We start from the raw sequence: 115,343 nt of genomic DNA, 5'->3' as shown, positions 1-115,343 counted from the left end.
GTTCACACGCTGAAAAAAAGCGGCAAAATCGTTGTTGATACCATTGAAGGAGCGCTTCATGAAACTGGAGATTTTCTAGTTCCAATGAAAGAGGGATCTTGGAGCCCTCAATCTATTTACGGTGAAATTGGGGAAATCATTTGTGGAGAAAAAGAAGCTCGAATGAACGATGACGAGATTACATTTTATAAGTCCGTTGGGATTGGCTATCTAGATACGATGGTTGCTGTTCAAGTTTTTAAAAAAGCGATTGAAGCTAGTGTGGGTGAAAGCTTTTCCCTTTAATAATAAGCAGAAACAGGAGCTCCAGTTTGATAACTGGAGCTTTTCCTGCGGTTTGTAAAAAGAAAAGTGAAGAAATCTATATAATCTATGACAAAAAATGTCGTGATTATTAATTATACTTAAAGTATTACCTAAAAGGAGGTTCAACAGATGAAACCTTTAAAAGACAAAGTAGCACTGGTTGCGGGCGGAACAAGGGGAGCGGGACGAGGAATTGCAATGGAACTTGGAGCTGCCGGAGCGACTGTCTATATTACCGGCCGCACTACCCGGAACCAAATTTCTGAATATGGACGTCCGGAAACAATCGAAGAGACGGCTGAATTAGTAACTGACTTAGGCGGGATAGGTATTCCGGTTCAAGTTGACCATCTTGTTCATGAACAAGTGGAGTCATTGTTAAAAAGGATAGAGATGGAACAGGGAAGATTGGACATATTGGTCAATGATATATGGGGAGGAGAGTATTTAACGGAATGGAACAGTCCAGTATGGCAGCAGTCTTTGGATAAAGGATTTAGACTGCTTCGACTTGCTGTTGATACTCATATCATCACAAGTCACTATGCGCTTCCTTTACTGATTAAAAACAAAGGAGGATTAGTGGTAGAAATGACGGACGGAACAGAAGAATACAACAACAGCCATTATAGATTATCGCTCTTTTATGATTTAGCCAAAAGTTCAATCATTCGTATTGCTAAATCCCTGTCACATGAGCTCGCACCATATGAATGTACAGCCGTATCTGTAACACCTGGCTGGATGCGTTCAGAAATCATGCTTGAAGAGTTTGGAGTGAAGGAAGAAAATTGGCGTGATGCATTAGAAAAAGAACCTCATTTTGTCATTTCTGAAACTCCGCGTTTTACTGGAAGGGCAATCGCAGCAATTGCTAATGACCCTGACAAAATCAACATGAGCGGTCAATCTTTCTCAAGCGGACAGCTTGCAAAAAAATACAAATTTAAAGACATTGACGGTTCCCAGCCGGACTGCTGGAGGTATATTCCTGAGGTTCAAGAGGCGGGTAAACCTGCAAACGCAGAAGGTTATAGGTAGGTTAATACTCGAAATGAAAAGTACTACTAAAGGAACGCTTGAGATTGAATCAAAGCGTTCTTTTTTAAATTATCAATAAATTTTAACTGAAAAACAATAAAACATATCCTAAAGTAAAAAGATTGGAATGAGGTGCTTTAAGAGGCCTGGTCTGACGGAGAAGGTAGTTAAAGGAAAGAAGCCTGCTTTTTACGAATTTCAAACAGTTCGAAAATATAAAAAACAGGTAATAACCGTTGCACGGTCAGATTTTCTCGAAAGTATAAAAAAAGCACAAATAATAGTTTAAAATGATGGAAGACTAATTGCATTTAAGAGTTAGGCATGAATATGTTGTTTAATGGTAAAAAGAGATTATTTTTGTAAAAGTCAATAAATACATGATAGACTTCTTATGAAGAAACTAGGATTTTATGCAGCTAATCATCCTAACACTACTTGCAATTATTGAAATTAATGAAAGGATTTAATAAGACTAAAAAAATAAAGGAGATAGTACAAATATGAGTGAAACAATAAATTTACATAGCGACGCGAGAGACATGTTAATGGCAACAAGCCGGACATTCTTTATTCCTATAAGTCTTCTATCGCCAGGATTAAGAGAAACGGTTACATCCGCCTACTTATGCATGAGAGCCATTGACGAGATTGAAGATCATCCTGAACTCCATGCTGAAACCAAAAGCAATCTATTGCGTTCAATCAGCCAACTCTTGCAAAAACCTTTTAATAACAACGAGTTAATGGATATTTTTCTTCCATACAACTCCCTTCTTCCGGATGTTACCTTACGTCTTGGTGATTGGATCAAGCTTTGTCCACCGACAATTGTAGAGGATGTTTTGAATGCAACATCCACTATGGCGAAAGGGATGGCTGACTGGGTTTTAAAAGAGTGGCGGATTAAGAGTGAAGAAGATTTGAATCAATACACTTTCTACGTGGCTGGTTTGGTTGGAGTCATGCTCTCAGATATTTGGAAGTGGTATGATGCTACTGAAACAGATGAGACTCTCGCCATAGCCTTTGGCCGCGGCTTACAGTCCGTTAATATTCTTCGTAACCGCGCTGAGGATTTAGAGAGAGGTGTAGATTTCTTTCCCGATGGGTGGGAGTTAGAAGATATGTTTATGTACGCACGACGTAATCTAGCTCTTGCTGACGTTTACTTGGAGAATATTAAACCTGGTCCTATCCTTAATTTTTGTAAAATCCCGATAGCTCTCGCACATGGTACGCTTGATGCCTTGATGGAGGGAAAGGAAAAAATGAGCAGAACTGCTGTAACTGAAATAGTTAGTAAAGTAGTAAGCAAACAGTAATCCGAAAAAGCTAGGAAAGCACTTTCTCTTTAGATAACTAGGATAGGTTATCATTTGAAGAAATAGCATTGCTGAATAATCTATTTTTCCTTGATCGAAATAGATTCTCTAAATACTGCCGTGGTGCGTACAACAATAATAAAGAGTTGGCGTTGTCGTTTATTAAAGGGGGTTTTTCTGGAATATCCATGCGGCGTGGATGTTCCAGAACGATCTTCAATTAATTGGGCGTTTCCGCAGGAAGCGTCTTTTTTACTTTGCTTATATATGAAGATGGACTACTATTATTAGAAATAATGAGAGCCTTATTTTAAGGAGGAAAACATGAATTTAGAGCATGAGTTTTACCTTATTATTTATAACAACCAATGTAAAAGATTTTTGGATGTATAGAGAAAAAAACAATAGTGTAATTGACTCTGTTGTAATACATGATGATATCATTCAATACATTTATGTCTCGTTAGAATGAATTCCCAGTAAAAATCCAGCATTGCTAGGAACTCCAAATGGTCTATTCCCCACTCAATATCAATAGGATTTTTAGTTTGCCAATTAATACGCTTCTGAAAGGGATCTGGGAATTCATTGTTTCTATGTGCTGAACAAGGTTGAGGAGGGGTTTACTGAGATTGCTGATCATTCTGGCTGAACCAACTCCTTCATATCGCTAAGTAACGGTTGGTTCAAGCACAGTCAATATTGTATCAGTCGAATTGAGATTAACATTAGCACCTATTGGAATAGCAGCTTTATAAAACCCATGCCCTGAAGCAAGATTGATGATCAGTGGTTTTCCTATAGGGACTAACAATAAATTAATTAAATCTTCATAAGTTGTATCATAAGATACAAGGCAATTCGTACATTCTCCCATGATAATGCCAAGACAATCTTGAAATTTACCTGACATCATTAATTGAGTCAGATACCGAAAAATCATTGTAGTAGGTGCATGTGTGTCTTCTAAAAAAAAGATTTTACCTTGTGTATCTATTTCATATGGAGTACCAAGGGTATTGACTAAAGAAGTTATATTTCCACCCACTATTGGACCCGTTACATTTCCCGGCACTAAACTCTTCAGGAGAATATCTGGCGGGTTTTGAATAATTCTGGGAGAATTCAATGTAGAAGTTGCTTCAAAGAATTGATTGAAATTATAAACGGGTGTCTCTATTCTAAAATCAATCAGCATTAGACTATGGAACGTTATTAAATTACTAGATAGATACAAACTATTTAGTAATACGGTTATGTCACTATAGCCAGATATAATTTTAGGATTCTCTCTTATGACATCAAAATCCAGGTAAGGAAGGATGGTCTGAACCCCAGTTCCTCCTCTTGTTGATAGAATCATATTGACACTTGGATCTTTAAACATATTCATGACATCTTCGGCTCTTTGCTCAGCTGGTGCAGCTGTGATGCCCTCATAAGAATAAACGTGCTTCCCAAAAACGACATTATAGCCCAAATCTTTCAAATATTGGACTCTGTCATTTATAATTTTTGTATCAAGAGGGCTGCCAGGCGTCACCAAACCAATCGTATCACCTCTTTGCAGCAACGGAGGTCTTATTGCCATATTTTCCTCTCCCTGTATTCGCTTCAATTATTATTTACGATAATAAAAGGTATTAGAAGGTGATCTGATATATGTCATATTAATGAAAACTACTGATTAAGCACTTCCGCTTTAAATGCACAGTACGACTATACTCACGTTAAATTTCAGTATGTTGCGCCATTAAATGTCCAGATTGTTGAGGAGAGCTGGAAGAATTAGAATACTAAGGAAGAATGTTTGTGAAGGATTACACTTAAACTCGCGAAGCTGGTTAGTTCAAGTAAGAAAGAGACCGAAAAGTTCCAAGAAAGACCCTCCTATTAAATATTAAGCCGTTCTCTTTAGTGTTTTAACACATGAAAAATTGAATGAACAAAATAACATTCAGATAATTACCCATTTTTATACTTTTTGTATGCTAACGGTGTCATGTTTATAGACTTCCGGAACTTATCAATAAAATAGCTTGTACTATTAAATCCTACTTGATAGGCAACATCTGTGACATTTGAATCTGGTTGCAGTAGTAAGACTAAGCTTTTTTGAATTCGAAAATCTGTTACGTAATTCAAAGGTGTTTTCTTTAACATTCGCTTGAAATATCGACAGCATTCCGATCGGCTCAATTGTCCGGCTTTTGCAATATCATCTAACATGATTTTCTCAGCATAATGTAGATGTATCCAATTTAACATTTGCTTCATTCGATGATTCTTTAACATTTCTGTCTGTTCGTACTCTAATTTGAAGCCATTAACGATTAAGTTTTGCCAAATGAACGTTAGCTGTACGGTGATGTCAATTTCGTAGTATGGTGGCTTTTGTTGAATCAATTGATTGATTTTTATAATGGCATCTAAAATGTTTTTCTCCCAAAGTTCCTTTGTATTTAAGTGTAAGTAAGATAAATTAGTCGCTTGAATATAGGGATTTACATAAGTAGTATAGAGTTCTTGTGATAAAACAAAATGCGGAGAAACGTTTAAACAAATATAAACACACCCGGAAAGATTTTTTTCTTCCGCCATGTGCAGACAGCCACTATTTATAAATATCCCCTCACCTTCACGAACCTCTGCTTTTTCTTCATTTATTTGAAATATGGCTTCTCCTTTTATAATTAGAACAAATTGAATTTCATCATGCCAATGAAGTGGTATAAATCCATTAATATTTTGGTTAATCGTTGTTTCGTAACATGCAATCGGTAACACAACGGTACGATGTTCTGTTAATTCTTTTAAACTTTGGTCAATCTTAAAATCTTTTATTTGCATATTACCGCCTCAATATATTTATATTTTCACATTCAATTTAGGTATTATTTAACTGATTTTTCACTTATTATGACAATATTATAACACTATTTTTGTATTTAAAGGTGGAGAGCTAAATATGAATAGAAGAAAAGGATTATTTCTCGTTATTACGGGTGCGATTTTTTGGGGTATTGGGGGCACCGTTGCACAAAAGCTTTTTCATCAATACGCAATCAATGTAAATTGGCTTGTAACTATACGATTACTTATAGCAGGCCCTTTACTCTTGACCATTCAATTTTTTGGCAAAGACCCTTCTCAGATACTTGGTGTATGGAAAAGTAAAAGGACTGCTGTTCCGCTGATTATCTTTGGATTATTGGGTATGCTTGCCGTTCAATACACGTATATGGCATCCATTAAACACGGGAATGCTGCTGTCGCAACGCTATTGCAATACTTAGCGCCTGTCATGATTATTATTTATTTAATTTTACGCAAACAATCCGTTCTAACAAGAAAGGATTTAATAACAGTTTCGCTTGCTTTGGCTGGATGCTTTTTCTTATTAACCAACGGCTCAATCTCTCAATTATCTGTGTCGGCACTTGCAATAGTTTGGGGTATTTTATCTGGAATAGCGTTAGCCTTTTATACGTTATATGCTGTTCCTTTACTGAAGCAATACGATTCCCTTGTTATTGTTGGCTGGGCTATGATTATTGGCGGTTTTGCCATGAGTTTGATTCACTCACCTTGGCAATTGGACTATAAAAGCTTAACATTAGAGGCTTATTTATACTTAATTTTCGTTATCGTATTTGGTACTATGATTGCTTTTTGGTTTTATATCGAAAGTTTACAAAGTCTGTCGCCAAAAGAATCGAGCTTTTTAGGTAGCATAGAACCACTGGCGGCTGTTCTAACAACAGTCTTTTGGCTAAGAGAATCCTTTGGAAATTTCCAATGGTTTGGTACTGCTTGTATCATTGGAATGATTGTTTTATTGGCTTTGAATAAAGATTCTTCTTCAAAATCTACCCAGCAGTCAAAAATTAAAAAGTCCCTTAAGGTAAGCTAATTTCGCTCTAATCAAAATAAAAGAAATGTGAATAAAGGATAAATAATGGACTTAAAAGAAAAGATGAGATTGGGTGTAGTATACTGTGATTTTGAACCTGAATTGGTAAAGATCGAATTGATGAGTGGGTGCTCCCTGCAAAGAAATTAAAAATATCTAGAATTGTAAGGCTGCTTATCAATGTTTAGACCAACTATACCGAAAAATTTTAAAAGGACATTTTAAGAAAAGGGACTTCCACATAAATAAACGGTAGAGCATTAAAATTCAATGCTCTTTTTATTTTGGTCAGATTTTGTTGTCATAACAGCTTCAAAAAAATTCATTTCTTCTTATTGAATGAAAAGGTGCTTTGCTAACAAGCACCGCAGTAACTAATTGTAAAATAATGAAGACAATCGGGGAATGTTTGATGGCTTGGATATTTTTTTCTCTGCGATACACGTAATAATGTGAAAAAATCTTTGAGATAAACCCAAAGATCCATACTATAAAAACTAATGTTAATCTTGTTGATGAACAACAGGAGAATTCGCACTTTTATATTTTGACTTATTCGATGAAAGATAAACGCCTGCAAAAATAATTAGCAGTCCGACAATTATATTTGGAGTAATCGTTTCTTCCAGCAGGAAATAACCCCAGATTATAGCCGAACCAGGAATCATGTAAGTGACAGTTGCTGCTAACTCAGGACTGCCGTTTTTATTGATATAGAAATAGATCAGTTGTCCTAGCCCTGAACCGAAACAGCCAAGACCGATTACCGCAAAAAACGGAAGAGGATCAAGGAGCAAATCAAGTTTGAACGGCTCAGTAAGCAGCATCCCGATTAAACCGACAAGAGCACCAGTAAGTAAGGTGGAAGTTGTTATAACCAGCACCCCTATCTCCGACAAAAAACGCTTTGTTAACTGGCCGGCAAGTCCGTAGCAGATGGCGGCAGCAAGCATTGTCCCAATTCCAATAAAATTCTTTCCGAAAAGCTGGCCGAATTGGAAATCCATCAGCATAAGTATTCCGAAGAAACCAATTAATATGCCAATCCACTGACGGCTGGTAAGTCGATAAGAAAAAAGAATAAATCCAATAAGACCTGTCCAAATCGGCGTAGTCGCGTTCAGAATCGAAGCGGTCGTACTGTCTATCACAGTTTCGCTTAAAGGTATCAAGCCCCATGCCAAACCACAGTTAAATATACCAACAACAATTAGTGCTTTCCAAGGCAGCCTCCCTTTGATTTCTCTGCGTCTCCACACTAAAACCGGCAGCAGGATGATTGCACCTGCTATACAGCGGAGAAACACAATTCCCCATACACCAGCTGGCGGAAGCAGCCATTTCATAAAAACAAACGATAAACCCCAAATTAAACTAAGCCCGATTAGGGCTCCATACAGTCGAAGCATGAATTGCCTCCTTTCTTCATTCTTATTATGACAAATTTTGATGAAAAATTCATTTTGAAATCTTGCTCTCTTATTTTTACGGATGTGACAACGTGAAGGAACCTGATGAGCTTGTTTTGATTAATCTTTTTCAAAATAAGCTTTTTTCTTTTTGCTCTTGTATAAAGAATTAGATCGTTAATTTAATCAAACTTTATTCAAAGGTGCAGTAAGGGAATGAAAGTTATTGCTCGAGGAACGGCCATAATATGTTTTGGATAGGCTTTTATAACGGCCCCATAAAGAGGAAGTGAATATCCCGGAAATACCTACAATGTTTCTAAGCAACAATTTCATTTTTTTGTAAAAAATATAGCTTGAACACCATTGACCAGAGAGGTCAACGGGATTACAATGGTGTTGACCGGTATGGTCAACAACCTCGCATTAGCTAATGTAGAAAGAGGGCTGCCAAGATGTTTTCGAAATTTTTGAATCTGGATAAGGAAAAACAGGACCGCATCATAAATTCGGCAATGAAGGAATTTGCCCAGAACGGTTATGATAAGGCATCGACAAATGAAATCGTCAAGGAAGCGGGAATATCAAAGGGTTTGTTATTCCACTATTTCCAAAATAAAAAGCAATTATATTTATTCTTGTATGATCATATGGTCGATATTCTAATGGAAAAAATTATGGAAAAAATAAATTGGGATGAAAAAGACATTTTTGCCCGCTATCGGCAAATCGCATTGCTGAAAATTGAGATATATCAAATTTACCCGGAAATGTTGAGTTTCGCCAAGTCAATTTATAAAGACTCCTCTCCTGCAGTGAAAATTGATATAAACCGCAGGGGGAAAGAGTTGTTCGAAAGTTCCTTCAATAAATTATTTTCCGATATTGATCTTTCCAAATTTAAAAAAGGGATTGAGATCAAAAAAGCGATTAACATTATAAATTGGACATTGGAAGGGTTCGCCTATCAATATCAAGAAAAAGCATTGGCCCTATCTCTGGAGCAACTCGATATCGAAGAGACAATGGCAGAAATGGAAGAGTACCTGAAAATATTAAGAAATTCTTTATACGAATAAGGGGGTGATCAATCCTATTACAAAATTGGCCATTCCGCATAACTGATTGAGGAGAGAAAAGGGAGGTAAGATAAATGAACGTTATAGAAATAAAGAATCTAACCAAAACTTACGGCAAGGCAAGAGGGATATCCGATATTAGTTTTAATGTTGAACAGGGTGAGATTTTCGGGTTTATTGGGCCAAATGGCGCTGGGAAGTCGACAACGATCCGAACGCTGTTATCTCTCATCTATCCCACAAGCGGCAGTGCAACTATTTTTGGAAAGGATTGTATTCAATCAGGTCCTGAAATTAAAAAGGAAATAGGCTATTTACCGTCAGAAGTTTTTTATTATGACAATATGAAAGTAAAGGATTTATTAAAATATTCGGCCAGCTTCTATAAAAAAAATTGCAGTAAAAGAATAAAAGAGTTGGCTGAAATCATGGATTTGGATCTCAATAAAAAAATAGATGACCTCTCTTTAGGAAACAAAAAGAAGGTCGGTATTGTTCAGGGGCTGCTTCATGAGCCTAAGCTGATCATTCTCGATGAACCTACGAGTGGACTTGATCCTCTGATGCAGCAAAATTTCTTTGAATTGCTTGAGGAAGAGAATAAAAAAGGTGCCACAATACTTTTTTCATCTCACATTTTAAATGAGGTACAGCGTTTATGTAATCGTGTTGCCATTATTAAAGAGGGAAAAATCGTTACAGTTGAAAAAATTAGTACATTACAAGAAAACACCTATAAAAAATTCAAAATTGAAGCAAAGTTAAAGCTTGAACCAACTTATTTTAATTTAACGGGTGTCAACAGTTTAGAGGTGAAAAATAATGTTGCCAGCTTTATATTTAAGGGAAATATCAATACGGTCATGAAAAAAATAGCCGACATTGAAATCACGAACCTCTGGATAGAAGAGCCGGACCTTGAGGAGATTTTTATGCACTACTATGAAAAGGAGGTCTAGGACGCTATGAATATATTTTTTCATGAATTGAAGGCGTATCGGAAGTCTACGATCATATGGTCGCTATCGTTAATTGTGATCATCGTTATTTTTATGTCGATGTATTCTTCCTTTAAAGAGGATGCAGAAGATTTTATGAAAATTTTGGAAAGTTATCCGGAGGCGATAAGAAATGCACTTGGGTTTAATCAAGGGAATTTCTTTACTATTCTAGGCTTCTATAGCTTCCCATTATCGTTTATTACTCTTTGCGCAGCAATCCAGGCAATGAATCTCGGTACTTCCATTGTCAGCAAAGAAGTCCGTGAAAAAACCGCAGACTTTTTGCTCACGAAGCCAGTTACCCGGACTGAAATTTTGACAGCCAAGTTATTGGCAGCATCGGTTTCGATTGTCATAACGAATATCGTTTATTTCGCTGCAGCGAGCTTTGTGGCATTACAAGTCAAGACCGATGATTTTAGCTTGAAAACTTTCTTTTTACTTTCCCTTACGATTTTTTTCATTCAACTGATTTTCCTGGCTATAGGAATTATCATTTCCGTTATGGTCCATAAGATCAAATCCGTGCTGCCCGTCTCGCTTGCTACCGTCTTTGCTTTCTATTTTCTGGGAGTGTTCAGTGATACGAAAGACGATGAAGTGAAACGTTATTTTTCACCATTTAAATATTTTGACACCGCCTATATCATTAAACATTCCGGCTATGAAGCATCATTTTTGATTGTAGGTGCAGTGATTATTATTCTTGCCATTGCAGCTAGTTATGTCGTCTATACCAAGAAGGATATCCATGCTGTATAAGAATTTTGGCTATGCATATGGAGAGCTATACGGAGGGGTGGGGTCATGAATATATATTTAAAAGAATTGAAGTCTCATCGAAAAGCGCTTATCTTTTGGAGCATCGGTGTCTTTCTTGTGGTGGCATCTGGAATGGCTAAGTATTCTGCCTATTCATCTTCTGGCCAATCGATAAATGATCTGATGGGTGATATCCCAAAATCACTGAGGGCTGTATTGGGTTTCAGTACTTTGGATTTATCGAAGGCCAGCGGCTACTATGGTATGCTCTTTCTCTATTTGTTATTAATGGCAACTATCCATGCGGCGATGCTTGGAGCAACGATTATTGCCAAAGAAGAGCGGGACAAAACGTCAGAGTTTTTATTCGTAAAGCCAGTCTCAAGAAGTACCATTATTACCGCAAAATTATTGGCAGCATTCACCAATGTCGTGATCTTTAATCTCGCAACATTCGCTTCGTCCGTTATTCTTATAGGGAAATACAGAGGGGATGAGGCGGTTAATGGTGAAATTGCCATCTTAATGGCGGCGATGTTCATTTTGCAGGTCTTGTTTATGGTAATAGGCAGCTCGCTTGCTGCTGTCAAAAAGAATCCAAAATCGGCTGCATCAGCAGCTGCTGGAATCCTATTACTTGCTTATATGTTATCAATCGTTATTGATTTGAATGAGAACATTGAAGGCTTAATATACTTTACACCATTCAAATATTTTGAAGCGAAAAATGTCATGTATGGCGGCGGTTTCGAAGCAAGCTTTATCATGTTGTCTATAGGGCTAATTGCGGCCCTTTCGATTATTACCTATGTTTTTTATAACAAAAGAGATCTGAATATATAGCACAAAGAGACCGAGATTTTCGGTCTTTTTTTTAATGTTTTTAAACCGTTGGGCCACATAGGCTCAGATTTATGATTTATTTAATAAAAATAATTTCTAAAAACTAAATACAAAGGAAAAAATGTTTATTCCTTTGTTCAATAAATAAGGAGGAGTAAAATTGGGATTTTCGTTTATGCCAGGTTATGGCTATTCGTAAATTTGCATAATAAATGTTAACAGGAAAGATCAGACTGAAGATCTTGAGTAGAAGCAATAAAAATAACAATGTAAAATAGAGGATACTCATCAAAAAAAAGCCTTTGCTCAACGGGAGCAAAGGCTCATTAGCATGTTAGGGGTGTATGTCTTTCTTAACTCAATCTAATGATGTTAAAGTTTTAATTACTTGTTGGAGAGCTTCTTCTTCATCCCGTCCGGAAGCTTCTAATTTTATTTCTGCCTTGTTTTGTATTCCAAGTGATAAAACACCCAATATGGACTTCAAATTAACCTTGCGTCCATTATAAGTTAGAAAAATATCAGAACTATAACGAGAGGCGGTCTGAATCAATTCTGTAACAGAACGTCCATATAACCCCCCTATACTGTTCAGTTCAACTGTTTGTTGAATCATATAAAGACCTCCTTAACTCATATTTTTTAGGAAGGAAAAGAAAAACTCCCTCTGTCTTATGTATGAATCTTTTTTCTGAATCATGTTAATTTTTTTTGTGTAGCAGCCTATTTCATTTCATCATCTATTTTTCAATGCAGTGCAGTGCTTTGAGAAAAACGGCAATATATTAACATAGCAAAAATCCCAGCTTTTGATTAAAAAGCAGGGATTTTTGCATCTTATTAGACTTAGGGAAATGGATAAGAATTGGTGATTATTCAAGAAAAGCACCCGTGCTTAAGATAGCTTGATGTTATCATAATTGAAAATTCGCTTTTGTGTTTCCATTGTTTCCTTACCCATAATCAGAAACCCTGTTATATAGAATTTCTAGGGCTGCATCAAATGAATTTCCTATGCCCTGATCGTTGAAAGAATAAATAGTGTTTCATTTAGTAGGATTTGTTGTAATGTTCCACATTTATGACGACATTTCCCTTCTTGTGTCCTTTCTCGACATATCTATGAGCTTCTACTATCTCTTCAAACGCATAGTATCTGTCAATGACTACTTTTAACTTCCCCATCTCAACAAGTTCTTTAAGGAAGTTTAGTGCTTCGGAAGTTTCAGGTAAATTTTGACCCAATATTAGTTTCTTGCTGCTTGTCAATTTAGTCCATAGCATTCGAACACCTGGTAATGGTTCAGTGACATTTAAATAGGTACCGTCCTTCTTTAACGATTTCATACAAGCTGAAAACGAACTCTTGTTTACTGCTTCAAAGATCACATCATAAGGCTCACCCTTATTAGAAAAATCTTCTGCAGTATAATCAATTACCTGATCGGCTCCCAGAGATTTTACCAATTCTAAATTCGAGGTACTGCATACCCCTGTAACGTTTGCTCCGAAATACTTGGCAATCTGTACTGCATAACTTCCTACACTTCCTGAAGCACCATAGACAAGGACCTTTTGACCGCTTTGAATGTTAGCTTTTCTAAGATAATACAATGCTGTGCGTGCCCCAATTGGAATAGCAGCGGCTTCCTCATAAGTTATATTGGAGGGTTTAAGAGTTACTGGTCCATCTTCAGGCAGACACCTATATTCGGCATAAGCACCAAAACCCACTAGGGAAGCAGCAAAAACCTGGTCACCTTCCTTAAACCTTTTGACATCTTTCCCTACTGACTCAACTTCTCCAGCTAACTCCATACCCAATATCTCTTTTTTGGGTTGTCTGAAACCAAGTGTAATTCGGGCAGGGAGCCAAAAAGCGGGAGGAACTGTAAAACTCCGTGACCGAATATCTGCTACTGTTACGGTTGTTGCTTTTACTTTTACCAGTATTTCATTTTCCTTCGGAATAGGTTTTTTTACATCTTTCAATTGAAGAACGTCGGGTGGACCGTAGTTTGTATACACAATTGCTTTCATTTATTTTCCTCCAATTTGTTCTATTCATTCATATCTGCAAACACGAATAAAAAGAACGATATTTTCACTCTTCAATAACTGTTTTTAATCTATCCTGCGACGTTAGTCCAATACGTAATTTCCTGTTTTTCATAAGAGATATCAAACTCATCCCAGTTAATACCACAAGCAGGTTAATTGAAGAAGGAGATAACTATTTTATCTAGAACAAGTAAGGATCAAAGAGATTTTCAAGAAATGTTCTGGGTTCTTTGTTCGACTAAAGTAAGATTATATTCAATCATGAAAAGAAATCACTCGAATGGAGGAATATCATGCAAACCATGTTCCGTTACAATTGGTTGGTCAGGGAAGAATGGTACCGCTGGTGTGAGGACGTATCAGTGGAGGAACTGCAGCGTACCCGAACAGGTGGAGTCGGGGGGATTTTACATACCCTCTTTCACATTATCGATGTGGAGTGGAGCTGGATTCAGGAACTGCAGGGAAAATCAGGTTTTCAAGAAAGTTTTGAAAGTTACAATGGTTTGGAGAAGGTCCGCAAACTGGATGCGGCGTTCCGACCGGAAGTGGAAGAGTTTGTACAGTCCTGGGAGTTGAGTATGGAAACTCGCCCATTTTTCGACCCCCGACCCAACGGGACAATGGATGTCGATGCGTGGGGTGAAGTCATGCGCCACGTAATCGCACATCAAATCCACCATGTTGGGCAGTTATCGGTCTGGGCTAGAGAAATCGGCAAAAAGCCTGTGTCAGCAAATCTTATAGGCAAAGGTCTGATTAACCCACAATTGTTAAGCTAACGGATATAATAGATAGTTCAATTAACCGCCTAATCAGGAAGGCGGTTTACTTTTGGTCTAAAATCAGCATGAATATACGAACAAAGTCAAAAAAAGCTTTCCGTTATTTCTTAAATCAGCTAACGGGTGCTTCACATTATAAGGTTAACCGGAAAAATCTGAATAACCCTATAAAAATGCTAATTACTTAAGCTTTTTTTCCATACTGCAGCTAATAAACTCACACCTTTCTGAATTTCGTCCAGGGATGGTGCACCATATCCCAGCATAACTTGATGACTTGGTTTGTGAAGTTGATACATTGTGGAGACAGCATCGATTTCAACTCCTTTTGACTTCGCTAGCTCTATTGCAATAGATTCATTTAATCTATCTGGTAATTGAACAATGATATGTAAGCCTGCTGCATCTCCCATGATTTCAAATTCTTCTCCTAATTGGTTAGTTATGCTTTCAATTAAACAGCTTCTTTTTGCTCGATATAAAGTTCTCATTTTTGCTATATGTCCCGTATAATGTCCTTCTGCCATTAATTTTGCGACGACTTGCTGATCGATTCTTGAAACGGTAGATTTTTGATAAGTATTGAACTGTTCAAAGTCCGATTGAAGAGATGCTGGCATAATAAGATAACTCATACGAAGCGATGGTAATAATGTTTTTGAAAATGTACCAAAGTAAAGGACCCGTTCAGATGAATCTAAATGGGATAATGTTGCAATGGGTGCCCCTTTGTAACGAAATTCAGAATCATAGTCATCCTCTATAATGTAAGCGTCCTGTTTAAGTGCCCATTGTAATAACTGTATCCTCCTGGCTGCGGACATAATTGCACCGGTTGGATATTGATGAGCTGGTGTTGTGTATAATAGTTTAATTGTCTCATTAGGCACACAACAGCCTTCCTCATCCACAGAAATCGGATGATATTGCAGCTGTAATTGCTCAAAAACAGATTTTGCCCGAATAAATCCTGGTTCTTCTGTTCCGATAGCTCCCCGATTAAAAAACAGACATACATTCATTAACTGTTGCTGAAATCCACTAAAAATATACACTTGCTCCGGCTGACTAGCTAACCCTCTAGCTTGTTGTAAATACCGTGCAATTTGCAAGCGCAACGCATATTCTCCTTGCCACGGTGCATTGTATCCGTTGAATTCATTAAGCTCCTTTCGATAAAGCCTGTTCCATAGTTTGAAAGGGAAGACAGCTGCATCAACCTGGCCATTTTTAAAATTAATAAAATGCTCAGGCTGCTCCGGTTTCTTCAGAGAAGTCTGAGCATTTTCAGCATAGTGCCATTCATCTTCAATTTCCGAAACAAAATATCCTTGCCGTTCAACAAAATAACTGTAGCCTTCACTCTGCAGTTGTTCGTAAGCCATTTGTACAGTCATGATACTTATGTTTAATTGTTCAGCCAATCGTCGTTTAGCAGGAAGCTTAGAATGAGCTAATAGTGTTTTTTCCAAAATCGCTTGTCGAATTTGTTCATAAATTTGCATATATTTTGTTTTATCATCCGTTAGCAGAATTTGAAGTTCCATTTCATCATCCCTTGGTATTATAGTAAAATTCATTTTTGGTTATTTTTATCATATCAGAAAAAGGGTTTAATAGATCCAAGGAGTGATGAAAATGAAAAAATTAGAAAATAATGTTGTGCAGTTAATCCCAATGGAACTTGAACATGTCGAAAGAATTTATGAAGCAGCGCAAGATAAACGTATTTGGGAGCATATGTCGGTTGATTTAACAGAGAAAAACTGCGTACTTCAATATGTTCAAGATGCCTTGCAAAAACGTGAGCATGGTACTGATATTGCGTTTGTAATTGTAAATAAAAATACAGAGAAAATAATTGGTGCTACTTGGTTTCTAGATATTTCAAAACAACACAAATGCCTTGAAATTGGTTCAACTTGGATTAACCCTAATTTTTGGCGAACAAATATCAATACGAATTGTAAATATTTATTATTGAAATATTGTTTTGAAGAACTGCACCTTAACCGTGTACAAATAAAAACAGGACATGAAAACTTCCGTTCGCAAAAAGCGATAGAGCGGATTGGAGCGGTAAAAGAAGGCATTCTTCGAAATCATATGATTCGAAAAGAAGGGATCATCCGTCATACTGTCCTGTATAGTGTCATTAAGGAAGACTGGGCAAAGGTGAAAAAGCATTTCGAAGGACATTTACTAAATTAAGGGACACAGTTAATTAAGAATTATAAGTGTCTTATTTAATAATTGGGAGCTATTATGCAATCCAGGACACAGCTGCTGCAAAACGATCTTCCTCAATCGGGAGCTTTACACGTATAGATGACAGTGTTTACTGCTGATGGCAGTGTTGTAAATGGAAATACTGACATTCATAGTAAAGGTGATTATACAAATGAGGCCTGTTACACCTCATTATTTCAAACGATATTATCCTGGGGTGTTTTTGTCGATGTACTAAATAAAGGCTATGAGGAGAACAGTTTGCAGCTGTGGTTCAATAGATCAGTAAAGCTTTCCTTCATTATTTTCTGATGATCTCACCCGGAAAATTCATTCTATTCTTACCGCTATATAGCATGCATACCTACAGCATAGAAAATCATTCGTTACAATTAACCTAGTTTACATTTAAAAGGATATATGAAGCTTTTTTTCCTTCATAATTGATTAATTTAGTTTGTGTTTGAACCGTTCTAAATACAGAGATAACTTACATGAATCATTTGAAACATCTAAGAGGGCGAAATGGTATAATTATCAATAAAAGGATGAGGTTGTGCTGGAAAGAATTACTCTATATATCCCACATGACTTATCTATCTAAGAGAGAAAATAAACACAGATGGAAAACAGTGTAGAAGCTCTCATTCTATTAGTTTTAATCGAATTTCCTTTTTGTTTAAGTGTTATAGGTTTTTTTCATATTAAGAGAATATAAGAAGAGAAAAAAAAGATTGAGGCTGCATGAAAAATTGTAAAAAAGGAGCAGGAATCATGTCTACAGCAGTCATTTTTGATATGGATGGCACACTTTTTCAAACCAACAGGATTCTTGAATTGTCACTCGAAGAAACATTTGAGTTATTAAGGGGAAAAAATCTGTGGGATAAAGAAACACCGATAGACAAATATAGGAGGATAATGGGTGTTCCGCTGCCTGCAGTGTGGAAAACGCTCCTCCCCAATCACTCTATAGATACAAGAAATCTGGCCAATGATTTTTTTCAAAAGCAATTAATAAGTTATATTCATTCGGGCAGGGGAGAATTATACCCGAATGTGGCTGAAATATTTCGAAAACTAAAAAACAATCATTTTCCTATTTTTATTGCCAGTAATGGGCAGACAGAATATTTGGATGCAATTGTTCATTATTATAGTCTTCAAGAATTGATTACAGAAATGTTCAGTATTCAGCAAATAGCATCACAAAACAAATCGGAGTTAGTCGGCAAAATCGTTAAAAAATATAAACTGAAAAAAGGTTTTGTGGTGGGGGACAGGCTTTCAGATATTTTGGCCGCCAAAGATAATAATCTAATTTCAATTGGCTGCAGATTCGACTTTGCACAGGAAGAAGAACTTTCTCAAGCTGATTATATAATTGATGATTTGCTGAAAGTTGAGGAAATTATCAGCAGCTATCATTCAGATACGCTATCAATTTGAGTCTCTGGATGTCATCTTTGAATGGAGCTATTGATTTATATAAGATATCTTTAAAAGGAAGTATTCAAAATGGTTAATTTAATAAACAATAACGATCAACTTAATTTAAATTCAGACTGTGAAAACTGCTTCGGGTTGTGCTGTACGGCTTTACCTTTTGCACAATCTGCTGATTTTGCACTCAATAAAGATGGCGGAGATCCTTGTCCGAACCTGCAAGCAGATTTCAGGTGCGGAATTCATCGGAATCTTAGACAAAAAGGATTTAGGGGATGTGCTGTTTATGAATGTTTTGGCGCTGGACAGCACGTATCTCAAGTAACTTATGAAGGGAATGATTGGCGGGATCATCCAGCAGCTGCAAAAGAAATGTTCGAAGTATTTCCTATTATGCAGCAGCTTCATGAAATGCTTTACTTCTTAAATGAAGCCCTTAGTTTAGAAGAGGCTAAATCTATACATAAAGATTTGCAGGCTGCGCTTGATGAGACGAAATCACTGACTTATTTAAGCCCTAAGTCTATCCTTGATCTAAATATTCAATCACATAGAATGGCCGTTAACGAGTTACTTTTGCGTACAAGTGAATATGTAAGGGCAAAAGCTGGCCAAAAGAAAAAAAAGAATCAAAAAAATAAAAACCATAAAATAGGAAGGGGCAGTGACCTTATCGGTGCAAATTTAAGAGGTGAAAATCTTAGAGGAGCTAATTTAAGAGGAGCTCTGCTTATTGCCGCGGATCTCAGAGACTCTGACATGAGATTGACTGATCTAATTGGTGCAGATTTTAGAGACGCTGATATAAGAGGTGCAGATCTTACAGAAAGTATTTTTCTCACCCAGCCACAAATGAACTCGGCAAAAGGCGATAGGAACACTAAATTACCAGGAACTTTAAGGGTTCCAGATCATTGGTTTGAAAATGGAAGGTAATTTAATTTCATGAATGATGACGGCTTAAACCTGATCTGATTAACGAGTGTAATTATGGGAGCACTCTTATCTAACTACTTTTAATATTGAAATGAGCCATAAGGCTCTTTTTTTAGAATGGTTATATTTTCAGCTGTTTATTTACAGCTTTATTTGTAATGCTTTATTTTATATGACCAGTTAACATAAGTGTCATTCAACAATCGCACCTTTCTTAATTAATGTCATGATTTTTTCAATCTATCCGTATCTTTTTACTAAGGAAAATCGTTTGTAAATTGAAAGGTTTTTTCAGACTATTTAATTGAATGGGGGAAAATCATGAAAGTCCTTATATTGGGCGGTACACGTTTTTTAGGAAAAGCTTTAACAGAAGAAGGATTATCAAGAGGGCACGAAATTACCTTATTTAATCGCGGCACAAACATTGAGGCTTTTCCTGGAGTGGAGCAGCTGGTCGGAAATAGAGACAGTGATGTATCACAACTGAAAAACCGGAAATGGGACGTTGTAATGGATACATGCGGATTTGCTCCTAATCAAATTAAAAAAATAGCAGCCGTACTCGGGGATAACATAGAGCATTACACATATATCTCAAGTATTTCTGTATATAAAGATTGGATTCCCAACAATATTAAGGAACACTATCATTTACAATCCTTGCCGGCGGATAAATTGAAAGCCGTTGAGGAGGGAACAATTTCTCCTTACGAGTATTACGGGGCGTTGAAAGTACTATGTGAAGCAGAAGCAGAAAACCATTGGCCAGGGCGTGTTTTGCATATAAGAGCAGGACTGCTTGTTGGCCCGTTTGACTATACAGATAGGCTTCCGTACTGGGTTAAGCGTGTAGCCAAAGGTGGAGAAGTACTGGTGCCTGGTCGGAAAGATCGACCAGTTCAGTTGATTGACGTAAAAGATATAGCAGTGTGGGTGTTCAATTTGGCGGAAAAAAGAAAGGCAGGGACGTTCAATGTAACAGGCCCGGAAAATGAATTGAGTATAGAAGAGCTATTAAACACCTGTAAGGCTGTTACAAACAGTGATGCGGAATTCATTTGGGCAGATGAACAATTTGTATTGGAGCATAAAGTACAGCCATGGACGGAAATGCCCTTGTGGATTCCGGAACACTACCCGATAGAGGGTGAAACAGAACCATGGAAAGGCACTTTTTCCATAAGTATAGAAAAAGCTGTTAACTCTGGCCTTTCCTTCCGGCCTCTTGCTGATACTATTAATAATATATATCGATGGGAGAAAGAAAGAGAGGTTAAAGAACTCAAAGCGGGGATCTCTCAAGAAAGAGAGCAGGAGCTTCTGGAGTCTTGGTTTCAAAAAGTGAAAAAGAAGACAGTGTGATGGGAATCACATGCCTGCTTGCTTTTTTTTGTCCTCAGCAACAAGAATAGATCCAAAAGTAAAAATTTTAATAAAGAATTTAAATAGGCCTGACAGCTGCAGTTGAATCAATCAAACAATTCTAGGACCCCAAGCGGGTTCTTTTTTATTTACTAAGGAGAAATCACCTTATTATCATTCATAAATTTAAGTGGAATAATAAATAATTTCATACATTTATATATAAGTAGACTTAAAAAATAAGAGGTGATCATCCTGGCTTTATTTAATGAAAAGGCTGCCTTTGAACATGGATTTTGGCTTAGGATCATGGCGGATCATTCAACATTTATATTAGAAGCATTGGCTGAGAAGGAGAAAGGTGAGATCGCAGCTGCGAAACGTTTTGTTGAAAGCTTTAAAGAACTCAGAGATAGAGCAAATAGCAGCAGCGAGTATAAGACATTAACACTCGAGGCGGAAAAACTCACTGAGGAGTTAAGGAAATTTAAGCTGGATATTCTAAAAAAACAATTGACAAGCCAATTTGTTATTCATTTAACTCCAACTTTTCTAAACCATATGGTAAATGAATTAGAGGAATATCTATTAATCATTCAATACTTAAAAAAAGGAGAAATACCGCCTGTTTTTCACGAGCTTCATCACCATTTATTATGGACAGTGGATGCAGCAGGCCACGCCGGAGCCATATCTGATTCCCTGGATGCCGTTGAAAAGAAATTAAAAAATAAGAGTGATGAGTTTACGAAGCATTTTGAACAATTTTACCTGAAGGCAGTAGAATTAACAGGTTATTTAAGGACTAACCTCAATTCCTTTCCCGCATTGTCCAGAATGAACAAGGACGTGAAGCTTGAGATCGAGTTGTTTCAATTATTCCTGAGCGAAATTGAAGAATTAGAAATTTCAAATCAGATGCTGAGCTCATTCTCGGCACTTATGGCAGACCATATGATGAGAGAAGAGTGCTATTACCTGATAAAACTGGCAGAATCATCTAATACTGAGGTGCCAAACTGCAGTCCTATTCACTCAGATTTTCATTGAATGAAGATTTTCTGGCTTTTTCGAACAGGAAAAACAAGAAAAAGAGGCTTTAATTTAGCCCATTTAATCCTCTCTTATCTTTTTTTAATGTAAAAGAGACAAGCCTAGCTCCACAATAACAGCAGCATTATGAGCAGCTCGATTAGAGATTTCAATAATCTATCAGGAATTATAAAAAAATCTTATCGAGCATCCAAGCAGAAAAAGGATATGTTATCTTTTCCTGATTTATAAGCAGCGTTTCTCCATAAAGGAAGAAGCACTTTTTTTACATAACGATAAGCAGGGATAAAGAAAAGAAAAAGAAGGGATTGATTGGCCATAAGTGGAAAAATACTATAAATAAAGTTATACGGGGAGTCGATTCACATCAAAAGAATTTTAGCGATAAGTGATATACACGGATGTTACGATGAATTCCTAAAATTACTGGAATTGATAAAATACAATCCTGCAAACGACCAATTAATTTTGCTTGGTGATTACATAGATAGGGGACCAAGGAGCAAGGAAACCCTATCCGAGGTCATGAGCCTGGTTGACGAAGGAGCAATTGCTCTCAGGGGAAATCACGATCAAATGTTTTATGATTGGATTCAAATAGATAATGAACGAAATGATCTTCATTTTTTTAGAAACGGCGGTTATGCAACGATTACAAGTTATGTCGGCAGCGGGTGGTTTAAAGAAATTGGCTATGATAATGATTTAGTAAAAAAAGCAAAGCGGCTCATTCAAGATCACGATCAAGCTCATTTGGAATTTATCGAAAAACTTCCTTATTTTTATGAAAACGAAGATTATATCTTTGTCCATGCTGGAATTAATCCTAAGCTGAAAAATTGGAAACTGACGGATGAACAAGATTTTATGTGGATAAGAGATCAATTTTTATTTAATGATCATACACATAAGCATACAATTGTACATGGACATACACCTAATACCCTTATACATAAAAGCAATGATATTTATATTGGCAATAATAAAATAGGAATTGATGGCTCATGTGCATATGGAGGTCAGCTTAATTGCCTGGAAATAACAAAGGACTCCATAAAAAAGCATCATGTTATGAGCAAGAATAAAATATAGTTTTCTATTAAAGCAGTTTTGACAGCTGGAACGGGAACTCAGGAAATAAGGAACGTTCACGTTCCTTATTTTCTGAGTATTTTTGTCCGGACTGCATTTATTACTAATAAGAGTATCGGAAGAACAAGTCCGTAAGTTGAAGCATATAATGGCCAAATTTCCGTATCAAATGTGGCTCTTTGGATTACATCGGGATGGACGATTAATGAAAGGGATACGGCAATCATTCCAAATGGAAGCGTAAGGGGCCTGTAATCTTTCATATTCAATGTTTTTGCAAGTCCTACCACAGATGCGTAAAAATAAATCGTTATCTTAAAATAGATCGTTATCATCCACATAATCGCCAAAATGGCTTCTATCCGCTGCAGAAAATTCCCTATGTTTATTTTTTTGGCTAATACATAACTTGAATACATATGTCTTGCGCTATTTTCAGGGCCTAAAACTAAAATAGCTAAAAGGATAATGATGATTAAACAGAGTCCTCCTATGAGAATGCCGCTTAATAGAGTTTTTTCAGCTTCCTTTGGCCGATTCACTGAAACTGGGAAAATCATTAATACGACAACCAAAGGTAATGAAAAAATACTTAGAAATAGAAAAACTGCTCTGATCATGGGTTTAATCCCAGTTTCAAGTACGGGCTGCACGTTCTGAAAATCAATCTGGGGAGAAATAGAAGCTGCTAAAATAATGAAAAGAAAAATGAAAAATGGAAATAAAATTTCTGCAGCACGGGCCAATGTTTCAAGACCGAGTCGGATTCCCATAATTAAGATGCATGCAAAAAGAATATGTATTGCTTCAATTGGTGTATCAGGCATGATATGTGTCGTTAAGAAATTGCCTACTATGACTAATAAAGAAGTAGTGGAATAAAGTGAAAAAATAACAAATGAGAGAGAGACTGCTTTTCCTAACCATTTACCAAGAAGTTTTTCATTGATTTCAACAAATGTCATATTGGGGAACATCCTGCCAACTGCTATGAATACTGCCACCAGTATTAAACTTAAACCTGTACCGATCACAGCTGCCAGCCATGCATCTTGTTCCACCTCTTGAGCAAGACTTCCAGGAATCACCAAGATGGTAGTGCCAATAGTAAATAATATAACTAGTATTGCAACTTGCCTTGCACTAATTTTATGATTTTTCTCCATAGTCCAACTTCCTATCGATGGTTATAACGCCTATTCTTGACCTTGTTTTGTTAGATTAAACTCCGTGCAGTATTTAAAGCGTTGAGTATTTCAGATCCTTATTATCCAATCATTATATTTTCTTTACATAAAATTCCCGTTTCTCAAGAACCTATATATGTTTAAATCATAATAAATTGGTAAAAAATGATCATTAAATAGAGCAGAGCTATATCGAAGAGTAAGATCCTGTTATTATTTCAAATGAAAGATGTTTAAGGATCGATTCGATTCCCCAAAAATCAGGCAAACCACTTGAAACATAATGAGAGGGGATTATATGTGTGAGTTTTTTTAAGAAAAAAACAAAAAAAAGTATAAACCAATCTTCATTAGAACATACAGACGAACGTAATGCGATAAACGAAGACATGTTAAGAACAAACCTGAATGAAAACATTCAGCATGTGAAGCAACTGCTTGGGAACAGCAGCGACCTCGTGATTCGCGAAATACAAATTGGCAAAGGGAGACTTATTAAAGCTTGTCTTTTCTATACAGATGGATTGGTGGATACTAATTCCATTCAGAATTTTATCATGAAATCGCTCATGCTAGATGATCAGGATCTATTGCTTTCAACAGAACAGAATATTGTACAAGTATTGAAAGATAGAATCCTGACCGTTGGAGATATACAAGATGTAACTGAATACAGCTCTTTAATGAATTCCCTGTTATCAGGGGATGTTATCCTCTTAGTGGATGGTTATTCACAAGGTTTCGAAATCTGTATGCGTGGCGGGAAGGACCGCGGTGTAATGGAATCCACTACAGAAACCGTTGTTCGCGGACCGAAAGAGGGATTTACGGAGAACTTGCGCACTAATACGGCTTTAATACGCCGGAAAATAAAAACCCCTCATCTTTGGCTGGAATCAAAAAAAATCGGCAGAGAGACAGTCACAGATGTAGCAATTATGTATATCGATGGAATTGCGAATGATAAGGTTGTTAAAGAAGTTCATAGGCGTTTGGATCGAATCGAAATCGATGGAATCCTGGAAAGCGGCTATATTGAGGAATTGATTCAGGATGAAGCATTAAGTCCTTTTCCGACTGTCTATTATTCGGAACGGCCTGATAAGATTGCTGCCGAGCTTTTGGAAGGAAAAGTTGCTATTTTAGTGGATGGAACGCCAATTGTTCTGGTTGTTCCTGCTCTTTTTGTATCCTTTATACAGGCCGCCGAAGACTATTATCAGCGTGCAGATATCAGCACCCTGATTCGTTTGCTTCGTTTTTTTAGTCTTTTTATTGCTTTACTGGGCCCCTCTCTATATATCGCCATTACCACCTTTCATCAGGAAATGCTGCCAACGGGTCTTCTAATAAATTTAGCAGCCCAGCGTGAAGGGGTTCCTTTTCCTGCGTTCATTGAAGCACTTATGATGGAGACCGCATTTGAAATTTTGCGTGAAGCCAGTTTACGGATGCCTAAGGCTATAGCACAAGCAATTTCTATTGTAGGAACACTTGTGATTGGTACAGCTGCAGTACAGGCTGGAATCGTTTCGGCTGCCATGGTAATCGTTGTCGCCATCACGGCAATTTCAAGTTTTGTCCTTCCTTCATTTGCCATGTCCATGTCAATTAGAATGCTCAGGTTCCCGATGATGGCTCTTGCCGCTTCGTTTGGCTTATTCGGGATACTCATCGGGTTTATTGCCCTAATTCTTCATTTGTGCAGTTTGCGGTCCTTTGGGGTTCCATATATGAGTCCATTTGGGCCATTTATTAAGGAAGACATTCACGATACAATTATTCGTGTTCCCAGAGGACGGATGTTTTTTCGCCCTCGTTTAATCAGTCAGAAAAACATTAGACGTGAACAAACTTTGAAACAGAATCGGCAGAGGAACGATGATTAATTGTTAAGTTTTTAAATCGGCATATTAAAAAACACTATCGCACCGTACCATCCTTAAATATAGCAAATGAAGAAAGGAGCAACGAAAGTGGTGGCTGTTGCAGGAATCCTTGTCATAGTCGGTGTGATCATCGCGATCGATGTTCCTTCTCTGTTAAGAAAAAAAGAAAAGAAGGAGCTATTGGTATTTTTCATCCTTCTGCTAATCGGAACATCATTAAGCATAGCTCAAGCTTTACATATCAAGATTCCCAATCCAGTAGATTGGATTACAGTTATTTATCAGCCGCTTTCCGATTTGATTGAAACTTTATTAAAGTGATGAGAGTATGCAAAAGGAATTTAAAGACATTGAAGAGGAGATAAGAAAAAATGTAAGGGTTTAAATTTTAAGTAAGAATAAATGGCGGTTACCCTTTAGGCACACTTATGATGAAGAAGTTCGATAGGAGATTAATCTATGAAATGGAGTTTTAAAATACTTATCATACTGATAATCGTTCTTTTATTCACAACAGGCTGCTGGAACCGCCGTGAGATAAACGAACTTGCCATTACTCTGGCCATTGGATTAGATACGACTATGGATGGTCAATATCTTGTAACCGCTCAAGTAGTTAACCCAGGAGAAGTAGCCGCAATGGGAACTGGCGGGAGTTCATCAGTAGTCATCTATCAGGCGACAGGTGAAACCGTATTTGAGGCTTTCCGAAAAATGACAAGGGAAGCACCAAGAAAAATATATCCTTCACACCTTCGAATTCTAGTGATTGGAGAGTCATTGGCAAAAGAAGGAATTGGTAAGCCGTTAGATCTGCTTTTCAGGGACTGGGAACTGCGTTCAGATTTTTATATTGCCGTAGCAAAGGGAATGAATGCAGAAGATATCTTAAAGGTGCCAACTACTTTAGAAAAGATACCTGCCAATAATTTGTTTGATACTCTTAAAGTATCAGAAAAGGCATGGTCAGCGACAAGTTCTGTAACATTAGACGACCTGATTGCGGATTTAGTAAGCGACGGGAAACAACCTGTGTTAACTGGAATAGAGGCATTTATAAAAGGAAATGAAGAGGTTGCTTTAAGCAAAAGGAATGAAGAGATGATCGATTTCCCGGCACGATTGCTTTTTGACGGTTTAGCGGTATTTGATAAGGATAAATTAATAGGCTGGCTTAATGAGAAACAGGGCAGAACTTATAATGCCGTTACAAATAAAGTCAAAAGCACAGTTATTAATATATCATGTCCTAAAGAGGGGACAGCCGTTTTACAGCTCCTTAAGTCAAAAGCGAAAGTAAAAGGCAAAGTAAAGAATGGCAAACCTGAAATAAATATTGAATTTCACAGAGAATATAACGTCGGGGAAGTAGAGTGTAATATTGATCTAACGAAACCGGAAACTATTGACAAATTAGAGAAGATAGAGGAACAAAGAGCCAAAAATATGTTCGAACAGTCCATCAAACAAGTTCAGGAAGAGTTTGAAGTAGATATTTTTGGTTTTGGTGAAGCCGTTCATCGAGCAGATCCGAAAGCTTGGAAAAAACTAAAAAAAAATTGGGATAAGGAATTTGAAGAATTACCCGTGTATATCAAGGTTGACGCGAAAATACGGCGTATAGGCACGGTCGGCAATTCATTTCTGGAAGAAATAAAATAATGGGGATTTATAAAAAGAATGAGGGGATGCGTTCATTCTAAGAATGAAAACCAATGAACAAAGGGATGGTCCTTCTAATGGAGAAAGTGAAAATAAATCCTTTTCAAATGTTTTCCCTTATCATTTTATTTGAACTTGGCAGTGCAGTTGTAGTAGGGGTGGGGGTCAATGCTAAACAAGATGCATGGATTGCCATCCTCATTGGGATGCTAGGCGGCATGGTTCTTTTTTGTATCTACCACTACCTATTTCGTCAATACCCTGATCTTCCTTTGACTGGTTATATCCCTAAGGTTTTCGGGAAAATAATTGGATATCCCCTGGCCGTCATATATATTCTTTATTTTATTTATATCGCTTCAAGAGTATTGCGGGATTTAGGCAGTCTTTTAGTCATTTCTACATTGACCCAAACACCTTATTTGGTGATAAATTTATTGGTGATATTTATTATCGCATATGCAAATTATCTGGGGATAGAACCATTTGCTAGAGCAGGAGAGATTTTCTTTTTCTTTTTTATTTTCTTTCTACTATCGAGTAATATTTTCATTTTCGCATCAGGTTTGGTAAAGCCAGAAAATCTATTGCCTATACTGGAAGATGGATGGAAGCCTGTTTTGAAAACGGCTTTTCCGTTGACGTTTACTTTTCCGTTCGGAGAGGTGATCGTGTTTACCATGTTGATGCCATATTTAAATCGGCCAGATTCAAATTTAAAGACCGGTCTGTTTTCAATACTGGTATGCGGATTCATTCTTAGTTATATATCTGCTATTGATATTGCGGTTCTTGGAACGAAAATGGTACAAACATCCATTTTCCCTCTGCTTGAAACTGTCAGCAAGGTAACCATTGGTGATTTTCTTCAGCGATTAGATGCACTCGTCATTTCGATATTAGTTATTGGCTGTTTCGTTAAAATCTCCATTTTTACTTATGCGGCGGTTATTGGAACAGCTAATTTGATCAAAAAGCGAAAGCATCCCGCCATTGTTTCTGTTATATGTCTATTAACTCTGGCAGCCTCTCATTTTAATGCTGAAAACATCCAGGAACACCTCTATATCGGACTAAAAATAGTTCCTGTTTATCTGCATCTTCCATTACAAACAGGAATTCCATTGCTGTTGTTCATTGTTGTTTTGTTTAGGAAAAAGCGTAAAAATTAATACTCAACTAATTTTTTATATCCCTTCATTTGTTCCAATGGATGAGAGAAAATAAAAGTATTAGTACAGTTTTTGATGGAAAAGCGGGCTTTGAAACAGCAAAAAAATTACGGGAAAATGTGCTTTCTGTCCGATGTGAAGTAAGGAAACCTGATAAGTCAATATTGCCATTCGGAAAATACATTTGATTTCATAAATCTAGATTTATCTGATCAGAAACCTCTGAGCATGCATTACATCAGATTGATAAAATCTTTTTATGTATCCCCCTGGTAATCAGATTAAGATTGAAGGTTTGCTTCAAGCAGCAAAAACAAAAAAAGAAGAAAATTGGCTTTAACTTGCTGATTTAATCTGTTTTTACTTTTAATCTGCAAGTTCTAAATCATTTATTTGACTTTAATAAGAAACTCCATTATATTAGTTGATAGGTCAATGATTGACCCGTCAATAAATTAATTAAAGGAGGAGGATGCATTTGTCCAACTCGTGCAATCTGGATGAAAAAATAGTCTATCGATTATATGAGATAAATAAGCTTACAATGCCTAAATTTGAGCGGTGCACAGGAATCAGCCAGTCAAGGCTGGAGCTTTTGCATGAGCTTTATGAAGCAGATGAAATCAGCCAGACTGCCCTGCAAAAGAAAGTGAACATTGATAATGCGGCAGTAACAAGACATTTAAAGCAGCTCGAGGAAAAAGGAATGGTAACGCGGCGGAAAAATCCTGCTGATAACCGGGTCACTTTTGTGAAGCTGACAGAAGAAGGCAGGATGAAAATTGTTGCTTATAAAGAAGAAAAGCAGCGATTCATTTCAAATGTTTTAAAGGACTTTTCAGAAGAGGAACGTTCTTCTTTGTTAAATATGCTTAGCCGCATTCAAGGAAATGTTGAGAAGATCCAGTAGCAGAAAACGAACACAGCATGACAAGACATAAAAGGAGAATGAACTATGAATAAAACATTAGTAAACGATTTTAAGGAAATTGTAACTGGACGCCGTTCCATTCGCAACTATGATCCAAGTGTAAAAATCAGCAAAGAGGAAATGACTGAAATTTTAACTGAAGCTGCACTTGCTCCATCATCTGTTAACTTGCAGCCATGGCGTTTTGTTGTGATTGACTCGAAAGAAGGAAAAGAAACTCTTGCTCCTCTTGCCAGATTCAATCAAAGACAAGTAGAGACTTCTTCAGCTGTAATCGCCGTGTTTGCAGATATGCAAAGTGATTTATACCTTGATGAAATTTATAATAAAGCAGTGGAAGAAGGGCACATGCCTGCTGAAGTAAGAGATCAGCAAGTGCCTGCGATAAAAGGGTTCTTTGAAGCGATGACATTTGAACAAACGAAAGAAATGAATCTGATTGATGCAGGTCTAGTATCAATGCAGCTGATGCTGGTCGCTCGTGCACACGGCTATGACACGAACCCGATCGGCGGTTTTGAAAAAGATCAAATTGCGGAAGCCTTTGACTTGGACAAGAACCGTTATTATCCTGTTATGCTGCTGTCAATCGGGAAAGCTGCTGATGAAGGGTACAAATCTGTGCGTCTGCCGATTGGTGCTATTGCAGAGTGGAAGTAAGTTTAAAAATTATTTATTGAAATGGGGAAATAGAATGATTATTATTCATGCTGGATTTAAGGTAAATGCCGAAAAGGAAAATGATTTTTTAAACGAAACTCGCTCTTTAGTTGCAGCTTCAAGAGCTGAAAGCGGCAATATCTCATATGATTTAATGAAAGATACAGAACAGGATGGCGCGTATACAATGGTGGAGGTTTGGGAAAGTGCTGAAGCAGTTGCAGCACACAACTCAAGTGAACACTTCACTTCTTTTGTTGGCAAAGCTCCGCAATTTATGGCAGCTCCGCTTCAAGTGAAAATGTTTAATGGTAAACCGCTGGAAAAATAGAAACAAGCCGGAAAACTAAACGAAAAGGAAACCATTTTGGAAATTCACTCCAAAATGGTTTTTTTATTTCATCATTATGATTCAAGGTGCAAAAAGTGAATATATGCTGACGTCCCCAGTAACAAAAAAAGTCGATTTGGAAACGTACACGAATGAATTAATCGGAATGATTTTACAAGTTGTAAAAAAGTAATGCATTTTTCCAATGATACTGGAATGAACTGCTTCGGCGGTTCATTCTTTTTTTTGAAAAGGGTTGTAAAACGCTTTCATACAGATTATAATTCAAATAAACCGATTTACTAAACCGGTTTATTAAAAGGAAGGAGCATTTCTTTGAATCATGTAATCATTCCGCTTAACGCATTTGATAGAAAAGAAGTTTTAGAGAATGGGCAGCTTTCATTTATTAGCATCATTCAAGCATCAGGAGCTTACGGCGTTGAGATCAGAAGGGAATTATTTTCTGAGCAAGATTTACCTTTGAAGCAGCTGAGGGAAAAGATTGCAGGTTCTTTATTTACCGTCTATTCCGCCCCTGTTGAACTATGGAAAATGGATGGATCTCTTAATGATGAGAAGATTCAGATAATCAAAGAGGAGGCCATATTGCTTGGTGCGAGATGGGTAAAAGTATCACTCGGCCATTACATAAAAGGCGTATCTGACTTAGAAAAACTGAATCAATTATTAGATCATTTTGATTCGCTGGAACTGCTGATTGAAAATGATCAGACACTGCATGGGGGGAATGTGGAAACCTTGAGGACTTTTTTTGAAAGCGCTTCTATTTCAGGCGTTCCAGTTAAGATGACATTCGATACAGGAAACTGGCTTTTTACGAATGAACACCAAATTAAAGCATTCGAAATGCTGAAAGATTATATATCCTATTTGCATTTAAAGGAAGTGGTTCAAACCGGCAGGGGATTAGTTACGACTGAACTGTCAAAGAGTGAAACTGCTGATTGGCGCAAAGTGGCAGAACAGCTGCCGGGAGGTCTTCCTAGAGCACTGGAATTTCCGATTCATCCTGTCGGCCGTCTGAAAGAGTTTATAGAAATGGTCAATACCAATATATCAAAAAAGAAAGGTGAGGCTGTATGCAAAAGTTAGATGTAGTCACGTTTGGTGAAGCGATGGCACTGTTTATGGCAGAAAATCCAGGACCGTTAGATGAGGTCCGGCACTTTACAAGGGAGCTCGCTGGCGCTGAAACCAATGTTGCGATTGGGCTCGCAAGACTCGGTCTGAAATCAGGATGGGCAAGCAAGGTTGGAGCTGATGCCTTTGGAACTTTTATTATGAAAAGGCTTGCAGAAGAGAATGTGAATGTTGATCATGTTTTCAAAGATGACCGCTATCCAACTGGATTTCAGCTCAAAGAAAAAGCATTGAAGGGAGATCCTGCGGTTCAGTATTTCCGCAAAGGCTCAGCTGCAAGCTTTATGAGTGCTGATGATTTTCAGAAGGACTATTTTAGCAGCGCCAGGCATCTTCATATGACTGGAATTCCTCTCGCTATTTCAAAACATACACGCTCGTTAGCCCAAAAAGCTTTAACTCATATGAAAGAAGCGGGGCGCACTGTCAGTTTTGATCCTAACCTGAGACCGACACTATGGGCCTCGCAGCAGGAAATGATTGAAGTAGTGAACGAGTTTGCTTTTAAAGCTGACTATGTTCTTCCAGGCATTTCAGAAGGTGAACTGCTTACAGGATACAGCAGCCCCCGTGACATAGCATCCTTTTATTTAGAAAAAGGAGTCAGTCTTGTTGTGATCAAGCTTGGTGAACAAGGTGCATTTTATAAAAATCATTCAGAAGAAGCCGAAGTGAAGCCATTTGAAGTTGAAAAAGTGGTTGATACAGTAGGAGCGGGAGATGGATTTGCGGTCGGCCTGATAAGCGGTCTGATTGAGAAGCTGACGCTCAAGGAAGCTGTGCTCAGGGGTAATGCCATTGGTTCTTTGGCTGTTCAATCCCCAGGAGACAATGACGGATACCCTGATCGTCAGACATTAATCGATTATATGAATTTACCTATTTAAGGAGGGCTTACGATGAAGCAAACATTGGCAAAACAAAGATGGATCCGGTTAATACCAGTTGTTTTTATCACATACAGCCTTGCCTACTTAGACCGCGCGAACTATGCGTTCGGCGCAGCAGGCGGAATGGCGCAGGATCTCCAGATTACTCCTGCCATCTCTTCATTACTTGGCTCTCTTTTCTTTTTAGGCTATTTCTTTTTCCAAGTTCCCGGTGCTCATTATGCCGAAAAGAAAAGTGCCAAAGTCCTGATTTTCTGGTCGTTAATTGCTTGGGGTGCACTTGCAACCTTAACAGGAATGGTTTCAAATGTTAATTTCTTATTTATCATCAGATTTATGCTTGGCGTTGTAGAAAGTGCTGTAATGCCGGCTATGCTTGTCTTTTTAAGTCACTGGTTCACTAAAGCAGAGCGTTCACGAGCCAATACATTCCTTATCCTTGGAAATCCGGTAACTGTTTTATGGATGTCGATCGTTTCAGGTTATTTATTAGAAGCATATGGCTGGAGATGGATGTTTATTATTGAGGGACTTCCAGCGGTTATTTGGGCCTTTTTATGGTGGAAGCTTGTGTTTGATCATCCTAAAGATGCAAAATGGCTGAGCGCTAAAGAAAAAGCCGACCTTCAGGCTGCCCTAGAAAAAGAACAGGAAGGAATCAAACCCGTTAAAAACTACCGGGAAGCGTTCAAATCGAAAGTTGTTATTTTACTTGCTGCTCAATACGCTCTATGGAGTGTTGGACTTTACGGATTCGTCATGTGGCTTCCTTCTATTATTAAAGCAGCCCCGAATATGAGCATTGTTCAAACGGGCTGGTTATCAGCAGTTCCTTATGTACTGGCCGTCATCCTTATGCTTACAGCTTCGCATTTTTCAGATAAGCTGCAAAAGCGGAAAGAATTTGTCTGGCCGTTCCTGTTTATCGGTGCAATTGCTTTTTATGCATCATACTTGATTGGACCGGATCACTTCTGGATCAGCTTCGTCTTGCTAATTATAGCTGGAGGTGCAATGTACGCTCCATATGGACCGTTTTTCGCGATTATTCCAGAGATTCTTCCTCGAAATGTGGCTGGCGGTGCAATGGCCTTAATCAATTCAATGGGTGCTCTTGGATCATTTGTCGGATCTTATGTCGTTGGGTATTTGAACGGTTCTACCGGCGGTTTCTCGGCTTCATACATCTTTATGGCCGGGTCCCTGCTGCTGTCCGCCATTTTAACCATTGTTGCGACGAAACAGGCTAAGGAAAAGCATTTAAAACAGCCGAACCTTAATACCAATATTTCATAATAGAATGAGGAGTGGAGAAAATGGGAGTAACTGAAATTAGAAACCGCGGGGTTGTAGCAGTCATAAGAGGAGCAACACCTGAATCCATTATTTCGATTGGCAATGCTTTAAAAGACGGCGGTGTCACTGCCCTTGAAATTACAATGGAAACGCCAAGAGCAGCGTCTGTTATTGAGGCAGCAGCGGCATATTTTGGAGCCGAAGTGCTTGTTGGAGCTGGGACCGTCCTTGATCCGGAAACTGCACGGGTGGCCATCCTATCAGGGGCAAAATTCATTTTTTCGCCAACTGTGCGAAAAGAAACAATTACTATGGCTAAACGCTATGGCGTCATTAGTGTACCTGGTGCTTTTACACCGACGGAAATTCTTACTGCCTATGAATATGGTGCAGATTTGATTAAAGTTTTCCCTGCTGATGCTTTTGGACCTTCCTATTTAAAAAACATTGCCGGCCCGCTGCCGCATATCCCGCTGATGCCGACAGGCGGAGTTGATCTTCATAACACAGCTGATTATATGAAAGCAGGCGCTGTTGCGGTTGGAGTAGGTAGCACCCTTGTGAACACGAAAAAACCATTAACGGAAGAAGCCCTTTTTAATATGAAAGAAAAAGCAGCTGATTTTATCAATGAAGTAAAGAAGGCAAGAGAAGAAATCCAAATGACTGCCCGATTTTGAGCGGATGCATTTTTAGTAAATGAAGAGGAGAGTGGATTAATGTCTGTTTATCCGATAAAATGATTGGTACGAACAGATTGGAAAGAGTTGATAAGATGGCAAGAGTGACGATGGCTGATGTAGCCAAAGAAGCAGGAGTTTCTAAAAGCACGGTCTCTCAATTTATAAATAAACGCTATGAATATATGGGTGAAGAAACCAAGAAAAAAATTGATGAAGCGATAAAATTCCTTGGTTATCAGCCCAACTACCTGGCAAGAAGCTTAAAGCAGAAACGAACATCAATGATCGGCATTATCGTCGGAAACATTATGCACAGGCTCTCAACAGAGGTCAGCCGTTCGATTGAGGACTATTGTCATAAGCATGATATTCACGCCATCCTATGCAATGCCGATGACAACCCTGAAAAAGAGCGAAAATATATTGAAGTTCTTCATGCGAAGCAAGTAGATGGACTGATTATTTTTCCGACAGGACAAAACATGGACCTGTATCAGAAACTGATAGATGAAGAATATCCTGTCGTTTTTATGGACCGTAAAATTGAAGGATTAAAAGCCAATTATGTCGTGGCAGCAAACCGTGATGCAACAGAAAAATCCATTAGACATTTCCTTTCCCGCGGCCATACTAAAATAGCAATCGCTACGCAGCCGCTGATAATCAGTCCAAGGATTGACAGGCTTAAGGGTTACAAGCAGGCGCTGAGTGAAGAAGGTATTCCGCTCATCAATGAGTATATGATACATGCTGATCGGGAGCAGATGAAACATGAATTGGAAAAGCTCTTTGCATTAAAAGATCCGCCAACCGCCCTTTTTGCCGGAAACGATTTAGTTTTTATTGAGATTCTGGAATTTTTTAAAGATAAACAGATGAAAATCGGGAAAGATGCAGCGTTAATAGTGTTTGACAATATCCCGCTTGCTCATTTAGCTGAAACACAAGTGACAACAATTGCCCAGCCAGGCTATGAAATGGGACAAAAAGCAGCTGAAATCCTGCTGAAGCAAATTAACAAAGAATGGAACGGGCTTCACGAGCATGTTTTCCCTTGTGAACTCATAATTAGAGAATCTTCGTAAGCGATTCTCTTTTTTTAAACCATTACTAAACCGGTTTAGGAGGAGATGGAATGAAAATTCAACTGGCATTGGACCGTTTATCGATTGAAGAAGCCATTAAGATAGCCGGTCAGGCTGAAAAATTTATAGACATCTTTGAAGTAGGAACTTCACTAATTAAGGAATACGGAATAGTCAGTATCTCCAGATTGAAAGAAGCCTTTCCGGATAAACTTATATTGGCAGATATGAAAACCATGGATAATGCTATATATGAATTCCAGTTATGCTTTGAAGCTGGTGCTGACATGGCGACTGTCATGGGAGTAAGCCCACTTCAGACAATTGAAACATGCCTCGAAGCAGCTGCAGAGCATCAGAAAAAAACAATGATTGATTTATTAAACACATCGGAAGAACAAAGAACAGCTCTTTTTCCTTATACAGAGGCTATTTTTTGTGATCATGTCAGTAAAGATGTACAGGAAAAGTCAGGACTTCATAACACAGCTTCAGCCACTTTTGATCCTTCTTTGCAGTGGGCTATTGCAGGAGGCATAACAGGAGAATCTATTCAAAATATGGCAGGACCGCTTCCTGATATCGTCGTTATTGGATCAGCAATCACAAAAGCCCCGCAGCCTGAAAAAGCAGCTGAAGCATTACGTGAAATAATTGAGAGAAAGAAGGCGGAATCACATGGATCAGCTTGAAACCATTCTATCTGAAATAGAAACAGTCATAAAAAGAAGCAGCTCACAGCAAATTGAACCGATTGTCAGCGAGCTTTTAAAAGATCAGCGTATTTTCGTCATCGGTGAAGGCCGTTCAGGACTGATGGCCAAATCCTTCGCAATGCGTCTGATGCATTTGGGAGCAGAAGTCTATGTTGTAGGCGAAACAATCACACCGAGTATATCTGAGAATGATATTTTAGTAGCTGTATCAGGGTCCGGCACAACAAAAAATGTGGTCTGGACGGCGGAAAAAGCAAAATCAATCGGCTGTATGATTGTTGCTGTAACTGCTGATAAAGAAGCGCAGCTAGCAGTACTTGCCAACTATATTCTTCATGTACCGGCAGCAACAAAATATCGAAAAGAAGGCGAACAGCCGACGATTCAGCCATTAGGGTCCTTATTCGATCAATGTGTTCATATTCTTTTTGACAGCATCTGCCTGCAATATGCAGAAATGAAAAAAATCAGCAATGAACAGGCGTTTCAGAAACATAGCAATATGGAGTAGGAAGCTAAAATTAAGAGCTTGGGTCCACACTGACCCAAGCTCTTTTCTCATTATAAACTAAGCATGGCACCACTCTCATCAAAGGTCGAATCAGGATTCCATTCAATCCCATAAATTATTTTCAGGATCGGAGAAAGCTGTTCTTCCTCCCCAAAAGGCGTCGCTTGGCACTCTTGATATTTTTCCGCAGCTGCTTCTGACTTGTTCAATTGCCGTGTCAATTTGTTCCGGCTGATCAACATTGATGGCAAGGGGGTCTATGAGTATCCAAGCCTGGGATTTAGTAGAATTTTGGGAAGCATAGGGGCTCTTTGAGTATCCAAGTCAGGGGTTTAGAAGAATTTGGGGAAGCATAGGGGGTCTATGAGTATCGAAGTCAGGGGCTCAGTAGAATTTGGGGAAGCATAGAGGGTCTTTGAGTATCGAAGTTTGGGATTTAGAAGAATTTGGGGAAGCATAGGGGGCTATGAGTATCCAAGTCAGGGGCTCAGTAGAATTTGGGGAAGCATAGGGGGTCTTTGAGTATCGAAGTTTGGGATTTAGAAGAATTTTGGGAAGCATAGGGCTCTTTGAGTATCAAAGTCAGGGGCTCAGTAGAATTTGGGGAAGCATAGGGGGTCTATGAGTATCGAAGTCAGAGGTTTAGTAGAATTTGGGGAAGCATAGGGGGGCTATGAGTATCGAAGTCAGAGGTTTAGTAGAATTTGGGGAAGCATAGGGGGGCTATGAGTATCCAAGTTTAGGGTTTAGGTTGATTTGAGGAATCAAACAGTCTAAATGAGTGCCCAAGTCAAATAATTAGCCTGTTTCTGGGTAAAGAACGCGCCAGAAACATGGAGAGAGCAACTTAAAATTGAATTTTTAAGATTTGCCGTTATTCTTAATACACTTTATCATTAAGAAAAGATGAAAGGAGAAATATTCTTTGATCATGAAACCTCGCTGTGAATCATTAGAATTAAGAATCTTGAGGTATTTAAATGCCCGCATAGATTTGCCTGCAAAGGATAAAAATCATTATGCCAATCTCAAAAAAGGATATGAAGGGGAGCAGAAGTTTGACGAATGGATGAAGGAATTTGCAGGTGAGGGATTAATTTTAAATGATTTATTATTTGAAACGAACCATTCCTTATTCCAAATAGATTCTTTATATGTTTCATCAAACATAATTTATCTTTTTGAAGTTAAAAATTATGAGGGTGATTTTTTCATCGAAGAGGATAAATGGTATTCATCATCAAAATTAGAAATTAAAAATCCCATGCATCAATTAAAAAGAAATGAATCCTTATTACGGCGATTACTCCAGGAGCTTAAATTTACATTTCAGGTTGAAGCTTATCTTATTTTTATCAACCCCGAATTTCAACTCTATCAAACACCTCTAAATCTTCCAATCATATTACCTGCACAGCTAAACCGTTTTTCTGAAAAAATAAAGATAACATCGAACAAACTAAAAGGAGTTCATACTGCCTTAGGTCAGAAATTGTTATCTCTTCATCTAACTGAGTCTCCATACTCCCGCCTACCTAACTATTGCTACGATCAACTTGAAAAAGGAATTCTCTGCCCGGTGTGCTATACATTCTATAGGTCCTTAAACAAAATGGCACTAATATGCGATAGATGCAAGGGGATAGAGAGGCACCAAAGCGCTGTCTTACGGAGCGCGGAAGAATTTAGAATGCTTTTTCCAAAATGCAAAATTACTACAAACCAAATACATGATTGGTGCAGCATCATAAAAAATAAAAAATTCATTTGGAAAATTCTTTCTAAGAACTTTAAAAAAGAAGGGCATGGGAAATCTGCTAATTATATTGATATTCTTTGAATACCTTACTTTTGGATAATCTTTTTTAAGATTCGCAGGGTTCTATGATTTTTTATTTAGAATTGAGGAAGAAAAAGGAAATAATATGTACTCAATAAGTACTCAAATTCAGAAATGAGCTTATAAAAGGGGAATCATACGCACTCAATGCGTACCCAAATTCAACGTTTAGCCAGAAAAGAGGAATCATACGCAAGCAATGAGTACCCAAATCCAGGGTTGAGCCAAAAAAAGAGGAATCATACGCAAGCAATGAGTACCCAAATTCGGGATTAAGCCAGAAAAGAGGAATCATACACGCCCAATGAGTACCCAAATTCGGGATTAAGCCAGAAAAGAGGAATCATACGCACGAAATGAGTACACAGATTCGGGGTTAAGCCAGAAAAGAGGAATCATACACAAGCAATGAGTACTCAAATTCGGGATTAAGCCAGAAAAGAGGAATCATACACAAGCAATGAGTACACAAATTCGGGATTAAGCCAGAAAAGAGGAATCATACACACCCAATGAGTACCCAAATTCGGGATTAAGCCAGAAAAGAGGAATCATACACACCCAATGAGTACCCAAATCCAGGGATTGAGCCAGAAAAGAGGAATCATACACACCCAATGAGTACCCAAATCCAGTGTTGAGCTAGAAAAGGGGAATCAAACGCACTCAATGAGTACCCAAATCCAGGGTTGAGCCAAAAAAGAGGAATCAAACGCACTCAATGAGTACCCAAATCCAGGGATTAAGCCAGAAAAGAGGAATCATACACACCCAATGAGTACTCAAATTCATAGTTAAGCCAGAAAAGAGGGATCATACACAAGCAATGAGTACCCAAATCCAGTGGAGAGCCAGAAAAGAGGAATCATACACAAGCAATGAGTACTCAAATCCAGTGTGTGAGCTAGAAAAGAGGAATCATACACACCCAATGAGTACCCAAATTCGGGATTGAGCCAGAAAAGAGGAATCATACACACCCAATGAGTACCCAAATCCAGGATTGAGCCAAAAAAGAGGAATCATAAGCACCATAAATTTAATCTGCTTCGCGGCTTCAAGTGCCACCCTATGTAATTTATGAACTCTACAATCATCAATAAAATGCTCTCTCTTTTAGGATTAAATCCAACTTTAGGAGTCAAAAAAAACTGACTCAACCCGAGTCAGTTTTCCCTTATTTGCTGTCATCTTTTTCATCTTCCCGGTCAAACCAAAGCAGTTCCTGATCTTCTTCGTCGCCGTTGTAGTTGATGAGAATTTCTTCTCCAGCTTTTATGTCTTTGTATGCGCTGAAGATAAATGTATGGTTTTCGAAGCTGATTTCATAAGTGGCATTTGGTGTATAGGAATGGTTGAACAGCATGCCGTAGCCTAATAGGATGGCTGTGTGGTTCTGGCCATATTCAAATGCGTAATCAGCAAGTGTTGTTTTTTCGATATGCTCATGCTCGGCGTTTGGATAAGGAATGACCGGAGCCTCGTGGATAATTTCTCCTTTTGCGATGTCGCGTGTAGCGAACACGCCTCTATTAAATTCCCCGTCGCTGAGGGAAGATGTTTTGATTTCAATCATTTCGTCACCTGTATGATCTTTCCTGTTAAGTTTTTTTACCTATCTAAGCTTGACAGTTCAGTGGGAGAAAAGCAACTGTTTTCACGGATTGTTCTCATTTTTTTGGAAATCCTTTAATTGAAAATATTTAAAGTTCAGCTGAATAGCAGATGAATGGTACATTAAATGATCTTTTCTGAAATGGCTTGACTGGCGGGCCGGATTAGTAATCAACATTATTTTCTTTATAAAAAACGCAGAAAAAAATCGGACACATAACATGTCCGATTTTTTTAGTGATCCTGCCATGAGGGAGTATCCAATCTAGTGTATTGATTTCTAGCTCCTCGGTCAGAACAAGGCTCTTGTGATTTTTCTTAAATCAGCCTGTATTCCGGAGTCCTGCAGCGATTCCGTTTATTGTCAGAAGCACTTCGCTTAACAGCTCTTCATGAGGGCGATCATCTCCTGCTTCACGCAATTTCGAAATCACTTCAACCTGGAAAAAGCTTAATGGGTCTACATAAGGATTTCGGAGTCTTACAGATTCCTGGATGTTTGGAATGTGATCCATTAACTCTGACTGCTCTGTAATCTGGAGCAGGATTTCTTTAGTTCGGTTGTATTCTGCTTTGATATCGTTAAAGATCCGTTCAGCTGCCTGCTGATTGTCGACCATGCCGAGATATTCTTTTGCTGCCATCAAATCGGCTTTTAATAAAGCCATTTGCAGATTGTCGATCGTTGAACGGAAGAACGGCCAGCTTTTGTACATTTGCTGAAGGCGGTCAAGGTTTGCTGCATCCTTTATCCCTCCATGTAATCCAGTTCCGGCTGCATACCAAGCAGGGAGGAGCTGACGGCTCTGTGTCCATGCGAACACCCACGGAATTGCCCGCAAATCTTCAAACCGCTCACTTCCTTTACGGCTCATCGGGCGGGAACCGATATTGAGCGCCCCGAGTTCAGGCAGCGGAGTCGCTTGTTTAAAATAAGTTAAGAAGTCTGGATCTTTAAATACAAGCTCCTGATATTTACTCAGAGACACAGAAGAGATTTGATCCATGGCTTCTTCCCAGTCGTTTGTGCGGATATCTGACTGTTCCGCTTCGCTTGAAACGTGTGCTGCAGCTGTAAGGAGTGTTGAAGCTGCCTGCTCAAGGCTGCGGTAAGCTATGTCATATAAACCATAGCGGGAGGAGAGAACCTCGCCCTGCTCGGTAATTTTGACTCCGTCACCAAGGGTCTCAGCCGGCTGAGAAAGAAGACTGCGGTTAAGAGGACCGCCGCCGCGTCCAAGCGAACCGCCGCGTCCATGGAAAAACTTCAGACGAATGCTGTACTGCTTTGCCATATCATGAATTTCCTGCTGAGCTTTGTAGAGCTTCCAGTTGGCTGTAAGCGTCCCGCCATCCTTACTTCCATCCGAGTAGCCAAGCATGATTTCCTGCAGGTTGTTTTGCTCGTGCAGATGCTTGCGGTAAAAATCCAATTGGAAAAGCTTCTCCATAATTTTAGGACCTGCAATCAAATCATCAATTGTCTCAAGCAGGGGAGCAACATTCAGCTTGCTTTCAATCCGTCCATCAGGGTGAAGACGATAAAGGCCTGCTTCCTTGGCAAGAACCAGCACTTCAAGCAAATCACTCGCTGATTGCGTCATGCTCACTAAGTACACTTCAATTGATCTCTCGCCAAATTCCTTATGTGCGCTGCGGATCATTTGGAAAACTTCCAAAACATCCTGAGTTTCTTTTGAGTAATCCTCTTTAAAGGAAACAAGAGGTCTTGGATCCTGAAGAACATCTCCGAGAAGCTTCATTTTTTCTTCCTCTGACAGGCTCGAATAATCCTCAGCAAGCTTTACGGAATGGAAAATTTCTTTAATTGCAGCCTCATGCTCGCCGCTGTGATTGCGGATATCAAGGGTTGCAAGATGAAAGCCAAACAGTTCGACCTGACGGATCAGCTTCTGCAGACTTTTCAGGTCATACCCTTTAGGATGATGAAGCTTGACACTTTTCTGAATCAGCTTCAGATCATCCAAAAATTGATTAGAAGTTCTATAGCCGTAATCACTCTGCGGATCTAATTTTTTTAACATAATCGTTAATTTGCAGCGATACACTTCATGCTCAACTTGCCATCTTTCTTTTTTGCTTAACAGTGAAACTTCAGTGTGCACTGAAGTAAGCAGCTCATCACTGACAGTCACACGTTTTGTCGATTGGCTAAGTCGCTTTCTCAATTGCTTCAGCGATTCTTTGTATTTCCGGACAGCAAGGGTTCTGTGTTTATTCAGCGTTTTCCATGTGATATCCGCCGTTACATTTGGATTTCCGTCTCGGTCTCCGCCAATCCACGATCCGAAGCGGAGAAAGTTAGGTACCTGCCACTCACTATCCTGATAGTGAGTCTTCAGACAATCCTCCAATTCCTGATGAATTTGAGGCAGCACTTCAAATAATGTTTCATCAAAATAATAAAGCCCATTTGCGACTTCATCCATTACTGTAGGCTTACGGTCTCGCAGTTCATCCGTCTGCCACAAAATCACGACCTCATTAAATAGTCGATCCTCAAGCTCTGCACGTTCACGCTTTGTATGAATCGGCTGATCCAGACTATTAAGCAGCACGGCTATCCGTTTATGAATTTCTAGGACACTTCGTCTTGTCGCCTCTGTTGGATGCGCTGTGATAATCAGCTCCAGCGAAAGGGTCTTGAGCAGATTCTGAATAACGTCAGCAGCAATACCATTTTCTTTTAAAGAAGCAACGGCATTTTCCAATGAACCTGGCTGTTTCACAGACTCTTCCTGAAATTGATAATCGCGTTTTCGTCTGATTCGGTGGTTCTGTTCTGCGATATTGACTAAATGAAAGTAGACTGCAAAGGCTCTGATAACCTGCTTTCTAAGCGGAGGTTCAAGCGTTCTTATTTCCCTTTTTAAATCGGAATATATAGAATCATCCGCATGGCTGCGAAGCGATTTTGTCATCTCCCGGATTTTTTCGACCTTATCTAACAGCGGCTGTCCGCCCTGGTGAACGAGTACATCACCCAGCATGTTACCAAGGAACTTTACATCACGGCGCAGTGCCGCGTTATGATCACGATCTTGTATGATTTCTGTTTTTACCGTCATTCTATGCACCTCTTTTTACTGGAATGGATTCCATCTTTTTAACATTTGTTTTTTGAAAATTAAAATAATGATAAGTTTACCATGAATCGTATAAAAATGCATAGTATTCGCTTTTAAATTGTTCTGAACATTAGAATTCCTATGTTAAAATATTGTAATACTTACTATATTTGTTTTATGAAATAAACTAGTTTAAAGGGGGAGACATCAAATGAAAAGAGTAGATGTAGCTTATGTATTTTTATACGATGATAAAAATAACAAGATATTAATGGTGAAAAATAAAGGAAAACGTCCTTCCTCCTACTATACATTACCTGGTGGCGCAGTTGAGAATGGTGAAACCCTTGAGCAAGCTGCAATTCGAGAAGTTAAAGAAGAAACGGGGTTAGAAGTTTCCGTTAATGGCATCATTAGTGTAAGCGAAGCATTTTTTGAAGAAAGAGGGCATCATGTCATTTTCTTTACTTTTATTGGCCGAATAATCGGTGGAAAACAAGAAATCTTATTGCCGGCAGAAATTGAAGAAATCACATGGATGGATGCTGAGATGGCCGCACAATATCTTCATCTTTCAGGTGGACAGCTGGAATTGAGCAATGTAATTCCTTATATACTCAAAAGAAAATGATTATTGCTGAACTATTAGAGAGGTCTCATTATACTCAGGTGTCTTCTGCGATTATTACTTTTATTAAATTTAGAAATATTGGACTAAGATTATGATCATTCACTATTTAAAGAAGTAACCGACACTCTGCTCCTGTTCAACAGTAGTATGCTATTATATATATAGTTTACATATAAATACATGGTACTTATTCGAAAAGGAGAAAATAATGAACTCTTCTATTAATATAGGCGGTCTTGATTTTAAATGGGACTTGGAAAAAGGTCAATTTTTATTTGAGGAACAAGATGCCGTTCTTTTCTGGATTTCAAGTGCAATGAAAACGTTCTTTGATACTATTGAAGAAATTTCTGGTGAGGAAGCATCTAATTTAGTTTTTGAGACTACAGGATTCAGACAGGGGCTAGTGGTTGGAGAGTACTTTGCGAAATTGAAAAATGTCAGTATTATAGAAGCGACAGAGTTAATTACAAATACATATGCTTCAGCTGGCTGGGGCCGCGCTGAAATAAATCATATTCATTTAGACTTAAAAAAACTGACAGTTGAGCTGAAAGACAGCTGGGAACATAAGATTAATATAGCGCAAAGAAAGACCAAGGGAGGCAATTTTCTTCCTGCACATTATGCAGGGATTTTTACTGGACTTTTTGGTGTAAATATATGGTACAAAGTCGTTCAGCATCAACTCGAAGGACACACACAAAGTGTGATTGAATACTTTCCATCAGACATTACTATAACAAATAACATTCACCAATTAGCCAGAAAAAAGGAAACCGAACAAATTATACAGTTAGAAGCTTTAGTTGAAGATAAAACAAGAGAATTGAAAGCACTTGTTAAACAACTTTCTTCTCCAATCATTCCCGTACTTGAAGGAATTGTGGTTGTTCCTTTAATTGGAAAATATGATGAGGAAAGATCTGAAGAACTTTGTGAAAAAACGTTATCGAATCTTCCATCACATCAAGCAATTTACCTTGTCCTTGATTTGACAGGTTTAGATAACGATCTTAGCGAGCAGACAACAAGTTTTATTTCAAGAATTGGATCGGCAGCAAATCTTACAGGCACGAAAACAGTTCTTGTGGGAATTTCTCCTGAACTAAGTATGCAAATCACTCAATCGGAAATTGATTTCTCTAAATTTGATTGTTTTCAAACTCTGCAGCACGGAATTCTGTATGCTTTAGGGCAAATAGGACGTCAGATCTTTTAATAAAAAAATGCGATCCTTCAAAAGAAGAAGAGTCGCATTTTTTTAGTATAATTAGTAATGGGAGAAGTCTAAAATCTAAATATAGATATTATTGATTAAATTTGCAGGTTTTATTTAGCTGATTAATATTATATATCCTATTGTCGAGCCAATGGTATATATCCAACCGATTCCTTCTCCATTAAAAGTAACGTTTATATATAGTTTCATTTTTTAATATATTCAGTTAAGATTCATTTCAATTTTTCTCATGTTATATTCCGGAAGTAACTGTTATTAAGTGTGAAAATATGCTATAAATTTCTAGTAACCGTTTTTATTTTTGACAGGAGGACTACCATGCACCAAGTTCGTATACTCGAAGGCTTACTAGATCCAATTACACATTTTGAAAAGCTTCATCAATCAGAAAAAGTGAAGGGTCTCTGGTTAAGAATTGCTGCACTCATTGGATTAAGTCTGCTCCTTGCTGCAGGCAGCGCTTATTTAGGCATACATACGGAAGAAATTATGAAATTGATGGATACGATTGAAAAGGAGAAGCTGGAATTCGCTAAGCTTCTATTTGGGATTGGCGGACTTTTATCGGGATTACTTTCTCCTATATTCACTCTTCTATTCTTTACATTAGTATATAGAGTGTTTTTTTATGAAATAGGGTGGGTCAGGCTTTTTACAATCGGATTGTTTCCGGCATTTCTGTTATTCATAGAAAAAGTGCTGAACTTCCCGCTCTTCTATTATTTAGGAATTAATTCGGAATCCTCTCCATTCGGTTTAGGCGTCCTTATCCAGTTAATTTCAAACCAGCCATTTCTTGTGAATGCACTAAGTCATGTCACAATCTTTCTGGTATGGAGTGCCTGGATCCAAATGATAGCTTTGCAGAAGATGTCGGATAAAACCATGAAATCAATCATAAGCATCGTGCTATTTGCTTATTTCATTTTTATTTTGGTTACTGCTTCATTCGTTTTATTAACACAAAACCTGGGGATTTCGCTGTAGGGGGATATATGAAAAAGCAAACGTTGATCGGGATTATCATCACTATCAGTCTAGCATTCATCATAATAAATATAAGCATCATTCTGAGCACAGATCACATAGAGAGGTCTAAAGCATTAAACTCGTATTCCAATATTGAAAATGGGGACTTAAAGAAACTGCTTTCTACTAAAGGAGTCGTGATTCCTTCTTCGAATTATTCCATTAAATATGATAAATCGTTAGGAACGATTAATGAAGTAAAGGTGTCTGAGGGAGATGTGATTTTGGCAGGGGACATTCTCATTGAATATCAAACTGGACATATAGATGCTGAAATTGAGGGACTGGAACAGCAGTTCAGCAGATTGAATGCCAGGATGAGTTCAGCTGAATCTGATTTGTCTTCTCTAGAGCAGCAGCTGAGTGAGGCACAGGCTGACTCCTCACCTGATCTCTTTGATACTGAAAATAATAGTATTGATAGTAATAATAGTAATAATAGTGATAATAGAGATAATGAAAACAGTGAAGAAGTGATAAGCAATCAAATTGGCGACAAACAGGATCAAATTGAAGATCTCAATTTGCAGGTGGACGGGGTGAATCAGAAAATCACCCAGTTGCATGGGGAGAAAGCGAAATATACGATTACCAGCAAAATGGATGGAACAGTTACTGAAATCAATCCATATCCACAAAGTGAGAATGAAGCCGTAGTCTCAATTAATTCAAATCAGCCTTTTCTCATTGAAGGAAAGCTTTCAGAAAAACAAGCGGCCAAAGTGAAAGAGGGACAAAAAGTAATCGCATCCGCAAACGTTTTGCCTGATCAGAAAAAAGAGGGTACGGTAAAAGAATTGAAAATGGATCCAATCGGAGTGCCATCCGTCGAAGAAAAAGAAAGCTTTTATCCATTTCGGGCTGAAATGATCGAAGCTGATGAAACCTGGCATCACGGCTATCACATCAGTCTTGATATCGTTCTTGATGAGCGAAATGGAGTTGTTGTCATACCTGATTCCGTTATTCAAAAAAAGGCAGGAAAAACCTATGTTTACGTTGTTAAAAATGGAAGACTGGAAAAAAGAGAAATAAATCTTGGGCTAGAGGTAAATAACCGCACTGAGGTGCTGCAAGGATTAGCAAAAGGTGAAAGAATCGTCAGTCATCCATCGAAAGATATAAAAGATAAGATGGAGATTTTCATGCCGATAAATCATCGTTATGTTGAGAAGAAAACACTAAAAACATTCTCGAGTGAACAGAGGGTTCGTTTGATTTTAAGAGGATTTGTTCATTAACAAAAAAGGTTTGATCAATGTATCGGCGGAGTAACTAGGTATCTATAACTATGTCATTCTTCTTATTTTTCTTTATATTTTCTTATTATTTGTATGCACTAGAATTAACAAAATCACTTTATACTTTATTCGGATAATACTTTTAAGAGTATAAAGGAGATGTCAGATGAAAAGAAAAAAGTTTTTAAATGCAGCAATTGCAGCACTGATAGTGAGTACTATGGTTTCAACTGGAGATGGACAGACCGTTTCAGCGGCTGAGAGGACAGGCTATGGATCAACTGAATTTGATCTCCAGGCACACCGCGGCGGAATAGGGCTGACAGTTGAATCTACTATTGCATCATTCTCTAAAGCTCTTGAACTCGGAGTAAATACCCTTGAGCTAGATGTGCAGATCACTGAGGATCATCAAGCTGTTGTGACACATGACCGCAAGATTTCAGGAGGAAACTGTCAGGATACAGCTCCGGCATTTTCAGGTGATCCCGAGTACCCGTATGTTGGAAAATACATAAAAAATCTAACGCTTGAGCAAATCCGCACTCTTGACTGCGGTTCAAAAACAAAGCCGCAGTATCCAGGACAGGAGACTAGTCCAGGAGCTAAGATGCCGCTGCTGACTGAAGTTTTCGATCTGGTCAAACGCTACAACGCAAAAAAGGTCCGAATGAATATCGAAACAAAGGTAGAAGCGGGTGCTCCTCATGAAACCGCCCCGCGTGAAGAATTTGTTCAAATTGTTGCCCGAGAAGTCCGTGAGGCAGGAATGCTTGACAGAGTCTCCATTCAAAGCTTTGACTGGGGGTCACTTATGCGAATGCGTGAAGTTGAGCCAAGTCTCCCTATCATAGCGCTGACAAACGGTCCGCAATTTTTGCAGCCAGGCCAGCCGGGAGCATCTCCATGGCTGGGTGGAATCGATATCGACACTTTTGACGGAGACTTAGTTGCAGCAGCCAAATCATTTGGAGCAGATGCAATCTCGCCAGTACACGGATTTCCACAGAACGGCAAAATCACCGATGAAAACTACGAACCATACGTAACAAAACAAATGGTGGCAGATGCTCACGAAGCCGGAATAAAAGTGATTCCATGGACAGTAAATGATTCTCCAACAATGCACAAACTAGTAGAGGATGGAGCGGACGGCATCATAACTGATTATCCAGACCGTCTCCGTGAAGTCATGTCTCAGCATGGTTTTAAGATGCCTAAAAGATATAAAGGGCCAAATAGTAATTACCTGCCTATAAATAACTAATCGGACTCTGTTCATGAATATAAAAATGCAATCCAGGGACAGGGATTGCATTTTTTATTTGGATTTAGAAAAATAACAGATATTACCCATTTTTCTTGAGTTATATGATATGGTTTAGGAGGAAATAAAAGGATTTTCTTGTATATAAAATGTCAAAAAACGAATGTGAGGAGAATTCGTATGAACGCAATTAAGAAGATTTTACGTTACATAAAAGGCTCCGGAAGAGGGCGATAGGGCTTTCTTAAAGAGAAAGCCCTGGAGTGAAAATGATAATTTCTCTAATGCTTTTTGGATCCTTTATTGAAAGCAGGATAACAGTTGGAACATATCTAATTGGGGGATAAAATAGCAAGAGCAGATCTTTAGTGATTTTGCTCTTTATTTGCTGTTTCAGCGTAGATACTGGATAAAAATAAGCATACCCATCTAATGTGGATATGCTGCAGAACTCTGACTTATTCAGTATGTTATCTTAAACCGTATGCCTTAATGACTTCCTGAGAAATTTTATTGCCTTGATCATCCCAAGCTGCTGCTCTTAAGGAAACATATTTACCAGATTTTGGATTGTTGATTTTGGCTGTCCACTGAGCATTTGCTTTCTGTTCAAGTTTTACTGATTTCCATGACTTTCCTTCATTAAACGAAACTTCTAAAGCGGCACCTGCAATGTTGCCATAGCCTTCTGCACCTTCCAGTTTAGACACTGATAAATCAAGCGTGGTGGAGGGAGCAGCCAATGCGTTCCCATTCATATCTGTCTCTACGTTATAATCAAGAGAATAAAACGGGAGGCTGTTGCGCATTTCATCCTGTTCTTGTGACCAGAACGTCCATTCTGTATGTGTGCTCACGGACGTGGACCAGCGCTCGGCATCACGAACAGCATCACTCACCAGACGGTATTGTTTACGATCTTCAGAAACTCCGCTGAAAATATTTAGAGCTTGCCCTTTACCTTCTTTTACAAGCGCATCTCCTTGAAATAGCTTGAGAGTTTGATTTTTAACGGAAACATCATAAGTGGCTCCGCCAGTATGTCCTTTTCCTGAGTCCGCCCAAGCCGGAATATTAAATTGGAAAGAGTTCCCTTGTCGGAACGGAGTCCAATATCCTTCACCCAACCGCGGACGTGATACTGGTGAGAACCAGTTTTCCTGAAGCCTTTGACCCTTTTTATAAGTAACCGCAGGCTGACGAATTTCCCAGGGACTGTCGATGACATTTGCCTGGTGATACCATCTTGTATCTTCCGTTGCTGATACCCATTCAGCTCGAACAGAAGGCAACGCTAATTTGTATAAAAATCCTACCGCTCCTCTTGTATGCGGGCGCAGGTCATAGCGGAACTCTCCGCCAGGAGCTTCACGGTCTGATTTATAACGAGTATCAATTTTGACTAGCTCATTGTTTGAAGGGGCATACGTTAAATCTTTAGGAATGCTGCCCTCATGTACATCCATTAAATCATAAACGTAAGGTGTATTTACTTCACCTTCTACTTGAAGTTTAAGATTACCTGAGCGAGAAGCAGTAATGAGCTTGTCACCTTCTCTTTTACTTATTGAGGCAACAGCCAGAGGCAAGTCCGTATAATCTGAATTTCCTGCATACTCACTAAATTCCTTATTTTCATAGTTTGCGATAATAAGAAGCTTAGCACCTGCTGCATTTGCTGCGATGGCTTGTTCAGATGTTGAAACCTCACTGCTGCGATCCACGAGAACCGCTTTTCCTTTTGCTTTCAAGCGCTCATAATCAGAAGAACTTCCTTTTCCTGCATAGACCGCTGATAAGTTATATTTTCCATCAAGAGGCGTACTCCCCGCAAGCGGAATATCATCCAGTACTTTTCCTTTAAAATTAATTTCAAGAACTGGTTTCGTTAATCGCCATCTAGTCAAATATTCAAACTCTCCGGTCGCTACTTCTTTTGTTGGAACAGCGTACATTTTATCAATCCAAACAGGCATTAAATAGATATGATTGATAGATTTGTCCTCAATTGATCGGTAATACTCCATACGCTGGTAGCTTGGTTCTGTTTTCTTCGGCACTTCGGTTGTTATTTCTTTCGCTTTTCGCGCATCGAGTTCTACCGTTTTAGGACCGTCTAAGTTGATTTCAGGAGTACCCACCAAAGCTATGCCATGCTGGTCTGTATCAGTATCCACTTCCATCATGGACATAGCAGAATATGTTCCAGGGCGTAAACGTAATTCTGTTGTTCCGTTAACAGCAACGAATTCGACATCCATATCTTTGTTGACTAGACCGACATACGTAAGGGCAGGGGCACCTTTACGGTCAGTGGCTTTAAATGTAAGAGAGTATTTTTCCTCTTCTTTCACCATGCCCATTGCTGTATGTGCAATTTGTTTGCCTGAATGATCTTTTGCAGTTAGATGCCCTTGATAGCGAGAGCCTAATTCACCTAGATCAGCATTCAAGGTTACAGTTACTTCTTTCTTACTGTTTGCGGGAACAGTGATTTGGCTCTCAGATACACTTAACATTCCAGCGGGTGCATCTTGACCAGTTGTATTTTTAAAATCAGCTTGGAGATGTAATGTCACAGCTTGATCGCCATCGTTTGTATAGGTGACTGTTTTTTGAACAGGCTCTACTTGATCATGAGGCCATTTGAAAAATCCGAACGACAGTGAACCTGTTGCACTTACTTCGCTTAATGCTGCTGGTACATCCAGTCGGCCGGTTCCAGCATGAAAAGCAGAGTAATTTAGTTTCTTGGAGGTGCTCATTAATGTTTCTTTTAGTTGAGAACCGTTCCAGTCAGGATTCTTCTGTAAAAGGATTGCAGCTGCACCAGCCACATGTGGAGTTGCCATAGAAGTACCATCCTTACTCGAATAAAAACCGCTTCCCGGTGCAAAATTGGAACGTGCTGCGATAATACCGACACCTGGTGCAGACAAGTCAGGTTTTAGACCCATATCTCCAAATCGAGGTCCTTTTGAAGAAAAATAAGCAAGATTGTCTGTTTTATCAACCGCTCCGATTGTCAGCGCGGAATCAGCTGCACCAGGTGAACCGATACTGCCTTCTGCTCCGCTATTACCTGCAGCAATAACAAATAGTGTGCCATTTTCCTTGCTGAGTCTGTTTACTGCTTGAGACATTGGATCCGTTCCATCAGAAGGCTCTGAGGTTCCTAGACTCATATTCACTACTTTTGCACGTTCAGAAGCCCATTCCATCCCGTCAATAATCCAAGAATCTAAGCCGCTTCCTTGATCACTTAACACTTTACCTACAACTAGACGGGCTTCAGGCGCAACTCCTTTGTTTTTTCCATCTGAAGCTGCTCCGGTTCCTAATACAGTCGAAGCGACATGTGTCCCGTGACCATTCCCATCATCTACGGTTTCTCCGGGTACAAAACTTACTGCCTCGTCTAACTGTCCTGCAACGTCAGGGTGATTCCGGTCGATGCCTGAATCAAGTACCGCCACCTTAATCCCTTTACCTGTAAAACCTGATTCCCATGCGGTCGGTGCACCTATCTGGGGAACACTATTTTCTAACGTTGCTTCTACACGGCCATCGAGCCAAATCTTTTCGATTCCATGCTCAAATTGTAAAGAATCTGTTTTTGCTTTTTGTACTGTTGCATTTTGGGGGATAATCTCATCCCAAAACGTATCCGCTTCTTTTTTAGAAGTCGAAAGAGCAGCACCATTGATGCTTTCTAATACTCGTTCGATTTGAGTTCCTTTAAGGGCTGGTTTCTTTTGGTGAATAGATCTGGATTTTGAGTCTGCATATTCTACGATAATCGGTAATGAAGCAAGCTTCTTGTCATCATATCCATTTTTAATCAACTTAGTAACATTAAACAAATCCTTGTCTAATTTGTCAGCCGCAAGATATGGCATGGCTGAACTCGGGATTACATAGGTGTCTTCACCTATATTCAGAACTTGTGCGCCAGCTCCATTGCGATCAGCAGGTTCTACATTGATGACACTCTTGCCGCCTTCGATCGTCCGTATTTCAACGACATCCCCAGTGATTAAGGTAATGGTTTGTACATCATGACCGCTTTTACTGTTTACAATCACAGAACTCTCCAATGACTTTTCAAGATTCGTTTTATCAGATGCTTTTACATCATAAAGGGGTGAAGCAAGTAAAACTGTGGAAAGAGAGGCAGCTAAAAACGTTTTCATATTCATTTTTTTCAAAATACTTCCTCCTAATAGCTAAAATCGGATAATTAGAATGTGTCATGTCTCTGGAGCAGGGAATTAATTTCTAGATCGTTCATAAAAAAAGGAAATTTAGTACCAGCTAATAGAGCAGAAACACCTCCTAGGCCAATTAATCAGCAATTCTGAATGGAAGTAAGTAATTCTGGCTGAAGATCAGATGGTTTTTAAGAGGCACTTAATTTAATAGAATTTTATAGTGAGATGAAATGAATAACAATTGGGGTAATTTTAGAGGGTTTTAGACCTATACTTTTCTATCAAAATCTTATCTATATTAAAAAAAGTGTGGAAAAAGTGTAAATAGATCTATTGATATTCCGATTATTGTAAATTGAATTGGGGTTTAAATTGCGATATTGTTTATTTGAAAATTCTATGAAAGCGTAGGTATATTTCATAAAAAAGAAAACTAATGCTTAACTGAGTCCAATAAGAAGTATATTCTTATAAGGATTTTTTTAAATTTTCATTGTATTAAAATATTTATTATTACATTTACTGTTTTGTAAATAATGGATTTTGATTATTAATAGTAAAGTGTTTACCTGAAAAAAACATTTGTATTTTTTAAGTAAATTTATTATTATAAAATAAATAAATGGCGATTAAAAACCGTTATTAAGATAATGAATCTTTCAAACTATAAGGAATGGAGATTAAAGGGAAGTAAAGAATGAATTTTGAGGTAATCTTCCTAAAATAGATTGAAAAAAAGAAAGCCCTGCTTCTTCATTTCGGTCCCGAATAGTGAGAGATTGATCGTATCTTGCTTAAGTTTTGCGTTATTAATAGTGTTAGGGGAGGAAATGGAATGGCAAACAAAGAACTGAAGAGAGGCTTGGAATCTCGTCACATTCAGATGATTGCTCTTGGCGGTACTATTGGTGTTGGTTTATTTATGGGGTCAGCTAGCACTATCCAATGGACGGGTCCGTCAGTCCTGCTTGCTTATGCAATCTGCGGAATATTTATATTTTTTATTATGCGTGCAATGGGAGAAATGCTGTATTTAGAGCCAAGTACAGGTTCCTTTGCGACTTTCGGCCATAAGTACATACATCCATTAGCAGGTTATATGACTGCTTGGAGTAACTGGTTCCAGTGGGTTGTCGTAGGAATATCAGAAATTATAGCGGTTGGGGCATACATGAAGTACTGGTTCCCGGATCTGCCTGCTTGGATACCAGGTATCATCGCTATGGTCATTCTTGGTGCAGCCAACTTAATTTCCGTAAAGTCATTCGGTGAATTTGAATTTTGGTTTGCGATGATTAAAATCGTTACAATAATCTTGATGATTATTGCAGGGATTGGTCTTATTTTCTTCGGATTTGGCAACGGAGGAGACGCAATCGGTTTATCTAACCTTTGGGCACATGGCGGTTTCTTTACAGGCGGCTGGTCAGGATTTTTCTTTGCATTATCACTGGTTATTGCAGCTTATCAAGGGGTCGAACTCATCGGGATTACAGCTGGAGAAGCGAAAAATCCGCAAAAAACGATCACAAACGCGATTCAAAGTATTATTTGGCGTATTTTAATCTTCTATATTGGTGCTATTTTTGTTATTGTCACTGTTTTTCCTTGGGATCAGCTTGATACTCTTGGAAGCCCGTTTGTCTCAACTTTTGCGAAAATTGGGATTACAGCAGCAGCTGGTATTATTAACTTTGTTGTAATTACAGCAGCAATGTCTGGCTGTAATAGTGGTATATTCAGTGCCGGGCGCATGCTCTATACATTGGGAGTGAATGGTCAAGCGCCAAAATTATTTACGAAAATCTCACGTAATGGTGTGCCATTATATGGAACGATTGCAGTACTTATCGGTTTAGCCATTGGTGTTGTTTTAAACTATATTGCTCCGCCAAAGATATTTGTGTACGTATACAGTGCAAGTGTGCTGCCGGGTATGATTCCATGGTTTGTCATACTTATTAGTCAAATTCGATTCAGAAGAGAAAAAGGGGCTGAAATGGCCAAACATCCATTTAAAATGCCTTTTGCTCCTGTTACAAACTATTTGACAATTGCCTTCTTGATGATGGTATTAATCGGTATGTGGTTTAATGATGAAACGCGTATATCGCTTATAGTAGGGATTGTTTTCCTTGGCATCGTGATAATTAGTTATTACGCTTTGGGAATAAGCAAGCGTGTCCCAGCAGATACTCAGGAGAGATGATTTGAGTAACTAAACGATCATTCGCTTTGTTTAAAGTTGATTTTTGGTCCAAGGCGTGCGATGCTGCACTTTCAGTTTCGCACGCTTTTTCATTCAGCAAAGAAAAATGGATGATTTAGGGGTAAATGCCTGCTATTGAAATGTTATTTTCTTTTTGTTTTTAAACAAAAACCTTCGTTCTGTAAGTGAACGGAGGTTTTTCATGTTTGTGGTAAATAAGCTTTATTTACCTAATACCAAATTGTTACTGCTTTTTTATAGGCATCACTATTAGGAATGGCGTGAATTCCCTGAGCTTGAGCTTTTCGCGGGTCTAAGTCATAAACCATTGGCGTATAACAAGAGGTTTGACCTTTATTACGACCCCATTGCCTCCTGAGCTATTACACGTATAAGCTTTGCCGTCTGTGCTTCGAATAATTCTTGCGTCTGCTTCATGAGTGTATACTGCCGGACTAGTAACCGTAACTTTCGCCCAGGCAGTTTTACAAGTGGTGCTATATTTTAATTCCACATAAGAAACGGAATCAATCCACACTTTATCTTTTGTCACAGCAGAACTTGCGCAACTGTTATAATAGGGGCTTTTTCCATCATAAGAATGATTTTCAGCACTTGTTTGGCCAGCCCCAAATCCAAATGATACAAAGACCATCGACAAAGTCATTATGATTGATAAACCTATCTTTTTCTTCAATCTTTTCATCCTTTCGTAAATAAAAGCTGATGAAGGTTTTGCTGATAAATTAATACCAGTCTGTTTCTCCAGCTGTATACGGCCAGAATCCAACTGCCTTTGCTTTTCTTGGATCTAAATCGTAAACCATAGGTGTATAACAAGACGTTTGCCCCTTATTTATTTCCCCATTTCCTCCGGAAGAGGAACAGCTATATTGTTTGTTATCAGTGTTTCTCACGACTAATGCAGTTGCTTCACCATCAGCTTTGGCAGGTCTGCTAAGTGATTTTCGCCCATGCGGTTTTACATTTTGTGCTGAATTTCAGCTCTAAATCGGCAGTTGCCCCATTTGCATAAATTTTTACACTTTTCTTTGTAACTGCACTAGCCGCACAACTATTGTAATAAGGACTTTTTCCATCATAGACGTGAGTTTCTGCATAAACCTTATCTGTGAAATCCAGAGAGCCAAAAAGAACAAAAAAAGCTGCAAGGGTCATTGAAATACAGGTAAATACTCTGCGAAAGACATTCATAAAAAGTCACCTCTTTACAATTATTCAAAACATTTTTAAAACACTTCACCACATTACACCCTGTGAAAGGTAATTTTAAGGGTATTTTATCCTTAACTTTCAACTAAAGGATAAATATGTAAATAAGTCTAGAATTCATCCATAAATTTACATAAGTTGAGCATTATGACTTCATTTGTAAAATTGTTTCAATTCTATGGTAAATTATGGATTTTATTGAATTTCATTGAATTTAACGATTGTAATAAATAGAGATCCAAATGGACTTCTTTTTAATACGGAGGAAAAAAGTCCTTATAAATTAGGAAAGAAGTATTGTTAACACATCACATCAGTGTAATAAAAGCAGGAATCTCTCATTAAAAAATACGGATGTCCAAATCACGATGACAATTCAAGTGGCCTGCAAAAAGCTCTTGCATCTGAAGTTGTCAGGTTTCCCTGATTCATTGATTTATTCGAAAGTTTGAACTTTCTCAGTCTGATTTTCCTTACTATGGGTGCTTATCCAAAAGAGGGCGCCTTAATTCATTTAAATTAGATATCCAGAAAACTTTTTGATTTTGAGGACTTTTACCTTTATTTACATGTATATTAAATGATAAGGACTCACTTCTGCTGCACGAGATAGGTGGAACTGTTGGTAAAAAACTAGGCTTTAATGATAGTATGAATAGGTCTGGTAAAATAAGGGAAATTACAGTTCAATTTAGGTAAACAAGAATAATGTTTTTAATAGCATAAAGATTATAATCTCATGGGGTGATAGTAATGGTTAGAAGAATATAGGCAGCCTCCTGAATTAGAAGTGAAACATTTTAGGAGGCTAATTCAATATACAGGAGATGGATATCTGATGAAACAAAATAAGTATGATGATGCAAATTTCTTTTCAGCATATGAACAAATGCCCCGGTCAATAGATGGGCTTAAAGCTGCTGGAGAATGGCATGTATTAAAAGCATTATTACCAGAGTTGTCTAATAAAAATGTTCTTGATCTGGGATGCGGTTTTGGCTGGCATTGCCGATATGCACGTGAGCAGCAGGCAAGGTCAGTTACAGGGATCGATATTTCTGAAAAAATGCTTCAAAAGGCTCGTGAAAAAACAGATGATCCTTTCATTTCATATATCAAAATGCCAATAGAAGAGATTCATTTTTCAGACTCGCAATTCGATGTGGTTATCAGTTCATTAGCCTTTCACTATATTAAGTCATTTGACACAATATGCAAAAAAGTCTATGAGTGTCTAGCACCTGGCGGTACGTTTGTTTTTTCTGTTGAACACCCAATCTTCACTGCTCGAGAAGAACAGGATTGGTTTATAGATGAACAGGGGATCCGTATCCATTGGCCAGTTGACAACTATCAATCAGAAGGATTGCGAGAAACAACATTCTTAACTGAGAACGTTGTAAAATATCATCGTACGATTTCCACATATATTAATGACTTAATTGGCGCTGGTTTTAGTATAAGAGTAATCAAAGAACCTGTTCCTTCAGATGAAATGGTAAAGAGTGTACCTGATATGAAAGATGAAATCCGGAGACCTATGTTTTTAATCATTTCTGCAGAAAAGGAAATGACTTCTTTACTTAAATAATTTTTCAATTGAAGACATCATATTTTGATATTCATAATTGCGTTCCTTTACAATTATAGTAAGGAGCGTTTTTTTAATGGTGTTTCTTTTAATATGCGGCAGCCTTCTATAGCTTCATGGATCCTAAACAATCGGGTGCCCAGGATATTATTTCATCCTAATGATACAATTGTGGTAAATATTTTATCAGAGGAAAGACTGAAAGAGCTCATACTAGATCTCCATTTTTGAGAAGTATCCTAAAGAGGGAGCAAAGCAATTGAATATAAAATTAAATGAAAAAATTATTAAAGAAATATGCGGTACAGTCTCCTTCAAGAAAGGAGACTCTTTTTATCGAAGTAATAACGTGACATTTGAAAATTATTGTCCTGATGGCTGTAAAGCCACGGTTACAGGCAAGGAAGATTTTCATGTGTTTATTGAAAAGGATGAGAGCGGAGGCTTGCGCACGAAATGCAGCTGCCCTGCGCTAGCTTCCTATAAAATGGATTGCCAGCATATAGCAGCCGTTTTACTATCGATTTACGAACACCAGCGACACGGAACAATTCCCATTGGTCCTGGGGGTGAAAACTCTGATTCTTCAACAAGTCAAGCGCTGACAGAAGAATTGCTGACACTTTTCAATGATCAGCCTAAACGGTCAGCGGGCCAGCAGCTGCACTTTGAAAAAAGACAAGTACTTGATGCAGAGTTTATTTGTAAACCCGTAAACATTGGGAAGGGACGATACTTGTTCGGAATTGAGGTTAAGATTGGCCAGACGAATGTACGAAATATACGAGGTTTTCTTGAGCATGTGAAAAAAGGTCTGTCAAGCTTGCTTTCTAATTCTTTCATTTACGACCCAAGTCTTCATTGCTTTCAAAATGAAACGGATGCAGTGATTCAACAGCTTATACAAGTAATTCATGATGAAAAAGCGTATATTGACGAGATATCCGAGAAATCAGGCGATGTATGGGGTAAACATATACTCATTATTCCTCCATCCTCTTGGGACAGGCTTTTTCCTATACTTGAGAAAGCAGCATTGGTCAAGGTGATGTATGACTCTAATAATTATGAGGGTCTTCGCTTATCAAATGAACCATTGCCTTTACAATTCCAATTTGATGCAGGCGAGGGTAAAGGCTATCTACTTAAAATCAGAGGGCTTAATCGAATGGTGATAATGAATTCATATAGGTCTGTCCTATTTGAAGGAAAACTAAAACAGATGAAAATGGAAGATTGTAATCGTCTTTCAGATCTAAAACAGATGCTGGATGCTGCAGCAGCGAATCAAATTCCGATTACTCAGGAGCAAATCGATTTTTTTATGGAAAAAGTGGTTCCAGGCTTGAAAAGACTGGGGGAAGTCCAGTTATCCGAAGCTATATCCAAACAGTTTGTAAAGACACCGTTAGTGACCAAGCTCTACTTGGATCGCGTGAAAAATCGCTTGCTCGCAGGACTTGAGTTTCATTATGAAAATATAATCATTAATCCATTGGAAAATAAGGATCTCCACGCAGGCTCCAAACTTATTAGGGACGTGGAAAAGGAAGATGCCATCCTGAAGCTGATGGAAGATAGCATGTTTGCAAAGACGGACGGAGGATATTTTTTGCAAAATGAAGAGCTGGAGTATGAATTTTTGTACCATATCGTTCCCAAACTTCATAAGCTTGTACAGATATATGCAACTACCGCAGTGAGAAATCGGCTTTTTAAAGGTAATTCTCGTCCGCACGTTAGGATAAAGATTAATAAAGAACGGACCAATTGGCTGGAATATAAATTTGAAATGGATAACATTCCTGAAAAACAAATACGTGAGGTTCTACTAGCTTTAGAGGAAAAACGGAAGTATTTTCGTTTGCAGAACGGTTCGCTGCTTTCATTGGAGACGAGGGAATTTGAAGAAATGAATCGTTTTCTTCGTGAACTTCCGGGCCAAATTGAAGAACTGGAGAGCGGCATGAATGTACCAATTGTTCGGGGGATTCAGCATCTTGATTCTATTAATGATCGTTCTTTATTAAAGTTAGAGGAATCGTTCCGTCAGTTTTTGGAAAACATCCGCAATCCGGACAGTCTGGAATTCGAGGTGCCAAAGAGTTTAGAACTGATATTGCGAGACTATCAAAAACTTGGTTTTAAATGGTTGAAAACACTTGCCAGCTATAGATTTGGTGGAATTCTTGCAGATGATATGGGATTGGGTAAAACGCTGCAGAGCATTGCGTTTATTCTATCAGAGCTTTCTGTCATCCGTAAAAAAAAGCTCCCGGTCCTGATTGTTTCACCTTCATCATTGACGTATAACTGGCTTAGTGAAATCAGCAAATTTGCACCGGAAGTACAGGCCATTGTCGTTGATGGCACTAAAACCGAAAGATTCAAGATACAGAAGGATGTAATGGATATGGATGTAGTCATTATCTCATATCCATTGTTGCGCAGAGACATAAAGTGGTTTGAAAAACATGGCTTTCATACTGTGTTTTTTGATGAAGCTCAGGTCTTTAAAAATCCTATGACACAAACAGCACGATCTGTGAAGAAGATCCAGGCAGCTCATCGGTTCGCCCTCACAGGTACACCGGTGGAGAATTCACTACAGGAGTTATGGTCCATTTTTCACGTTGTTTTTCCCGAACTATTTATGGGATTAAAGGAATACAGTAACCTATCCAGAAAAACGATAGCCCGAAGAATCAGGCCATTTTTACTTCGAAGACTGAAAGAGGATGTCCTGCCAGAGCTGCCTGAAAAAATTGAGTCAATGGAATCTGCAGAATTGCTTCCTGATCAGAAGAAGCTGTATGCTGCCTATCTGGCCAAGCTGCGACATGATACATTAAAGCATCTTGACAAGGATACATTCCGTAAGAACCGTATCAAAATCCTCGCTGGTTTAACGAGGTTACGTCAGATTTGCTGTCACCCCGCCTTGTTTGTGGATGGATATAAAGGGAAATCTGCGAAATTTGAACAGCTGATGCAGATTGTAGAAGAATCAAAGCTTGAAGGCAGAAGAGTGCTGATTTTCTCCCAGTTTACGAAAATGCTTGAGCTTATAGGCAGAGAATTAACGATTCAGGGGCATTCTTTTTTCTATCTCGATGGACAAACTCCTTCTGAAGAACGAGTGGAAATTTGCCGCCGGTTTAATGCAGGAGAACATGATTTATTTCTCATTTCATTGAAAGCGGGGGGGACAGGCCTCAATCTGACAGGTGCTGATACTGTTATTTTATATGATATCTGGTGGAATCCTGCAGTCGAGGAACAAGCAGCTGACCGAGCCCATCGAATTGGTCAAACAAATCGTCTACAGGTAATCAAGCTTGTTGCCAAAGGCACAATCGAAGAAAAAATGAATGAACTTCAAGAGAAAAAGAAACATCTGATTGAAGAAATCATCGATTCTGAGGAAAAAGGGTCTTCCTCTCTTACTGAAGAGGACATACGGGAGATATTAATGGTTTAGAAGGAATTAAGTGAATTTTAAGCGGATTTATAAACATGGTGAACTGAATATATAAAACAAGTAGTTTCATTTGCCATGCAAGCAAAAAAATTCTTTGATAACTCCGAAGATAATAGAATTTTTGATGATTATGACGAAGAAATATATGAGATTTTTGGAATGAATACAGCAAGAGATTAAAAAATAATTCACATTCAAAGTTCGGACCTTCTTATTAAGAAGGTCCATTTTTTAATAAAGTTCAACATTCTCTTTCTGAATGAAAACAAAAGATTAAACTGAAATTCAGTAAATAATTACCATGAAAAATTCATTCTCTGTAATTATAATCATAGATAGAAATTCACAATTGTTTTGCTTACAAAACTATTAAATAAAAAGGAGTGGCAATGTTGGAAAAGAAAAAAATCTTCATTTGGATCATCCCTTTGATTCTGTTAATCGGCTTTTTAGGCAATGCTGTGTACGCTGCAGGGCACCAGGAATCATCTAATGTAAAACACCCTTCTGCATTGAAGGGGCAATTCCATCTCGATGACGTGGTGAAAATCTATGTGCCTTCCACCTATAACGGTGATCAGCCAATTGATAATACTCCATTTGTTAACAGGTCATTAGAGAAATTCACAAAAATGTTTGGAGGAGCAACAGCCATTGAGGGAACTGGATCCTGGTTTTCTGATAATGATCAGCTGATTAAGGAGAAGGTTACGATTGTGTATAGCTTTGCAGAAGATTTGGACAAGAAAAAGATTAATCAAGTAGTCGCATATGCTGAATATTTAAAGGAAGAGATGAAACAATCATCGGTGTCTCTTGAAGTGAATGGAAAGATGTATTTTATTGAATGACTGCTGGCAACAAGGGCTTCTGCCTTTCTATTAAACAATCGGAGGTTTGTTTAGTAGTTTAAACCTGCTTCATGTGAATCTAATCCACAATCAGCGCATTCTCTTATATGAATGCGTCTTTTTTGTATTCGATCATTTACACAGAGAAGTGGTTGTCTAAAACTAGTTTATTTGAAATGAGCAGGCTTTATCTGAAATCAAAATCAATGATTTGCCTAAACGGCTAAACAATGGAAGGCCAAATTCCTAATGATATAATTTTAATTAAGATTTGTTCTGGAGTAGAAAACTAATTTGAAAGGAGTAAAGAAAGCGATGTCCAAACGCTTGGTGAAAATAATAGAAAGAAAAATAAAGTACGACTCAGAAATTGTAGAACATACCTGTATGCTTCTAAAAGCAAAAAATCAAAATGCCGTGCTATTCCATAAAATACTTGAATCCTTTTCGATGACAGCAAACCAAACTAAATTAACCATTCCCAGAGGCAGTTATACAATAGCGTATTACTGGAGCGATCGTCCATATAATTTATACATTTGGAGAGATCATAAGGGGGATTACCTGGGTTCCTATTTTAATATTGTAAAAAATACATATATAACTGATAAGATGGTATCCTTTGAGGATCTGATTATTGATATAATTGTTCTTCCTAATGGAGACTTCTTTATATTAGACGAGAATGAGTTACCAGAGCCATTAGATCAATTTGAGAAAGGATTTGTTCAACAGACGCTAACCTCATTAACAGATTCCCTTGATATTCTCCTTACTCAGCTTATTTTAGAAACGGAGAATGCTTATAAACACGAAGACCTTATACCTTGGCTGAACATCTGATAACATTTATACAAGATTGATATATATATTGAGCTTTATGAACCGGGTGCCAGTTTGCAGGAAGCATTATATCTTTTTTTCATGGAGCACTATGGGAGCATTTATTTAGTACGGAAAAAAAATATCCAGAATGGAATACCATTTGTAATACCGGCAAAGCTGATAGCCGGGCATGATCAATTAAATAAAAGGAAAAACAGCTGCTCTCCTTGGTTAAGAAGTGCAGCTGTTTTTGGTTAGATAGCTTATCATAGTAACTCAAACTGCTTAGAATAAAGTCTTGCATACGACCCATCACATGCAAGCAACGAATTGTGATTCCCCTGTTCAGCAATACCGTCTTCTGTTATGACAATAATCCGCTTCGCATTACGGATAGTTGAAAGGCGATGGGCAATGACAATAGTTGTACGGCCTTTTGCTAATAATTCCAGTGATTCCTTGATGATGCTCTCACTCTCGTTATCTAGTGCGCTCGTTGCCTCATCCAAAATGAGAATTGGCGGATTCTTTAAAAATACACGAGCAATACAAAGCCGCTGCTTTTGGCCCCCAGACAGTTTGACTCCTCGTTGTCCGATTTCTGAACTGTAGCCTTTTGGCAAGTTCATGATAAAGTCATGTGCATTGGCAAGCTTTGCCGCCTCAATAATTTCGTTATCACTGGCTGCCGGATCTCCGTATCGGATATTTTCCATTACTGTTCCCGCAAATAGGTAAACATCCTGTTGTACAATACCGATATTATTTCTTAATGATTCCAGATCAATATCGCGGACATTGACTCCGTCAAGGAAAACGCCTCCATCTGTCACATCATAAAAGCGGGGGATGAGTGAGCATAAGGTAGTTTTTCCAGCGCCAGACGGACCAACTAGCGCAACATACTCTCCAGGAAGGATTCGAAGCGACAGGTTTTGTATGACATTGTTCAAATGTTCTTCGTACCTGAATGAAACTTGATTGAACTCAATTTCACCAGATACTTCTGACAAAGTCACAGGATTCGGTTTATTTTCAATTGCCGGCCTCAGATTCATGATTTCCATAAAACGCTGAAATCCAGTGATTCCTTCCTGAAGCTGCGTGCTCATATGAGTCAATCGCTGAATTGGCTCGATCATATAGCTGATATACAGTAAAAAAGTGATCAAATCCGCTAAATCTAATGTGTTGTTGACAATACTGGCACTGCCAAAGATAATCACTGTGATCGTAATCAGCTGTATAATCGTTTCAAAACTATTGTATAAGAGTGCTTCAGCATGGTACGTTCTTTTCCGGCTATGAAGGAAACGATTATTTTCCCGGTTGAACTTCTCGATCTCTATTTGCTCATTGGCAAATGACTTTACTGTGCGAATTCCAGATAAACTATCCTCTACCTGTGCGTTTACGTCCCCAATTCTTTCTTTATTGCTTCGTAATGCCCTGTTCAGCATTTTATTAAAGTATAGGGCAAAGACACCTAAGAATGGCAGAAAACAGAAGACAGCAATCGTTAATGGTGCATTTATAAAGAACAATATAACAAACGCCCCAATAAAACGGACAAGGTATTTGACGTAGTCCTCTGGACCATGATGGTACAGCTCGGAAAGCAGCAGCAGGTCGTTTGTTATTCGCGACATGAGCTGACCTGTCTTTTCCTTATCGTAAAAGCTAAAAGAAAGCTTCTGCATGTGCGTGAACAGCTCGCTTCGCAAATCTCTTTCCATACGCGCACCTATTTCATGACCTTTGTAGTCCACAAAATAGTTCCCGATATTCTGAACTGCGACTAACACTAGCATCAGCCCGCCAATCCAATACACTTTACTTAGCGCGATGGACAAATCTCCTTCCAGAACATCCTTTGTGATATACCTGACTAGTAAAGGAAACGTCAAAGTCACAGCTGATACGATAAAGGCGCACGCCAATACTGAAAAAAACACCGTTAAATACGGTTTATAATAGGATAAAAATTTTTTTACTGGAAAACGCATGATTTACCCCTTTTTGTGTTATTTAAGTACACATATAAGGGGAGAGTACACAGATTACTTTAAGAAAGTGTTTCACCCTTATATGTTGAAGCTGTTTGATTCGTCATGTTTTTCATGAAAATGGCCTCCTTGTATGTTATTACTATTATTGTATACGATTTCAATTAAAAATGAACAACATATTTGGGTTTGGTGACTTTGATAGAGATATGATTCAAAACGATGCTCCGTTAGAAAAAATATACTTTTTCGAACGATTTTTGTTGAATGATAATAAAGATGTTTTTAATTGCTAGTCAAGTTATTCAATTAAAGGGCCATTTAATTGAATAAGAGTTTGCATAAAACCCCATTTTTCAAGCAACTATCAGGAGAGCTTAAGCGCACGTAAACGTTGATTTTATCAACGATTTATAAAATCTTGCATAAACAATAAATTGTTGCAAATTGAAACCCCTTGTCGCCCAGGGATTTTGTGATAAGGAACTTCTGTTAGGACATGTATGTCAACCTCACATGAATAATGCTATACAACAGATCTAGAATTTGATGACGACTTTTTTTATGTAAAAAGTGAAATTCTTTTTGACATTTAACATTAAATGGAATAATATAAAATAACAGTCAGCACTGACAGTCAATATTAAAAAAAGATGGTGAAAGAATGAACAAAAGTAAAAATCCGAGCAGCAATGATAAACTGCTGTTGGCAGCTATCGATCTAATAGCTGAGAAAGGCTACAATGGTGTGTCCACTATGGAAATCGCCACCGCAGCCGGTTTAAGCGAAAAGACGCTGTTTCGCCACTTCGGCAGCAAGCAAAATCTTCTCGAATCTGCTTTTGACCGTTTTCATTATATCGAAGAGATGAAAAAGCTTTTTAACGAGAAGCTTATGTGGGATTTACATGCAGATTTGCTCATGATTAGCAGGACGTACCATGAACTTATGAACCGCAACCGGAAAATGATTCAGATCAGCATCAAGGAAGAAGGCAATATGCCAGGGTTTCGAGAAAGAACACAGAAACAGCCTCAACAATTAATGGAAATCTTAACAGATTATTTCACGGTTATGTTCGAGAAAGGCAAACTGATACGGACGAACCCGGAAGTTCAGGCGTTGTCATTCATGATGATGAATTTTGGTGCATTTATGAACGATCTGGAGTCCAGTGCTAACTTTCCAACCGTATCACTGGAAGAATTTATAATAGAGAGTGTCCAGATATTCACTAGGGCTTTAACCCCCTAGTTTTTTTTTAAAACAAAATGACAGTTAGTACAGACAGTCATTCATGCGATTTGTGTGTTAGAGATAAGGAAAACCTTGTTCTTAAAAAAGATAACTAAAGGAGTTTAAGGAATGGTAAAGGAAGTTCAGCAGCAAACTGGTGAGAAATTGATGCTCATTTTAATGTTTACGCTCATCATATCAGCGATGAGTGGATTAATGTTTAACATCGTACTCCCTGATATTAGTAAAGATTTTAATCTTTCTATCTCTCAAGTAAGCTGGTTCTCTTCTGCGTATGCTCTGATTTATGCGATTGGGACAGTGACTTACGGGAAGTTAGCTGATAGCTACAAGCTCAAAAATTTGCTGACGTTCGGATTGATACTTTTTGCTATCGGTTCACTAGTCGGTCTAATTTCCCAAACATTCTGGTTAGCGCTTGTCGGAAGGTGCTTGCAGGCAATGGGGGCCGCTGCTATCCCAGCAACGGCCATGCTTATTCCTGTACGCTACATTGCTCCAGATCGAAGAGGTTCAGCTTTAGGCATGGCGGCAGTAGGTTTAGCAATAGGCAGTGCTCTTGGACCAGTTATTTCTGCATTAATTGTCGGTGTTGCTCATTGGCGTTGGTTATTCTGTATCCCTCTCTTAATTTTATTCACGCTACCTTTTTACCGTAAATATTTGAAAGATGAGAAGCAGGGGGTGTTTGAGAAATTTGACTGGTTTGGAGGAGGTTTGTTAGCTGTAGCAGTAACTTTGTTTCTTCTGGGTGTTACGAATGGAACATGGTGGTTTATGATTGGGGGGGTACTATCTCTGGTGTTCTTCATAGCTCGAATTCGTACAGTTGCCGATCCGTTTGTTCAACCTAAACTCTTTGAAAACAAGGAGTATATACTCGTTTTAACGCTTGCTTTTCTAATAAACGGGATTGGTTTTTCTCTCTATTTTCTAAGTCCTCTGCTTCTATCACAGGTTCAACAGCTAACATCTAGCTGGATTGGTTTTGCAATGGTTCCTGCCGCAGTTGCCTCAGCCATTTTGGGGAGAAAGGGAGGCAAATTAGCTGACTTGAAGGGGAATTCGCATCTATTCTTTGTTGCATCTGTATCATTATTGACCTGTTTTATTTTACTTTCAACCTTTACTGGAAGTTCTCCATTTTTCATTGCCATGTTTCTGATTTTCGGTAATGTCGGGCAATCCTTTATGCTCATCGCTATGTCAAATGCAATCTCAAGAACATTACCAAAGGATCAGGTTGGAGTGGGAATGGGACTCTTTTCAATGATGAATTTTATTGCTGGAGGAATGGCTACAGGGGTTTATAGCTGGGTTGTGGATATTGGTTCTGATGTCCTCTGGAATCCGTTAAATATCAATCAAAACGGTTTTATTTACAGTAATATCTTCTTCGTACTTGCTGCTTTACATTTGGCCATTCTGTTGTTTTACTATTTCCAGTATGGCAGAGCAAAGAGAAAAAGCATTCAGTTGGAAGGGTGAAGTTAGTTTAGATCAAGTTTCACTATTACTCATATTTGGAGGAGATTAAAATGACAACAACTTTATTTGTAAAAGCGAACAATCGTCAAGAATCTGTTAGTGGGAAATTATATGATGCATTTTTAGAGAGCTACCGAGCCTCATCTCCTAATGATAAGGTGATTGAACTTGATTTATTTAAAGAACCATTACCTTATTTAGGTGATGTAATGATTAGTGGAAATTTCAAATCCTCTCAAGGAATGGAACTTACACTAGAAGAAAAGTCTGTACATGATGTTGTAGCTAAGCACCTTGAACAGTTTGTAGCTGCTGATAAAGTGGTTATGGCCTTTCCACTTTGGAACTTAACCGTTCCTGCCGTGTTGCACTCTTACCTTGATTATATGCATCACCCACGTAAAACATTTAAATATACAGCTGAAGGCCTAGTTGGTCTATTACCCAATAAGAAAGTGGCATTATTAAACGCACGAGGTGGGATATATGCCGAAGAAGATTCCTCTGAAATGGCAGTAAGCTTTGTTAAGAATCATTTGAATGTATTTGGTATAACAGACATTACAACAGTAGTTATTGAGGGACATAATCAATTTCCTGATCAACGTGAAGCTATTATTGAGGAAGGAATATATAAAGCTGTTCAAATGGCCAAGAATTTTTGAATGATTAAGGACGCATTTCATTAAAATGTGAGCAGAACCTCAATTTAAAAGATAACTTCTAACATTTTAATAAGGCACAAAAACTAATAAGTTTTTCTTGTTCTACAAACGGCTCAAGAAATGCAAACTAACGACGACACGAAACAGTCGATGAAAAGAAGAGTGAAGGGGAATCATGATCAATGCAGCACACATTATACTCTATAGTACCATCGCGGATGCAGACCGGGTATTCATCCGCGATGTACTCGGATTTGATGGAGTTGACGCTGGTAGTGGCTGGCTTATCTTCAAACTGCATCCTGCCGAAATCGCCGTGCATCCTACAGATAGAATTGGTAAACATGAGTTTTACTTAATGTGCGACGATATCGAGAAAACAATTACGGAACTGACCAATAGGGGTCTTACGATCTCGGAGTCGATCAGTAACCAGCGGTGGGGTCGACTCGCCTCCATCAAGCTTCCCAGTGGCGCTGATCTCTCGATATACCAGCCACTCCATCCCACTTTTACGACCTAGGGGACTGATTTAACGCAAATCCATCTGTTTCTTCTCCATTAACGGGACACAAGAGCTCAATAATATACACACCATAATGCTGCCGTGGGAACATGCGGCAGCATTGCTGGGCTAACGGGCACGATTATAAAAAAAAGCAAGGGTGATAAATGATGAGTAAGTTTGAATGGCGAAAACAATTAAAGGAACTCTATCTACCAAAGAACCAACCTATTAAAATTGAGGTTCCAGCTATGAAATATTTCACAATAGAAGGCAAAGGCAATCCGAATAGTGAACGATTTAAAGAAAATATTGAAATCTTATATGCGTTGTCGTACGCAATAAGAATGATGCCAAAAAAGGAATAACACCAGAGGGATATTATAAGTATACAGTTTTTCCTCTGGAGGAATTTGGGATTTAGATGAAGAAGGTAGAAAATTAGATTATTTAAGCAAGGACCATTTTGTCTATAAATTAATGATAAGACAACCAGATTTTGTGACAGAAGAGTTAATTCAACAAGCAATGAATAGTGTAAAGCAAAAAAAGCCTGACTCCCATCTAGATAACGTTAAGTTTGAATTAATTAAGGAGGGTTTATGTGTCCAAGTTATGCACTATGGAAGTTATGATAATGAACCCGAAACCTTTGCATTCATGGAACAATTCTGTAGTCAAAATAATCTTAAAAGAATAGAAAAAACACATAAAGAAATATATATTACTGATGCAAGAAAAACAGCACCAGAAAAATTAAAGACGGTCCTACGATTTAAAGTGACTGAAATTTGATTTTTTAATATTCTGCTATTGGAGGATTTTCTTGGATATTTAATGGCGATCTTCCGTAATCGAGTGCGAAACTGAGGAGCCAACCTTGCTTTGTTCGTACTGAATTAAACACACTTTTGTTATAATAAAAAATTAGTAGTATAAATATTAGAATAAGATGCTTAGAGGTGATTTGAAGTTGTATTTTGAAGATCGCGTTCGGAAATTCGAATATAAGTTAAACGATACAGATGACCAAATTATTGACTATATAGTAAAAAATAGAAAGCAAGTGGTCAACGCATCTATTCAATCTTTAGCTGCCAACTTATTTACTGTCCCTAATACGATCATTAGATTTTCTAAAAAATTAGGATACGATGGATATGCACATTTGAAGAATAGTCTTAAAGAAGAATTACACTCTGATCATGAAAAACAAGAGGACAGCTTACAGTATAATCTGAAAACAACATTTGACTTAATTGATATAGATATTATTGAGAAAGTGTCCAAAATGATATATGAAGCGAAGAGAGTTCTTTTTTTTGGAGTGGGAGATACGGCTCTTTTTTGTGAGATGATGACGAAAAATCTTAAAATTGCAGGGAAGGAATCAGATTTTTTTATTCATCGTCATGAAATTATACATGGAATCAATCAGCTTAATAATGAAGGTATTCTTTTCCTCATTAGTTTATCTGGAGAAACTTCCCAGGTTCTGGAGGTTGCGGAGTTAGGGAAAGAAAAAGGAATTAAAATCATTTCCCTCACCCATTTTAATCGAAATGCTCTTCAGAAGTTAGCAGATGTAAACTTATTTTGTTTTACTCCCAAGAAATTGCTGAATGGGTATAATATCACTGATAAAACTCCACTTATGGCTATCATCAGAACATTATCTGAATTCTATTGGAATTTTACTAAGTAGTTGTGTATAAATACACATGTAAGCGCTATTTTGGAGGTGTGACTGTGTAAAAAGAAGAAGATAACCTCTTCTTCTTTTTTTTTATGCTACTATGGGGTCACTCATTAATTAACAGAAAAAAGAAAGTGAAGGGGGTACAAAAATGTTATTGAAAAGTCTTACATCACCAACTTTAGTTAGTACCAAACAATCCTTTGACACTAAAGAAGAAATTATAAAATTTTTAATTAGACAGTTAGCAAATGAAGGAAAACTGCATTCTGAAGAAGAGCTGTATCAAGCGGTAATTGATAGAGAAAAGTTATCACCTACAGGCTTTGAAGGTGGTCTAGCAATACCTCATGGGAAGTCAAAAGCAGTAAAAGAAGCATCATTTGCCATCGCAACCCTTCAGAAACCATTGAGCACTTGGGAAAGCATTGATCCAACCAATCAGGTAGAGCTAATTATTTTACTAGCGATTCCAGATGATGAAGCTGGTTCAACACATCTATCCTTATTATCAGAGCTAGTGACAAGGTTGTCTAATGAAGAGTATAAAAATCGATTATTGAGATCTAACACAAATCTAGAGCTTTTTAATAACCTGGATCGTCAAGATGAAATAGAAGAAGTGCCAGAAGTAAAGAAGATAAATAAAACCATATTAGCAGTAACTGCATGTCCAGCAGGTATTGCGCACACTTACATGGCAGCAGAAGCATTAGTAAAAGCAGGGAAAGATTTAGGTGTAGATGTGTTTGTTGAGAAGCAAGGTGCGAACGGTATTGAAGACCGCCACACGAAAGGACAATTAAACAGTGCTGATGCTGTGATTTTCTCTGTAGACGTAGCTGTAAAAAACGAAGAAAGATATAGTCATCTTCCGAAAGTTAAAACGGCAGTGGCAGCACCATTGAAAGATGCAAAAGGGATTATCAGTCAAGCTTTAGAGAAATCTGAAAACGCTCCCAAGAAGGATAGTTCTAATGAAGAAAGTGTCTCTTTTGAAGAAGATGAGGATGAAAAAAAATCCTTTAAGACAGAAATAAAAGATTCTATCTTAACAGGTATATCGTACATCATTCCAGTAATTGTAGCTGGGGGCATGACGCTCGCTGCAGCAGTTCTGCTATCCCAAGCCTTTGATCTTCAAGAACTCTATAATACAGAAGGTTCTTGGCTTTGGTTGTTGAGACAGTTAGGCGGGACACTATTAGGAACATTATTGGTGCCAATTCTTGCAGCATACATGGCCTATTCAATTGCGGATAAACCTGCATTAGGACCAGGTTTCGCAGCAGGGGTAGCTGCGAATTTAATTGGCAGCGGTTTCTTGGGCGGTATGCTTGGAGGGATTTTAGCAGGTTATTTCCTTAAATTCTTAAAGCATTATGTAAAACCAAAAGGAACATTTGCCGGATTCATCAGTTTTTGGGTATACCCGGTTGTTGGTACGCTTGTTGTTGGATCGGTTATGTTGTTTTTGGTAGGGAAACCATTAGCCCTATTAAATCAAGGATTACTTGATTGGTTACAAGGCATGTCCGGAACAAATGCGCTTATTTTAGGAGCTATAATAGGCGCCATGGTTTCGTTTGATCTGGGAGGCCCAATTAATAAAGCAGCTTACACGTTTTGCATTGGTGCAATGGCAAGTGGAAATTTCATTCCTTATGCTGCCTTTGCCTCTGTGAAAATGGTTTCAGCCTTTTCCGTAACAGGAGCAACACTTATTGATAAGAAGAATTTCACCAAACAGGAAAAAGAAATAGGAAAACAAACATGGTTATTGGGTTTAGCTGGTATTACAGAAGGAGCTATTCCGTTTATGATGAATGATCCACTTCGAGTAATTCCATCTTTAGTTGCAGGGTCTGCTATTACAGGAGCTATTGTATCTTATTTTAATATCGGTTTAAACGTTCCTGGAGCCGGAATTTTCTCGCTTGCACTATTACAAGGAAAGCCGATGCTATTAGCAGCCAGTATATGGTTTGGCGCCGCATTAATTGGTGCTGTTGTTTCAACGATTTTGTTGATTGCAACAAGAAAAAGCAAGCTGAAAAGAGAAAAGAATAAAAAATCTTCCCGAATGGCTGCTTAGATTTTTGGCGGTTATAATCTATCGCACTTAAGTTGCTTAAGTGATATACAAATACATCGTAATTGGAGGACATCATGACAAAAGTTCATATCGTTCCACATATGCATTGGGACAGAGAATGGTATTTTTCAACGGAAGAATCTAGAATTCTTTTGGTTAACAATATGGAAGAAATAATGGAGATGCTAGAAAATAATCCAGATTATCCACACTATGTACTAGATGGTCAAACGTCAATTTTAGAGGATTACTTTGCTGTTAAGCCGGAAAGTAAGGAAAGAGTCAAAAGTCTAGTTCAAAAAGGAAAGCTGATCATTGGACCATGGTATACACAAACAGACGAGATGGTGGTTGGCGGAGAATCGATTGTACGAAATTTATTATATGGAATAAAAGATTGTGAAGAGTTCGGGAGTCACATGAAAATCGGATACCTTCCAGATTCCTTTGGACAATCTTCACAAATGCCGCAAATTTTAAATGGTTTTGATATTAAGTATTCGATTTTTTGGCGAGGGGCTACTGAACGTCACGGCACAGACAAAACGGAATTCTATTGGGAAACAGATGAAGGTTCTAAAGTTCTGGTACAATTATTTCCTCTAGGATACGCGATTGGAAAGTATTTGCCGGAGGATGAACAAAAGCTTCAAGAACGTATTGATAAGTATTTTAAGGTGTTAGATCACGGTGCTACGACAGAGAATATCATTTTGCCAAATGGTCATGATCAAATGCCTATTCAAAAAAATATCTTTACTGTTATGGATAAACTGCAGGCAATGTACCCAGACCGCGAGTTTTTCTTGAGCAAATATGAAAACATCTTTGGTGAATTAGAAAAAAATGAGGAACTTCCTACACTGCAGGGTGAATTTATAGATGGAAAGTATTCACGCGTTCACCGAAGTATTTATTCCACACGCATGGATATTAAAGCTGCCAATGCAAGAATTGAAAATAAGCTCACAAACATATTAGAACCACTTGCAACTCTTGCGTACAGCCTAGGTTTTGAATATCATCACGGTCTAATAGAACTTATTTGGAAAGAAATTATGAAAAATCATGCGCATGACAGTATAGGATGCTGCTGCTCAGATAAAGTCCATCAAGAAATTGTTAACCGATTTTTTCTTGCAGAAGAAAAAGTCGATCAACTTATCAGCTTCTATAAGAGAAAAATTGTTGATTCAGTAGATACAGAATGGAATTATGATCGTCTTTCTGCTTTTAACTTACTTCCCTATGATCGGGAGGAAGTCATTACAACAGAAGTTACTACAAAATTAAAGTCCTTTAAGTTAATTGATGAAATGTCAAAGGAAATTGAGTTTGAAGTAATAGACAGCGTTGTTATTGATCCTGGGTTAATTGACCGTCAAATCGTTCATTACGGAAACTATGATCCCTTTATTAAATATACCGTTCAATTAAAAGACCAATTTCCTGCATTAGGCTATAAAACCTATTTTATAGTTGAAAATGATGGGGAAATGAAAAATTCAATTTCTCCAAAAAGTGAAGTTACAACAGATTTCTACGAAATCAGCGTAAATTCAAATGGTTCGTTGAATATTTTTGATAAGAAGTTAAACAAGACCTTCAACGATGTTCTGTTACTTGAAGATGGAGGGGATGATGGAGATGAATATGACTTTTCTCCATTAAGAGATGAAACGCTAATCTATAGTAACAACGTAAAGGCGGACGTTGAAATTAAACAGGGGCAGTATGAGGCTACTATAGATATTCGTTATACCCTTGCAATTCCAGAAGATCTAAATAAGAGAAAAGATCATATTTTAGATAGCTCTGCAGATGTGCATATTAAACTCACCATTCCAAATCACAAGCCAATTATTGAAATCAAGCTTGAGATAGATAATCACGCTAAAGATCATCGTTTAAGAGCGTTAATTCCAACGGGAATTGCTTCAGCATTTTCTGTATCTGATAACCAATTTGGTTGTTTGAAACGTGATGTTTACGATAGTGCAATGGATATTTGGGAGCAGGAAGAATGGGATGAACGTCCAGATTCCATTTATCCAATGTTAAGTTTTGTTAGTCTATCCAATGAAGCATATGGTGTGAGTGTACTAACAAATAGTACAAGAGAGTATGAGATTGTCGGTGAAGCATACGACACAATTGCTATAACCTTGTTCAGAGGTGTAGGAGTGCTGGGTAAGGAAGAACTGCTCAGAAGGCCGGGCCGTCCTTCTGGAATTAAATTACCTACTCCAGACTCACAAATGCTTGGAAAACTAACGTTAGAGTTTGCGATTGTTACACATCAGCAATCTGCATTAAAAGCTAATGCTGCACGGATGGCTAAAGAGTACTTAACACCAATTGATCTCTATAACAAAATTCCATTTAATGCAATGAAACTTAATACAGCGGATGTTAAAACGCCGGCCTCTTTCAGCTTTATAAAAGAAGTACATCAGGATTCTGTTTTAAGTACTTTGAAGAAAGCCGAAAAGGATGATCAATTCGTATTGCGTTTCTATAATCCAACCGACGAAGAAAAGGTCGTTTCATTTAAAATAAACCGTTCTATTCAACAAGCATATACGGCAAATCTTAATGAAAAATGTTCTGAAGTTATAGAGGTGGAAGAAAATAAAGTACAATCGAAAATTAAAACAAATCAAGTGAAAACGATTCTTTTTTAAAAGCAGTTTGATAGTTTTTCAAAAAGACACTCTTCTATTTGCACGTGAAGTTACCTTCAACGCAGCAAAAAATAGGGGTGTCTTTTTTATTAACAAATAGAAAGTTAAATCAACCTTGATGTGAGTAAATATGAATAAACCAATTTTTCTTTTTCCTATTTTTCAAAGAGAGAATTTTGGGAGGAGATAAGAATTGCAATGTTATTAGGAATAAATTTTTATGCCCTTAATAAATACAAGAAATAAACAGTAATTACAATGTGTATTAGGCATAATTGATTTAATCAATGCAGTATAGAAAGTAATTATTATTTTTAATTCCGACTTGACACATATGATTTATTGTATTAATTTAATATTAACAAATTTTTCAATTACAGCGCTCACTGGATAACCAGAGGCTTTCACTCAAGTACCCTGAGAACTTGAGATGGAAGCCTTTCGTTCATTTAACATGATTAATTAAGGAGTGATGAATCCATTAATGGATGAAAAAAACATATATTCTTATTTAGAGAGGTGGAGGGAATGGCCCTATGAAACCTCGGCAACAGGCTTATATAAAAGTACTGTGCTAATTCCAGCAAGCATGAAAGTGCTTGAAAGATAAGATGAGATATTCGTTTAATCCGAAACTCTTTCTTATTTTAGAAAGGGTTTTTATTTTACGCAATTTTTGATGGGCGGTGAGAACTCGCAATATTAAGGATTAAAAAAAATTGAAAAAGGGAGAAAACAAAAATGAAAAAATTATCGATTACACTTCTAGCCGGAATCATATTCATTATTTTATCAGGATGCAACATAAACTCAAATGCATCTGAAAACAACAAAATTGTCGTAGGTTCATCTGGATCAGATGCTCAAGTATGGAACTTTATTTCAAAATCAAAAGCAGCCAAAGAAGCCGGAATTGAGATTGAAGTAAAAGAATTTAATGACGGCCTGCAAATTAATGAGGCTACAAATGACGGAATCCTTGATGTAAATGCTTTTCAATCACTATCATATTTTCAAGATTATGTGAAAAGTAAAAATGCAGATTTAGCCGCAATAGCAACAACTTATTTAGAACCAATGGGTATTTATTCTAAACGCTTGAAGTCACTTGAAGAAATTCCGGAAAATGCTGGAATAGCCATTCCTAATGATCCGGCAAATACAGCTCGAGCTCTACGCGTATTGCGAAATGCAGGTGTCATTACGTTAAAGGATGATTTTGATTCATTTGGAACGATTCAAGATATTGTAGAAAACCCGAAAAATATTAAATTTGTTCCAGTAGACGGATCATCTACAGCGCGGTCTCTTCCCGATGTAGATGCCTCCTTAATTGGAAACAGCATTGCTCTTGATGCTGGATTGAATTCTATTAAAGATTCTATTTACCATGAAGAGGTCAATCAAGATACACAGGCAAATATTAATATTCTTGTTACTCAAAAAGAAAACGAAAAAAATGAAAATTTTAAAAAATTAAGCAGTATATATCATTCGAAAGAAGTTCAGGAATTCATAAAGAAGGAATTTGGCGGAACCAAAATCCCAGTAAAAAAACCGGTTGAAGAAATCATAAATAATTAATAATTAATAAAGACTCTTTATCGATGGACTATAGACAACTGATTACTTTATAGAATTAGCTGTTCCTATTCTTCAAGAAAGGGGTTTATTTCGATCGGAGTATGAAGGTGTCACTCTTCGAGAGAGCTTAGGTCTGGAATTTCCGGAAAATCAGTTTGCGTGAAAAAACGCAGAACAAGGAAGAACAGGAAACAGCTGACTTTTTATCTTGATTAGTAGACCTTTGTATAGTCCGAAAATATTTTTATAAAACCAACTTGATTTATCGGAAAAATAAGAATAATATTCTTTCAATGGATCTTAAATTTCATAATTTAAAGAATTGAAAGAATAAAGAATTGCCCACTGGTCAACCGGAGGCGCCCCAGATAAGATATGCATTCTTATCTGGGGGGCCTTTTTTGCAGCTTCTTTTGCTGACTGGACTTCTAGAGGCACATTAAATAGGGCTGTGAGGAAAAGAAATAAACAAGGGGGGAAGAAAGTGTGTCAATAAAATTGAGCATTCTTGATCAAAGTCCGATTGGAGAAAATGATACAGCAGCAGATGCGTTAAAACAAACAGTGGATCTGGCAATACTTGCAGAGAAATGGGGTTATCACCGTTTTTGGGTATCTGAGCATCATAATTCAGAGGAATTAGCTGGCTCTGCGCCAGAAGCTCTCATTTCCTACCTTCTGGCAAAAACCAAACAGATTCGAATAGGTTCTGGCGGAGTTATGCTTCAACATTATAGTCCATATAAAGTCGCTGAAATCTTCAACGTTTTGTCATCTTTAGCTCCAGGAAGAGTGGATTTGGGAATAGGAAAAGCTCCGGGCGGCCTGCCCCTTTCCACAAGAGCGCTTCAGCAAAATCTTTTGAAAGGTGGTCAAAGCATTCAAGAGAAATTAAGTGATTTAAAAAGTCTCATGCATAACAGCTTACATGAGAAACACGAGCTATACGGTGTGAAAGCTTATCCTATTCCTCCTGAACCAGCGCATCTTTTTCTCCTGGGAGCCAGTGAGAATAGTGCGAAGTTAGCAGCAGAATTGAACATTTCATTCGTTTATGCACAATTTATTAACGGTGATCCAAATGAACTGAAAAAATCACTGCAAGCCTACCTTAATGGGGGAGGTAACAATCAAGACTTTCATTTAGCGTTATCTATCATAGTTGCGGATACGGATCGTGAAGCAGAAAATCTCAGGGGTGAGAGTAAATTGATAAGAGTAAATCTGGAAAGCGGACGACATGTAACGGTTAAAAGCATTGAACAAGCAGAAAAATTTGCAGAACAGGCTGGTGAATCTTACTCCATAGAAGAACAAGTTGCCGCAATTATATACGGTTCAAAAGCAACGGTAAGAAGACAGGTTTTAGAATTGCAAAACAGTCTGGGGATAAATGAAATCATTGTTTCAACCCCTCTAGTGGATGTTGAGGCTAAACAAAAAAGTTTTTCACTTTTAGGTGAAGCTTTTACAGAAGGAGATGTGGATTCAGATAAATTTTTGACAAAGGTGGGAACTGAATGACGATAAAACAATTAAAACTAGGCGCCCTATTACACGGTGCAGGAGGCAACATGTCTTCTTGGAGGCACCCAAATGCAACTGCAGATGCCAGTGTGAATTTCCAGTTTTATAAAGAAATGGCGGTAAAAGCAGAAGATGCAAAGTTTGATCTAATATTTATTGCAGATGGACTGTTTATAAATGAAAAATCTCTGCCTCACTTTTTGAATCGTTTTGAACCAATCACCATTCTTTCAAGTCTTGCTTCTGTTACTTCGCGTATAGGTTTAGTAGGAACACTTTCCACTTCATACAGCGAACCATATACCGTAGCCAGACAATTCGCATCTCTGGATAAAATAAGCGACGGCCGTGCAGGATGGAATGCTGTTACATCACCGCTTGAAGGCTCAGCCTTAAATTACAGCAAAAAAGTACATCCAACTCATGCTGATCGCTATAAAATTGCAGGAGAATACCTGGAAGTAATAAGAGGATTATGGGATTCCTGGGAAGACGATGCTTTTATAAGAGATAAAGAATCCGGTGTATTTTTTAATCCTGATAAATTGCACCGCATCAATTATGAGGGTGAATATTTCTCTATTGCAGGACCGCTGAATATAGACCGGTCCAAGCAAGGGCATCCAGTCGTTTTTCAAGCAGGCTCGTCGGAAGCTGGCATTAACTTAGCCGCTAAAGAGGCAGATGCTGTGTTTACTGGACATGAATCAATTGAACAGGCAAAAGAATTCTATCAAAAAGTAAAACAAAAAGCAGTGGAACATGGGAGAGCTGCTGATGACATACTAATCTTCCCTGGAATTAGTCCAATCATTGGAAGGACGGAAGAGGAAGCGGAGAAGAAATACCGGGAGATTGCAAGTTTAGTAACCATTGAAAATGCGATTGATTATTTAGGAAGATTTTTTGATCATTACGATTTTTCAAAGTTTCCTTTGGATGATCCGTTTCCGGAGTTAGGCGATATCGGTAAAAACAGCTTTCAGAGTACGACAGACCGGATTAAAAAAATGGCTAAAGAAGAAAATCTGACACTCCGTGAGGTTGCATTGAGAGTGACAACACCCAAGAGTCAGTTTACGGGTACACCTATAAAAATTGCAAACCTGATTCAAAGGTGGTTTGAAGAAGGAGCTGCAGATGGTTTTATGATTGGAAGTGCTGTCATGCCTGACGGTTTAGATGATTTTGCAAACGAAGTTGTCCCTATTTTGCAGAATAGAGGCCTCTTCCGAAATGAATATGAGAAAGACACCCTCCGGGGAAATTTGGGCCTTAAAAAACCTGAAAACAGATATACGACATCCATAAATCAAGCAGAGCAATTGAATACAGGGGTGAAATGATGAGTCATATATATAGATTAGCGAGACTCGAAGATGCAGAAGAGCTCTTGGGATTGACACTGAGAGCCTATGAACCTATTAGAAAGCTGAACATTAAATTTCCTGCAGCTACAGCAGATTTAGAGCTCGTAAAGCAAAACATCATACAGCACACTTGTTATGTTTTAGAAGTAGACCAATCGATTGTATCAACGATTACAATCAGACGATTTGAAGAAATTACGGATCTTCCATGTGTTTGGTGGTTTGCAGTGGATACAGAATTTAAAGGAAAGGGATATGGAAAAAGGATATTGCAGTATGTTGAAGAGGACATATTAAGAGACCGTTTAAATGCAAAGGCAGTTGCACTTGGAACTTCAGATCGTCATCCTTGGTTAATTGAAATGTATGAGAGAAATGGTTACGTCCGATTTTACGAAAGGGACTACGGAGAAGAAGGAAAAGGCGTGTTTTTGAAAAAGGAACTTGTTCATGAATTATCACAAAATCTTTAAATTCGTAGGGAGGATTACCATGACACAGCAAAGCAAGATTATTTTATGGAGCAGAAAAGGATGTCACTATTGCGATGAGATAAAAGAATTTTTCGGAAAAAATGAGTATGAGTACACAGTGGTTGATGTAGAAGGAAAAGACCATCTGAGAGATATTCTTGAACTTAAGTATGGCATTCGCCACGTACCTGTAGTTGAAATTGGTTTTAATTATACTTTCCGGGGCGTAATCGAAAAAGATTTCACTCTAATAGAAAGTCTGATTGCCGGAAGAGATATTACGGTTAGATAAGGCTGAAGAAATATATAAATTTATTAATTTTAGATTAAAAGGACTGGGTAACTGATTACTTCTACTAAATCAAACAGGAGAAAAATATGAAAAAACTTAATATAAGTGCAGCCATAATTGCGTTAGGAATTTTCCTTACAGGATGCGGTTCTACCTCTGACAAGGCATCTGGCGGCAAAGTAGAGGCTGAGAATGAAGTGAAGAAAATTATAGTGGGGACAGGTACACAGTTTCCTAACATTTGCTTCTTGGATGACAAAGGAAGACTAACAGGATATGACGTAGAGCTAGTCCGTGAAATTGATAAACGTCTCCCAGATTATGAATTTGAGTTCAAAACGATGGAGTTTTCAAATCTGCTGTTAAGCCTTGAGACTAAAAAAATTGATCTTATTGCCCACCAAATGGAAGTCAATGAAGAAAGGAAGGAAAAATTTTTATTCAACAATGAACCTTATAATGTGTTTCCTCTCAATGTTGTCGTTCATCAAGATAATCAGGACATTAAGTCCGTTAAGGATCTAGCAGGAAAGAAAGTGATTGTTGGTGCGACAAGCAATTCTGCCGTACTGATTGAAAAGTACAATAAAGAGAATGGCGGAAAAATCAATATTGTTTATTCTGGGCAAGGATCAGATGATACAAAAACGCAGCTTAAAACGGGAAGAGCAGATGCAACCATCAGCACTCCATTTGCAGTTGATTTTCTAAATGATGCTGCAGATGCACAGCAAAAAGTCGTCGGTCCAGCATTATCTAATTCAAAAGTGTTCTTTTTACTTCAAAAAGGCGACACGGAAATTAGGGATAAAGTAGATGGAGCATTAAAGGAAATCAAAAAAGATGGAACGTTGACTGAACTGAGCACCAAATGGCTTGGAGCAGATTATACAGTAGCCAACTAAAAAAGGTTAATCAGGAGGCTGGAATGAGAAAAATAGGATCTATCTTTCTACTTATCCTTTTACTTACAATAACAGCAGGATGCGGTGAAAAACCAACGACAAATGCTGAAGGTGAAGATAAAACCGGTGAAGTGAAAAAAGTGATTGTTGGAACCGGGACCCAGTTTCCCAACATTTGTTTTATTGATGAAAACGGGAAATTAACAGGGTATGACGTGGAAGTTATCCGTGCCATTGATAAGCTCTTACCTGAATATGAATTTGATTTTAAAACCATGGAATTCTCTAATCTTCTCTTAAGTCTCGAAACGAAGAAGATTGATATGATTGCCCATAATATGGCTCAGAATGAAGAAAGAAAAAAGAAATTCTTATTTAATGATGAAACATACAATTATTCGCCGCTTTATATCACTGTCAATGTGGATACTGATGATGTTGAATCACTTGACGACTTACATGGCAGAAAAATCATTGTCGGCGCAACAAGCAACGCGGCTGTCTTTTTGGAGAAATACAATAATGAACACAGCAATAAGATCAACATTGTTTATGCCGGGCAGGGATCAGACGATGCAACAACTCAGTTGAAAAATGGCCGTGTGGATGCAACGCTTGCCACGCCATTTGCGGTAGATTTCAGCAATAAAGCTGTTGATGCAGAACAAAAGGTTGTTGGTGATATCATTATTAATTCTAAGGTGTATTTCTTGTTTAATAAGGCTGAATCGGAGTTGAAGGAACAAGTTGATGAAGCGCTTAAGCAGCTTAAAGAAAATGGAACGCTGGCTAATCTGAGCAAAAAGTGGCTTGGAGATGATTATTCAGTTGAATCAAATTAAAGGGGGGATTGAATAATGGGTAAAGCATTTGATTTAACCCTTATCCTGGATTTTATTCCAAAATTGCTTTCATATTTGCACATTACATTGTTTATATTAGTGTTCTCCATCCTTTTTGGGATCGTTATAGGTTTTATCATTGCGATCCCCCGAATATATAAAATTCCAGGTTTAAATCGCACGGCTATCCTATTTGTATCATTTATGCGGGGTACACCCATCATCATTCAATTGTTCTTAATTTACTATGGTTTACCAGCAATCCTGCAGGTTGTAGGTGTTGATATTACCCGAATGAACCCTATGAACTTCGTGATAATAACCTATGCGTTAAGCAGCGGTGCAACATTTTCTGAAATTATCCGCGGCAGTGCAGCAAACGTAGAAAAAGGTCAGGAAGAAGCTGCATATAGTATTGGAATGAATAAAAGACAAACGTTCTATCGAATTATTCTGCCACAGGCACTTTTAATTGCATTCCCCAATTTCGGGAACTCTGTCATTGGTTTTCTAAAAGACACATCCCTGGCGTTTACAATTGGAGTAATGGATATGCTTGGCAGGGGTGATACTCTGATTGCTGCAACAGCCCATGCGTTAGAGGTCTATATATCCTTATCTATTATCTACTATATTATCGCCATATTGCTTGAAAAAGGATTTAAAAAATCAGAAATTCATCTTCAGAGACATGACTATGGGATTACAGCAAATTAAAAAGGAGGGAAATTGGTGGTTATTGATGCTCTTTTTATCTTTACTGCATTCCTTGAAATAATTAAAGCTTTGCCTTTGACACTTACAGTCACGATTGTTCCATTACTGGCAGGGTTGGGAATAGGTCTAATTATTGCTGTAATTCGAATGTATAAGATCAAGTTTATTCATCGCATTGCAGAATTCTATGTTTCTTTTTTCAGAGGTACACCCATCTTGCTTCATATTATGGTCATTTATTTAGGTATTCCAATGGTATATGACACAATGGCAGATCAATATGGATGGGCGTTTAAATCAAACTCTATTCCGATTGCCGTGTTTGTTATAATTGCTTTTTCGTTAAATTCAGGTGCGTATATGTCTGAGATTATTCGCTCAGGCATCCTTGCTGTAAATAAGGGTCAAATAGAGGCGGCTTATTCTATTGGAATGAGCTCTGTCCAGACAATTAGAAGAATCATTATTCCTCAGGCATTCGCAGCAGCTATACAAAATTTAACAAATATCTTCGTTGGTTTTTTGCACGCCTCTTCAATTGCTTTTATTGTCTCATTAAAGGAGCTGAACGGTGCTGCTAATATTGTAGCCTCAAGTAATTTGAAATTTTTAGAAGCATATATTGCCGCTGCGCTTATTTACTGGGGATTAACTATTATAGTGGAGCAAGCGGCAGCTTGGATTGAAAGAAGAGTTCTTGTTTATGAGAAGGGGGTATGAGAATGATTAAACTGACAAACATCAAAAAATCATTTCATGGCCAGGAAGTCCTGAAAGGTATAAATCTCACCGTAAAAAAAGGCGAAATCGTCGTTATACTAGGTCCGAGCGGATCCGGGAAAACAACCTTTCTGCGCTGCATAAACTTTCTTGAAAAGCCGAGTGATGGAGAAGTTGCGATTGGTGATTATTCAGTAGATTGCAAGAGGCCAAGCAAACTCGATATTCTTACTTTGAGAAAAAGAACCGCTATGGTTTTTCAGCAATATAATCTCTTTAAACATAAAACAGTGCTTGAGAATGTAATGGAAGGGCTTGTGATTGTTCAAAAGAAAAAACCTGAAGCTGCAAGAATAAAAGCATTAGAATTGCTTGAGAAGGTAGGACTATCTGACAAGATAAATGCGTATCCAAGTCAGTTATCTGGCGGGCAGCAGCAGCGAGTAGGAATCGCCCGTGCACTTGCTTTAAATCCGGAAGTCTTACTTTTTGATGAACCAACTTCTGCGCTTGATCCAGAACTTGTGGGGGAAGTTCTTGAGGTAATTAAAAAAATAGCGCTAGAAGGTATTACTATGATAGTTGTCACACATGAAATGGGATTTGCAAAAGAAGTATCAAATCACGTGGTATTTATGGATCAGGGAACGGTCGTAGAAGAAGGATCCCCAATTGAAATTTTTACAAATCCAAAAGAAGATCGCACAAAACAATTTTTGAAGAGAATCAGACCACAGTTAATACAAGGAATTTCTTGAAATTCAGGTTAAGGGTAAGGAATGAGTTATGTCTTTTTATTTAAACTAAATCAAAAGGAGTCTCAAAACTGAATATGTAAGATAAAAAATCGAGTCGATTGGATAACCAAAGGCCTAACCATATTATTATATGGTTGGGCTTTTTTGAAAACTTAACAGGTAATTTGCTTAAATACAGGGAGTGTTCAATATTGGGAACAGCCAACATATTATCAGATTTTAAAACGGATGTATTTATTGAAGGAAGAGTCGTTACTGGAAGAAAAATTGGAAGAGAACTGGGGTTTCCTACCGCAAATATTGATTCCAATGTAAGCAGACTGAGTAATGGGGTATATGGTGCATTAGTCATTTTGGATGTCAGAAGATACTTGGGTGTTATGAATGTTGGTGTGAAGCCGACTGTTGACTCTAACTTACAAAAAACATGTGAAATACATTTGCTTGATTTTCAGGGGGATATTTACGGAGAAAACCTAAGATGCCATATTCTTTTTAAAATAAGAGAAGAAAGGAAGTTTGATTCTTTAGAGCTGCTGACAAATCAAATCAAGGGGGACATTTTATATGCAGAGAAACGTTTTAACTTCATTGGATATACTTCAGTACGAGAGCAAGTCCTCTTTAATGGAAAGCCAATATTTAAATCTTCCTGACTTGATATTTTATAGTAAGTGCTATCAGCAATATTCTATTAATAGAGGGGTGTATAACACTATTGACAACTGGTTTTATGAATATGGCATTTTGAATGTTATATACAGAAGAATTTATATTTTAGCTTTCTTGAGCTTTGTGAAAGAAGAATCTGATGAATTAAAGCCCAAAAAATTTATTAGATTTGGAAGTGGCGGACTGACTTTAAAGTTAACCGAATTTGTCACTTGTTATATTAATAGACAAGAAAAAGAATCTCCAAATATTCGGACTGTAAAATAATCGGAACATGAAATGACGAGTAGAAACATTAAGGGGGCGGATATAAATGAATCAAGAATGATCAATTCATAGTCTAGAGGAACACGATAGAGAAACCGTTCGTCAATTGTTGATTGAAAGCTACAGCCAATATGAAAAAGAATTTACTAGTCCTGAATCTTGGCAGACTTATTTGGAAAATATCACCTCATCGGTTGATAATGTGCAAATAGATCGAATCTTAGTAGCTAAGTTGGGTCAATCGGTCAGTGGGACTCTCCAATTGTTTGACGGTTTAACCGAAAGGGAGCAGCATGGGCAGATTAATCGGTTTTCTGAAGAAGTAATCCCAGTAATCAAAAAAGAGATTCCTGATATGATTTGGTCTCATTCAGTATCGTAATCCTAAATGGATTCTCTCAACAAATTCAAATGATAATTCGACCTTCAAACGCTCCTTTGAAGGTTTTTTTAAGCTGGAATTTTTATCTAATACGATCATACTTACGCTCTTGCAATAGAGTAAAACACGAACTGAATTACGGTACTGGATATACTAGGAATAAAGGACCCTGAAATATCAGTAAAATGGTATGGAGAAATACTTGGTTTTCAACTCGTTCTTATTTAAGAAAAGCCCCTTTAGTTAAATACAGTAATTCACAAGCAGTTCTGAAAAGAGCCTTCTAGAAATTGCTTATCGCAGCATTTGATTAAAAAAATGAATATTAAACACTTATTTTTGTGTTTTTGTGTCTGATATTCGGGCGATAGTTTACTAGTTGATTGCTTGTACTGCTAGAGATGATATTCATGCCAATTCCCAGGCTTCACTATGTCTCATTAGGCTTGTTTCAAAAACCTTAACGTTTTTAAAACACCGATATTTTATTTCGTAATTGCTATTGTAAATCCGCATTTTCCTGGCTGTACCCCATATAGTGTTGACTTTGCGGGAACGGCTTCCCTCTCATCATTCACAGGTTTTAGCTTGATGGACATGCGGTGGTATCCTAAGAATAGAGACTGTAAGAAAGATCCATCTTTTGGCCCGTTAACATGTATTCTGTTTAAAAAAATCAGAATATTCTATAATATTAGGGAATAAATTTAGAATTTCTAAATTTAAATTATAACAAGGAGGAATACGAGTAATGAAAAGACTTTCTTGGAAAGCAGTAACAATTATTATGACCACATCAGTTCTGTGTCTCTCTGCCTTTTCTTACAGCGCATCACAAGATCAAACCAATAGTAAAAGTAAAGGGGAAAACGAGGATACCTCGTACAATTTGTCACCGGAAGTGAAAAAATATTATGAGCAAATCACAGCTAATGTTCAAGTTAAACAAGGATTGGATTTCATTAAAGCTGATCATGAACAAACAGTCTCTGAACAAATTGATATCACAGAGATTCCGGCCCCTCCTTTTAAAGAACAACTGCGTGCTGAAGATTACAAGAAGCGTTTAGAAGAGGTAGGACTTAAAGATGTGCAAATGGATGAGGAGGGCAATGTATTTGGTATTCGTCAAGGAACAGGGGAGGGTCCTGTATTGTTTGTTTCAGCACATTTAGATACAGTCTTTCCAGAAGGTACTGACACAAAGGTCATAGAAAAAGACGGGATATTATATGCTCCGGGAATATCAGATGACGGAAGAGGATTAGCAGCACTTCTTTCCATAGTAAGAGCATTCAATGAGTCAGGTATTCAGACGAAAGGGGACATTATCTTTGGAGGAACGGTTGGAGAAGAAGGGTTAGGTGATCTAAGAGGAGTTAAAGCATTTTTTAAAGAACACCCTGAAGTAGACGGGTATATTTCATTAGATGGCACAAGTGCAACAGGGATTACATATAAGGCAACTGGAAGTCATCGTTATAAAATTTCATATAAAGGACCAGGTGGACATAGTTTTGGAGCATTTGGTACACCTAGTGCTATTCATGCTTTAGGACGAGCTATTTCAGACATCTCAAATGTAAAAACAGTAAAGAATCCTAAGACTACATTTACAGTTGGCACTGTAGAAGGTGGAACATCTGTTAACGCAATCGCCGCCGAAGCTAACATGCTTGTTGATATGAGATCAAATGATGAGAATGAATTAGTAGAATTAGAAAACAAAATCTTACGTATTGCAAAAAATGCAGCAAAAGCTGAAAATAAACGCTGGAAGTATAAAGAGGAAAAAGGTATAAAAGCTGAAATTGAATTACTTGGTGATCGTCCTGCAGGAACTCAGCCAGATGATGCATTAAATGTTCAAGCTGCTTGGGCATCTACTCAGGCAATTAATTTATCTCCTGCCTTAAATGAAGCCAGTAGCACGGATGCAAATCTCCCAATTAGCCTAGGTATTCCCTCATTAGTGTTAGGAGGAGGGGGTAAAAGTGGATTAGCTCATTCCCCTGATGAATGGTTTGATCCAACTGATGCTTATCAAGGACCACAAAGAGCATTTTTAACTATGCTTGGTCTTGTGGGGGTAGATGGTATCTCGGAACCTCTACTGCCAGAGTACAAAAGCACAACTAACTAACAAACTTTGGTTCTGGCGTGAAAAGGTTTATAAAGACATAGAGCCTACATAGTCTGTATAATACCAGATTATGATGCTGTTTCAGGCAGCTTAATAGGAACCTTCTGTAATATTTAATTCCCAGTAATAATTTCTAAAAAGTGATAAACAAGAGGGCTGTGCCCTCTTGTTTATCTATCCTGCTACGCTAACTTAAGAAGAAATCATAGTCCAACAGGGTAAAACTTATTGGGGATTTTTTCTTCACATAAAAAAAGGGTTTAACACTCATTATAGTAAGGTGTAATTGAGACATTCCAAACGTGCAACAACTATTCTAAGTTGTTTGCACGTTTCTTTCTAATTTCTGCATATTAAATTGCTTTAGGCACACTAGTGAGTTTTTCACGCTTAATCCATTCGTGTTTCTACTATAATATATTCGTAAGGCTCCTTCTATATTCTTTCTTGGTTGTGAAGGACGCCCCATGTGGTTACCTCTCAATTTTGCTCTTTCACTGCCTTCAGATGTTCGTTCAACTATTATATCTCTTTCAAACTGCCCAAAAGAACCTAAAACATTGAATAATAAAGATTTTAGAGGGTTTGCTGTTTCATTGACCTTAAAAGATAAATTATCTTTGAAAAAATGGATATCAACTTGTTTTTCTTGCAGTGTTTTTATAATTTTATTTAAATCAATAATCGACCTGGCCCAAACAATCTATTTTTGTCAACATCACTGTATCGCCAGGTCTTATATGTTCTAATAACTTTGTAGCTCTTCCTATTCTACTCTTGATTTCAATGGGAGATAGGATTGCTAATGAATAGAAATATTTTATGATTGCTTGTTAACTCCGTTCTTAAAATCTGAACGTGGTTTTTATATGGGAAACTATTCAAATAAAATTACCTTGACTTCAACAAAATTCGACAATATACTCGTATATGTTCTATTTTAATTATTTCATTTTTTAGTTAATAGCAAGAGTAATTTTCAGAATATTTTATTATTATTAGGTGTTATTCTTTTATTTGCAAAATGAAAATTCTATAACTAATTAATTAGGAGATAATGATAAGTTAACGGAGGAGAAAAGCATATTAATTTACTCAGGAGGACTTTCATGAATCAAATCTTTCGAAAGAAATCAATGGCTGGCTTATTGGAACAGAGCGGGAAAAAAGAGCTTTCTCGCTCATTGGGCCTTCTTGATTTAATTTTCCTTGGGGTCGGCTGTGTAATCGGCACTGGGATTTTCGTTATAACTGGAGTTGTGGCCGCAGAAAGTACAGGGCCAGCGATAATGATTTCGTTTGTTATTGCAGGAATTGCCTGCGCACTGGCGGCTTTCTGTTATGCAGAGTTTTCATCAGCTGTTCCTGTCTCGGGAAGTGTCTATACGTACACATACGCCACTATAGGCGAGTTCTTTGCATTTTTAATTGGCTGGGATTTGATGCTGGAATATGTTTTGGCGATATCGGCCGTTGCTACAGGATGGTCTGCTTATTTTCAATCACTGATTAAAGGTTTTGGATTGCAGGTTCCTGCTGCTTTGGCTTCTGCCCCAGCTATGGGACAAGGCGGACTAATTAACCTGCCGGCTTTTATCATTATCCTTGTTATTACTGCACTTGTAAGCAGAGGGGTTAAAGAAAGCATTAAATTCAATAATGTAATGGTTTTTATTAAGCTCGCGGTTATCTTACTGTTTATTTTTGCAGGAATCGGATATGTTAAACCTGAAAACTGGACTCCATTTGTTCCGTTTGGCTTTGAAGGAATCGTAACTGGAGCAGCGACAGTATTCTTTGCATACATTGGTTTTGATGTCATTGCAACAGCTTCAGAAGAAGTGAAAAATCCGAAACGGAACATGCCAATAGGTATTATTGCTTCCCTATTAATCTGTACTGTGCTATATATTGGCGTTTCTGGAATTTTGACCGGTATGGTTTCATATGAAAAATTGAATGTAGCAGATCCGGTTGCCTTTGCTTTATTTTCAGTTGGCCAAGATAAGATTGCGGGGGTTATTTCCGTAGGAGCAGTTGCTGGTATCACAACTGTTCTTCTTGCCTTAATTTATGCCCAAGTCCGATTATCGTTTGCGATCAGCCGAGACGGTTTGCTGCCGGAAACATTATCGAAGGTTCATAAAAAATATAAAACACCATTTAGCAACACATGGCTAACTGGAATTATAGCTGCAAGCATAGCAGGATTTGTTGATTTAACGACATTGGCCCACCTCGTTAATATGGGTACACTCGCTGCTTTTACCTTAGTGTCCATCGCGATTATTGTATTGCGTAAAAAATTCCCTGAAATAAAGGCATCTTTCAGAGTTCCGTTCGTACCGGTATTTCCGTTAATAAGTGCTTCGTTCTGTCTATATCTTGCACTTAGTCTGCCAAAAATCACTTGGGTATCTTTCGTTATTTGGATTGCACTAGGGGTAATTGTATATTTCACTTATGCGAAAAAACATAGCCATCTTAATTAATAACAAAATTGATATGGCTATGAAAACCTAAGAATTCTAGAGCAATCGTGAGATTGTGATTAGTTTATTGAGGTAGGTTAGTTTAAGAGTAAATGGTAAAATATAGGTTGACTTATTTAATAACACATAATAAAATTAAGAAAATTCTAAAAAATATTAAAACACAGTGACTGGGAGTATTAAGGAATGTTTATTGTTTAGAGAGCTGTCGGTTGGTGAAAGACAGTCAATAAAGTCCCCAACTCGCCCACAAGTGGTAAGACTGATATGTAGGTCTTAACGGTTGACATCCGTAATCTGTTTTAAAGTGGATTTGTTGTATAAGCAAATCAACAAGAGTGGTACCACGAAGGTAAAGCCTATCGTCTCTTATGAGATGATAGGCTTTTTATTTTGAACACTCGTTAAGACAAGGAGGAATATTTTATGGGAACAGTTTATTCATCCATACTTCCAAATCACGAAGAGTTTATAAGAAAACAACGAATTTTTTTTGTTGGTTCAGCCCCTCTATCAGCAGACGGACATGTTAACATTTCCCCAAAAGGTCATGATGTACTGCGGATATTCTCTTCAACAGAAGTCGCTTATTTAGATTTAACTGGCAGTGGAAATGAAACAAGTGCACATTTAAAAGATAACGGGAGAATAACATTTATGTTCTTAGCTTTTGAAGGTCCCCCGATGATTTTACGTCTTTATGGAAGAGGTAACGTGGTATTACCTGGTACACCTGAATGGGATGATATGGCTAAACATTTTGACATCCTTCCTGGTGCACGTCAAATTATTTATGCAAAGATAGAAACGGTTAAAACGTCATGTGGATTTAGTGTACCATTTTATTCATACAATGGTGAACGAGATACTCTTCAACAGTGGGCTGCCAATAAAAGCGAACAAGATTTAGAAGAATATCGTAAAAAGAAAAATTCTATAAGTATGGATGGGATAGTGACACCAATAGGAGATAGTATAGTTAACTTTGATAATTAGTTCTTGGTGAACTAACGAGTGCTTTAGTTTAAGAAAAGATTGCGTAAAACCCCATTTTTTTATGCAGCCACCAGACTTCTGAATAAGCCAGAAACGTTTATAAATCAACGGTAAAAAAGGTGTATCAACGATAAAAAACGACAAAGAGCCAAACCCTTGATAGTAAGAGTTTGGCTCTTTTGCTGCCTTCTTTTGTGTGTATGTAAACTGGATTTTTATATGATTTACACAGTCTTATGTTTGAGGTTTAAAACCAAACAACAGATCAAACCATTGATTGTGGAGGGCTATTGATAGTTTCGTTTCATATCAGTAAGTAAATGCAATTTTTACTAATAAAACTAAAAATGTAAGGAATCCTACGTCATTTTTTTTCATTTTGACAACCCCTTTGCCTTTGATACTTTAAACATACAGGATTAAGAATTACTTGTAAGTATTTAGGGGAGGTTATCTAACGTATTTTTTGAAGAATAAAGAGAATTTTATATTATGAACCACTACTCTGCATTACAGGGAGATTGGACTTGAAAAAAAGATATTTCACAGCTCACAGCCCAATAGAGAATAAATATGCAAACTCATTTTCCACAAATGAAACCCTAGGCAGTAGGTTAAACCCGATCTAACCATTGAGCTCTCCATAATGGAGAGCTTGTTTATTTTGCTTTTATTTATGGGGGTATAACAAAACTTGGAGCTTCGTTTGTAGCATGAAGGAAGTTCATATCTAGCACAAATGACAAAGTTATTAAAAAAATTTTTTGTATTTGAGAATTTTCTCTGCAAAATTAGGAATTATGTCAATAAATATAAAAACTTTAAATATATGAATAGTTCTAAACATTAAGAAAATTAAAAAAACTACATTGACTTGATCTTGTAGTTCCTATATATTCTAGTTAATCATAGTTGCATATTCTGACAAAGGAAGACAACCGTTAAAGATATTTCCAAAACAGCTGGTGTTTAAATTCAACAATATTCCGAGCATTTATAATTAATCAAAAGGGATATGATTATGGCAATAACAGCAAACGACGCAATCATTATGTGTTCTTTCATTATTATATTAAAACTATAAAACTCTTCAATTAATAAATTCTAGTCTAAGACTCTAAAAAAATGAAAGCGATTACATTTTTTTAGGTTTTAAGGAGGTGATATTTATTACATAAGCAAGCAATGATCTAGTGTCAAAACTGTTTAACGGAGGAAACATTTTAATTAAGTTATTAGTAAAAAGCTTTTAACGAAATGAAAAATGAAATAAGGGGGTAAATGTATGAGGAAAGCAAAACTTGCATTTTTATTTCTTGCTTTATTGCTGGTAATAGTTCCGGTTTTACAGGGATGTAGCGATTCTAGTAGTACAAGTTCAACAGATTCTGGTGAAACAGTAAATTTAACGTTTTCTACATGGGGAAACCCAGGAGAGCTTAAAGTGATACAGAAGGCTGTTGATGGCTTTATGAAAGAAAATCCTAATATTAAAGTAAAACTAGTACCAATCCCTAGTGATGGATACATTCAAAAATTACAAACACAACTTCAAGGTAGTCAAGCCCCTGACGTTTTCTACTTAGGTGACGGTGATATTTCAAAAATCATTGAAACTGGTAAACTTGCTCCACTTAGTGAATTCATGAATAGCTCTGAAAGCTATGTAAAACCTGATGAGTTTTCTGAAGGTTTATGGGGTGGCGCGAAAAAAGATAATGAAATTTATGGTGTTACGGTTGATTGTAACCCTATGTTAATATACTACAACAAAAAACTCCTCTCAGAATTAGGTATTAAATCTCCTCAAGAATATTTTGATGCTGGCGAATGGAACTTTGCTGCAATGGAAGAAGTAACAAGTCAATTACGTGAAGCTGGAAAATACGGATTTATCGTTGATAACTGGTGGGGTCCAGTATTTAGCTGGATTTGGGCTAATGGTGGAGAAATTTACAACAAAGAAACAGGTGAATTTGTTTTAGATAAAAATGAAAAAGGGATCGAAGCAATGAGTTTTCTAGATCGTATGATTGATGAGAAAAACTTTAAATATGCTGGTTCACTGCCTAAAGGTCAAGGTGCTGAAGCAATGTTTATGTCTGGCCAAGTAGGGATGGTTGGTGCAGGCAGATGGTATACTCCTTTATTCCATGAAAACAAAGCTTTAGAGTGGGATTATATTCCTTGGCCATCAAACACAGAAAACAAAACTGAGCCAGTCGGAATCCCTACCGCATATATGGCTGCAAACAATGATTCAAAGCATAAAGAAGAAGCTCTGAAATTCGTAACATACTACACATCTAAAATGGGACAAAAAACGCGTCTTGCAGGTATAGGAAATGCGATCCCATCAATCGGTGGAATTGATGAATCTGTAACTGATTCAAAAGTGCCTGAACATGTTGAATATATCTTTGATGCTCGTGAGCAAGGTTTTGCAAACTCTGTTCAGTCTACAGTTCCGGGATTAGACAAAGAGGTTATTGACCTCATTGACTTAATGTATCTCGGAAAGGATGATGCAAAAACAACAGTAAAAAAATTAGCGAAGAAAGCGAAAGAAATGATTGCTGAGCACAAAGGTGAGTAACTAGTTCAAGGAAACGAGAGAGTAACTCAAAACCAAAGGGTCAAACCACTCCAACACAATAATAGTCTCTTATATGAGTACCGTTAGGAGGTTTGACCCTTTTGAGTCACCCTCATCTATTACAGAAGAAGGTGATACCATTGAGAAGTCGTCAAAATCTATGGGGATATACATTTCTAGCTCCTCAATTAATCGGTTTAATCGCGTTCTCATTAATTCCAGTTATTTTCACACTCGTATTGAGCTTTATGAAATGGGATGGGTTTGGTGCAAAGGAATTTGTCGGTCTAGCAAACTATATCGATCAATTTACAGAACCTGACTTTTGGAAAGCATTAGTGAATACCGTCTATTACACAGTTTTGGTTATCCCATTTAGTATTGGAATCTCTTTAGCAGTTGCAATTGCTCTAAATAAAATAAAAGGGAAAAACATTTACCGTTTGTTCTATTTCATGCCAGTTGTCACAAGTTCCGTATCAATCGGTGTCATTTGGATGTGGATTTTAAACGGTGACTTCGGAATCCTAAATCAAGTTTTAGCTAACATTGGAATCGATGGTCCGATGTGGCTGACCGATACAAAATGGGTTATGCCGTCGATCGCACTCTTAAGTATTTGGTGGGGATTGGGCTATAACATGGTTATTTTCTTAGCAGGACTTCAAGGGATTTCAAAATCCTATTATGAAGCAGCAGATATTGATGGGGCATCTAGTTGGCAGAAATTTCTTCATATCACATTGCCATTGTTATCACCAACAACCTTCTTTATTACAATCATGGCGATCATTTCGTCATTCCAAGTGTTTGACCAAGCCTATGTAATGACAAGTGGGGGACCGGCAAAATCAAGCTACACATTCGTTTATCACATTTATGAAGCAGCATTCGTTGACTTTAAAATGGGTATTAGTTCTGCATCTGCTATGATTCTATTCGTCATCATTCTCATGTTTACGTTATTCCAGTTTAAGATGTCAAAAAGGTGGGTTCATTATGAAGATCAGTGATGTTCAAACAAAAACAGTACCGAATCTGAATGTGTCAGTGAGCCTTGGGAAAAAAATAAAGCCAACAAGAATTTTGCTTCACATTGTTTTAATCATTGGTGCCTTTTTGATGGTTGCTCCATTTTTGTGGACACTAAGCAGTTCCTTAAAAGATGTATCGCAAATTTTCCTTATACCTCCAAAATGGTTTCCGGATCCAATTACTTTTCAAAACTATCCGAACTCATTAACGGCAATGCCGTTTGGTCAAGCATATTTTAATAGTTTTTATATTACAGCTGTAGTTGTTCTTCTGAATTTATTAACATGCTCAATGGCTGCCTATGCATTTGCTAAAATCCGTTTCCAAGGTTCTAACTTATTATTTATTTTGTTTTTAGCAACAATGATGATTCCAAAACAAGTAACAATGGTGCCGCTTTATTTGATCATGGATTATCTAGGCTGGATTGATACACATTTATCGTTAATTGTCCCTGCTGGTTTGTTTAATGCATTTGGGGTGTTCTTATTGCGACAATTCATTAGAGGGATTCCAAATGAATTAAGTGAAGCAGCTGTTATTGATGGAGCAAATCCATTACGGATTTATTGGAGTGTCATCTTACCATTAATTAAACCAGCATTAGCCGCATTCGGCATCTTTGCTTTTATGGGAATTTGGAACAGTTTCTTAGAGCCATTAATCTATTTGACATCACCAGAAAAGTTTACTGTGCCTTTACTGTTAAATACATTTAAAGGTTTATACTTTACTGATTGGTCGTTATTGATGGCTGGAACGACAATCTCAGTTATCCCAGTCATTATTGTGTATATTTTTGCACAAAAACAAATTATTGAAGGTGTTGCTTTAACAGGTTCGAAGAGCTAATAAATAAATATGTGGAAAGGGGTGGTTCATGTGAATAAATTAATGCGGGTTTTTGATTGGATCTATCGTTTACTCTACCTAAATGCATTGTGGGTACTGTTTACATTAGCTGGACTACTTGTTTTTGGGTTGTTCCCTTCTACTGTTTCAATGTTTCATATTGCAAAAGAATGGCTAAGCGGAAACAAAGATTTTCCTGTATTCAATACCTTTTTCACTAAATTCAAAGAAGAATTTATCAGGTCACAACTTTTAGGAGTTATCCTGGTAGCAGCAGCTATCTTACTCTATTTTGATATTCAATTCTTTTTTCAAAAAGATGGAATGCTCTTTTACATGCTTAGATACCTCGTGTTAACAGCAGGGTTTGTGTTTGTGATTATGCTGCAGTTTATTTTTCCACTTTTTGTCCAAGAGAAAATGCCACTTAGAAAATTTTTGAAAAATGTCTTATTTATTAGTATCACACGGATTCTTCATAGTGTGATCATGATTTTAGGGTGCTTAACGATTTTTGTTGTATTTGCTAAGTTTGCCGGTTTGTTTATCTTTTTCTTTGGAAGTACCATTGCGGTTTGGCTAACATGGAATGCAAAAATTGCATTCCACAAGATCCGGCAAAAGCGAGCTGCATATCAATGATCAATGCAAGAAAATAGTCGAAATACATAAAACTGAAAGGATGATGAGCGTTGTCTAAAATTACATTTATTGGTGCAGGCAGTACCGTTTTTGCAAAGAATGTTCTTGGAGATTGTATGTTTGTACCAGCGTTAGCAGGTTTTGAATTTGCCCTTTTCGATATTGATGAACAGCGTTTAAAAGACTCTGAAAACATGCTTAATAACATAAAGAAAAACTATAAGATAAATATCACAATTAAATCTTATTTAGATCGAAAAGAGGCATTAAGAGGAGCCAAATATGTGATCAATGCCATTCAAGTTGGCGGCTACAAACCAAGTACAGTTATAGATTTTGAGATTCCCAAAAAGTATGGCCTGCAGCAAACGATCGCAGATACAATTGGAATTGGTGGGATTTTCCGATCATTACGTACAATTCCTGTAATGCTTGATTTTGCCAGGGATATTGAAGAGGTTTGTCCCGATGCTCTGTTGTTAAATTACACGAATCCAATGGCATCATTAACTGGAGCAATGCTTCGTTATACAAATGTAAAAACGGTTGGGCTATGCCACAGTGTTCAGGTTTGCACAAGTCATCTTTTCAAATCATTAGGAATGGATCCAGAAGGAATTGAAGAAAAAATTGCCGGCATTAACCATATGGCATGGCTGCTTGAGGTAAAGCGTGACGGCGAGGATTTGTATCCTGAGATCAAACGCCGTGCAAAGGAAAAACAACAAAAAAAGCATGATGATATGGTTCGCTTTGAATTAATGGATAAGTTTGGATATTATGTAACAGAATCATCAGAGCATAATGCTGAATATCACCCTTATTTTATCAAAAGTAAGTACCCAGAGCTCATTGATCGATTCAACATCCCGTTGGATGAATATCCACGTCGTTGTGTTGATCAAATTGAGCGATGGGAATCGATGAGAGATGATATCGTGAATAATAGTCAGCTTACGCATACTCGTTCACATGAATATGGCTCAAGAATTATTGAAGCGATGGAAACGAATGCGCCTTTTAAATTTGGTGGAAATGTGTTGAACACCGGCCGTTTGATCAGCAATCTTCCTGAGAAAGCCTGTGTAGAAGTTCCATGTGTTGTCGATCGAAGTGGGATTATGCCAGTATACATTGGTGATTTGCCAGAGCAACTAGCTGCACTAAACAGAACAAATATCAACACTCAATTACTAACCATTGAAGCTGCTATTTCAGGAAAAAGAGAATCTGTATACCAAGCAGCAATGCTGGATCCACATACTGCTGCAGAGTTATCAATGGATGATATCATTGCAATGTGTGATGAATTAATCGAAGCACATGGAGATTGGTTGCCACAGTTTACGGATAATGGATCTGTGTTGTATGTGAAATAGAAATGAAAAACGACTAGTCCATCTTGAATTTTTAGATGGAAGTAGTCGTTTTTTTGCAATTTCATTTTGAAATCGTTTTCTAGGAAAGCAAAAACTTCTCCCTGGTAAATAGGCATCGACAACATTATCCATCCAAATATAGTGTCTATTTTGCAAAAGATTATTTGTCCGAATGTTCAATTACATCACTCCAAAATGCTGGTTAAACCCCCTAAAATAAATGAGAAGCCCCCTTCATTATTGAAGGGAGCTTGTTATACATTAATTATTGGAACCGGCCGCATTTACTTTATCCCAAAAATAATCGAGCTCTTTTTTTGCTACTTCTCGAACAAATTCAATATTTTCACCGATTAGATCTGGGGCCCATTTCCGTCCGAAGTTAGCGTGTACGACCTCGTCAGCCCAATCGTAATCTTGAAACTGTGTCATCAATGGATGTTTGGCCTCATCACGACAAAATTCATATTCCGCACGTTTTCCTGTACGTGCCATTGCTCCTTCTTCAATACCTATCGATAACCATGTATATTGTGCTCCGGGTAGTTTGTGTGCATTTATGTCATAATCTGAAGTGTACTGTGGCTGGCTCATCCATTCAATACCCTCTGCTTCAAGGGCCGCTTGACCAAACAAAGCATGTCTTACCTCGTCCCAAAGATGTCTTGCTAAGTCATAGTAAAATTCCCAAGGCATATTTTTTTGAGAAAACATTACCCCTGCAATGAGTTCAGCAGCAGTCATTTCTTCTTGTCGTACACGCATTTTATCTAATAGCTCCGCTTGTATTTGATTTTCTGGAGGATTAGGGACGCCAGTTCGAGACCAAGTAGTCGGTCCCATGTTTCTCGGGTCACGGACTGATTTAAATGGTAATTCGTAAGCTTTTTGTGAACGCCAACGATGAGGTAAACTGGATGATTTCTTCTGAAAACCATCAATGCCTCCTGCAGCAATGAGAAAAGACTGCAGCTTCTCTTTGAATTCATCAGATCCTTCGTGATAAATATTAGCTTGTTGGATAACCGTGATCATTCCTTGTCCCCACTCTACTTGCTCTTCTAAATCAAGTAAGATCGAACGCAGTATTCGAATGGTAGGCTGGTCGACAATTTGCTGTGTCTCGGCAATATGTTTTTTATATGTTTGAATAAGGGCTGGCTTAATTACATCGTATATGCCAATGGCTAATTCCAAGTCGTTGTTTGCTTGAATTAATTCATCCATTAATAGTGATAAAGATGGATCTGGATCGCGATTAACAAATTGAGAAGATGTTCTAAGATGACTTAGGCGTTTTCTTAGTTTATCAGTTGCTTCAGCATCTTCATAGAGGTGTTTGCCAAGAGCAACCTTGAGATCCCAGTCTTCACGTGCAGGTAATTGACCTGCAGCAATGGTGATCAGACTTTCATGGATGTAACGATAGCGTTGTATCACTTTGGCATTTTTCTCTACACTGTATTCACCGACAGAATAGGGATTTTGAATACCTGCATATTTTAACATTCCTTCACCCTCCATTGTGCGCTAAGTTTGGCATAATTATAGTTTAATAGGCCTATATCAATTATTGATTAGATAAAGTTTCAACTCAATATAGTTAAACGTATGTTTACTGGATTTATTTGATCTTGCGCATAGATCATGAAAATAATATATATTTGTTGAAAGGGTATGGAGAACTGTATTCTTCAGCAGGTGCTAAATGATGCAGCCGGGAATCAGCATATTTGTTGCGGTATTCAGTAGCAGTTATTCCTTTTACTTTAATAAAAGTGCGTGAAAAATAATGCTCGTCTTTAAAACCGACTGCAAATGCAATTTGTTTAATACTCCATTGCTCATGCAAAAGATGCTGACATGCACGTTCAACACGCCGATACATTATTGCCTTTTGAGGTGGAAGACCAATGTGATCAGTAAAAATGCGCGTAAAATGCTCATGTGTCCAACCAGTAATATTTGCAACTTCTGCAACATTAAGATTACGGGTAAGGTTTTTATCAATATAGTCTAGTGCTCTTATTATTTGAATAGGTTTAATTTTACTATTTGGTTCAGTCTTCTTTAATTCGGTAGTTCCGTTTAGTTCTGCCAGTGCTGCTAATAACAAATAATTACACCTTTCATACCACTGATAAGGTCTTGTATCTGCTAAATACAAAATATGTTTCAACATGCGGGGAACGAAGGATGTTTCCTCGGCAGCAATATATGAGGACCCATTTAAAATTAAGTCTTTTAATGGTGAATCTGATTTTGCAACATCACATTTGAAGTGAATAAAGAGATGTCTTGTCGGTTGTATTTGGTCAAAAATATACATGTGTTCTTCTGAAGGTCGTGTGATAATAAAACATGATTCATTTAATAAATAAGTACGATCGAACACTTCGTATTTAGTTTTTGAACCATTTGGGAAATAAACTAATTCATATTCAGTTAGGCTTCTAGGACCTAAAGTCCAGCCAGATTTAATAATAAAGTCTCCAGCCATTTCAATTTGTGGTATATCCATTTGAAATAAACCACTTTGTTTATCTTGAGTATGTATCATGCTAATACCTCTTTCTGCAGGGCCTCCTAGCCCTTTTTTTTATAGGTACTAAAGGTGATTTTTCAGTCCATATGTTTTGTAAGAATGTTGTTGCTTTAATTTTTTATAATTTCTTGGCGCAACACCAAATCGTTTGCGGAATTGAATAGCGAAATGATTATAGTTTTGGAATCCAACTTCTACTGCAACTTCAGATGCTTTCTGGTCAGTATGCTCTAGTAAAAGCGCAGCTTGATTTAATTTCATTTGTTTTAATGTTTCCAAAATAGAGCTCCCTACGTTTTCCTTGAATAAATGGGAAAGTCTAGAGGGTGATAGCCCAACTTTTCTTGCTAACTCTTCAATTTTAATAGACTCACTCATTTGTATAGATAGTATATGAAGAACTTCTTCTATACGCGGTTCCATTGAATGTTTTTGCTTTTGAGCTATAAGTAAAAGAATTTCCTTTAACGAATTTTGACATAACTCATACCAATATTTATTTCTCTCTCGGTAATCTTGAATAAGCTTCTCAAAGGCATGGCTCAACCTATTTCTTCCATAGCCGTTTTCCATCGTAAGTCTAACTAGCTTCTCATCAGAAAGATAGTTTGTTTCAAAGAGCTCTGGAGAAAAATGAGCCCATAGGAAATTCCAATCTTTTCCTTTACTAGTTCCATATTGATGAGGTACCATTGGCTTTAATAAGGTGACGTCACCTTGACTGCATGTAATGTTTTCATCATCGACTTTGAAATAGCCCTCTCCTCCAAGAGTAAAAGTTATTAACCAATCACTCATGCCTTTAGGCCGTTTTGTTTTATACGTTTCCTTTACAAGAAAGTGCCCAGCGATTAAGACACCTGGCTCTGGATATACCTCATAATCTGATGGGAAATCTACATCCGGCATATTCCTTCCTCCTCATTTGACTAATACTATCCTTAAATGCATGTAATATATCGCAAATGTGATTAATTTTAGCAGTATTATTATAGTTTTTAGCTGTTTTGTTACTTTTACATTGATTAGAAGATTAATACAATATTCTTATAGAGTTGATTACAGAATATTTTGATAAAAGGGGGATGGATAATATGGTAACTGGATTAAAAACAATTTCTCAGGAGCAAAAAGATCAGTTTGAAAAAGAAGGTTATTTAATCATTAAAGAAGTATTTACTAAACAAGAGATAACAGAAATCGATCAAACCTTTATGGAAATGAGTAAAGAAGCGATTCCTGGTTGTTTTGAGCCTATAATGGATCATTCCTCAGAAGATGAAGATCCACTTAAGCGATATCCAAGAATGATGCATCCTCATCGTGTAAATGATTTGGCTATGAAATACATGCTTCATCCAAAAATTATGCTCATCTTGTCTGATTTATTTGATGAAAATGCTTTGGCAGCTCAAAGCATGTTTTACTTTAAGCCGCCTCTTGCACGGGGGCAAGCTTTGCATCAAGACAATTTTTATTTAAAAGTAGAGCCTGGAACGTGTATTGCTGCATGGACGGCTGTAGACCGAGCTGATCAAGAAAATGGTACTTTACTGGTTGTTCCAAAAACGAATAATGATGAAATTTATTGCCCAGAATTAGCTGACTCTAAAGAATCGTTTACTAATCATTATGTAAAAGTGCCAATAGGTTTGAAAGCGGTACCAGCTATTATGGATCAAGGAGATGTCTTATTTTTTAATGGGAATTTAATTCATGGCTCTTATCGGAATAAAACGAAGGACCGGTTTCGTAAAGCTTTTATTTGTCATTATGCAGGAGAATCAACTACAAAAATAGGCAACTTTTACAGCCCGCTGTTCAGAGAAGATGGAAGCAAGGTTGAACCAGAAACAAATCAAGATTCTGGTCCATGTGGAAATGAGTTTGAAGCAGGGTACCCACATTAAACATTAGTATTTTGTGGTAACTCATCGAGGCCGGATACCCTGGACTTAATTCGGACAGTACAATATGTGAATGAAATTCCTGATTTGCGATTAACAATCGATTTATCCCATTATGTGTTAGCTGGAGAGGGGTGTTAATCAGATAAAGCAGCATCTATTCATGCCCGTGTTTCTTATGGACAGCAGATTCAAATTGACATTGGCCCAGGGGAATCATCCAATGAAGAAAGATTTGTTGTTGTTTGGTGGGAAAAGGGAATGTCATACTGGTTGAACGAAGCTAAATCAGGTGATGTTCTACCTCTTGTTTGTGAACCTGTTCCTCTAGACTATTCTATTACCCATTATTCAAATCCTTCCCCGACAGAGATTTCAAATCGTTGGGAGCAGGCAATTGTTTTTAAAAGATACTAGAAGAAGCGCGGGATAGAGTGACTCATAATAACTCAATCGCTTCTAGTAGATTTTTGTTTGGATTATGAAAAGAAAGTTTAATTGATCCACTTTTTTTCAAAGGTCTTCACGGATGCTCCTATTTCTGCTTGTTTAATTTGTGTGAATTAATTGAAGTACTTGGGGATTGATTTTTACAGTTAACTGAGATGGGAGCGGTGTTCTTTTTGAAATAATAATTAAGTAACGACTAGTCCATCAACTTTTGGGGAGATGGAAATCGTTTTTAATTGTTTATTAACTTTCACCTTATTTTTTGCTTATAATTTGCCAGAAGAGAATTAAGTAGTTTATTAGGCTATTTAATGGATTGGGACTATGTCGATAAAGTTTGCCGAATTTTCGAGTCCAGAGGAGGAACTGTTTACTTTTTAGAGCTTGAGGCTGATCTGGATGAAAGACTTGATCGGAATTAAAGTTCTCATAGACTCGAACATAAGCCTGTAAAAAGAAACATTAAATGGTCTCAAAAAGATATAAAGGAGACAATGGAAAAATACAGATTGAATTCCTTAGAGAGTGAAATAAAGAAAGAAGTATATATAAAAATAAACAATATTAACTTGAGAGCAGAAGAAGTAGCGAAAATCATTAAAGAAAAATTTTATTTATAGAATAATCTCTTAAATAATAAATAAATTTTACGAAAGTAATTCTAATATCGGTCGCGCTTCTAAAGTAAGGAGGCGCTTTTGGAATTGTGCCAGATTGTTAAAGATCATAAGGGCTTTTTTCGATCTTAAATTAAAGTGCATTGTTAGGTAAAAAAGGTGAAAATCAAGATTTGTTGAACTAAGATGTGGAAGGGCAGGTTAATTGAAGAAGAGATAGGGATAGTCCTTTTATTAAGGCACCATTTTCTTGGTCATTAGAAATTTTTATGTGATGCGTATCATTCGGCTTACAATCCGCAAATATTAAAATGCAGCATAATCAAGGCATTGTTTCAATTTCCTGAACAATTTACTAGGAAGTCTTTATCAACTCCCCGCTTTGTTATAAAACTCTATGTAAGATTAACTTTGCATAATTTGTAAATTCTGTAATTGATTGGGGTTTACGATCAATTGCCCAGCGGAGTTTATCAAAGGCCCTTAGTAATAATAAAGTATTTAATACATATTCCATAGACTTAAAGTCATGTTGACTAATTCCGTACCCATCTAGAAATGCCTCAAATTCATTTGTATTAGTATTTAAGATATTCATCTGCATTAATTGAATAACATCCCAATGAGGAGCAATATTTACTTCTGAACTACCCCAATCTAATAAATAAACCTCGTTATTTTTATTCACTACTGTATTTTTTAAGGAAAGATCCCCATGATTTAAGCCAAAGTTAAAATCATAATCAATCAGTCCTTGAAATCGACGCTTAACCTGTTTTGATGTTTCATAATCTAATACACCCAACCATATTAGATCATCATCTTTTGTTAAACTAGTAATGTTGTAGTTTACAAAACTGGTCCATGTCCCATCAAAGTTGTCATGTGTCGGTGCTTGAAAGATTTTCTTTTCAGCATCAAACAGTACTTCTCCAAAACCTTTTACCTCAATTGTATGAATTGATTTCGCGTACATACCTAACTTTCTCCAAATATACGTTTTATCTAACGCGGCATCTACTCCATTCACGCCGTCAATATGTGTTTGGATCATGTAGGCTATATTACCGATTTTTCCAATTGTTAGTACCTCTGGGCTTGGAATTCCCTTATAAATAGCATTTAGGATACACCAGCGTTCTTTTTCATATTCTCGAAATGAACTCGGATCATCGTTCATTCTAATGACCACTTTATGATTTGCAGTCCTTACAACATAAATTTTATTTACTATTCCCTTTCCGACAATTGAATTCACAGATATTGCATCCTCTTGTAAGTAATTAAAAACTGCCTGTTTTGCTATGTCAGAGTTCATAAATTAATCATCCTTTATTAATTTTTATCTAAAAGAAAAATAGCTGTTTTATTTATAACTCCTCTGTTAAACTTGCTTTTCTATAAAATCCTAATGGACGGTGTTTTTTACTTCAATCTAGTTGTTCCGCTAACAGGAAAATTCAAAAAACATTTGATTCAAATATTACGTTTCTTATTTTTGAAAATGAATCTTCGATTTCGGAATTATCATGTTTAATTGCGTACCGTAATCCATCTAATTCACGAAGTCCTTGATGTCTTTTTACTCTATGTTCAATAGTCGTATCTTCTGGAAATGAGTGTTTATATTCACTTAATATCTGATTATAAAATTCCTCTCCCATATAACCTTGCGTTGCCAAATCTTTTGCAGGGTCACCTATAGTCATATTACTAAAGTCGATTATTCCCGTTATACCTGAACATAAATCATCAACCAAAATGTTTTCATACCATAAATCTCCGTGGCACAAAACAAAGTGATGGGAAAAAAACGTACTATCTTCCAATGCTTCTTCCCACCATTTAGCCATTTTGTGCTGCTCTTTTACGGTTAAAACCTGGTTTAATATTTCATGTGTATCTTCACGTAATATCTTTATATGGCTTTTGTTGTTTGATTCTTGCTGGAAATTGCAATCTAACATTCCGATTGGTATTTTATGTAACTTTATAATAAATTCCGCAAGTTGTTTGGCAATAATATTTCGTTTTTTAGAGATGAGTAAATCTGGATTAAGAGGGGTTCCCTTCAATTTTTTATATCCCATGATTCCCGAAGGATGGATCGACGGATCAACCATATAGATAATAGGCAACGGTATTTCAATATCTAGGAAAGGACGGATCTGAGGTAGCATATGAAACTCTTTTGTGTATTGACGAGCTGTTTCCATGTTTTTAGCAATCCTAAAGAGAGTTCCGTCTTTCTGTTCAATAACGAGACTCCCAATTCCCTCACCTAAAATTTCAATATCATTCTTATCTATGTTCAATATTAATAATGCTGCATCGAGCAAACCCCTCATGCGTTCTCACCTCTTTTTGTAATATTTTACTACCACTATAAAGCTATTAACATGGTAGTCTTTTGCAACACTGAGATTCTCCTTGTGTTCAGAAGCGGTAGAAGTCCTACACATAAACATATCTCCTCAGATTTATAAAAATTACTACTTCTTCTGCATTCAATTGGACTTTTATTTTCCAGGATTTTTTAACAATTATAATGAAGTATTCAATAAATTCAAATAAGTATTTATATTAAGATAGAACAGTTGTCAAAGCATGTTTCGCTTGTTATACTTGGTATATCAATTAAAATATTGCGAGGAGTTTAAGATGAGCAAATTATATAAAAAAATTTACCTTGATATTTTAGAAGAAATAAAAAATGGAACATTGAAAACTGGAGATAGAATTCTTTCGGAAAATGAGCTTGCCGAAAAGTTCAATGTAAGCCGTATCACAACAAAAAAAGCGTTAGATATGTTAGCTCAAAGAAATATAATAGAACGTTTTCAGGGAAAAGGATCTTATGTTTCGGATATTAACACGACTACAATTAATTCAACGGTAGAGGAAGAGAATAATACTTTTTTAACTGATTCAAATTCCAAACAGGAATTAGTTGGGTATATCTTTCCGGGGATTGGTAATGATTACGGCATAAAGCTTCTCGATTCGATAGAGAAAGAATGTTCTAAACATAATCTGGCTGTAGTCATTAAACAAACATTAGGTAAACCTGAATTAGAAGAAAAAGCAATAAATTCATTAGTAAACCTTGGAGTTAGGGGGTTAATCTTATGGCCTTCTCCAGGAAAGCATTATAGTAATGCATTACTAAGGTTAATTATAGAGAATTACCCACTTGTTTTAGTAGATAGGTACTTAACAGGAATTCCATCTAGTTCAGTTTGTATTAATAATAAAATGGCAGCAATTGAGTTAACAAACTATATGTTAGAACTTGGACATGAGCATATCGCTTATCTTTCACCTCAAACTGGGGGAACTTCTTCTCTTGAAGATAGACTAATGGGATTTCATGTCGCAATGGCGGAAAGAGGTGTAAGAATTATACCTGATACGATCTTACAGAATATGAGGAGTTCACTGCAAGAATGTTCAAGTATTAATCTTAGAGAGCTAACAATTGATGAAAATGATAGAAACGAAATAAAAAATATAATTGAGAATAACCCTGAAATCACAGCTTTCATAACAAGTGAGTATTTGGTTGCTGTTACTCTCTATGAAGTCTTAGCCTCATTAGGTAAAAAGGTACCAGAAGATTATTCTATTGCATGCTTTGATTCGCCCGCAGATATGATAATCGAACCGCTTTTCACTCATATATTGCAAGACGAAGAAAAAATGGGTTGTAATGCAGTGGATATATTAATTAAACACTTACAAGAAAACGATACGCCTCCAATTCACTCCGAGGTTGGATTTAAGGTAATAAAAGGTAGATCTACACAATCTAGATCAATGAAAGCAGTTCAAGTATAGAATCTATGTTCATTTATTAAATATAGCTTTTTATTTTTTTCTTTGCTCTTAAAAATGGAAAATCAACTAAAATCAAAAGAACGGGGTGGAGGTAAGTTGTTTGTCATAATTATTTTAATTAAAAATACTCTTATTTTTAGACAGGAGCTTTGGTATAGTTAGTTTGAATTTTCAGAATGTTATTAAAAAAGCGTTGACATGTGTATTTTTAAATTGATATACTAACATATAAAGGAATATGGTTATCATAACAATTGATATATTGATAGTTGATATGATATCCATATATACATAGAATGTTTCATTCTTTTGAGACTGCAAAATAATAGTCATCTTATCTATATTTTTCAAACCTGAAATTTAAATTGCGTTATTATGTCCAAGCAGCAATATATTAAAGGAAAAAATTTTTTCAACTATATGTAAGCGTATTCATTTTGTGGTGATCACTTTTTGTTATTGGGTAAAGTCAAACTTATTATAGGTTTGATTTATCATATATAAAGATTTTAAATAAGGGGGATTGAAAACGTTTACTATTTTTAGGGGAATCAAAAAAGAAAATTAACAAACAAAGGGGAGGTAAGTTTTTGTGAAAATTCGGGGTAAAAAATTTGGAATTTTGAGCATGTCTATTTTTCTTATTTTCAGTTTAGTTTTAGCTGCCTGTTCGTCAGAGGAATCAGGTGCTTCAGATGACGGCGGAAAAGCAAAAGGCACGACAGAAATAACTCTCTGGCATGGTTATACTGATATTGGTTTACAGGCATTGAAAAAAATGGTAGCAGCTTTCGAAGAAAAAAATCCTAATATTAAAGTGAAAATGGTGTATACCGAAGCTAGTGAAGGAGCAGACCAAAAACTTTTAACTGCTGTAGCTGGCGGTAATCCACCTGACGTAGCTCTTTTTGACCGATTTAAGGTTGGTTCATGGGCAACTCAAGATGCACTTACAGATTTAACTGATATGGCTGCTGAAGACGGCATAAAAGGGGATACTTATTATCCATATGCTTGGGAGGAAGCGAACTATCAAGGGAAATTATATGGACTTCCTTATACAACAGATGCACGCATGCTTTATTATAATAAGGACCATTTTAAGGCAGCCGGATTAGATCCAGAAAATCCGCCTAAAACTACTAAAGAATTGGAAGAAGCTGCAGAAAAGCTAACGAAAAAAGAAGGAAAACGTTTTAAACAAATTGGTTTTATTCCATGGTACGGTCAAGGTTGGCTTTATGGCTGGGGATGGAGCTATGGCGGGGAATTCTACAATAAAGAAACTGGTGAAGTAACAGCAAATGATCCTAAAATTGTTGAAGCGCTAACGTGGATGGCAGGTGTCGCTCAAAAATTCGGTGTAGAGGACATTGCTGGATTTGAAAGTTCTGCAGGTACTGGGGCTATGGACCCGTTTATTTCAGGACAAATCAGTATGAAAGTGGATGGAAACTGGGCAATATCTTCTATTGAAAAATACAAACCAGATTTGAATTATGGAGTAACACCTATTCCTACTCCAACTGGCACTGACTTTACTACTTGGTCTGGTGGTCACGCTATTGTCCTGCCAAAAGGTGCAAAAAATGTAGAAGCAGCATGGGAATTCGCAAAGTATTTCGGTTCTGAAGAAGGACAAGAGGTATACTTCGCAGAGCTTCCTGGCGATCTTTCTGTAATACCTAGTGTTAACGAGAAGTTAGGTCGTGGAGATAATAAAATGTTAAAGAAATTTACCGATATCTTACCAAACTCTCATAGCAGACCAGTTATACCTGAAGGTCAATTGATGTGGAATGAATTAGTAGATGCAACAGAAAAAACCGCGAGAGGTAAGGGTACAGCGCAAGAAAACTTAGATAAAGCAACAGAAACTGTCAACAAGGCACTAGAGAAGTATAAATAATTCTTAGGGCAAGGAGACTTCTTCTCCTTGCCTATACTTTAAAAATTGAAAGGGGGATTCTATATGGCGGAAGTAACTAAAAGTACTCGTGTTCAACAATCAGTAGTTGTGAAGCGAAAGAAGTTATCTACAAAATCAAATCTTCAAGGATGGCTTTTTGCGTCACCATGGATTATAGGTTTGTTAGTGTTTTTTGCTTTTCCGCTTATAGCTTCGATTTATTTTAGTTTCACAACATATAGTATTCTAAAACCAGGGGAATTCGTTGGTTTTCAAAATTACCAAGATCTTTTTAAAGATGACTTATTCTGGAAATCTATTTACAATACAATTTATTTTACAATCTTTTTTGTCCCCTTAAGCATTATATTCGGGGTTGGTCTAGCGATGATGTTGAATATGAAGATAAAAGGAATGGCAATTTATCGTACGATTTTCTTTTTACCTACGCTTGTACCACACGTTGCTTTAGCAGTTCTATGGATGTGGCTATTAAATCCTGGTTTTGGTCTTGTAAATGGGATGCTTGAAATGATTGGATTACAGGGGCCGAACTGGCTCGGAAGTGAAATATGGTCTAAACCGTCACTTATTTTGATGTCTCTTTGGGGAATTGGTCAGGCAGTAATCATTTATCTAGCTGGACTTGGTGATATTCCAGAGGAACTTTATGAAGCAGCTGAAGTCGATGGTGCCAGTTGGTGGCAAAAAACACGCCATGTAACATTGCCGTTACTTACTCCTGTTATTTTCTTTAACCTGGTAATGGGAGCTATTGGAGCATTTCAACAGTTTACATTACCGTACACTATGACCCAAGGTCAGGGGACTCCAGCAAACTCCTTAACTTTTTACGTAATGCACTTATACGATAATGCGTTTAAGTTTTTCCAAATGGGGTACGCTTCAGCGATGGCTTGGATACTTTTTGTCATTATTATGGCCCTAACTACAGTAATCTTTATGACTTCAAATCGTTGGGTTCACTATCAAGGAAAGTAGAAAGGAGTAATAGTAAATGGATCTGAAAGTTAAAATTAAACTACAGAAAGTCTTCACGCACATTGTTTTAATTATCGCATCAGTTCTCTTCATTGTTCCATTTATATGGATGGTATCAACATCATTAAAACCTTTAAAACAAGTAATGTCCTTTCCGCCGGAATGGCTTCCAAACCCATTTCAGTGGTCGAATTATCTAGATGCAATTGAGTATATACCGTTTTTTACCTATCTAAATAATACAGTTGTTATTACTCTTTTCAGTACACTTGGTGTTGTCCTTACTTGTCCTCTTGTAGCATACAGCTTTGCGAAATTGGAATGGAAAGGGCGTAACGTTTTATTTTTCATAACCATTGCAGTCATGATGATTCCAGGTCAGGTAACAATGATTCCATTATTTTTAATATTTAACAAGATTGGATGGGTAGGATCACCTTTACCTTTAATTGTACCTGCGTTCTTTGGTGTACCATTTTACATCTTCTTATTACGTCAGTTCTTCTTAGGATTACCAGATATGTTACGGGATGCGGCCAAAATAGATGGAGCAAGCGAGTTTCGAATTTATTGGCAAATTATGCTTCCGTTAGCAAAACCGGCAGTTCTTGCAGTTGGATTATTCCAGTTTATGGCTAGCTGGACAGATTTTATTGGCCCATTACTCTACTTAACAGACGAAACTCAATATACCTTGTCATTAGGACTCCAGCAATTCCAAACTCAAATGGGTACTGAGTGGGGCTTAATGATGGCGGTATCCACAATGATGACAGTACCAATGATCATATTGTTCTTCTTCTTACAAAAAACATTTATTCAAGGTATTACATTTAGTGGAATTAAATAGTTTATAAAATTATTATTCTAACAGGAGGTTGTGGTTATGATCAATAAAATAGGTATGAGAATCCCGTCAAAAATGGGTGCAGGTGGAATGGAGTCCATTGCAAGTTGGGCCTCTAGTAATGGGATCGATGTGATAGATGTACCATATTATAACGAAGAAGTTAAAGCTGTTTTGGAAGCAAAGGGACTTGAAGTCGGCTCGATTGATGGCGTTGGTGCAGTTGGTCAAACAAAGTTATTAAGCGAGAATGAAGATAGTCGATTAGAGGCAGCAGAAGCACTTAAAAATCAAATGACTGAAGTCTCGGGGCTTGGCGGCAAAGTGATGTTTATGTGTCTTGTTCCAGATGATATTACAATGCCGCGTCAGAAAGCTTTTGAGATTTGGAAAGAAACGTTTCCTAGTATTGTAAAGCATGCTGAGCAACAGAATATTTACATAGCATTAGAAGGATGGCCAGGACCTGCACCATATTATCCAACTTTAGGCTGTACACCTGAAATGCTCAGAGCCATGTTCAATGTCATTCCTTCAAAACATTTTGGGATTAACTATGATCCATCCCATCTAGTTAGACTGGGTATCGATCATTTAAGAGCTTTGAGTGAATTTGGAGAAAGAGTCAATTACTGTCATGGGAAAGATACTGAAATTTTACATGATGAGTTATATGAATGCGGTGTCATTCAGGCTACTTTTGGTTCGAAGTATGATTTTTCAGAGGGTTCTTGGCGTTACACAATTCCTGGACAAGGTGATGTAAACTGGGGAAAAGTTGCTGTGCGTTTAGAAAAAATTGGATACACCGGACCAATCAGTATTGAACTTGAAGATCATCGTTATTGGGGTTCTCTAGAGGCAGAGCGTCAAGGAATCATAAAAGCAAAAGAACATCTTGCAATTTATTTTAAATAATACAATGGTAATGGGAGGAAAAAATATGTCTAGAAGTGTAAAAGTAGCGATTATCGGTTGTGGTGGTATTGCAAATGGGAAACATATGCCAAGCTTATCAAAACTAAAAAATGTTGAATTGGTCGCATTTTGTGATGTACTGGTTGATCGAGCTGAAAAAGCAGCAGCTGAGTACGGATATGAAAATGCCAAGGTTTATGACGATTATCAAGAGTTACTTAAGGATGAGTCAATCGAGGTGGTTCACGTACTTACGCCGAATGATTCCCATGCTGAGATCACTGTTGCTGCCCTTGATTCAGGGAAACATGTTATGTGTGAAAAACCAATGGCGAAAACGACAGCTGAAGCCCGTCTTATGTTGGAGGCAGCTGAACGATCTGGTAAAAAACTAACAATTGGATACAACAATCGTTTCCGTCCGGACAGCCAGCATTTACATAAGGTATGTGAACGAGGAGATCTGGGGGAGGTTTATTATGCGAAAGCACATGCCATTCGCCGTCGCGCCGTACCTACTTGGGGAGTTTTTCTTGATGAAGAAAAGCAAGGTGGCGGTCCATTAATTGATATTGGTACACATGCTCTTGATTTAACATTATGGATGATGAACAACTATAAGCCAAAATCGGTTATGGGTACGACTTATCATAAATTAAGTCAGAAGAAAGATGCGGCTAATGCTTGGGGACCGTGGGATCCTGAAAAGTTCACAGTTGAAGATTCTGCGTTTGGTTTTATCACAATGGAAAATGGTGCAACAATTGTTTTAGAATCGAGTTGGGCATTGAACTCTTTAGATGTCGATGAAGCGAAATGTTCACTGAGTGGAACAGAAGGTGGAGCAGATATGAAGGATGGCCTCAGAATAAACCGGGAAGACTTCGGTGAACTTTACACGACAAATGTTGAACTGGGTTCAGATGGAGTGGCATTTTACGATGGAAAATCAGAAACAGATGCTGACCTAGAAGCTCGCCTATGGATTGATAATATCATCAATGATACAGAACCTGTAGTAAAACCAGAACAAGCATTTGTCGTTACACAAATCTTAGAAGCAATCTATGAATCTGCAAAAACTGGGAAAGCTGTTTATTTTGAAGAACAATCAAGTCTTGTATCTAATAAGTAAACTCCCGTTTTTACCCACATGTGGTCCGTTTAGATTAATTTTTTCAAATGTCAGGCATCCTTTTATGAGGGAAGGGATTTAAATGGAAAGTGTTAAAATCGGTATTGTTGGTACAGGGGGTATATCACATATACATGGTAAACAGTTGGGAGAATTAAAGAACGCTAGGATTGTTGCGATTGCCGACCCAAATATAGGTAACAGAGATACGTTTATTAAGAGTTTTAACCTTGATAGTATTGCACAGTTTGATGATCATCTTGACATGTTGGAGAACATTCCAATGGATGCAGTTCTTATTTGTTCACCACACACCCTTCATTATAAACAAGCGATGGATGCAATTAACCATAATTGTCATGTTCTGATTGAAAAACCAATGGCTTGTTCGCTAGAAGAAGCAGAACATCTTATTGAAATAGCAAAAAAGGCAAACAGAGTTCTGCAAGTTTCATACCAAAGACATTTTGAACCAGCATTTCTTTATATTCGTGAAGCAATCTCAAGCGGCACAATCGGAAATCTCACATCGGTAACAGCTTCTCTATATCAGGATTGGAAACATCTAACCACTGGTACCTGGCGGCAATATCCATCGTTATCTGGTGGAGGAATGCTAATGGATTCTGGCAGTCATATTGTAGACGTACTTTTATGGACGACAGGATTAAAACCGATCGAAGTTGAATCAAAAATCGAACAGCATCATACTCCAGTAGAACAGGATTCATTTACATCGATTCGTTTTGAAAATAATGTAGTTGCAGGCCTGAATATTGTTGGGAATGCCCCATGCTGGCATGAAACATATGTTTTTTGTGGGGAAAATGGAGCGATTTTTTTTGACAACGGTAAGATTGTTCTTCGTCTGAATGGTAAAGAACCCGTCATACCTGAGCTTCCTCAGCAGACGACTAATTCGGATAAAAGTTTTATCGATGCGATCCTTGGTCATCACAATGTTATGGTACCTGGAGACTTCGCAAAAGAAGTGGTAAAGCTCACGGAGAGAATTTATCAATCAGCAGGATATAAGTCAATTACATCCATTCAATAATTGACATTGAAATAAATTAAATGTACTCCTTAAATTTTAGGATGTTAATAAAAATGAGTTGGAGGGAATGTAATGTCCAATACAATTAACATTGGAATTATTGGAAGCGGGGGAATTGCAACTGCACACGCTAGAGCCTATAAGGAAATACCTAATGTCAAAATTGTAGCTGTTGCTGATGTGATTCCTGGTAAGGCCAATCTATTCATCGAACAGTTGGAACTAAAAGATGCCAAAGGGTTTGATGATCATCTTGAGCTGCTAAATATGGATATAGACGGTGTCAGTGTATGTACACCAAATGTTGCTCACCATAACACGAGTATTGATGCATTATATGCCGGAAAACATGTGTTAGTTGAGAAGCCAATGGCTGTTACGCTGGAACAAGCGATTGAAATGGTTGATGCATCCCGTAAGACCAGTAAAATGCTATCAGTTGGTTTCCAGCCAAGATATGATCCGAATATGCAAGCGGTAAAGGAAATCGTACAGTCTGGCCAGTTAGGAAATGTCTATTATGTTGAAATTGGTGGTGGAAGACGGCGTGGAATGCCCGGGGGTACCTTTATTAATAAACAATTAGCTGGTGCAGGTGCTATGGCAGACATTGGCTGTTATTCCTTGGATTTGGCTCTGAATGCTCTTGGTTATCCTAAGCCATTAACGGTTTCCGCCTACACGTCCAATTATTTTGGAACGAATTCTGCTTATCATAGTGAATCAGAAAAGTTTGAAGTTGAAGATTTTGGTGTGGCAATGATTCGTTTGGAGGGAGGAATCGTTTTAAACTTTAAAATATCATGGGCGATGCATATGGATTCCCTTGGACCAACTTTATTCCTTGGAACAAATGCTGGCTTAAAGTTAACACCAGCTGGAAGTGGTCCATGGAGCGGT

General features: G+C 37.5%; 98 protein-coding genes, 3 pseudogenes, 1 riboswitch and 1 other annotated feature (2 of these 103 running past the window's edge). Of the genes and pseudogenes, 81 read left to right on the top strand and 20 right to left on the bottom strand.

Features of this window, described 5'->3' with window-relative positions; genetic code table 11:
- From K8L98_RS15625 to K8L98_RS15615, 3 genes are all read left to right on the top strand, one after another.
- Window positions 1–285 carry the end of an ornithine cyclodeaminase family protein gene (locus K8L98_RS15625; protein ID WP_223435983.1) on the top strand. The gene continues 705 nt to the left of window position 1, outside the view, so 285 of the gene's 990 nt are visible here — the last part of the coding sequence; its start codon lies off the left edge, out of view; the stop codon is at window positions 283–285.
- A 150-nt stretch (window positions 286–435) separates the two neighbouring features.
- Entirely contained in the window at window positions 436–1,347 is a 912-nt protein-coding gene (locus K8L98_RS15620; protein WP_223435981.1) for an SDR family oxidoreductase, read from the top strand.
- Between the two features lie 503 nt (window positions 1,348–1,850).
- A complete protein-coding gene (locus K8L98_RS15615; protein ID WP_223435979.1) occupies window positions 1,851–2,672 on the top strand; it encodes a squalene/phytoene synthase family protein in 822 nt (273 codons plus the stop codon).
- Window positions 2,673–3,342: 670 nt separating this feature from the next.
- Here the strand turns inward: K8L98_RS15615 and K8L98_RS15610 are convergent.
- Together K8L98_RS15610 and K8L98_RS15605 are read right to left on the bottom strand one after the other, a co-directional pair.
- The gene (locus tag K8L98_RS15610) at window positions 3,343–4,263 is read right to left on the bottom strand and encodes a S66 peptidase family protein (protein WP_223435978.1); all 921 of its coding nucleotides are present in this window, start codon (window positions 4,261–4,263) and stop codon (window positions 3,343–3,345) included.
- A 374-nt stretch (window positions 4,264–4,637) separates the two neighbouring features.
- Window positions 4,638–5,522: an AraC family transcriptional regulator gene (locus tag K8L98_RS15605; RefSeq protein WP_240549796.1), complete on the bottom strand. Its 885-nt coding sequence runs from the start codon at window positions 5,520–5,522 to the stop codon at window positions 4,638–4,640.
- A 118-nt stretch (window positions 5,523–5,640) separates the two neighbouring features.
- On the opposite strand from K8L98_RS15605, the gene K8L98_RS15600 reads away from it, so the two are divergent.
- Window positions 5,641–6,585, top strand: coding sequence for an EamA family transporter (locus tag K8L98_RS15600; protein ID WP_223435976.1), 945 nt, complete (start codon window positions 5,641–5,643; stop codon window positions 6,583–6,585).
- A gap of 503 nt (window positions 6,586–7,088) precedes the next feature.
- Here the strand turns inward: K8L98_RS15600 and K8L98_RS15595 are convergent.
- Complete coding sequence (locus K8L98_RS15595) at window positions 7,089–7,994, bottom strand: DMT family transporter (protein ID WP_223435974.1); 906 nt, start codon at window positions 7,992–7,994, stop codon at window positions 7,089–7,091.
- 455 nt (window positions 7,995–8,449) lie between these two features.
- Between K8L98_RS15595 and K8L98_RS15590 the strand changes: the two genes are divergently transcribed.
- From K8L98_RS15590 to K8L98_RS15575, 4 genes are all read left to right on the top strand, one after another.
- Window positions 8,450–9,073, top strand: a complete 624-nt coding sequence (locus K8L98_RS15590; RefSeq protein ID WP_223435973.1) for a TetR/AcrR family transcriptional regulator — start codon at window positions 8,450–8,452, stop codon at window positions 9,071–9,073.
- Window positions 9,074–9,147: 74 nt separating this feature from the next.
- Window positions 9,148–10,032, top strand: coding sequence for an ABC transporter ATP-binding protein (locus K8L98_RS15585; RefSeq protein ID WP_223435971.1), 885 nt, complete (start codon window positions 9,148–9,150; stop codon window positions 10,030–10,032).
- Window positions 10,033–10,038: 6 nt separating this feature from the next.
- A complete protein-coding gene (locus K8L98_RS15580) occupies window positions 10,039–10,836 on the top strand; it encodes an ABC transporter permease subunit (protein WP_223435969.1) in 798 nt (265 codons plus the stop codon).
- 45 nt (window positions 10,837–10,881) lie between these two features.
- Window positions 10,882–11,679: an ABC transporter permease subunit gene (locus K8L98_RS15575; RefSeq protein WP_223435967.1), complete on the top strand. Its 798-nt coding sequence runs from the start codon at window positions 10,882–10,884 to the stop codon at window positions 11,677–11,679.
- 358 nt (window positions 11,680–12,037) lie between these two features.
- Here K8L98_RS15575 and K8L98_RS15570 read toward each other — a convergent pair whose 3' ends face one another.
- The gene (locus tag K8L98_RS15570) at window positions 12,038–12,295 is read right to left on the bottom strand and encodes an HPr family phosphocarrier protein (protein ID WP_223435965.1); all 258 of its coding nucleotides are present in this window, start codon (window positions 12,293–12,295) and stop codon (window positions 12,038–12,040) included.
- 434 nt (window positions 12,296–12,729) lie between these two features.
- Window positions 12,730–13,719 (bottom strand): NAD(P)-dependent alcohol dehydrogenase, encoded by a 990-nt coding sequence (locus K8L98_RS15565; RefSeq protein ID WP_223435963.1) that lies wholly within the window; start codon window positions 13,717–13,719, stop codon window positions 12,730–12,732.
- A gap of 314 nt (window positions 13,720–14,033) precedes the next feature.
- Between K8L98_RS15565 and K8L98_RS15560 the strand changes: the two genes are divergently transcribed.
- Entirely contained in the window at window positions 14,034–14,522 is a 489-nt protein-coding gene (locus K8L98_RS15560; RefSeq protein WP_223435961.1) for a DinB family protein, read from the top strand.
- A 179-nt stretch (window positions 14,523–14,701) separates the two neighbouring features.
- Here the strand turns inward: K8L98_RS15560 and pdxR are convergent, their stop codons facing one another.
- A complete protein-coding gene (pdxR, locus tag K8L98_RS15555; protein WP_223435959.1) occupies window positions 14,702–16,072 on the bottom strand; it encodes a MocR-like pyridoxine biosynthesis transcription factor PdxR in 1,371 nt (456 codons plus the stop codon).
- A gap of 91 nt (window positions 16,073–16,163) precedes the next feature.
- Here pdxR and K8L98_RS15550 point away from each other — a divergent pair, with 91 nt between their 5' ends.
- From K8L98_RS15550 to K8L98_RS15525, 6 genes are all read left to right on the top strand, one after another.
- On the top strand, window positions 16,164–16,736 hold the full coding sequence (locus K8L98_RS15550; protein WP_223435957.1) for a GNAT family N-acetyltransferase: 573 nt from the start codon (window positions 16,164–16,166) through the stop codon (window positions 16,734–16,736).
- A 792-nt stretch (window positions 16,737–17,528) separates the two neighbouring features.
- Window positions 17,529–18,203, top strand: coding sequence for an HAD hydrolase-like protein (locus tag K8L98_RS15545; RefSeq protein WP_223435956.1), 675 nt, complete (start codon window positions 17,529–17,531; stop codon window positions 18,201–18,203).
- Between the two features lie 69 nt (window positions 18,204–18,272).
- Window positions 18,273–19,136, top strand: a complete 864-nt coding sequence (locus K8L98_RS15540; RefSeq protein WP_223435954.1) for a pentapeptide repeat-containing protein — start codon at window positions 18,273–18,275, stop codon at window positions 19,134–19,136.
- Between the two features lie 321 nt (window positions 19,137–19,457).
- Window positions 19,458–20,501, top strand: coding sequence for an SDR family oxidoreductase (locus tag K8L98_RS15535; protein ID WP_223435952.1), 1,044 nt, complete (start codon window positions 19,458–19,460; stop codon window positions 20,499–20,501).
- A 309-nt stretch (window positions 20,502–20,810) separates the two neighbouring features.
- Window positions 20,811–21,551: a DUF2935 domain-containing protein gene (locus tag K8L98_RS15530; RefSeq protein ID WP_420828795.1), complete on the top strand. Its 741-nt coding sequence runs from the start codon at window positions 20,811–20,813 to the stop codon at window positions 21,549–21,551.
- 342 nt (window positions 21,552–21,893) lie between these two features.
- Entirely contained in the window at window positions 21,894–22,646 is a 753-nt protein-coding gene (locus K8L98_RS15525) for a metallophosphoesterase family protein (RefSeq protein WP_338037046.1), read from the top strand.
- A gap of 65 nt (window positions 22,647–22,711) precedes the next feature.
- On the opposite strand, the gene K8L98_RS15520 is transcribed toward K8L98_RS15525, so the two are convergent.
- The gene (locus tag K8L98_RS15520; protein ID WP_223435951.1) at window positions 22,712–23,812 is read right to left on the bottom strand and encodes a GerAB/ArcD/ProY family transporter; all 1,101 of its coding nucleotides are present in this window, start codon (window positions 23,810–23,812) and stop codon (window positions 22,712–22,714) included.
- 323 nt (window positions 23,813–24,135) lie between these two features.
- On the opposite strand from K8L98_RS15520, the gene K8L98_RS15515 reads away from it, so the two are divergent.
- The 14 genes from K8L98_RS15515 (at window position 24,136) to hxlB (ending at window position 36,823) form a co-directional block, all read left to right on the top strand.
- Window positions 24,136–25,722 carry a spore germination protein gene (locus K8L98_RS15515; RefSeq protein WP_223435948.1) on the top strand — a complete coding sequence of 529 codons (1,587 nt, stop codon included), beginning with the start codon at window positions 24,136–24,138 and terminating at the stop codon, window positions 25,720–25,722.
- Between the two features lie 87 nt (window positions 25,723–25,809).
- Window positions 25,810–26,043: a hypothetical protein gene (locus K8L98_RS15510; RefSeq protein WP_223435946.1), complete on the top strand. Its 234-nt coding sequence runs from the start codon at window positions 25,810–25,812 to the stop codon at window positions 26,041–26,043.
- 138 nt (window positions 26,044–26,181) lie between these two features.
- The gene (locus tag K8L98_RS15505) at window positions 26,182–27,384 is read left to right on the top strand and encodes a Ger(x)C family spore germination protein (RefSeq protein WP_223435943.1); all 1,203 of its coding nucleotides are present in this window, start codon (window positions 26,182–26,184) and stop codon (window positions 27,382–27,384) included.
- Window positions 27,385–27,461: 77 nt separating this feature from the next.
- The gene (locus tag K8L98_RS15500) at window positions 27,462–28,556 is read left to right on the top strand and encodes a GerAB/ArcD/ProY family transporter (RefSeq protein WP_223435941.1); all 1,095 of its coding nucleotides are present in this window, start codon (window positions 27,462–27,464) and stop codon (window positions 28,554–28,556) included.
- Between the two features lie 472 nt (window positions 28,557–29,028).
- Window positions 29,029–29,466, top strand: a complete 438-nt coding sequence (locus K8L98_RS15495) for a MarR family winged helix-turn-helix transcriptional regulator (RefSeq protein ID WP_223435939.1) — start codon at window positions 29,029–29,031, stop codon at window positions 29,464–29,466.
- A gap of 45 nt (window positions 29,467–29,511) precedes the next feature.
- On the top strand, window positions 29,512–30,147 hold the full coding sequence (locus tag K8L98_RS15490) for a nitroreductase family protein (RefSeq protein ID WP_223435937.1): 636 nt from the start codon (window positions 29,512–29,514) through the stop codon (window positions 30,145–30,147).
- A 34-nt stretch (window positions 30,148–30,181) separates the two neighbouring features.
- Window positions 30,182–30,478 (top strand): putative quinol monooxygenase, encoded by a 297-nt coding sequence (locus tag K8L98_RS15485; protein ID WP_223435935.1) that lies wholly within the window; start codon window positions 30,182–30,184, stop codon window positions 30,476–30,478.
- Between the two features lie 336 nt (window positions 30,479–30,814).
- Window positions 30,815–31,594 carry a sugar phosphate isomerase/epimerase family protein gene (locus tag K8L98_RS15480; protein WP_223435933.1) on the top strand — a complete coding sequence of 260 codons (780 nt, stop codon included), beginning with the start codon at window positions 30,815–30,817 and terminating at the stop codon, window positions 31,592–31,594.
- On the top strand, window positions 31,582–32,529 hold the full coding sequence (locus K8L98_RS15475; RefSeq protein WP_223435931.1) for a sugar kinase: 948 nt from the start codon (window positions 31,582–31,584) through the stop codon (window positions 32,527–32,529). The genes K8L98_RS15480 and K8L98_RS15475 overlap by 13 nt, the downstream gene beginning before the upstream one ends.
- Before the next feature lie 12 nt (window positions 32,530–32,541).
- Complete coding sequence (locus K8L98_RS15470; protein ID WP_223435929.1) at window positions 32,542–33,828, top strand: MFS transporter; 1,287 nt, start codon at window positions 32,542–32,544, stop codon at window positions 33,826–33,828.
- A 20-nt stretch (window positions 33,829–33,848) separates the two neighbouring features.
- Entirely contained in the window at window positions 33,849–34,508 is a 660-nt protein-coding gene (locus K8L98_RS15465) for a bifunctional 4-hydroxy-2-oxoglutarate aldolase/2-dehydro-3-deoxy-phosphogluconate aldolase (protein WP_223435927.1), read from the top strand.
- Window positions 34,509–34,603: 95 nt separating this feature from the next.
- Window positions 34,604–35,596: a LacI family DNA-binding transcriptional regulator gene (locus K8L98_RS15460; protein WP_223435925.1), complete on the top strand. Its 993-nt coding sequence runs from the start codon at window positions 34,604–34,606 to the stop codon at window positions 35,594–35,596.
- Window positions 35,597–35,646: 50 nt separating this feature from the next.
- Window positions 35,647–36,288: a 3-hexulose-6-phosphate synthase gene (gene hxlA / locus K8L98_RS15455; protein ID WP_223435923.1), complete on the top strand. Its 642-nt coding sequence runs from the start codon at window positions 35,647–35,649 to the stop codon at window positions 36,286–36,288.
- A complete protein-coding gene (hxlB, locus tag K8L98_RS15450; protein ID WP_223435921.1) occupies window positions 36,275–36,823 on the top strand; it encodes a 6-phospho-3-hexuloisomerase in 549 nt (182 codons plus the stop codon). The genes hxlA and hxlB overlap by 14 nt, the downstream gene beginning before the upstream one ends.
- A 102-nt stretch (window positions 36,824–36,925) precedes the next feature.
- Here hxlB and K8L98_RS26710 read toward each other — a convergent pair whose 3' ends face one another.
- Complete coding sequence (locus tag K8L98_RS26710) at window positions 36,926–37,033, bottom strand: VOC family protein (RefSeq protein WP_338037045.1); 108 nt, start codon at window positions 37,031–37,033, stop codon at window positions 36,926–36,928.
- Window positions 37,034–37,754: 721 nt separating this feature from the next.
- On the opposite strand from K8L98_RS26710, the gene K8L98_RS15440 reads away from it, so the two are divergent.
- Complete coding sequence (locus tag K8L98_RS15440; RefSeq protein ID WP_223443498.1) at window positions 37,755–38,663, top strand: nuclease-related domain-containing protein; 909 nt, start codon at window positions 37,755–37,757, stop codon at window positions 38,661–38,663.
- A gap of 1,177 nt (window positions 38,664–39,840) precedes the next feature.
- Here K8L98_RS15440 and K8L98_RS15435 read toward each other — a convergent pair.
- Both K8L98_RS15435 and ppc read right to left on the bottom strand, forming a co-directional pair.
- Complete coding sequence (locus K8L98_RS15435; protein ID WP_223435917.1) at window positions 39,841–40,239, bottom strand: SET domain-containing protein; 399 nt, start codon at window positions 40,237–40,239, stop codon at window positions 39,841–39,843.
- Window positions 40,240–40,600: 361 nt separating this feature from the next.
- The gene (gene ppc, locus K8L98_RS15430; RefSeq protein WP_223435915.1) at window positions 40,601–43,366 is read right to left on the bottom strand and encodes a phosphoenolpyruvate carboxylase; all 2,766 of its coding nucleotides are present in this window, start codon (window positions 43,364–43,366) and stop codon (window positions 40,601–40,603) included.
- Window positions 43,367–43,577: 211 nt separating this feature from the next.
- Here ppc and K8L98_RS15425 point away from each other — a divergent pair, with 211 nt between their 5' ends.
- From K8L98_RS15425 to K8L98_RS15405, 5 genes are all read left to right on the top strand, one after another.
- Window positions 43,578–43,997, top strand: a complete 420-nt coding sequence (locus K8L98_RS15425) for an NUDIX hydrolase (protein ID WP_223435913.1) — start codon at window positions 43,578–43,580, stop codon at window positions 43,995–43,997.
- Between the two features lie 208 nt (window positions 43,998–44,205).
- Window positions 44,206–45,219 carry an STAS domain-containing protein gene (locus K8L98_RS15420; protein WP_223435911.1) on the top strand — a complete coding sequence of 338 codons (1,014 nt, stop codon included), beginning with the start codon at window positions 44,206–44,208 and terminating at the stop codon, window positions 45,217–45,219.
- Between the two features lie 339 nt (window positions 45,220–45,558).
- Window positions 45,559–46,227, top strand: coding sequence for a hypothetical protein (locus K8L98_RS15415; RefSeq protein WP_223435909.1), 669 nt, complete (start codon window positions 45,559–45,561; stop codon window positions 46,225–46,227).
- 8 nt (window positions 46,228–46,235) lie between these two features.
- Window positions 46,236–47,510 carry an efflux RND transporter periplasmic adaptor subunit gene (locus K8L98_RS15410; protein WP_223435908.1) on the top strand — a complete coding sequence of 425 codons (1,275 nt, stop codon included), beginning with the start codon at window positions 46,236–46,238 and terminating at the stop codon, window positions 47,508–47,510.
- A 166-nt stretch (window positions 47,511–47,676) separates the two neighbouring features.
- The gene (locus K8L98_RS15405) at window positions 47,677–48,777 is read left to right on the top strand and encodes a glycerophosphodiester phosphodiesterase (protein ID WP_223435906.1); all 1,101 of its coding nucleotides are present in this window, start codon (window positions 47,677–47,679) and stop codon (window positions 48,775–48,777) included.
- Window positions 48,778–49,247: 470 nt separating this feature from the next.
- Here the strand turns inward: K8L98_RS15405 and K8L98_RS15400 are convergent, their stop codons facing one another.
- Window positions 49,248–52,976, bottom strand: a complete 3,729-nt coding sequence (locus K8L98_RS15400) for a S8 family peptidase (RefSeq protein ID WP_223443496.1) — start codon at window positions 52,974–52,976, stop codon at window positions 49,248–49,250.
- 847 nt (window positions 52,977–53,823) lie between these two features.
- Here K8L98_RS15400 and K8L98_RS15395 point away from each other — a divergent pair.
- Window positions 53,824–55,197, top strand: coding sequence for an amino acid permease (locus tag K8L98_RS15395; RefSeq protein WP_223435905.1), 1,374 nt, complete (start codon window positions 53,824–53,826; stop codon window positions 55,195–55,197).
- 230 nt (window positions 55,198–55,427) lie between these two features.
- On the opposite strand, the pseudogene K8L98_RS15390 reads toward K8L98_RS15395, so the two are convergent.
- A pseudogene (locus K8L98_RS15390) lies at window positions 55,428–55,864 on the bottom strand (DUF2690 domain-containing protein).
- 79 nt (window positions 55,865–55,943) lie between these two features.
- Window positions 55,944–56,412: pseudogene (locus K8L98_RS15385) on the bottom strand (DUF2690 domain-containing protein).
- 856 nt (window positions 56,413–57,268) lie between these two features.
- Between K8L98_RS15385 and K8L98_RS15380 the strand changes: the two are divergent.
- From K8L98_RS15380 to K8L98_RS15365, 4 genes are all read left to right on the top strand, one after another.
- Window positions 57,269–58,021 carry a class I SAM-dependent methyltransferase gene (locus K8L98_RS15380; protein WP_223435903.1) on the top strand — a complete coding sequence of 251 codons (753 nt, stop codon included), beginning with the start codon at window positions 57,269–57,271 and terminating at the stop codon, window positions 58,019–58,021.
- A 259-nt stretch (window positions 58,022–58,280) separates the two neighbouring features.
- Window positions 58,281–61,502, top strand: coding sequence for a DEAD/DEAH box helicase (locus K8L98_RS15375; RefSeq protein ID WP_223435901.1), 3,222 nt, complete (start codon window positions 58,281–58,283; stop codon window positions 61,500–61,502).
- 389 nt (window positions 61,503–61,891) lie between these two features.
- Window positions 61,892–62,353 carry a DUF3574 domain-containing protein gene (locus K8L98_RS15370; RefSeq protein WP_420828794.1) on the top strand — a complete coding sequence of 154 codons (462 nt, stop codon included), beginning with the start codon at window positions 61,892–61,894 and terminating at the stop codon, window positions 62,351–62,353.
- A gap of 315 nt (window positions 62,354–62,668) precedes the next feature.
- On the top strand, window positions 62,669–63,196 hold the full coding sequence (locus tag K8L98_RS15365) for a ribonuclease FAU-1 family protein (protein ID WP_223435897.1): 528 nt from the start codon (window positions 62,669–62,671) through the stop codon (window positions 63,194–63,196).
- A gap of 248 nt (window positions 63,197–63,444) precedes the next feature.
- Here the strand turns inward: K8L98_RS15365 and K8L98_RS15360 are convergent, their stop codons facing one another.
- Complete coding sequence (locus K8L98_RS15360; RefSeq protein WP_223435895.1) at window positions 63,445–65,184, bottom strand: ABC transporter ATP-binding protein; 1,740 nt, start codon at window positions 65,182–65,184, stop codon at window positions 63,445–63,447.
- 664 nt (window positions 65,185–65,848) lie between these two features.
- Between K8L98_RS15360 and K8L98_RS15355 the strand changes: the two genes are divergently transcribed.
- The 23 genes from K8L98_RS15355 to K8L98_RS15245 all read left to right on the top strand — a co-directional run bounded on the left by K8L98_RS15355 (window position 65,849) and on the right by K8L98_RS15245 (window position 88,227).
- The gene (locus K8L98_RS15355; protein ID WP_223435893.1) at window positions 65,849–66,439 is read left to right on the top strand and encodes a TetR/AcrR family transcriptional regulator; all 591 of its coding nucleotides are present in this window, start codon (window positions 65,849–65,851) and stop codon (window positions 66,437–66,439) included.
- Window positions 66,440–66,550: 111 nt separating this feature from the next.
- Window positions 66,551–67,930: an MFS transporter gene (locus tag K8L98_RS15350; protein WP_223435892.1), complete on the top strand. Its 1,380-nt coding sequence runs from the start codon at window positions 66,551–66,553 to the stop codon at window positions 67,928–67,930.
- A gap of 50 nt (window positions 67,931–67,980) precedes the next feature.
- Window positions 67,981–68,595, top strand: coding sequence for an FMN-dependent NADH-azoreductase (locus K8L98_RS15345; RefSeq protein WP_223435890.1), 615 nt, complete (start codon window positions 67,981–67,983; stop codon window positions 68,593–68,595).
- 175 nt (window positions 68,596–68,770) lie between these two features.
- Complete coding sequence (locus tag K8L98_RS15340; RefSeq protein ID WP_223435888.1) at window positions 68,771–69,118, top strand: VOC family protein; 348 nt, start codon at window positions 68,771–68,773, stop codon at window positions 69,116–69,118.
- 152 nt (window positions 69,119–69,270) lie between these two features.
- The gene (locus K8L98_RS15335; RefSeq protein WP_223435887.1) at window positions 69,271–69,468 is read left to right on the top strand and encodes a hypothetical protein; all 198 of its coding nucleotides are present in this window, start codon (window positions 69,271–69,273) and stop codon (window positions 69,466–69,468) included.
- Window positions 69,469–69,601: 133 nt separating this feature from the next.
- Window positions 69,602–69,895, top strand: coding sequence for a GyrI-like domain-containing protein (locus K8L98_RS15330; protein WP_338036982.1), 294 nt, complete (start codon window positions 69,602–69,604; stop codon window positions 69,893–69,895).
- A gap of 178 nt (window positions 69,896–70,073) precedes the next feature.
- Window positions 70,074–70,805 (top strand): MurR/RpiR family transcriptional regulator, encoded by a 732-nt coding sequence (locus K8L98_RS15325; protein WP_223435885.1) that lies wholly within the window; start codon window positions 70,074–70,076, stop codon window positions 70,803–70,805.
- A gap of 142 nt (window positions 70,806–70,947) precedes the next feature.
- Entirely contained in the window at window positions 70,948–72,891 is a 1,944-nt protein-coding gene (mngA, locus tag K8L98_RS15320; RefSeq protein WP_223435882.1) for a PTS 2-O-a-mannosyl-D-glycerate transporter subunit IIABC, read from the top strand.
- Between the two features lie 74 nt (window positions 72,892–72,965).
- Window positions 72,966–75,575, top strand: a complete 2,610-nt coding sequence (gene mngB / locus K8L98_RS15315; RefSeq protein WP_223435881.1) for a mannosylglycerate hydrolase — start codon at window positions 72,966–72,968, stop codon at window positions 75,573–75,575.
- 504 nt (window positions 75,576–76,079) lie between these two features.
- Window positions 76,080–76,188: riboswitch (SAM riboswitch) on the top strand.
- Window positions 76,189–76,316: 128 nt separating this feature from the next.
- Window positions 76,317–77,159, top strand: coding sequence for a MetQ/NlpA family ABC transporter substrate-binding protein (locus tag K8L98_RS15310; protein WP_223435879.1), 843 nt, complete (start codon window positions 76,317–76,319; stop codon window positions 77,157–77,159).
- Between the two features lie 486 nt (window positions 77,160–77,645).
- Window positions 77,646–78,683 carry an LLM class flavin-dependent oxidoreductase gene (locus K8L98_RS15300; protein WP_338036981.1) on the top strand — a complete coding sequence of 346 codons (1,038 nt, stop codon included), beginning with the start codon at window positions 77,646–77,648 and terminating at the stop codon, window positions 78,681–78,683.
- Window positions 78,680–80,032 (top strand): LLM class flavin-dependent oxidoreductase, encoded by a 1,353-nt coding sequence (locus K8L98_RS15295; protein ID WP_223435877.1) that lies wholly within the window; start codon window positions 78,680–78,682, stop codon window positions 80,030–80,032. The genes K8L98_RS15300 and K8L98_RS15295 overlap by 4 nt, the downstream gene beginning before the upstream one ends.
- Complete coding sequence (locus K8L98_RS15290) at window positions 80,032–80,529, top strand: GNAT family N-acetyltransferase (protein WP_223435875.1); 498 nt, start codon at window positions 80,032–80,034, stop codon at window positions 80,527–80,529. Before K8L98_RS15295 ends, K8L98_RS15290 begins: the two co-directional genes overlap by 1 nt.
- A 19-nt stretch (window positions 80,530–80,548) precedes the next feature.
- Window positions 80,549–80,821, top strand: coding sequence for a glutaredoxin family protein (locus K8L98_RS15285; RefSeq protein ID WP_223435874.1), 273 nt, complete (start codon window positions 80,549–80,551; stop codon window positions 80,819–80,821).
- Between the two features lie 86 nt (window positions 80,822–80,907).
- Complete coding sequence (locus K8L98_RS15280) at window positions 80,908–81,726, top strand: amino acid ABC transporter substrate-binding protein (RefSeq protein ID WP_223435871.1); 819 nt, start codon at window positions 80,908–80,910, stop codon at window positions 81,724–81,726.
- 23 nt (window positions 81,727–81,749) lie between these two features.
- Entirely contained in the window at window positions 81,750–82,568 is an 819-nt protein-coding gene (locus K8L98_RS15275) for an amino acid ABC transporter substrate-binding protein (RefSeq protein WP_223435870.1), read from the top strand.
- A 15-nt stretch (window positions 82,569–82,583) separates the two neighbouring features.
- Complete coding sequence (locus K8L98_RS15270; protein WP_223435869.1) at window positions 82,584–83,285, top strand: amino acid ABC transporter permease; 702 nt, start codon at window positions 82,584–82,586, stop codon at window positions 83,283–83,285.
- A 15-nt stretch (window positions 83,286–83,300) separates the two neighbouring features.
- Window positions 83,301–84,005: an amino acid ABC transporter permease gene (locus tag K8L98_RS15265; protein ID WP_223435868.1), complete on the top strand. Its 705-nt coding sequence runs from the start codon at window positions 83,301–83,303 to the stop codon at window positions 84,003–84,005.
- 2 nt (window positions 84,006–84,007) lie between these two features.
- Window positions 84,008–84,763 (top strand): amino acid ABC transporter ATP-binding protein, encoded by a 756-nt coding sequence (locus K8L98_RS15260; protein WP_223435867.1) that lies wholly within the window; start codon window positions 84,008–84,010, stop codon window positions 84,761–84,763.
- A gap of 191 nt (window positions 84,764–84,954) precedes the next feature.
- On the top strand, window positions 84,955–85,419 hold the full coding sequence (locus tag K8L98_RS26585) for a riboflavin kinase (protein WP_275976711.1): 465 nt from the start codon (window positions 84,955–84,957) through the stop codon (window positions 85,417–85,419).
- Window positions 85,391–85,702, top strand: a complete 312-nt coding sequence (locus K8L98_RS26580; RefSeq protein WP_275976710.1) for a hypothetical protein — start codon at window positions 85,391–85,393, stop codon at window positions 85,700–85,702. Before K8L98_RS26585 ends, K8L98_RS26580 begins: the two co-directional genes overlap by 29 nt.
- 106 nt (window positions 85,703–85,808) lie before the next feature.
- Entirely contained in the window at window positions 85,809–86,084 is a 276-nt protein-coding gene (locus K8L98_RS15250) for a hypothetical protein (protein ID WP_243550972.1), read from the top strand.
- Between the two features lie 751 nt (window positions 86,085–86,835).
- Window positions 86,836–88,227 (top strand): M20/M25/M40 family metallo-hydrolase, encoded by a 1,392-nt coding sequence (locus tag K8L98_RS15245; RefSeq protein ID WP_338036980.1) that lies wholly within the window; start codon window positions 86,836–86,838, stop codon window positions 88,225–88,227.
- Window positions 88,228–88,543: 316 nt separating this feature from the next.
- Here the strand turns inward: K8L98_RS15245 and K8L98_RS26895 are convergent, their stop codons facing one another.
- Window positions 88,544–88,909 carry a recombinase family protein gene (locus K8L98_RS26895; protein ID WP_223443483.1) on the bottom strand — a complete coding sequence of 122 codons (366 nt, stop codon included), beginning with the start codon at window positions 88,907–88,909 and terminating at the stop codon, window positions 88,544–88,546.
- 427 nt (window positions 88,910–89,336) lie between these two features.
- Here K8L98_RS26895 and K8L98_RS15240 point away from each other — a divergent pair, with 427 nt between their 5' ends.
- The 7 genes from K8L98_RS15240 (at window position 89,337) to melA (ending at window position 98,219) form a co-directional block, all read left to right on the top strand.
- On the top strand, window positions 89,337–90,719 hold the full coding sequence (locus K8L98_RS15240) for a branched-chain amino acid transporter BcaP (protein WP_223435866.1): 1,383 nt from the start codon (window positions 89,337–89,339) through the stop codon (window positions 90,717–90,719).
- A gap of 157 nt (window positions 90,720–90,876) precedes the next feature.
- Window positions 90,877–91,092, top strand: a binding site (T-box leader).
- A 53-nt stretch (window positions 91,093–91,145) separates the two neighbouring features.
- Complete coding sequence (locus tag K8L98_RS15235; RefSeq protein ID WP_223435865.1) at window positions 91,146–91,715, top strand: pyridoxamine 5'-phosphate oxidase family protein; 570 nt, start codon at window positions 91,146–91,148, stop codon at window positions 91,713–91,715.
- A 1,285-nt stretch (window positions 91,716–93,000) separates the two neighbouring features.
- Window positions 93,001–94,311, top strand: coding sequence for an ABC transporter substrate-binding protein (locus K8L98_RS15230; RefSeq protein ID WP_223435864.1), 1,311 nt, complete (start codon window positions 93,001–93,003; stop codon window positions 94,309–94,311).
- Window positions 94,312–94,451: 140 nt separating this feature from the next.
- The gene (locus K8L98_RS15225; RefSeq protein ID WP_223435862.1) at window positions 94,452–95,324 is read left to right on the top strand and encodes a carbohydrate ABC transporter permease; all 873 of its coding nucleotides are present in this window, start codon (window positions 94,452–94,454) and stop codon (window positions 95,322–95,324) included.
- Entirely contained in the window at window positions 95,311–96,198 is an 888-nt protein-coding gene (locus K8L98_RS15220; RefSeq protein ID WP_223435861.1) for a carbohydrate ABC transporter permease, read from the top strand. The genes K8L98_RS15225 and K8L98_RS15220 overlap by 14 nt, the downstream gene beginning before the upstream one ends.
- Window positions 96,199–96,228: 30 nt before the next feature.
- Window positions 96,229–96,840, top strand: a complete 612-nt coding sequence (locus K8L98_RS15215; protein ID WP_223435860.1) for a YesL family protein — start codon at window positions 96,229–96,231, stop codon at window positions 96,838–96,840.
- 50 nt (window positions 96,841–96,890) lie between these two features.
- The gene (melA, locus tag K8L98_RS15210) at window positions 96,891–98,219 is read left to right on the top strand and encodes an alpha-glucosidase/alpha-galactosidase (protein WP_223435859.1); all 1,329 of its coding nucleotides are present in this window, start codon (window positions 96,891–96,893) and stop codon (window positions 98,217–98,219) included.
- A 261-nt stretch (window positions 98,220–98,480) separates the two neighbouring features.
- On the opposite strand, the gene K8L98_RS15200 is transcribed toward melA, so the two are convergent.
- From K8L98_RS15200 to K8L98_RS15190, 3 genes are all read right to left on the bottom strand, one after another.
- Window positions 98,481–99,728 carry a hypothetical protein gene (locus tag K8L98_RS15200; protein ID WP_223435858.1) on the bottom strand — a complete coding sequence of 416 codons (1,248 nt, stop codon included), beginning with the start codon at window positions 99,726–99,728 and terminating at the stop codon, window positions 98,481–98,483.
- 136 nt (window positions 99,729–99,864) lie between these two features.
- Window positions 99,865–100,779, bottom strand: a complete 915-nt coding sequence (locus tag K8L98_RS15195) for an AraC family transcriptional regulator (RefSeq protein WP_223435857.1) — start codon at window positions 100,777–100,779, stop codon at window positions 99,865–99,867.
- 48 nt (window positions 100,780–100,827) lie between these two features.
- The gene (locus tag K8L98_RS15190; protein WP_223435856.1) at window positions 100,828–101,673 is read right to left on the bottom strand and encodes a helix-turn-helix domain-containing protein; all 846 of its coding nucleotides are present in this window, start codon (window positions 101,671–101,673) and stop codon (window positions 100,828–100,830) included.
- Window positions 101,674–101,858: 185 nt separating this feature from the next.
- Between K8L98_RS15190 and K8L98_RS15185 the strand changes: the two genes are divergently transcribed.
- The 3 genes and pseudogenes from K8L98_RS15185 to K8L98_RS15175 form a co-directional block, all read left to right on the top strand.
- A complete protein-coding gene (locus K8L98_RS15185) occupies window positions 101,859–102,674 on the top strand; it encodes a phytanoyl-CoA dioxygenase family protein (RefSeq protein WP_223435854.1) in 816 nt (271 codons plus the stop codon).
- A 258-nt stretch (window positions 102,675–102,932) separates the two neighbouring features.
- The gene (locus tag K8L98_RS15180) at window positions 102,933–103,088 is read left to right on the top strand and encodes a hypothetical protein (protein WP_223435853.1); all 156 of its coding nucleotides are present in this window, start codon (window positions 102,933–102,935) and stop codon (window positions 103,086–103,088) included.
- A gap of 347 nt (window positions 103,089–103,435) precedes the next feature.
- Window positions 103,436–103,741: pseudogene (locus K8L98_RS15175) on the top strand (shikimate kinase); the annotation flags it as partial.
- Window positions 103,742–104,123: 382 nt separating this feature from the next.
- Here the strand turns inward: K8L98_RS15175 and K8L98_RS15170 are convergent.
- Window positions 104,124–105,056 carry a fructosamine kinase family protein gene (locus tag K8L98_RS15170; protein ID WP_223435852.1) on the bottom strand — a complete coding sequence of 311 codons (933 nt, stop codon included), beginning with the start codon at window positions 105,054–105,056 and terminating at the stop codon, window positions 104,124–104,126.
- Between the two features lie 142 nt (window positions 105,057–105,198).
- Window positions 105,199–106,086: a phosphotransferase gene (locus K8L98_RS15165; RefSeq protein ID WP_223435851.1), complete on the bottom strand. Its 888-nt coding sequence runs from the start codon at window positions 106,084–106,086 to the stop codon at window positions 105,199–105,201.
- Window positions 106,087–106,399: 313 nt separating this feature from the next.
- Here K8L98_RS15165 and K8L98_RS15160 point away from each other — a divergent pair, with 313 nt between their 5' ends.
- From K8L98_RS15160 to K8L98_RS15125, 8 genes are all read left to right on the top strand, one after another.
- The gene (locus K8L98_RS15160; RefSeq protein ID WP_223435850.1) at window positions 106,400–107,575 is read left to right on the top strand and encodes a GntR family transcriptional regulator; all 1,176 of its coding nucleotides are present in this window, start codon (window positions 106,400–106,402) and stop codon (window positions 107,573–107,575) included.
- 592 nt (window positions 107,576–108,167) lie between these two features.
- A complete protein-coding gene (locus K8L98_RS15155; protein ID WP_223435849.1) occupies window positions 108,168–109,484 on the top strand; it encodes an ABC transporter substrate-binding protein in 1,317 nt (438 codons plus the stop codon).
- A gap of 63 nt (window positions 109,485–109,547) precedes the next feature.
- Window positions 109,548–110,486 (top strand): carbohydrate ABC transporter permease, encoded by a 939-nt coding sequence (locus K8L98_RS15150; protein ID WP_223435848.1) that lies wholly within the window; start codon window positions 109,548–109,550, stop codon window positions 110,484–110,486.
- Window positions 110,487–110,502: 16 nt separating this feature from the next.
- Window positions 110,503–111,336: a carbohydrate ABC transporter permease gene (locus K8L98_RS15145; RefSeq protein WP_223435847.1), complete on the top strand. Its 834-nt coding sequence runs from the start codon at window positions 110,503–110,505 to the stop codon at window positions 111,334–111,336.
- A 36-nt stretch (window positions 111,337–111,372) separates the two neighbouring features.
- The gene (locus K8L98_RS15140) at window positions 111,373–112,251 is read left to right on the top strand and encodes a sugar phosphate isomerase/epimerase family protein (RefSeq protein WP_223435846.1); all 879 of its coding nucleotides are present in this window, start codon (window positions 111,373–111,375) and stop codon (window positions 112,249–112,251) included.
- A gap of 25 nt (window positions 112,252–112,276) precedes the next feature.
- Window positions 112,277–113,386, top strand: coding sequence for a Gfo/Idh/MocA family protein (locus K8L98_RS15135; RefSeq protein ID WP_223435845.1), 1,110 nt, complete (start codon window positions 112,277–112,279; stop codon window positions 113,384–113,386).
- An 82-nt stretch (window positions 113,387–113,468) separates the two neighbouring features.
- On the top strand, window positions 113,469–114,443 hold the full coding sequence (locus K8L98_RS15130; protein WP_223435844.1) for a Gfo/Idh/MocA family protein: 975 nt from the start codon (window positions 113,469–113,471) through the stop codon (window positions 114,441–114,443).
- A gap of 72 nt (window positions 114,444–114,515) precedes the next feature.
- Window positions 114,516–115,343, top strand: partial view of a Gfo/Idh/MocA family protein gene (locus tag K8L98_RS15125; RefSeq protein WP_223435843.1) — the 5' portion only. It continues 261 nt past the right edge of the window; 828 of the gene's 1,089 nt are visible here — the first part of the coding sequence; the start codon lies at window positions 114,516–114,518; the stop codon falls past the right edge of the window.

This window comes from Metabacillus dongyingensis (genome assembly GCF_019933155.2).
In the GTDB taxonomy this organism is placed as follows: domain Bacteria; phylum Bacillota; class Bacilli; order Bacillales; family Bacillaceae; genus Bacillus_P; species Bacillus_P dongyingensis.
This window is presented reverse-complemented; position numbering and strand designations above follow the sequence as displayed.

Bases quoted from the DNA above. Each gene is read 5' to 3' on its own strand.
- K8L98_RS15270 (WP_223435869.1), top strand. From the start codon at position 82,584: ATGGGTAAAGCATTTGATTTAACCCTTATCCTGGATTTTATTCCAAAA.
- K8L98_RS15540 (WP_223435954.1), top strand. From the start codon at position 18,273: ATGGTTAATTTAATAAACAATAACGATCAACTTAATTTAAATTCAGAC.
- mngB (WP_223435881.1), top strand. From the start codon at position 72,966: ATGACAAAAGTTCATATCGTTCCACATATGCATTGGGACAGAGAATGG.
- K8L98_RS15440 (WP_223443498.1), top strand. From the start codon at position 37,755: ATGAAACCTCGCTGTGAATCATTAGAATTAAGAATCTTGAGGTATTTA.
- K8L98_RS15130 (WP_223435844.1), top strand. From the start codon at position 113,469: ATGGAAAGTGTTAAAATCGGTATTGTTGGTACAGGGGGTATATCACAT.
- K8L98_RS15505 (WP_223435943.1), top strand. From the start codon at position 26,182: ATGAAATGGAGTTTTAAAATACTTATCATACTGATAATCGTTCTTTTA.
- K8L98_RS15180 (WP_223435853.1), top strand. From the start codon at position 102,933: ATGTCATACTGGTTGAACGAAGCTAAATCAGGTGATGTTCTACCTCTT.
- K8L98_RS15495 (WP_223435939.1), top strand. From the start codon at position 29,029: ATGCATTTGTCCAACTCGTGCAATCTGGATGAAAAAATAGTCTATCGA.
- K8L98_RS15530 (WP_420828795.1), top strand. From the start codon at position 20,811: ATGGCGGATCATTCAACATTTATATTAGAAGCATTGGCTGAGAAGGAG.
- K8L98_RS15360 (WP_223435895.1), bottom strand. From the start codon at position 65,184: ATGCGTTTTCCAGTAAAAAAATTTTTATCCTATTATAAACCGTATTTA.
- K8L98_RS15560 (WP_223435961.1), top strand. From the start codon at position 14,034: ATGCAAACCATGTTCCGTTACAATTGGTTGGTCAGGGAAGAATGGTAC.
- K8L98_RS15465 (WP_223435927.1), top strand. From the start codon at position 33,849: ATGGGAGTAACTGAAATTAGAAACCGCGGGGTTGTAGCAGTCATAAGA.
- K8L98_RS15260 (WP_223435867.1), top strand. From the start codon at position 84,008: ATGATTAAACTGACAAACATCAAAAAATCATTTCATGGCCAGGAAGTC.
- K8L98_RS15460 (WP_223435925.1), top strand. From the start codon at position 34,604: ATGGCAAGAGTGACGATGGCTGATGTAGCCAAAGAAGCAGGAGTTTCT.
- K8L98_RS15380 (WP_223435903.1), top strand. From the start codon at position 57,269: ATGAAACAAAATAAGTATGATGATGCAAATTTCTTTTCAGCATATGAA.
- K8L98_RS15535 (WP_223435952.1), top strand. From the start codon at position 19,458: ATGAAAGTCCTTATATTGGGCGGTACACGTTTTTTAGGAAAAGCTTTA.
- K8L98_RS15600 (WP_223435976.1), top strand. From the start codon at position 5,641: ATGAATAGAAGAAAAGGATTATTTCTCGTTATTACGGGTGCGATTTTT.
- K8L98_RS15145 (WP_223435847.1), top strand. From the start codon at position 110,503: ATGGATCTGAAAGTTAAAATTAAACTACAGAAAGTCTTCACGCACATT.
- K8L98_RS15490 (WP_223435937.1), top strand. From the start codon at position 29,512: ATGAATAAAACATTAGTAAACGATTTTAAGGAAATTGTAACTGGACGC.
- K8L98_RS15570 (WP_223435965.1), bottom strand. From the start codon at position 12,295: ATGATTCAACAAACAGTTGAACTGAACAGTATAGGGGGGTTATATGGA.
- K8L98_RS15220 (WP_223435861.1), top strand. From the start codon at position 95,311: ATGAAGATCAGTGATGTTCAAACAAAAACAGTACCGAATCTGAATGTG.
- K8L98_RS15285 (WP_223435874.1), top strand. From the start codon at position 80,549: ATGACACAGCAAAGCAAGATTATTTTATGGAGCAGAAAAGGATGTCAC.
- mngA (WP_223435882.1), top strand. From the start codon at position 70,948: ATGTTATTGAAAAGTCTTACATCACCAACTTTAGTTAGTACCAAACAA.
- K8L98_RS15610 (WP_223435978.1), bottom strand. From the start codon at position 4,263: ATGGCAATAAGACCTCCGTTGCTGCAAAGAGGTGATACGATTGGTTTG.
- K8L98_RS15470 (WP_223435929.1), top strand. From the start codon at position 32,542: ATGAAGCAAACATTGGCAAAACAAAGATGGATCCGGTTAATACCAGTT.
- hxlB (WP_223435921.1), top strand. From the start codon at position 36,275: ATGGATCAGCTTGAAACCATTCTATCTGAAATAGAAACAGTCATAAAA.
- K8L98_RS15410 (WP_223435908.1), top strand. From the start codon at position 46,236: ATGAAAAAGCAAACGTTGATCGGGATTATCATCACTATCAGTCTAGCA.
- K8L98_RS15420 (WP_223435911.1), top strand. From the start codon at position 44,206: ATGAACTCTTCTATTAATATAGGCGGTCTTGATTTTAAATGGGACTTG.
- K8L98_RS15545 (WP_223435956.1), top strand. From the start codon at position 17,529: ATGTCTACAGCAGTCATTTTTGATATGGATGGCACACTTTTTCAAACC.
- K8L98_RS15140 (WP_223435846.1), top strand. From the start codon at position 111,373: ATGATCAATAAAATAGGTATGAGAATCCCGTCAAAAATGGGTGCAGGT.
- K8L98_RS15520 (WP_223435951.1), bottom strand. From the start codon at position 23,812: ATGGAGAAAAATCATAAAATTAGTGCAAGGCAAGTTGCAATACTAGTT.
- K8L98_RS15185 (WP_223435854.1), top strand. From the start codon at position 101,859: ATGGTAACTGGATTAAAAACAATTTCTCAGGAGCAAAAAGATCAGTTT.
- K8L98_RS15200 (WP_223435858.1), bottom strand. From the start codon at position 99,728: ATGTTAAAATATGCAGGTATTCAAAATCCCTATTCTGTCGGTGAATAC.
- K8L98_RS15395 (WP_223435905.1), top strand. From the start codon at position 53,824: ATGGCAAACAAAGAACTGAAGAGAGGCTTGGAATCTCGTCACATTCAG.
- K8L98_RS15295 (WP_223435877.1), top strand. From the start codon at position 78,680: ATGACGATAAAACAATTAAAACTAGGCGCCCTATTACACGGTGCAGGA.
- K8L98_RS15565 (WP_223435963.1), bottom strand. From the start codon at position 13,719: ATGAAAGCAATTGTGTATACAAACTACGGTCCACCCGACGTTCTTCAA.
- K8L98_RS15310 (WP_223435879.1), top strand. From the start codon at position 76,317: ATGAAAAAATTATCGATTACACTTCTAGCCGGAATCATATTCATTATT.
- K8L98_RS15275 (WP_223435870.1), top strand. From the start codon at position 81,750: ATGAGAAAAATAGGATCTATCTTTCTACTTATCCTTTTACTTACAATA.
- K8L98_RS15500 (WP_223435941.1), top strand. From the start codon at position 27,462: ATGGAGAAAGTGAAAATAAATCCTTTTCAAATGTTTTCCCTTATCATT.
- K8L98_RS15160 (WP_223435850.1), top strand. From the start codon at position 106,400: ATGAGCAAATTATATAAAAAAATTTACCTTGATATTTTAGAAGAAATA.
- K8L98_RS15615 (WP_223435979.1), top strand. From the start codon at position 1,851: ATGAGTGAAACAATAAATTTACATAGCGACGCGAGAGACATGTTAATG.
- K8L98_RS15335 (WP_223435887.1), top strand. From the start codon at position 69,271: ATGAGTAAGTTTGAATGGCGAAAACAATTAAAGGAACTCTATCTACCA.
- K8L98_RS15370 (WP_420828794.1), top strand. From the start codon at position 61,892: ATGTTGGAAAAGAAAAAAATCTTCATTTGGATCATCCCTTTGATTCTG.
- ppc (WP_223435915.1), bottom strand. From the start codon at position 43,366: ATGACGGTAAAAACAGAAATCATACAAGATCGTGATCATAACGCGGCA.
- K8L98_RS15485 (WP_223435935.1), top strand. From the start codon at position 30,182: ATGATTATTATTCATGCTGGATTTAAGGTAAATGCCGAAAAGGAAAAT.
- K8L98_RS15235 (WP_223435865.1), top strand. From the start codon at position 91,146: ATGGGAACAGTTTATTCATCCATACTTCCAAATCACGAAGAGTTTATA.
- K8L98_RS15170 (WP_223435852.1), bottom strand. From the start codon at position 105,056: ATGAACTCTGACATAGCAAAACAGGCAGTTTTTAATTACTTACAAGAG.
- K8L98_RS15620 (WP_223435981.1), top strand. From the start codon at position 436: ATGAAACCTTTAAAAGACAAAGTAGCACTGGTTGCGGGCGGAACAAGG.
- K8L98_RS15425 (WP_223435913.1), top strand. From the start codon at position 43,578: ATGAAAAGAGTAGATGTAGCTTATGTATTTTTATACGATGATAAAAAT.
- K8L98_RS15245 (WP_338036980.1), top strand. From the start codon at position 86,836: ATGAAAAGACTTTCTTGGAAAGCAGTAACAATTATTATGACCACATCA.
- K8L98_RS15150 (WP_223435848.1), top strand. From the start codon at position 109,548: ATGGCGGAAGTAACTAAAAGTACTCGTGTTCAACAATCAGTAGTTGTG.
- K8L98_RS15190 (WP_223435856.1), bottom strand. From the start codon at position 101,673: ATGCCGGATGTAGATTTCCCATCAGATTATGAGGTATATCCAGAGCCA.
- K8L98_RS15355 (WP_223435893.1), top strand. From the start codon at position 65,849: ATGAACAAAAGTAAAAATCCGAGCAGCAATGATAAACTGCTGTTGGCA.
- K8L98_RS15475 (WP_223435931.1), top strand. From the start codon at position 31,582: ATGCAAAAGTTAGATGTAGTCACGTTTGGTGAAGCGATGGCACTGTTT.
- K8L98_RS15195 (WP_223435857.1), bottom strand. From the start codon at position 100,779: ATGATACATACTCAAGATAAACAAAGTGGTTTATTTCAAATGGATATA.
- K8L98_RS15580 (WP_223435969.1), top strand. From the start codon at position 10,039: ATGAATATATTTTTTCATGAATTGAAGGCGTATCGGAAGTCTACGATC.
- K8L98_RS15415 (WP_223435909.1), top strand. From the start codon at position 45,559: ATGCACCAAGTTCGTATACTCGAAGGCTTACTAGATCCAATTACACAT.
- K8L98_RS15345 (WP_223435890.1), top strand. From the start codon at position 67,981: ATGACAACAACTTTATTTGTAAAAGCGAACAATCGTCAAGAATCTGTT.
- K8L98_RS15290 (WP_223435875.1), top strand. From the start codon at position 80,032: ATGAGTCATATATATAGATTAGCGAGACTCGAAGATGCAGAAGAGCTC.
- K8L98_RS15240 (WP_223435866.1), top strand. From the start codon at position 89,337: ATGAATCAAATCTTTCGAAAGAAATCAATGGCTGGCTTATTGGAACAG.
- hxlA (WP_223435923.1), top strand. From the start codon at position 35,647: ATGAAAATTCAACTGGCATTGGACCGTTTATCGATTGAAGAAGCCATT.
- K8L98_RS15405 (WP_223435906.1), top strand. From the start codon at position 47,677: ATGAAAAGAAAAAAGTTTTTAAATGCAGCAATTGCAGCACTGATAGTG.
- K8L98_RS15350 (WP_223435892.1), top strand. From the start codon at position 66,551: ATGGTAAAGGAAGTTCAGCAGCAAACTGGTGAGAAATTGATGCTCATT.
- K8L98_RS15590 (WP_223435973.1), top strand. From the start codon at position 8,450: ATGTTTTCGAAATTTTTGAATCTGGATAAGGAAAAACAGGACCGCATC.
- K8L98_RS15575 (WP_223435967.1), top strand. From the start codon at position 10,882: ATGAATATATATTTAAAAGAATTGAAGTCTCATCGAAAAGCGCTTATC.
- K8L98_RS15135 (WP_223435845.1), top strand. From the start codon at position 112,277: ATGTCTAGAAGTGTAAAAGTAGCGATTATCGGTTGTGGTGGTATTGCA.
- K8L98_RS15400 (WP_223443496.1), bottom strand. From the start codon at position 52,976: ATGAATATGAAAACGTTTTTAGCTGCCTCTCTTTCCACAGTTTTACTT.
- K8L98_RS15595 (WP_223435974.1), bottom strand. From the start codon at position 7,994: ATGCTTCGACTGTATGGAGCCCTAATCGGGCTTAGTTTAATTTGGGGT.
- K8L98_RS15365 (WP_223435897.1), top strand. From the start codon at position 62,669: ATGTCCAAACGCTTGGTGAAAATAATAGAAAGAAAAATAAAGTACGAC.
- K8L98_RS15435 (WP_223435917.1), bottom strand. From the start codon at position 40,239: ATGATTGAAATCAAAACATCTTCCCTCAGCGACGGGGAATTTAATAGA.
- K8L98_RS15550 (WP_223435957.1), top strand. From the start codon at position 16,164: ATGAAAAAATTAGAAAATAATGTTGTGCAGTTAATCCCAATGGAACTT.
- K8L98_RS15280 (WP_223435871.1), top strand. From the start codon at position 80,908: ATGAAAAAACTTAATATAAGTGCAGCCATAATTGCGTTAGGAATTTTC.
- pdxR (WP_223435959.1), bottom strand. From the start codon at position 16,072: ATGGAACTTCAAATTCTGCTAACGGATGATAAAACAAAATATATGCAA.
- K8L98_RS15230 (WP_223435864.1), top strand. From the start codon at position 93,001: ATGAGGAAAGCAAAACTTGCATTTTTATTTCTTGCTTTATTGCTGGTA.
- K8L98_RS15165 (WP_223435851.1), bottom strand. From the start codon at position 106,086: ATGAGGGGTTTGCTCGATGCAGCATTATTAATATTGAACATAGATAAG.
- K8L98_RS15340 (WP_223435888.1), top strand. From the start codon at position 68,771: ATGATCAATGCAGCACACATTATACTCTATAGTACCATCGCGGATGCA.
- K8L98_RS15605 (WP_240549796.1), bottom strand. From the start codon at position 5,522: ATGCAAATAAAAGATTTTAAGATTGACCAAAGTTTAAAAGAATTAACA.
- K8L98_RS26580 (WP_275976710.1), top strand. From the start codon at position 85,391: ATGGAAAGCCAATATTTAAATCTTCCTGACTTGATATTTTATAGTAAG.
- K8L98_RS15585 (WP_223435971.1), top strand. From the start codon at position 9,148: ATGAACGTTATAGAAATAAAGAATCTAACCAAAACTTACGGCAAGGCA.